This is a genomic window from Nesterenkonia sp. AY15 (assembly GCF_022565855.1).
Classification (GTDB): domain Bacteria; phylum Actinomycetota; class Actinomycetes; order Actinomycetales; family Micrococcaceae; genus Nesterenkonia.
In genome coordinates, this window is record NZ_JAJOYV010000004.1 from 57,672 (window position 1) to 172,384 (window position 114,713).

The 114,713-nt window shown below is 68.2% G+C and carries 100 protein-coding genes, 1 tRNA gene, 1 other RNA gene and 1 pseudogene (2 of these 103 cut by a window edge); 42 read left to right on the forward strand and 61 right to left on the reverse strand.

Annotation, left to right across the window (positions count from 1 at the left end; genetic code table 11):
* The 8 genes from LSI54_RS07480 to LSI54_RS07515 form a co-directional block, all read right to left on the reverse strand.
* A protein-coding gene (locus tag LSI54_RS07480; RefSeq protein ID WP_241465095.1) for a RelA/SpoT family protein crosses the window boundary here: on the reverse strand, positions 1-700 show its start. The gene continues 1,592 nt to the left of window position 1, outside the view; only the first 700 of its 2,292 coding nucleotides appear in the window; it begins with the start codon at positions 698-700; the stop codon falls past the left edge of the window.
* Positions 701-858: 158 nt separating this feature from the next.
* Positions 859-1,986, reverse strand: coding sequence for a protein translocase subunit SecF (secF, locus tag LSI54_RS07485; protein ID WP_241478064.1), 1,128 nt, complete (start codon positions 1,984-1,986; stop codon positions 859-861).
* On the reverse strand, positions 1,986-3,971 hold the full coding sequence (gene secD, locus LSI54_RS07490; RefSeq protein WP_241478065.1) for a protein translocase subunit SecD: 1,986 nt from the start codon (positions 3,969-3,971) through the stop codon (positions 1,986-1,988). The genes secF and secD overlap by 1 nt, the downstream gene beginning before the upstream one ends.
* 10 nt (positions 3,972-3,981) lie before the next feature.
* Positions 3,982-4,323 (reverse strand): preprotein translocase subunit YajC, encoded by a 342-nt coding sequence (gene yajC, locus LSI54_RS07495; protein WP_241464827.1) that lies wholly within the window; start codon positions 4,321-4,323, stop codon positions 3,982-3,984.
* Between the two features lie 77 nt (positions 4,324-4,400).
* The gene (gene ruvB, locus LSI54_RS07500; RefSeq protein ID WP_241478152.1) at positions 4,401-5,393 is read right to left on the reverse strand and encodes a Holliday junction branch migration DNA helicase RuvB; all 993 of its coding nucleotides are present in this window, start codon (positions 5,391-5,393) and stop codon (positions 4,401-4,403) included.
* A gap of 38 nt (positions 5,394-5,431) precedes the next feature.
* Positions 5,432-6,040: a Holliday junction branch migration protein RuvA gene (gene ruvA, locus LSI54_RS07505; protein ID WP_241471045.1), complete on the reverse strand. Its 609-nt coding sequence runs from the start codon at positions 6,038-6,040 to the stop codon at positions 5,432-5,434.
* A gap of 81 nt (positions 6,041-6,121) precedes the next feature.
* Positions 6,122-6,841 carry a crossover junction endodeoxyribonuclease RuvC gene (gene ruvC, locus LSI54_RS07510; protein WP_241471044.1) on the reverse strand — a complete coding sequence of 240 codons (720 nt, stop codon included), beginning with the start codon at positions 6,839-6,841 and terminating at the stop codon, positions 6,122-6,124.
* A gap of 48 nt (positions 6,842-6,889) precedes the next feature.
* Positions 6,890-7,648: a YebC/PmpR family DNA-binding transcriptional regulator gene (locus LSI54_RS07515; RefSeq protein ID WP_241464830.1), complete on the reverse strand. Its 759-nt coding sequence runs from the start codon at positions 7,646-7,648 to the stop codon at positions 6,890-6,892.
* A 103-nt stretch (positions 7,649-7,751) separates the two neighbouring features.
* On the opposite strand from LSI54_RS07515, the gene LSI54_RS07520 reads away from it, so the two are divergent.
* Together LSI54_RS07520 and LSI54_RS07525 are read left to right on the forward strand one after the other, a co-directional pair.
* Positions 7,752-9,935 carry a M3 family metallopeptidase gene (locus LSI54_RS07520; RefSeq protein ID WP_241478066.1) on the forward strand — a complete coding sequence of 728 codons (2,184 nt, stop codon included), beginning with the start codon at positions 7,752-7,754 and terminating at the stop codon, positions 9,933-9,935.
* Between the two features lie 308 nt (positions 9,936-10,243).
* Entirely contained in the window at positions 10,244-10,654 is a 411-nt protein-coding gene (locus tag LSI54_RS07525) for a four-helix bundle copper-binding protein (RefSeq protein WP_241478067.1), read from the forward strand.
* A gap of 142 nt (positions 10,655-10,796) precedes the next feature.
* On the opposite strand, the gene LSI54_RS07530 is transcribed toward LSI54_RS07525, so the two are convergent.
* From LSI54_RS07530 to LSI54_RS07555, 6 genes are read right to left on the reverse strand one after another with little or no spacing between them, the layout of a single operon-like run.
* Positions 10,797-11,594, reverse strand: a complete 798-nt coding sequence (locus LSI54_RS07530; protein ID WP_241478068.1) for a DUF429 domain-containing protein — start codon at positions 11,592-11,594, stop codon at positions 10,797-10,799.
* A gap of 35 nt (positions 11,595-11,629) precedes the next feature.
* Complete coding sequence (gene pgsA / locus LSI54_RS07535) at positions 11,630-12,244, reverse strand: phosphatidylinositol phosphate synthase (protein ID WP_241464834.1); 615 nt, start codon at positions 12,242-12,244, stop codon at positions 11,630-11,632.
* Positions 12,245-12,787: an HIT family protein gene (locus tag LSI54_RS07540; RefSeq protein ID WP_241464835.1), complete on the reverse strand. Its 543-nt coding sequence runs from the start codon at positions 12,785-12,787 to the stop codon at positions 12,245-12,247.
* Between the two features lie 6 nt (positions 12,788-12,793).
* Positions 12,794-14,881, reverse strand: a complete 2,088-nt coding sequence (gene thrS / locus LSI54_RS07545) for a threonine--tRNA ligase (protein ID WP_446740422.1) — start codon at positions 14,879-14,881, stop codon at positions 12,794-12,796.
* 56 nt (positions 14,882-14,937) lie between these two features.
* Positions 14,938-15,861, reverse strand: a complete 924-nt coding sequence (locus tag LSI54_RS07550) for an Fpg/Nei family DNA glycosylase (RefSeq protein ID WP_241478070.1) — start codon at positions 15,859-15,861, stop codon at positions 14,938-14,940.
* 3 nt (positions 15,862-15,864) lie between these two features.
* Entirely contained in the window at positions 15,865-16,338 is a 474-nt protein-coding gene (locus tag LSI54_RS07555; protein WP_241465096.1) for a ribose-5-phosphate isomerase, read from the reverse strand.
* Between the two features lie 423 nt (positions 16,339-16,761).
* On the opposite strand from LSI54_RS07555, the gene LSI54_RS13275 reads away from it, so the two are divergent.
* Positions 16,762-17,082, forward strand: coding sequence for a globin domain-containing protein (locus LSI54_RS13275; protein ID WP_241465097.1), 321 nt, complete (start codon positions 16,762-16,764; stop codon positions 17,080-17,082).
* Positions 17,083-17,101: 19 nt separating this feature from the next.
* Here the strand turns inward: LSI54_RS13275 and LSI54_RS07565 are convergent, their stop codons facing one another.
* Positions 17,102-17,809, reverse strand: a complete 708-nt coding sequence (locus LSI54_RS07565; RefSeq protein ID WP_241478071.1) for a hypothetical protein — start codon at positions 17,807-17,809, stop codon at positions 17,102-17,104.
* 5 nt (positions 17,810-17,814) lie between these two features.
* Entirely contained in the window at positions 17,815-18,513 is a 699-nt protein-coding gene (locus tag LSI54_RS07570; RefSeq protein ID WP_241464839.1) for a FadR/GntR family transcriptional regulator, read from the reverse strand.
* Between the two features lie 124 nt (positions 18,514-18,637).
* Here LSI54_RS07570 and LSI54_RS07575 point away from each other — a divergent pair, with 124 nt between their 5' ends.
* The 3 genes from LSI54_RS07575 (at position 18,638) to LSI54_RS07585 (ending at position 21,729) form a co-directional block, all read left to right on the forward strand.
* Complete coding sequence (locus LSI54_RS07575) at positions 18,638-19,216, forward strand: gluconokinase (protein WP_241464840.1); 579 nt, start codon at positions 18,638-18,640, stop codon at positions 19,214-19,216.
* The gene (locus LSI54_RS07580; protein WP_241464841.1) at positions 19,213-20,613 is read left to right on the forward strand and encodes a GntP family permease; all 1,401 of its coding nucleotides are present in this window, start codon (positions 19,213-19,215) and stop codon (positions 20,611-20,613) included. Before LSI54_RS07575 ends, LSI54_RS07580 begins: the two co-directional genes overlap by 4 nt.
* 78 nt (positions 20,614-20,691) lie before the next feature.
* Positions 20,692-21,729 carry an acyl-CoA thioesterase gene (locus LSI54_RS07585; RefSeq protein ID WP_241464842.1) on the forward strand — a complete coding sequence of 346 codons (1,038 nt, stop codon included), beginning with the start codon at positions 20,692-20,694 and terminating at the stop codon, positions 21,727-21,729.
* A 20-nt stretch (positions 21,730-21,749) separates the two neighbouring features.
* Here the strand turns inward: LSI54_RS07585 and LSI54_RS07590 are convergent, their stop codons facing one another.
* From LSI54_RS07590 to LSI54_RS07600, 3 genes are all read right to left on the reverse strand, one after another.
* Complete coding sequence (locus LSI54_RS07590) at positions 21,750-23,036, reverse strand: glycosyltransferase (protein ID WP_241464843.1); 1,287 nt, start codon at positions 23,034-23,036, stop codon at positions 21,750-21,752.
* Positions 23,037-23,113: 77 nt separating this feature from the next.
* Entirely contained in the window at positions 23,114-24,571 is a 1,458-nt protein-coding gene (locus tag LSI54_RS07595; protein ID WP_241478072.1) for a DUF2079 domain-containing protein, read from the reverse strand.
* A 1-nt stretch (position 24,572) separates the two neighbouring features.
* A tRNA-Arg gene (locus LSI54_RS07600) sits at positions 24,573-24,645 on the reverse strand.
* A gap of 252 nt (positions 24,646-24,897) precedes the next feature.
* Here LSI54_RS07600 and ssb point away from each other — a divergent pair.
* Positions 24,898-25,443 carry a single-stranded DNA-binding protein gene (gene ssb, locus LSI54_RS07605; protein ID WP_241478073.1) on the forward strand — a complete coding sequence of 182 codons (546 nt, stop codon included), beginning with the start codon at positions 24,898-24,900 and terminating at the stop codon, positions 25,441-25,443.
* Between the two features lie 146 nt (positions 25,444-25,589).
* On the opposite strand, the gene ettA is transcribed toward ssb, so the two are convergent.
* The gene (gene ettA / locus LSI54_RS07610; protein ID WP_241464846.1) at positions 25,590-27,272 is read right to left on the reverse strand and encodes an energy-dependent translational throttle protein EttA; all 1,683 of its coding nucleotides are present in this window, start codon (positions 27,270-27,272) and stop codon (positions 25,590-25,592) included.
* Between the two features lie 90 nt (positions 27,273-27,362).
* Positions 27,363-28,172, reverse strand: a complete 810-nt coding sequence (locus tag LSI54_RS07615) for a YaaA family protein (RefSeq protein ID WP_241464847.1) — start codon at positions 28,170-28,172, stop codon at positions 27,363-27,365.
* A gap of 103 nt (positions 28,173-28,275) precedes the next feature.
* Between LSI54_RS07615 and rnpB the strand changes: the two genes are divergently transcribed.
* An RNA gene (rnpB, locus tag LSI54_RS07620) (RNase P RNA component class A) lies at positions 28,276-28,682 on the forward strand.
* Positions 28,683-28,830: 148 nt separating this feature from the next.
* Positions 28,831-30,360, forward strand: coding sequence for a glyceraldehyde-3-phosphate dehydrogenase (locus LSI54_RS07625; RefSeq protein ID WP_241478074.1), 1,530 nt, complete (start codon positions 28,831-28,833; stop codon positions 30,358-30,360).
* A gap of 435 nt (positions 30,361-30,795) precedes the next feature.
* On the opposite strand, the gene LSI54_RS07630 is transcribed toward LSI54_RS07625, so the two are convergent.
* The 3 genes and pseudogenes from LSI54_RS07630 to LSI54_RS07640 all read right to left on the reverse strand — a co-directional run bounded on the left by LSI54_RS07630 (position 30,796) and on the right by LSI54_RS07640 (position 33,423).
* Positions 30,796-31,332: a sigma-70 family RNA polymerase sigma factor gene (locus LSI54_RS07630; protein WP_241478075.1), complete on the reverse strand. Its 537-nt coding sequence runs from the start codon at positions 31,330-31,332 to the stop codon at positions 30,796-30,798.
* A 704-nt stretch (positions 31,333-32,036) separates the two neighbouring features.
* Positions 32,037-32,474: pseudogene (locus LSI54_RS07635) on the reverse strand (reverse transcriptase-like protein); the annotation flags it as partial.
* Positions 32,475-32,535: 61 nt separating this feature from the next.
* The gene (locus LSI54_RS07640; protein WP_241475866.1) at positions 32,536-33,423 is read right to left on the reverse strand and encodes a Nif3-like dinuclear metal center hexameric protein; all 888 of its coding nucleotides are present in this window, start codon (positions 33,421-33,423) and stop codon (positions 32,536-32,538) included.
* Between the two features lie 62 nt (positions 33,424-33,485).
* On the opposite strand from LSI54_RS07640, the gene msrA reads away from it, so the two are divergent.
* From msrA to epsC, 3 genes are read left to right on the forward strand one after another with little or no spacing between them, the layout of a single operon-like run.
* Positions 33,486-34,040 carry a peptide-methionine (S)-S-oxide reductase MsrA gene (gene msrA / locus LSI54_RS07645; protein ID WP_241478076.1) on the forward strand — a complete coding sequence of 185 codons (555 nt, stop codon included), beginning with the start codon at positions 33,486-33,488 and terminating at the stop codon, positions 34,038-34,040.
* On the forward strand, positions 34,040-34,975 hold the full coding sequence (gene cysK / locus LSI54_RS07650) for a cysteine synthase A (RefSeq protein ID WP_241464852.1): 936 nt from the start codon (positions 34,040-34,042) through the stop codon (positions 34,973-34,975). Before msrA ends, cysK begins: the two co-directional genes overlap by 1 nt.
* A gap of 49 nt (positions 34,976-35,024) precedes the next feature.
* Complete coding sequence (gene epsC, locus LSI54_RS07655; RefSeq protein ID WP_241464853.1) at positions 35,025-35,612, forward strand: serine O-acetyltransferase EpsC; 588 nt, start codon at positions 35,025-35,027, stop codon at positions 35,610-35,612.
* Here the strand turns inward: epsC and LSI54_RS07660 are convergent.
* From LSI54_RS07660 to zapE, 4 genes are all read right to left on the reverse strand, one after another.
* Positions 35,609-36,748: an NAD(P)H-dependent flavin oxidoreductase gene (locus tag LSI54_RS07660; RefSeq protein WP_241478077.1), complete on the reverse strand. Its 1,140-nt coding sequence runs from the start codon at positions 36,746-36,748 to the stop codon at positions 35,609-35,611. The two genes, epsC and LSI54_RS07660, sit on opposite strands and share 4 nt — an antisense overlap.
* A 44-nt stretch (positions 36,749-36,792) precedes the next feature.
* A complete protein-coding gene (gene gndA, locus LSI54_RS07665) occupies positions 36,793-38,253 on the reverse strand; it encodes an NADP-dependent phosphogluconate dehydrogenase (protein ID WP_241464855.1) in 1,461 nt (486 codons plus the stop codon).
* A gap of 234 nt (positions 38,254-38,487) precedes the next feature.
* Positions 38,488-39,411 carry a polyphosphate kinase 2 gene (gene ppk2, locus LSI54_RS07670; RefSeq protein ID WP_241464856.1) on the reverse strand — a complete coding sequence of 308 codons (924 nt, stop codon included), beginning with the start codon at positions 39,409-39,411 and terminating at the stop codon, positions 38,488-38,490.
* 108 nt (positions 39,412-39,519) lie between these two features.
* Positions 39,520-40,575, reverse strand: a complete 1,056-nt coding sequence (gene zapE / locus LSI54_RS07675; protein ID WP_241464857.1) for a cell division protein ZapE — start codon at positions 40,573-40,575, stop codon at positions 39,520-39,522.
* Between the two features lie 88 nt (positions 40,576-40,663).
* Between zapE and LSI54_RS07680 the strand changes: the two genes are divergently transcribed.
* Both LSI54_RS07680 and LSI54_RS07685 read left to right on the forward strand, forming a co-directional pair.
* Complete coding sequence (locus tag LSI54_RS07680) at positions 40,664-41,554, forward strand: sulfurtransferase (RefSeq protein WP_241475869.1); 891 nt, start codon at positions 40,664-40,666, stop codon at positions 41,552-41,554.
* Complete coding sequence (locus tag LSI54_RS07685) at positions 41,551-42,045, forward strand: SufE family protein (protein ID WP_241464859.1); 495 nt, start codon at positions 41,551-41,553, stop codon at positions 42,043-42,045. The genes LSI54_RS07680 and LSI54_RS07685 overlap by 4 nt, the downstream gene beginning before the upstream one ends.
* On the opposite strand, the gene LSI54_RS07690 is transcribed toward LSI54_RS07685, so the two are convergent.
* Positions 41,990-43,360, reverse strand: coding sequence for an alpha/beta hydrolase family protein (locus LSI54_RS07690; protein WP_241471033.1), 1,371 nt, complete (start codon positions 43,358-43,360; stop codon positions 41,990-41,992). The two genes, LSI54_RS07685 and LSI54_RS07690, sit on opposite strands and share 56 nt — an antisense overlap.
* Positions 43,361-43,405: 45 nt before the next feature.
* Between LSI54_RS07690 and msrB the strand changes: the two genes are divergently transcribed.
* The 6 genes from msrB (at position 43,406) to LSI54_RS07720 (ending at position 49,736) form a co-directional block, all read left to right on the forward strand.
* Positions 43,406-43,822 (forward strand): peptide-methionine (R)-S-oxide reductase MsrB, encoded by a 417-nt coding sequence (gene msrB, locus LSI54_RS07695; protein ID WP_241478078.1) that lies wholly within the window; start codon positions 43,406-43,408, stop codon positions 43,820-43,822.
* Positions 43,823-43,825: 3 nt separating this feature from the next.
* Positions 43,826-44,884 carry a threonine aldolase family protein gene (locus LSI54_RS07700; protein WP_241478079.1) on the forward strand — a complete coding sequence of 353 codons (1,059 nt, stop codon included), beginning with the start codon at positions 43,826-43,828 and terminating at the stop codon, positions 44,882-44,884.
* Positions 44,885-45,012: 128 nt separating this feature from the next.
* Complete coding sequence (locus LSI54_RS07705; protein ID WP_241465098.1) at positions 45,013-45,621, forward strand: DUF3000 domain-containing protein; 609 nt, start codon at positions 45,013-45,015, stop codon at positions 45,619-45,621.
* Between the two features lie 19 nt (positions 45,622-45,640).
* Complete coding sequence (locus tag LSI54_RS07710) at positions 45,641-46,870, forward strand: ribonuclease D (RefSeq protein ID WP_241478153.1); 1,230 nt, start codon at positions 45,641-45,643, stop codon at positions 46,868-46,870.
* A gap of 107 nt (positions 46,871-46,977) precedes the next feature.
* Positions 46,978-49,137, forward strand: coding sequence for a 3-hydroxyacyl-CoA dehydrogenase NAD-binding domain-containing protein (locus LSI54_RS07715; RefSeq protein ID WP_241478080.1), 2,160 nt, complete (start codon positions 46,978-46,980; stop codon positions 49,135-49,137).
* 167 nt (positions 49,138-49,304) lie between these two features.
* A complete protein-coding gene (locus tag LSI54_RS07720; RefSeq protein WP_241464864.1) occupies positions 49,305-49,736 on the forward strand; it encodes a Rieske (2Fe-2S) protein in 432 nt (143 codons plus the stop codon).
* A gap of 15 nt (positions 49,737-49,751) precedes the next feature.
* Here LSI54_RS07720 and LSI54_RS07725 read toward each other — a convergent pair whose 3' ends face one another.
* The 7 genes from LSI54_RS07725 to dut all read right to left on the reverse strand — a co-directional run bounded on the left by LSI54_RS07725 (position 49,752) and on the right by dut (position 59,019).
* The gene (locus LSI54_RS07725; RefSeq protein ID WP_241464865.1) at positions 49,752-50,243 is read right to left on the reverse strand and encodes a hypothetical protein; all 492 of its coding nucleotides are present in this window, start codon (positions 50,241-50,243) and stop codon (positions 49,752-49,754) included.
* A gap of 2 nt (positions 50,244-50,245) precedes the next feature.
* Positions 50,246-52,249, reverse strand: a complete 2,004-nt coding sequence (gene dxs, locus LSI54_RS07730) for a 1-deoxy-D-xylulose-5-phosphate synthase (protein WP_241464866.1) — start codon at positions 52,247-52,249, stop codon at positions 50,246-50,248.
* Positions 52,250-52,438: 189 nt separating this feature from the next.
* Positions 52,439-55,258, reverse strand: a complete 2,820-nt coding sequence (locus tag LSI54_RS07735; RefSeq protein WP_241464867.1) for an aconitate hydratase — start codon at positions 55,256-55,258, stop codon at positions 52,439-52,441.
* Positions 55,259-55,384: 126 nt separating this feature from the next.
* The gene (locus tag LSI54_RS07740) at positions 55,385-56,914 is read right to left on the reverse strand and encodes a class I SAM-dependent RNA methyltransferase (protein WP_241471029.1); all 1,530 of its coding nucleotides are present in this window, start codon (positions 56,912-56,914) and stop codon (positions 55,385-55,387) included.
* A gap of 7 nt (positions 56,915-56,921) precedes the next feature.
* The gene (locus tag LSI54_RS07745) at positions 56,922-57,692 is read right to left on the reverse strand and encodes a DUF3159 domain-containing protein (protein ID WP_241464869.1); all 771 of its coding nucleotides are present in this window, start codon (positions 57,690-57,692) and stop codon (positions 56,922-56,924) included.
* On the reverse strand, positions 57,682-58,548 hold the full coding sequence (locus tag LSI54_RS07750) for a DUF3710 domain-containing protein (RefSeq protein WP_241478081.1): 867 nt from the start codon (positions 58,546-58,548) through the stop codon (positions 57,682-57,684). Before LSI54_RS07750 ends, LSI54_RS07745 begins: the two co-directional genes overlap by 11 nt.
* 30 nt (positions 58,549-58,578) lie before the next feature.
* On the reverse strand, positions 58,579-59,019 hold the full coding sequence (dut, locus tag LSI54_RS07755; RefSeq protein ID WP_241464871.1) for a dUTP diphosphatase: 441 nt from the start codon (positions 59,017-59,019) through the stop codon (positions 58,579-58,581).
* Between the two features lie 61 nt (positions 59,020-59,080).
* On the opposite strand from dut, the gene LSI54_RS07760 reads away from it, so the two are divergent.
* Positions 59,081-59,608, forward strand: a complete 528-nt coding sequence (locus tag LSI54_RS07760; protein WP_241464872.1) for a DUF3093 domain-containing protein — start codon at positions 59,081-59,083, stop codon at positions 59,606-59,608.
* Between the two features lie 60 nt (positions 59,609-59,668).
* Here the strand turns inward: LSI54_RS07760 and LSI54_RS07765 are convergent, their stop codons facing one another.
* The gene (locus LSI54_RS07765) at positions 59,669-59,968 is read right to left on the reverse strand and encodes a DUF4193 domain-containing protein (protein ID WP_036475539.1); all 300 of its coding nucleotides are present in this window, start codon (positions 59,966-59,968) and stop codon (positions 59,669-59,671) included.
* 387 nt (positions 59,969-60,355) lie between these two features.
* On the opposite strand from LSI54_RS07765, the gene sepH reads away from it, so the two are divergent.
* Positions 60,356-61,864: a septation protein SepH gene (gene sepH, locus LSI54_RS07770; RefSeq protein WP_241478082.1), complete on the forward strand. Its 1,509-nt coding sequence runs from the start codon at positions 60,356-60,358 to the stop codon at positions 61,862-61,864.
* A gap of 17 nt (positions 61,865-61,881) precedes the next feature.
* Here the strand turns inward: sepH and LSI54_RS07775 are convergent, their stop codons facing one another.
* Together LSI54_RS07775 and LSI54_RS07780 are read right to left on the reverse strand one after the other, a co-directional pair.
* Positions 61,882-63,081, reverse strand: a complete 1,200-nt coding sequence (locus LSI54_RS07775; protein WP_241478083.1) for an alkaline phosphatase family protein — start codon at positions 63,079-63,081, stop codon at positions 61,882-61,884.
* 39 nt (positions 63,082-63,120) lie between these two features.
* Positions 63,121-63,780, reverse strand: coding sequence for a DUF5998 family protein (locus tag LSI54_RS07780; RefSeq protein WP_241464875.1), 660 nt, complete (start codon positions 63,778-63,780; stop codon positions 63,121-63,123).
* Between the two features lie 62 nt (positions 63,781-63,842).
* On the opposite strand from LSI54_RS07780, the gene LSI54_RS07785 reads away from it, so the two are divergent.
* The 4 genes from LSI54_RS07785 to LSI54_RS07800 all read left to right on the forward strand — a co-directional run bounded on the left by LSI54_RS07785 (position 63,843) and on the right by LSI54_RS07800 (position 70,137).
* A complete protein-coding gene (locus tag LSI54_RS07785) occupies positions 63,843-64,871 on the forward strand; it encodes a 3-oxoacyl-ACP synthase III (protein ID WP_241471023.1) in 1,029 nt (342 codons plus the stop codon).
* Entirely contained in the window at positions 64,865-67,651 is a 2,787-nt protein-coding gene (locus LSI54_RS07790) for an alpha/beta fold hydrolase (RefSeq protein WP_241478084.1), read from the forward strand. The genes LSI54_RS07785 and LSI54_RS07790 overlap by 7 nt, the downstream gene beginning before the upstream one ends.
* Positions 67,648-68,670: an NAD-dependent epimerase/dehydratase family protein gene (locus LSI54_RS07795; RefSeq protein ID WP_241478085.1), complete on the forward strand. Its 1,023-nt coding sequence runs from the start codon at positions 67,648-67,650 to the stop codon at positions 68,668-68,670. The genes LSI54_RS07790 and LSI54_RS07795 overlap by 4 nt, the downstream gene beginning before the upstream one ends.
* Before the next feature lie 168 nt (positions 68,671-68,838).
* Positions 68,839-70,137 (forward strand): hypothetical protein, encoded by a 1,299-nt coding sequence (locus tag LSI54_RS07800; RefSeq protein ID WP_241478086.1) that lies wholly within the window; start codon positions 68,839-68,841, stop codon positions 70,135-70,137.
* Here LSI54_RS07800 and LSI54_RS07805 read toward each other — a convergent pair.
* On the reverse strand, positions 70,124-72,859 hold the full coding sequence (locus tag LSI54_RS07805) for a bifunctional GNAT family N-acetyltransferase/acetate--CoA ligase family protein (RefSeq protein ID WP_241471019.1): 2,736 nt from the start codon (positions 72,857-72,859) through the stop codon (positions 70,124-70,126). The genes LSI54_RS07800 and LSI54_RS07805 overlap by 14 nt on opposite strands.
* Before the next feature lie 143 nt (positions 72,860-73,002).
* Here LSI54_RS07805 and LSI54_RS07810 point away from each other — a divergent pair, with 143 nt between their 5' ends.
* From LSI54_RS07810 to LSI54_RS07820, 3 genes are all read left to right on the forward strand, one after another.
* On the forward strand, positions 73,003-75,567 hold the full coding sequence (locus LSI54_RS07810) for a DNA gyrase/topoisomerase IV subunit A (protein WP_241475886.1): 2,565 nt from the start codon (positions 73,003-73,005) through the stop codon (positions 75,565-75,567).
* 134 nt (positions 75,568-75,701) lie between these two features.
* Positions 75,702-76,043 carry a BlaI/MecI/CopY family transcriptional regulator gene (locus LSI54_RS07815; RefSeq protein WP_241464882.1) on the forward strand — a complete coding sequence of 114 codons (342 nt, stop codon included), beginning with the start codon at positions 75,702-75,704 and terminating at the stop codon, positions 76,041-76,043.
* Positions 76,044-76,124: 81 nt separating this feature from the next.
* Entirely contained in the window at positions 76,125-77,150 is a 1,026-nt protein-coding gene (locus LSI54_RS07820) for a M56 family metallopeptidase (RefSeq protein ID WP_241464883.1), read from the forward strand.
* A 42-nt stretch (positions 77,151-77,192) separates the two neighbouring features.
* Here the strand turns inward: LSI54_RS07820 and LSI54_RS07825 are convergent, their stop codons facing one another.
* Together LSI54_RS07825 and LSI54_RS07830 are read right to left on the reverse strand one after the other, a co-directional pair.
* Positions 77,193-77,954: an SDR family oxidoreductase gene (locus LSI54_RS07825; protein ID WP_241478087.1), complete on the reverse strand. Its 762-nt coding sequence runs from the start codon at positions 77,952-77,954 to the stop codon at positions 77,193-77,195.
* Between the two features lie 93 nt (positions 77,955-78,047).
* The gene (locus LSI54_RS07830; RefSeq protein WP_241464885.1) at positions 78,048-78,755 is read right to left on the reverse strand and encodes a beta-ketoacyl-ACP reductase; all 708 of its coding nucleotides are present in this window, start codon (positions 78,753-78,755) and stop codon (positions 78,048-78,050) included.
* A gap of 156 nt (positions 78,756-78,911) precedes the next feature.
* Between LSI54_RS07830 and LSI54_RS07835 the strand changes: the two genes are divergently transcribed.
* The 3 genes from LSI54_RS07835 to LSI54_RS07845 are packed head-to-tail and all read left to right on the forward strand — an operon-like array spanning position 78,912 to position 80,673.
* Positions 78,912-79,427 carry a DUF3099 domain-containing protein gene (locus tag LSI54_RS07835; protein WP_241464886.1) on the forward strand — a complete coding sequence of 172 codons (516 nt, stop codon included), beginning with the start codon at positions 78,912-78,914 and terminating at the stop codon, positions 79,425-79,427.
* Positions 79,427-79,747, forward strand: a complete 321-nt coding sequence (locus LSI54_RS07840) for an acetone carboxylase (protein ID WP_241464887.1) — start codon at positions 79,427-79,429, stop codon at positions 79,745-79,747. Before LSI54_RS07835 ends, LSI54_RS07840 begins: the two co-directional genes overlap by 1 nt.
* On the forward strand, positions 79,744-80,673 hold the full coding sequence (locus tag LSI54_RS07845) for an SURF1 family cytochrome oxidase biogenesis protein (protein ID WP_241478088.1): 930 nt from the start codon (positions 79,744-79,746) through the stop codon (positions 80,671-80,673). Before LSI54_RS07840 ends, LSI54_RS07845 begins: the two co-directional genes overlap by 4 nt.
* A gap of 137 nt (positions 80,674-80,810) precedes the next feature.
* On the opposite strand, the gene LSI54_RS07850 is transcribed toward LSI54_RS07845, so the two are convergent.
* Positions 80,811-82,409: an ABC-F family ATP-binding cassette domain-containing protein gene (locus tag LSI54_RS07850; protein WP_241464889.1), complete on the reverse strand. Its 1,599-nt coding sequence runs from the start codon at positions 82,407-82,409 to the stop codon at positions 80,811-80,813.
* Positions 82,410-82,474: 65 nt separating this feature from the next.
* Between LSI54_RS07850 and LSI54_RS07855 the strand changes: the two genes are divergently transcribed.
* Entirely contained in the window at positions 82,475-83,164 is a 690-nt protein-coding gene (locus LSI54_RS07855; protein WP_241478089.1) for an energy-coupling factor ABC transporter ATP-binding protein, read from the forward strand.
* A 1-nt stretch (position 83,165) separates the two neighbouring features.
* On the opposite strand, the gene LSI54_RS07860 is transcribed toward LSI54_RS07855, so the two are convergent.
* The 16 genes from LSI54_RS07860 to LSI54_RS07935 all read right to left on the reverse strand — a co-directional run bounded on the left by LSI54_RS07860 (position 83,166) and on the right by LSI54_RS07935 (position 102,808).
* A complete protein-coding gene (locus LSI54_RS07860; RefSeq protein WP_241478090.1) occupies positions 83,166-84,629 on the reverse strand; it encodes a sugar transferase in 1,464 nt (487 codons plus the stop codon).
* Positions 84,626-85,639 (reverse strand): ATP-grasp fold amidoligase family protein, encoded by a 1,014-nt coding sequence (locus tag LSI54_RS07865; protein WP_241478091.1) that lies wholly within the window; start codon positions 85,637-85,639, stop codon positions 84,626-84,628. The genes LSI54_RS07860 and LSI54_RS07865 overlap by 4 nt, the downstream gene beginning before the upstream one ends.
* 127 nt (positions 85,640-85,766) lie before the next feature.
* Complete coding sequence (locus LSI54_RS07870) at positions 85,767-86,663, reverse strand: ATP-grasp fold amidoligase family protein (protein WP_241478092.1); 897 nt, start codon at positions 86,661-86,663, stop codon at positions 85,767-85,769.
* A 114-nt stretch (positions 86,664-86,777) separates the two neighbouring features.
* On the reverse strand, positions 86,778-87,674 hold the full coding sequence (locus LSI54_RS07875) for an ATP-grasp fold amidoligase family protein (RefSeq protein WP_241475894.1): 897 nt from the start codon (positions 87,672-87,674) through the stop codon (positions 86,778-86,780).
* A gap of 5 nt (positions 87,675-87,679) precedes the next feature.
* Positions 87,680-89,182 (reverse strand): lipopolysaccharide biosynthesis protein, encoded by a 1,503-nt coding sequence (locus tag LSI54_RS07880; protein WP_241478093.1) that lies wholly within the window; start codon positions 89,180-89,182, stop codon positions 87,680-87,682.
* Positions 89,175-90,131, reverse strand: coding sequence for a glycosyltransferase family A protein (locus tag LSI54_RS07885; protein ID WP_241478094.1), 957 nt, complete (start codon positions 90,129-90,131; stop codon positions 89,175-89,177). Before LSI54_RS07885 ends, LSI54_RS07880 begins: the two co-directional genes overlap by 8 nt.
* Complete coding sequence (locus LSI54_RS07890; RefSeq protein ID WP_241464897.1) at positions 90,131-90,874, reverse strand: WecB/TagA/CpsF family glycosyltransferase; 744 nt, start codon at positions 90,872-90,874, stop codon at positions 90,131-90,133. Before LSI54_RS07890 ends, LSI54_RS07885 begins: the two co-directional genes overlap by 1 nt.
* A gap of 144 nt (positions 90,875-91,018) precedes the next feature.
* A complete protein-coding gene (locus LSI54_RS07895) occupies positions 91,019-92,593 on the reverse strand; it encodes a polysaccharide biosynthesis tyrosine autokinase (protein WP_241478095.1) in 1,575 nt (524 codons plus the stop codon).
* Positions 92,594-92,803: 210 nt separating this feature from the next.
* Positions 92,804-95,746 (reverse strand): helix-turn-helix transcriptional regulator, encoded by a 2,943-nt coding sequence (locus tag LSI54_RS07900; RefSeq protein ID WP_241478096.1) that lies wholly within the window; start codon positions 95,744-95,746, stop codon positions 92,804-92,806.
* Between the two features lie 125 nt (positions 95,747-95,871).
* Positions 95,872-96,204: a metal-sulfur cluster assembly factor gene (locus LSI54_RS07905; protein ID WP_036476317.1), complete on the reverse strand. Its 333-nt coding sequence runs from the start codon at positions 96,202-96,204 to the stop codon at positions 95,872-95,874.
* Positions 96,205-96,293: 89 nt separating this feature from the next.
* Positions 96,294-96,752 (reverse strand): Fe-S cluster assembly sulfur transfer protein SufU, encoded by a 459-nt coding sequence (gene sufU / locus LSI54_RS07910; protein ID WP_241464900.1) that lies wholly within the window; start codon positions 96,750-96,752, stop codon positions 96,294-96,296.
* On the reverse strand, positions 96,752-98,089 hold the full coding sequence (locus LSI54_RS07915) for a SufS family cysteine desulfurase (RefSeq protein ID WP_241471005.1): 1,338 nt from the start codon (positions 98,087-98,089) through the stop codon (positions 96,752-96,754). The genes sufU and LSI54_RS07915 overlap by 1 nt, the downstream gene beginning before the upstream one ends.
* Before the next feature lie 7 nt (positions 98,090-98,096).
* Entirely contained in the window at positions 98,097-98,858 is a 762-nt protein-coding gene (gene sufC, locus LSI54_RS07920) for a Fe-S cluster assembly ATPase SufC (RefSeq protein ID WP_241464902.1), read from the reverse strand.
* A 107-nt stretch (positions 98,859-98,965) separates the two neighbouring features.
* The gene (gene sufD, locus LSI54_RS07925; RefSeq protein WP_241478097.1) at positions 98,966-100,255 is read right to left on the reverse strand and encodes a Fe-S cluster assembly protein SufD; all 1,290 of its coding nucleotides are present in this window, start codon (positions 100,253-100,255) and stop codon (positions 98,966-98,968) included.
* A gap of 136 nt (positions 100,256-100,391) precedes the next feature.
* Positions 100,392-101,849, reverse strand: coding sequence for a Fe-S cluster assembly protein SufB (gene sufB / locus LSI54_RS07930; protein ID WP_241471004.1), 1,458 nt, complete (start codon positions 101,847-101,849; stop codon positions 100,392-100,394).
* Entirely contained in the window at positions 101,846-102,808 is a 963-nt protein-coding gene (locus LSI54_RS07935) for a helix-turn-helix transcriptional regulator (RefSeq protein WP_241478098.1), read from the reverse strand. Before LSI54_RS07935 ends, sufB begins: the two co-directional genes overlap by 4 nt.
* Before the next feature lie 162 nt (positions 102,809-102,970).
* Here LSI54_RS07935 and LSI54_RS07940 point away from each other — a divergent pair, with 162 nt between their 5' ends.
* The 3 genes from LSI54_RS07940 to LSI54_RS07950 are packed head-to-tail and all read left to right on the forward strand — an operon-like array spanning position 102,971 to position 105,791.
* Positions 102,971-103,945, forward strand: coding sequence for an ABC transporter ATP-binding protein (locus tag LSI54_RS07940; RefSeq protein ID WP_241464906.1), 975 nt, complete (start codon positions 102,971-102,973; stop codon positions 103,943-103,945).
* Positions 103,942-104,703: an ABC transporter permease gene (locus LSI54_RS07945; protein WP_241464907.1), complete on the forward strand. Its 762-nt coding sequence runs from the start codon at positions 103,942-103,944 to the stop codon at positions 104,701-104,703. Before LSI54_RS07940 ends, LSI54_RS07945 begins: the two co-directional genes overlap by 4 nt.
* 8 nt (positions 104,704-104,711) lie before the next feature.
* The gene (locus LSI54_RS07950; protein WP_241464908.1) at positions 104,712-105,791 is read left to right on the forward strand and encodes a COX15/CtaA family protein; all 1,080 of its coding nucleotides are present in this window, start codon (positions 104,712-104,714) and stop codon (positions 105,789-105,791) included.
* A gap of 9 nt (positions 105,792-105,800) precedes the next feature.
* Here LSI54_RS07950 and LSI54_RS07955 read toward each other — a convergent pair whose 3' ends face one another.
* Together LSI54_RS07955 and LSI54_RS07960 are read right to left on the reverse strand one after the other, a co-directional pair.
* Entirely contained in the window at positions 105,801-106,331 is a 531-nt protein-coding gene (locus LSI54_RS07955) for a redoxin domain-containing protein (protein ID WP_241478099.1), read from the reverse strand.
* The gene (locus LSI54_RS07960; RefSeq protein WP_241464910.1) at positions 106,328-106,804 is read right to left on the reverse strand and encodes a DUF3052 domain-containing protein; all 477 of its coding nucleotides are present in this window, start codon (positions 106,802-106,804) and stop codon (positions 106,328-106,330) included. Before LSI54_RS07960 ends, LSI54_RS07955 begins: the two co-directional genes overlap by 4 nt.
* A 243-nt stretch (positions 106,805-107,047) precedes the next feature.
* Between LSI54_RS07960 and aceE the strand changes: the two genes are divergently transcribed.
* From aceE to fabF, 6 genes are all read left to right on the forward strand, one after another.
* Positions 107,048-109,789, forward strand: coding sequence for a pyruvate dehydrogenase (acetyl-transferring), homodimeric type (gene aceE / locus LSI54_RS07965; protein ID WP_241478100.1), 2,742 nt, complete (start codon positions 107,048-107,050; stop codon positions 109,787-109,789).
* A gap of 251 nt (positions 109,790-110,040) precedes the next feature.
* Complete coding sequence (locus tag LSI54_RS07970) at positions 110,041-111,216, forward strand: PucR family transcriptional regulator (protein WP_241471002.1); 1,176 nt, start codon at positions 110,041-110,043, stop codon at positions 111,214-111,216.
* Between the two features lie 125 nt (positions 111,217-111,341).
* Positions 111,342-112,265, forward strand: coding sequence for an ACP S-malonyltransferase (locus LSI54_RS07975; RefSeq protein ID WP_241464913.1), 924 nt, complete (start codon positions 111,342-111,344; stop codon positions 112,263-112,265).
* 144 nt (positions 112,266-112,409) lie between these two features.
* Positions 112,410-113,414, forward strand: a complete 1,005-nt coding sequence (locus LSI54_RS07980; protein WP_241465100.1) for a beta-ketoacyl-ACP synthase III — start codon at positions 112,410-112,412, stop codon at positions 113,412-113,414.
* 84 nt (positions 113,415-113,498) lie between these two features.
* Entirely contained in the window at positions 113,499-113,744 is a 246-nt protein-coding gene (locus LSI54_RS07985) for an acyl carrier protein (RefSeq protein WP_241464914.1), read from the forward strand.
* Positions 113,745-113,838: 94 nt separating this feature from the next.
* A protein-coding gene (fabF, locus tag LSI54_RS07990; RefSeq protein ID WP_241464915.1) for a beta-ketoacyl-ACP synthase II crosses the window boundary here: on the forward strand, positions 113,839-114,713 show its 5' portion. It continues 385 nt past the right edge of the window; the window shows 875 of its 1,260 coding nt (coding positions 1-875); the start codon lies at positions 113,839-113,841; its stop codon lies beyond the right edge, outside the window.

The window sequence follows — 114,713 nt, forward strand, 5'->3', positions numbered from 1 at the left end:
TCTCGCGGACCTCGGAGAGGAACTTCTCACGCTGCGGGGTGCGATCCCCGACCAGTCGGACGATCTCCTCATAGACCTTGGGGTACAGGGCGGCGAAGGAGAGGTCTTCGAGCTCCCATTTGATGGTGTTCATCCCGAGCCGGTGGGCCAGCGGGGAGAAGATCTCCAGGGTCTCCTTCGCCTTGCGGGCGCTGGACTCCGCGGCCACGTAGCGCCAGGTCCGCGCGTTGTGCAGCCGGTCGGCGAGCTTGATCATCAGCACCCGGATGTCCTTGGCCATGGCCAGGACCATCTTGCGCACCGTCTCGGCCTGCGCGGCGTCGCCGAACTTGAGCTTGTCCAGCTTGGTGACGCCGTCGACGAGCAGCGCGATCTCTTCGCCGAACTCCTTGGTCAGCTGCTCCAGCGAGTACTCGGTGTCTTCGACCGTGTCATGCAGCAGCGCCGCGGCCAGGGTGGAGCCGGTGAGGCCGAGCTCGGCGAGGATGGTGGCCACGGCCACCGGGTGGGTGATGTAGGGGTCACCGCTCTTGCGCTTCTGATCCCGGTGGTGGTGATTGGCCACCTCGAAGGCGCGCTGCACCAGCGGGAAGTCCTGCTGCGAATCGTTGGCCCGCATGGCGCGCAGGAGCGGCTCGAGCAGCGGCGAGGAAGAGGCCTCATCACTGACCACTCCGACGGCGCGCGCTCGTCGGACCACGGGCGGTGAGGCCGCGCTCGCTGCGGCGAGCCGCGTGGTGCCCTCTGCTGCCGGGCGTTCCTCGTTCACCAGTGCGGACCTGCTTTCCCTAGGGCTGAGCCGGGATGCTGAAGACGGCGTGTCGGCAATTGTAGCCCCATTCTGGGCACTGTTGAGACTCAGTGCTCGTGCGGGGCCTGTATGAGGACCTGGTAGCCGTCTTCCTCCTCCAGCTCATCCTCCGGCTCGGGCTCTGGGAGAGGCGGGAACTTCACCGGACGGCCGTCCTCGTCCAGCGCGGTGCCGGAGTAGGTGACCGCGTGCACGCCGCGGAGCGCGCGGAGCCTCAGCACCTCTTCGGTGTGGGCCTTGATGTCGCCGTCGTTGCGGCGCATCCGGGCGTAGAGCGGGGCCTGGATGAAGATCGTGGCCAGGGTGCCCACGATGATGCCGACGAAGAGCGAAAGCGAGATGTCGCGCAGCGTGCCGGCCCCGAGCAGCATCGAGCCGATGAACAGGATCGAGCCGACCGGCAGGATGCCCACCACGGAGGTGTTCAGCGAACGGACCAGGGTCTGGTTCACCGCCAGGTTGACCCGTTCGGTGAACGTCTGGTCCTTCTGGTCCTTCAGCGGCTCCAGGTTCTCGCGGATCTTGTCGAAGACCACCATGGTGTCGTAGAGCGCATAGGAGAGGATCGTGAGGAATCCGATGATCGCACTGGGCGTCACCTCGAATCCGGTGAGCGAGTAGATGCCCACCGTGGTGATCACCACGAAGCCCAGCCCGAGCATCGCGGCCAGGGACATGGTCCAGGTGCGGAAGTAGAACGCCATGTAGAGCGCGACGAGCACCACGAAGATCACCAGGCCCAGCAGCATCTGTTGGGAGATCTGCTCGCCCCAGACCGGGCCGATGAAGGTGGAGCTGACCTGTTCGGCGGAGACGCCGTAGCCCTGCTGGAGCGCCTCGGCGACCTCCAGGGTCTCGGTGTCGCTGAGCTCGGCGGTCTGCACCCGCACGGTGTTCGGCGCGACGTTGGTGACCACGGCCTCCTGGCCGGAGATGTCTGCCACCGCGTCCTCACCGACGGCGATCTCGGTGTTGTCGGTCTGCGAGACCGTGAACTCCGAACCGCCGGTGAACTCGATCCCGAGGTTGAACCCGCCGCGGAAGAACGGCACGGCGATCGAGGCGAGCACCAGGATCCCGGCGACCAGGAACCAGAGGTTTGATCGCTGGATGAACGGGTAGGACCGTTCACCGGTGTAGAGCTGGTTGCCGGTCTTGGCGAATCCTGCAGCCATCAGCGGTCCTCCTCGGTCTCACTAGATGTCACAGTCTCACGCGGGGTCAGGCGCTCATCCGGCGTGTCTGAGTCGTTCGGTGTCGTCTCGGAGCTGCGCTGTCGGGCTGCGGCGGCGCGTGCGCGGCGTCGCTCGGCGATGGTCATCTGGCCCCATTCGTGATCTGAGATCTCTGGCAGCTCCCGGATCCGGGCCTCCCGCACGTCGTCGGGGCTCTCTGCCGATCTGGGCAGCGGACTGCTCCGGAGCCCTCCACCGCCGGGGTCTGCGGTGGAGTCGCGCGGGGTCATCGGTCCCGCCGGTCCTGCCGATACCACGCTGCTGCGGGCGAAGCGGCCACGGCCGCGGTAGAGCACGTCCACCCCGAGCTCCTTCTCCGAGAGCCCGGAGAACCGCTTGCCCGCGGCGAAGAACTTCCGTCGGGCGAGCAGCTGCATCAGCGGGTGGGTGAAGAGGAACACCAGGATGATGTCGATGATCGCGGTCAGACCGAGGGTGAAGGCGAAGCCGCGCACGTTGCCCACGGCCACCAGGTAGAGCACCACGGAGGCGATGATGTTCACGGCCTTGGACGCGAGGATGGTGCGTCGGGCGCGGGCCCAGCCGGCCTCCACGGCGCCGGGCAGAGATCTCCCCTCGCGCAGCTCGTCCTTGACGCGTTCGAAGTACACGATGAAGGAGTCCGCGGTCAGACCGATCGAGACGATCAGGCCTGCGATGCCGGCGAGGGAGAGCCGGTATCCGTCGGTCCAGCCCAGCAGGGCGATGGCCCACCAGGTCATCACGCCGGCGACCACCAGCGAGGCGATCGTGACCAGGCCCAGTGCACGGTATTGGAACAACGCGTAGCCGGCGACCAGGACCAGGCCGATGATGCCGGCCATCAGGCCGAGCCGCAGCTGCTCCTCGCCGAGCGTGGCGGAGATCTGCTGTTCAGACTCGATCTCGAAGCTGATCGGCAGCGAGCCGTAGCGCAGCTGTTCGGAGAGCCCGCGCGCCTCTTCCTCGGTGAAGTCACCGGTGATCTGCGGGCGGCCGTCGACGATCGCTGCCTGCGTGGTGGGGGCAGAGATGACCTGCCCGTCGAGCATGATGGCGAACTGGTTGCGCGGAGCCTCGAGGTTGACCAGGCGGGTGGTGGTGTCGCGGAAGGACTCCGTGCCCTCGGAGTCGAAGTTGATGGTCACGGCCCAGCGCCCGGTGGACCCGCCACCGGGTGACTGCTCCATCCCGAAGCTGGAGTCGGCGATGTTGGTCCCGGGGACCTCCACCGGCCCCAGCAGGTATTTCACGCCAGAATTGGGATCGCAGGCGCTGAGCGGCTCGTCGTCGGCTGCGGCGGCGCGCTCTTCGAGGCTGATCTCGGTGCTGCAGGTGAAGTTCGCGAAATCGGCCGCGACCTCGGGGGTGATCCAGTTCGGGTCCGAGCCGTTCTCCGGCTCCGCCGTGGGCTCCTCGAAGTCCTCGGGCTGAGCGGCCGGTGCATCGTCGCCCTCTTCCTCGGTGGCCGCGAGCTCCTCCTCGAGCGCCTCGGCCTCCTCCTCGGTGAGGTCCTCGTCGTCGAGCAGCGTCTGCTGCAGGAAGTCGAGATCCTGCTCCACCTGGATCACGGGACGGAACTCCATGTTCGCCGAGGCCTGGATCAGATCTCGGGTCTCCTCGTCGGGCACGCCGGGCATGCCCACGACGACGTTCTCCGCGCCCTGCGTGGCGATCTCGGATTCGGTGACGCCGGAGCCGTCGACACGCTGACGGATGATCTCCACCGCTTGGTCCAGCTGCTCGCCGTCGATCTGCGCATCCCCCTCGACCTGTGGTGAGAGGACCATCTGGGTGCCGCCTTCGAGGTCCAGGGCGAGCAGCGGCGCCCACTGGGCGCGGTCATCCTGTACGGCGAAGGCAAGAAGCCCGCCCATGCCGAGCAGGAGCACGAGCAGAGCGATCAGGGCGCCGCGAGCTTTCGCGACGGGGGTGCGTGGAGCCATAGGAGGAGGATCAGTCCTCTGTGGTGGCGGCGGGTTCAACCACCTGCTGGATGGCGCCGATCAGGAAGTCCACGCGGTCACCGGAGCTGAACTCCAGGGTGAGTCGCTGGGCCTCCTCATCGCGGGACACCACGGTGCCGACCATTCCGCCGGCGGTGACCACCTGGGCACCGACCACGGCGCCGCCGCGGGCCTTGGTCTGCTCGTCGCGCATCTTCTTCCCACGACGGAAGGTGAGGAACATGAAGATCGCCAGGATGGCGATCATGATCAGCAGGAACGGGTCCAGCGCGGGACCGCCGCCGCCGCCTTCAGCGGCTGACAGCTGGGCGTAGTAGAGCGAAGCATTCACGGATCGGGCCAATCTCTCGTCGCGGGATGTTCTCGGCCAGCTGGCGGATCTTCAACCCGTGGGAGCTGGCCGGGCATTCAACCCGACAGACTATCAGGGTGACGCTCCGGCGGAGTCAGTCCCAGATGCCGCCAGGCCTGGTCAGTGGCGACGCGCCCGCGCGGCGTGCGGGCGAGCAGGCCCTCGCGCACCAGGTATGGCTCTGCCACCGTCTCCACGGTCTCTGTCTCCTCCCCCACGAGGACCGCGAGCGTGGAGAGTCCCACCGGCCCGCCGTTGAACTTCAGGCACAGCGCCTCGAGCACCGACCGGTCCAGCCGGTCCAGGCCGCGCTCGTCGACCTCGTACATCTCCAGCGCCTCGGCGGCGGTCGCCCGATCCACCTGGGGCACGCGGTGGACCAGCGCCCAGTCCCGCACCCGGCGGAGCAGCCGGTTGGCGATGCGCGGGGTCCCGCGGGAGCGCGCGGCGATCTCGGCGAATCCCTGACCGGCGACGTTCATGTCCAGCATCGAGGAGGAGCGGCGCAGCACCAGTTCGAGCTCGTCGGTGCTGTAGAACTCGAGCTGCCCGGTGAAGCCGAACCGGTCGCGCAGCGGCCCGGGAAGCAGGCCCGCGCGGGTGGTGGCCCCCACCAGGGTGAAGGGCGGCAGCTCCAGCGGGATCGATGTCGCGCCGGCGCCCTTGCCGACGATCACATCGACCCGGAAGTCTTCCATGGCCATGTAGAGCAGCTCCTCTGCCGGCCGGGACATGCGGTGGATCTCGTCGAGGAAGAGCACCTCACCCTCGGTCAGCGAGGACAGGATCGCGGCGAGGTCCCCGGCGTGCTGGATGGCCGGTCCGGAGCTGATCCGCAGCGGGGCGTTCATCTCCGCGGCGATGATCATCGCCAGGGTGGTCTTGCCCAGACCGGGAGGCCCGGAGAGCAGCACATGGTCTGAGGCGGTGCCGCGGATCCGGGAGGACTCCAGCACCAGGGAGAGCTGACGGCGCACCGTCTGCTGCCCGACGAAGTCGCTCAGCGCCTTCGGGCGCAGCGCCGCCTCCATGGCGCGCTCCTCGGTCATCGAGTTGCCGCCCACCAGTTCGCGGGGAGCCTCTGCGCTCACCGGGCACCTCCGAGGCTGCGCAGCGCCTGCCGGAGCACGGTGGAGACATCGGCCTCGACGAGCTCCGGCTGAGCGGCCAGCAGCTTCTCCACGCCGGTGCGGGCGTCCTTCTCGGTCCAGCCCAGCGAGACCAGCGCCTCACGGACCTGTACGGCCACCTCAGGCTCAGCGGGTGCGGCGGCCGCCGGTGAGGCGGGCTCGTCGATCACCAGCTTGCCGGCGAGCTCGAGCAGGATCCGCTGCGCGGTCTTCTTCCCGATGCCGGGGACCCTGGTGAATGCGGCGGTGTCGGACTCGGCGATCGCCTGGTGGACCTCGTGCGGAGTGTGCACGGCCAGCACTGCAAGCGCCATCCTGGGTCCGATCCCGGAGATCGAGACCAGAGTGGTGAAGATGATCCGCTCGGAGAGCTCGGAGAAGCCGAAGAGCAGCGGCGCATCGTCCTGACGCGGCACGAAGCTGGTGTGCAGACGGGCCTCGGTTCCGCGGTGCAGCTCTCCCAGGGTCCTTGGGGTGGCCGAGACGTGCAGGCCGAAGCCGGAGACCTCGACCACTGCGTGGTCGGTGCCGACGTGGAGCACGTCGCCACGGATGGAAGAGATCATTTTTCACCTCACCGTCGCCGCTGGCGACTGGTCACGGACCAGGGGTGCCCCCGGCGCCATTAGAACATGTATTCGAACACTCTAGCGCGCCCGCTTGGCGGCTTCCATCCAGGCGCGCTGGGCGGGAGTCAGCGCGGCGCCGGACCTGGCTCCGCTCTTCGGCCCAGGAGACTTCGAACCGGCAGGCTTCGAACTTGCTGCCTGCTGGGCACGCTGCAGCGCGGTGGTGGCGCCCTGGTGGGTCTGCGTGGAGCCCGACATGTTGAACCGCGCTCCGATCCCGGAGCGCCAGCCGTGGCAGATGGCCACCGCGTAGGCGTCGGTGGCGTCCACCGGGGTGGGCAGGCCGGGGAGCTTCAGGATCCGCTGCACCATCCGGGCCACTGCCTGCTTATCGGCGTTGCCGTCGTCGGTGACGGCGGCCTTGACCTCCGAGGGGGTGTGCCAGGCCACGGGTATCCCCCGCGCGGCGGCGGCGGCGATGATCACGCCGGAGGCCTGGGCGGTGGCCACCACGGTGGGCGCATTGTTCTGCGCGAAGACCCGCTCGATGGCCAGGACGTCCGGGGCGTACCGGTCCAGCAGCGCCTCTGCGGAGCGCTGGATCGCCAGGATCCGCTCGGCGAGGTCCTGCGCGGCCTTGGTGCCGGTGACCTCCACGTGGAGGGACTCGCCGGTGCGGTTGAGGTTCATCTCCACCACGGCGAAGCCGCAGCGGGTCAGTCCAGGGTCCACCCCGAGGATCCGCTGCGCGGTCCGTGAGGTTCCGGCGGTGCCCGAGACGACGCCCGCCGGGCTCATCGCGGCCCCCGCATCATCGTCTGTTCAGGCATGGGGACTGCGCCTGCCTCAGTCCTCGGCCTCGAGGGCGGCCAGCGTCTCGGCGCTGAGGTCTGCGTTGGTGTGCACGTTCTGCACGTCGTCGAGGTCCTCCAGCGCGTCGTGGAGCTTGAAGAACTTCTTGGCGGCGTCGACGTCGAGGTCCACGGTGACATCGGAGACGAACTCGACCTCGTCGTTGTCCCAGCTCATACCGGCCTCCTCGAGGCCCTTGAGCACCGCGTGCAGGTCCTGCGGCTCAGCCCGGATCTCGAAGCTGGCGTCGTGTTCGATGAGGTCTTCGACGCCGGCCTCGAGCACCGCGGCCAGGACATCGTCCTCGCTCAGCTCGGCCTTGGGCAGCTGCACCACGGCCTTGCGCTGGAACATGTAGGCCACGGAGCCGGGGTCCGCGACGGTGCCCCCGGAGCGGGTCACCGCGATGCGCACCTCCGAAGCCGCGCGGTTGCGGTTGTCGGTGAGGCACTCCACGAGCAGGGCGGAGCCCTGCGGGCCGCGCACCTCGTAGGTGATCTCCTCGTACTCCACACTGTCCCCGGAGAGTCCCGCGCCGCGCTTGATGGCCCGGTCGATGTTGTCGTTGGGCACGGAGTTCTTCTTCGCCTTGGAGACGGCGAGCTCAAGCCCGGGGTTGCCGGCGAGGTCGGGGCCGCCGTTGCGCGCCGCCACCTCGATCTGCTTGATATAGCGCCCGTTGAGCTTGGCGCGCTTGGCATCCACAGCAGCCTTGCGGTGCTTGGTGTTGGCCCATTTGGAATGGCCGGCCATGGTTCTCCTCGTGAATGACGTCCGAATGATCAGAGTTAACAGTTGCCCGAAGCAACCGTCGTATAGTCTTTCCACCAGCCTATCGGAGAGGACGTTGAGTCTCATGGAGCACACCGAGCGCCCGGCAGCTGTGGACGGCACGACGACGATCGAGCCGGCTGCGGAGAATCCGCTGCTCGCGGACGGCGCCTTGGACTATGGGCTGGTTGACCTCTCCCTGGTCCGGGACGAGCACTGGCTGCCTGCGCTGGAAGCCGGGATCACCGCCCAGCGCGACGCGGTGGAGGCCATCGCCGCCGACGTCTCCCCCGCTGAGGTGTCCACCGTGCTGCACCCGCTGGGCCGCTCCCATCGGCTGCTCTCCCGTGTGGAGCGGGCGTCCTCCTGCATGTTCTCGGTGCACGCCACGCATGAGCGACAGCAGGTCCAGCGGGAGATGGCCCGGCAGCTGGCCGGGCACCGGGATTGGCTCACGCTGCACCCCGGGCTCTTCCGCCGCCTCGCCGCCCTGGAATCTGCTCTCGCGGAGGGGCGCACCAGGGCCACCGCGGAGCAGCGGAGGATGTTGCAGAAGACCCTTGACCACGCCCGGGCCGCCGGTGCTGGGCTTGAGGAGGTCACTCAGGACCAGCTGCGCGCGCTCAACCTCGAGCTCACCGCCGCTGAGACCGCCTATGAACAGCTGCAACGGCATGAGGCTGCCGCCCACGCGGCCTTCTTCTCCGATCCAGCGGAGCTGGAAGGACTCGGCGACCAGGAGCTGGCCGCCGCGGAGGCTGCGGCGCGGGAGGCAGGCCACAGCAGCGGAGCGCTGCTGCCCCTGAACCTTCCTGTCCAGCAGGGACCTCTGGAACGGATGTCCCGGCGCTCCTCGCGCCGTCGGCTGCACCAGGCCTCCGTCGCCCGCGGCACCCTGACCGACGCCCAGGGCCGGACGACCAGTCAGATCGGTGGGCAGATCGCTGTGCTGCGGGCGCGCCGCGCGCGGATGCTCGGCTTCGAGCATCACCTGGACAGCGTCTTGCCTTCGCGGACGGCCGAGGACCGCGCCAGCATCGAGGCGATGCTGCGCACCATCGCCGACGGCGCCCTGGCTCGCTTCGACACCGAGATCCTGACGCTGCGTGAGACTGGGGTGCTTGAGGGCGGGCAGGCCCACTCGGGGGACCCTGACGGCGCCCAGTCAGACGGCACCGAAGAGCTCCAGCCCTGGGACATCAGCTTCGGCCTCGCTGCCGCGGCGAAGCAGCGGAACTCGAATGAGATGCACAGCACGAGCCGGCACGCAGCAGCGACTCAGGGGCAGGATGTGCCCCTGGAGGAGGCTCTGCGCCGGGTCTTCGACGCGGCGTCCCGGCTCTACGGCATCACGGTGGTCGAACGTGATGACCTGCCCGCTTTCGCCCCCGGGGCGCGCTCCTTCGAGGTGTTCGAGCACTCCGCAGTGCAGCGCCGCGGTGCCGGCATCGGCCTGTTCCTGCTGGACCTCTATGCTCGGCCGAGCAAATCCGGCGGGGCATGGATGAACTCCTTCTCGGTTGCCTCGACCTTGACCGGTTCCGCGCCGGTGGTGATCAACGCGCTGAACATCACCGCCCCGGCCCCCGGGGAGAGGGCCGCACTGACACGCACGGCCATGCGCACGCTCTTCCATGAGTTCGGCCACGCCTTGCACGGCCTGCTCGCCGAGGCGGAGTTCGAGGAGCTCTCCGGCACTGCGGTGCCGCGCGACAACGTCGAGTTCCCGTCCCAGGTCAATGAGATCTTCCAGGAGCTCTTCAGCGGGGGCCTCACCGAGGCCGGGCAGGCGCCGGCAGCGGAGGATCTCTGGGGCAAGGGGTTCAGCACGTTCGAACACGTGGCCGCCGTCGTCCTGGACCTGGCCTGGCACACGCTTACGGTGGAAGGGGCCGAGGCCGCCGCCGACGATCCTGAAGCCTTCTCCGCCGCCGCGCTGGCGGCCTGGGGGCTGGATCACCCGCTAGTGCCCCCGCGGTACGGGACCGGCTTCTTCAAACATATCTTCGCCGGATCCGGCTACGCCGCCGGGTACTACTCCTACCTGTGGGCCCAGGTGCTCGCCGCCGACGCCTCCCAGTGGTACCGCGAGCAGCTGGGCCCACACGACAGCTCCGAGCAGAGTCACCAGGCGCTGGCTGCGGCCGGATCCCATGTGCGCCGCGAGCTGCTGGCACGCGGGAACACTCGGGACCCGCTGGAGTCCTACCGGATCACCTTCGGCAGGAAGCCTGGGATGGAAGCCCTGCTGCGCCAGCTGGGACTCTGAGGCTGGGACCCTGAAGCTGGGTCGGCGGTGTGGAGTACCGGGGTCGGACCTTCATGCGCAAGGGGGAGCGCACCGAGCCGAAATGGACGGCGGAGTGCCTCCTGGTGGCAGGCCGCGGGAGCATGTCCCGTGACGCTCATGCTCACTGCCGGCCGGACCAGCCGCTGCGCCGGACGACGCAGCCCCGTCCAGCGCCGTTCCCTAATCCTCGGGCCCACGCTACTGTGTCTCCGACGGCATGCTTCGAAGCCGCCGAGCACCAGATCCTTATACCGCCTGAGCCGCAGTGTGAGAGAAGGAGCAGCACCATGACTCACCACGTGACATCAATGCTGGACACCCACCCCAGAACCATTGAGTGGGTGGACGAGCAGAAGCTTGCTGAGTGCATCGAAGCGTGTTTCGAGTGCGCTCAAACCTGTACTGCCTGCGCCGACGCGTGCCTCGCCGAAGACATGGTCGCAGAGCTGACCACCTGCATCAGGAGAAACGCCGACTGCGCCGATATCTGCACGGCGACCGGCAACGTCCTCTTGCGGCAGACCGGCAACAACATCGATGCCGTCCGCGCCATCCTGGAAGCGTGCGGCATTGCGTGCAGATCCTGCGCAGACGAGTGCTCCCAGCACGCAGACCACCACGAACACTGCCGCATCTGCGCCGAGGCGTGCCGACGCTGCGAGCAGGCCTGCGCCGACCTGCTGGCCTCCCTGGGGTAGGTGACATACCGGGCATCTCCCACGGGCGGACTGGCGCGGCCTTCCCGGGGCCCAAGTCGCAGAACCCGAAGAATACATACCTGCGATTCGGTCCCAGTGCCCTAGGCCGGAACGGTGGTGTCTTTCGCGTCCTCGACCGCCGTCAGGTCACGGTGTAGGACAACGGTCGTTCTGAGGCGTGTGGAGGTGAGAGCAAGGCGCCGAGCGCACAGGACGGGAGCACGATCCAGCCCTCCCGCTCGGCTCGCTCCTGATGCTTCGACGGCGGAGGCTCATACCGTCCGACTGCGGCAGCGCGTGCGGCGAGGGCGGCTACGACAGCGTCGAAGGCGTCGGTGGACTCCACCATGAGCTCCGCGTGCTCACCGAGATCGAACCAGGGCGCATCCCGCTGCATCCGCCGGACCAGTGAGCGGCGCACCTGCGGATCTGTCCGGTATCCCCGAATCTCCCACTGCCACAGCCGCAGCGTCGCGCCGGGGTACACCTCCACGACGACGCCGTCCCGTCCCGACCTGTCGACGACCAGTCCGCTGGCCGCGAGTCGACCGAGGAGACCGGCGCAGCGCATCGCCGTCAGACCTATCCGGTCGGTCGAGACGCTGAGCGGCCACCGACCGATCTTCTCGCGGACATGCCGGTCGGTCTCACGAAACGCGAGCGTTCGCCTCCATGCCATCCGCCCGTCCGGCACTTGAGGCTGCGCGAGGTTCGCGTGGTCGGCGACGAATGCGACGAACTCATCGGGCCAGCCGAATGCACAGTCAATCCCGATCTTCGCGACCCCCGCTGCGGCGTCCGTGATCTCCGCGTCGTCGACATTGAGAGTCAGCTGCTCCAAGCGGGCACGTTCGGGGGTCCACGCGATGAGGGCGAGGGCCGTCCCCTTGTTCTCGGCGGCCAGATCGACTCCGGCTGTACGCATAGGGAGATCGCTCATGACCACGACGCTACCCAATCACCTCGCCTGAGGGGTCAGTCGGTCGCGGCGGCGGTCTGCGCGATGACGGCGCGGAAGCGCTGGGCGATGGTGACCACCGAGGCGATTCCGAGCAGGGTCAGCACCACCAGCAGCACCGAGGAGTGCAGGCCCAGACCTGTGAAGCCGGTGAACACCAGGGTCAGGACCATGCGCTCGGAGCGTTCGGCGATGCCGACATCGGCGGTGTAGCCCAACGCCTCAGCCTTTGCCCGCACATAGGAGACCAGATTGCCCGCCAGCAGGCAGAATGCCGAGGCGATGCCGAGCCAGATGTGGTCTCCGCCGGTGAAGAACCAGATCAGCAGTCCTAAGAACACCGCGCCGTCCTGGACCCGATCCAGGCAGGAGTCCAGGAAGCCGCCCAGCACAGAGCCCTTGCCGCTGATCCTGGCCATCAGACCATCGATGAGATCGGAGAAGACGAAGACGGTGATGAACACCGTGCCCCAGAACAGCTCCCCCATCGGGTAGAAGACCAGTGCGCCCAGGCAGACCCCGATAGTGCCGATCACCGTGACCATGTTCGGGGTCATGCCAAGTCTCAGCAGAGCCTTGGCGATCGGGGTGAACAGCCCGCCGAAGAAGGCGCGCGCGTATCGGTTCAGCATCTAGCGGTTCGCCTCCCAGGCCTCGGCCACCATGGCGCGGGTCTCCCCCAGCGTCTGCGAGATGTTCTTCGTATGCGCGACGATCGGCATGAAGTTGGTGTCCCCGTTCCAGCGCGGGATCACATGCTGATGCAGGTGAACCGCGATGCCCGCCCCGCCGACCTTGCCCTGATTCACCCCGAGGTTGAACCCCCCAGGGTTCGCCGTCGCGCGCAGCACGCGCATGCACTGCTGGGTCAGGGCGATGAACTCCCCGGCTTCCTCGGCGTCGAGGTCGGTGAGATCCGGGACGTGCCGATAGGGACAGACCATCAGATGGCCGGGGTTGTACGGATAGAGGTTCAGCAGCACGAAGCACCGCTCGCCGCGGTGGACGATCAGTGACTCCTCGTCGCTGCGCTGAGGACCCTGGCAGAAGGGACAGTCCTCGGAACCACTGACCTGGTCCTGGCCGCGCTTCTGGTAGGCGGCACGGTGCGGGGTCCAGAGGCGCTGGAAGGCGTCGGGCACGCCTGCCAGTTCAAACTCGTCTTCGGACCCCACGCCGGTTCAGCCTTCCTTGGATTCGATGGCCGCGAGGATCCGGGCCACGGCCTCATCCACCGGCACCTGGTTGTCCTGGCTGCCGTCACGGAAGCGGAACGAGACCGCGCCGGCGTCGACATCATCGCCTCCGGCGATCAGCACGAACGGAATCTTGTCCTTCGAGGCGGTGCGGATCTTCTTCGGGAAGCGGTCGCTGCTGTCCTCGAGCTCGGCGCGCACGCCGGCGGCCTGCAGCTTGGAGACGACCTCGGTGAGGTAGTCGTTGAACGGCTCCGCGACCGGGATCGCGCGGACCTGGACCGGTGAGAGCCAGACCGGGAACGCTCCGGCGTAGTGCTCGGTGAGCACGCCGAGGAACCGTTCGATCGAGCCGAACTTCGCGGCGTGGATCATCACCGGCTCCTGGCGGGTGCCGTCGGCGGCCTGGTACTCCAGGCCGAAGCGCTCGGGCTGGTTGAAGTCGTACTGCACGGTGGACATCTGCCAGGTCCGGCCGATCGCATCGCGGGCCTGCACGGAGATCTTCGGGCCGTAGTAGGCCGCACCGCCGGGATCGGCCACCAGTTCCAGACCGGTCTCGTTGGCGACGTCCTCGAGCACCTTGGTGGCCTCGGCCCACTGCTCGGCGCTGCCGATGAACTTCTCCGAATCCTCGTCCCGGGTGGAGAGCTCCAGGTAGAAGTCATCGAGGCCGAAGTCGCGCAGCAGCGAGAGCACGAAGCTCAGCAGGTGGCGGACCTCATCGGGGGCCTGTTCCTTGGTGACATAGGAGTGGGAGTCATCCTGGGCGAAGCCGCGCACGCGGGTCAGGCCGTGGATCACGCCGGACTTCTCGTACCGGTAGACCGAGCCGAACTCGAAGAGCCGCATGGGCAGCTCCCGGTAAGAGCGTCCGCGGGAACGGTAGATGAGGTTGTGCATCGGGCAGTTCATCGCCTTGAGCCGGTAGTCCTGGCCCTGTTTGGTGATGTTGCCCTCGGCGTCGCGCTCCTCATCCACATGCAGCGGCGGGAACATGGTGTCGGCGTAGTAGGGCAGGTGTCCCGAGGTGTGGAACAGGCCGTCCTTGGAGATGTGCGGGGTGCCCACGTACTGGAAGCCGGCCTCGATGTGCCGGGTTCTGACGTAGTCCTCCATCTCGCGCTTGATGATGCCGCCCTTGGGGTGGAACAGCGGCAGCCCCGAGCCCAGCTCGTCGGGGAAGCTGAAGAGGTCCAGCTCCGAGCCCAGCCGGCGGTGGTCGCGACGCTCGGCCTCGGCCAGCCGCTCCTTGTACGCCTTCAGGTCATCCTTGGTGGGCCAGGCGGTGCCGTAGAGGCGCTGGAGCTGCGGGTTGGACTCCTTGCCGCGCCAGTAGGCGGCGGCGGAGCGCATCACGGCGTAGGCGTTGGCGATGAGCTTGGTGTTGGGCAGGTGCGGTCCGCGGCACAGGTCGGACCAGACCCGCTCGCCGTGGCGATCGACGTTGTGGTAGATCGTGATCTCCCCGCCGCCGACCTCGATGCTGGCACCTTCGGCGGCCTCAGCGGCACCGTTTGAGCTGTTGGAATCGCTGGCGACGCCGAGCAGCTCGAGCTTGTACGGCTCACTCGCCATCGCGGTCCTGGCCTGCTCCTCGCTGACCACCTCGCGCTCGAAGTGCTGGGTCTGGTTGATCAGCTTCTGCATGGCCTTCTCGATCTTCTTCAGATCGTCCGGCGTGAAGGGCTCGGCGACGTCGAAGTCGAAGTAGAACCCGTCGGTGATGTAGGGGCCGATGCCGAGCTTGGCCTCAGGGTAGAGCTGCTGGACCGTCTGGGCCATCACGTGGGCGGTGGAGTGGCGCAGCACGTTGAGCCCGTCGGGGCTGGAGATGTCCACGGCCTCGACGGCGGAGCCGGCAGGGATCTCGCGGGAGAGGTCCCAGAGCTCACCGTCGACCCGCATGACCACGGTGCTCTTGTCCGCGGCGAAGAGCGTGGTGCCGGTGGTGCCGCGCTCGATGCTCGCCGTCTCGCCGTCGCGGGTGATGCTGATGGATTCAGCCGGCGCTGACGCCTGGGACGGGGCTTCCGATGCTGCGTTTTCGGACACTTGGGATGTACTCCTCATGGATGTTCTGCGGACCCAGGTGATTCTACGGGAACCCCGGCGGAACTGGCGCGGGCTCAGCCGCGCTGGCACCCCGGACACCAGTAGAGCCGGCGGCCCTGCAGCTCAGCCGCCTCGATGACCGCCCCGCAGCGCGGACAGGCGGTGCCCTGATGCTTATAGACCCAGTGGCGCCGCGAGCCGCCGGTGCGCACGGTGCGGATCCGACCCTCAGCCACGCCGTCGCGCAGCTGCTCGGTGAGCCGGTCCCAGAGCGCGGTGGCGCGTTCGGGGTCAATCTGGTTGCTGGGCGTGTGCGGGTCGAGCTGCTCGAGGAACAGCGCTTCGGCCCGGTAGATGTTGCCCACCCCGGCGATGACCGCCTGGTCCATCAGGGCCGCGGCGATGCTGATCCGGCGCCGGCTGAGGTTGCGCAGGAAGGTCTCGCGCGGGTGCTGATCTTTCTGGGCGCGGTCGGTCTGTGCCGATCCCGCATGACCCTGGTCAGTGCTCATCCGGTCAGGAGGGCCCTGGCGCAACGGATCAGGACCCAGCCGGGCGATGACCTTGTGGTAGTCCGCGACCTCGAGCACCGCGCAGGTGGCGGGACCGCGCAGATCCGCCCAGCCGTGCCGGGCGCTGACCCTGGCCCGCACGGCCCCCTGCGCAGGCTCGGGGATGAGCCAGCCGTCGTCGTCGTACTGCGGCTCGAAGGTGACTGCCGCGGCTCGAGGAGCGCCTATGGTGGCCTCGGCCGTGAATTCCTGATCCCCGCGGAAGCTGAACGCGCCGTAGAGCCCCAGATGGACCTGCCAGACCTCGGGCCCGAGGTGCACGAACAGGTGCTTGCCCCAGGCCTCGGCGTGCTGCGGAACCTGCCCGTCCAGCCGCTCCGCGCCGGCGGCGAACCGCCCCTGCGGAGAGCTGACCCGCCACGGGCTCCCCACGAAGACCGTGTTGATCTGCGCGGCGAGCCGGTGGAGGGTATGACCTTCAGGCATTTCTCAGTCGAGGATCTCGCCGGTCAGCTCATAGTGGGAGATCTTCCCGATCCGGCGGGCGTGGCGCTCATCCTTGGTGAAATCGGCGCGCAAGAAGGCCTCCACGATCCCGGTGGCCTCTTCGAGGCTGTGCTGGCGTCCGCCGAGGGCGACCACATTGGCGTCGTTGTGCTCCCTGGCGAGGACCGCGGTGTCGTGGCTCCAGGCCAGGGCTGCGCGGACGCCGGTGACCTTGTTCGCGGCGATCTGCTCGCCGTTGCCGGATCCGCCCAGCACGATGCCCAGCGCGTTCTTGCCGGCGCTGCGGGCGGCCACCACGGCCGCGGCCGCTCGGATGCAGAAGGCTGGGTAGTCGTCCAGCGCGTCATACTCCTGCGGCCCGTGATCGATGAGGGTGTAGCCGAGACCGCGCAGGTGATCTGCCAGGTGGGCGGAGAGCTCCATCCCTGCGTGATCGGTGGCGATGTGGACTTCCATGCTGTCTACCATGATCTCTTCTCAGACCTTTCGGGGCGAGGACGCGGGTGGCCGGGGGCCGGGTCAATCCTACGGGGCTCAGGCAGGTGCCGGCAGTGGCTGCGTGGCCGACGGGGAACATGGGGTGAGCGAGTATCGTTGCACCCTGCACCGCGCAAGAGGAGGAACATGTCTGACGAAGAGTCCAAGCCCGCCCGTGAGCTTCCGAAGTTCTCGAACCGCCTGGGGGCGCCGATCGCCACCGTGCGGCCCGTCGGACGGCCTCCGTCCCAGGTCTCCGGCCTGCCCGGCCGCCCCGCCGCGGCGACGCCTGCACCAGCAGCTGCCGCGCCGTCCAGCCCCGCGCCCGGCAGCTCTGAGCCGTCAGGCGCTGAGCAGCAGAGCTTCTATGATGCGGTCGGTGGACGCAGGACCTTCGAGACCATCGTCGAGGTCTTCTACGACCATGTCGCGCAGGACGAGGACTTTCGGGCGATGTACCCGGAGGCGGACCTGGAACCGGCGAAGGAGCGTCTGCTGATGTTCCTGGAGCAGTACTGGGGCGGGCCGCGCACCTATCAGGAGCAGCGCGGGCACCCTCGGCTGCGGATGCGGCACATGCCCTTCGCCGTGGATGCTGAGGCTCGGGACAAGTGGCTGACGTTCATGCGCGCCGGAGTCGACGCCGCAGAGCTCTCCCCGCTGCACGAACAGATCCTGTGGGACTACCTCGAGCGCGCCGCGCACTCGATGGTCAACAGCTGACCCTCAGCGGGTCAGACCTTCACAGAATCGCCGGCTCCCGGGTGCTGCGGCACAGGATGTAGCCGCCCTGCGAGCTGAGCCGGACCCAGCGGCCCCTCCGGTGCACGGCGGTGGACCCGCTGGCTCCCTCGGCGGCGAGGAAGTTCAGCGCGTGGGCGCCGAAGGCCGCGCCGGCGGGGATGGCGGCCTCGTGGAGCTGCTGAGCGTCCTCGGCCGATGAGGCGTTCTCGGTCTCCAGGTCCCGCCCCCAGACCTGTTCCCGGACCTGCTCGACGACGGCGGCGCCCGCCGTGGTCGGCACCGCCTCGGTGATCTGGGCGATGCCGGACTGGGCCTGGGCGCGCAGGTGGTCATCGGGCAGACTGCCCAGCGGCTCCCAGCCGGAGCGCGGGGGCGTGACCGCCGCCCAGGGCACGCTGAGCCGGCTCGGCGGCAGCGAGAGCTCGGTCTCGGCAGGGTTCATCCGGGCGATGCGCTCGCTGATGGAGCTCAGCTCCGTGGTGACGTCGGCGCGCGACGCCTCGGCGAGGGCGACGGTGCGCAGTCCCAGCACCGCAGGCAGCTGGCTCGTCAGCGAACCCGGGGTCATCACCGGCACCCAGGCGGCGAGCACCTGGCCCACGGCCTGGAGCCGGATGCCCTGCTCCTGGATGCGGCGGGCTCGTTTGATGTAGGTGGAGAGGTCCTGGAGCGAGACGGCTTCAGCGAATCGCAGCGAGTCAGTCATGGGGCTCATTCTTCCAGAGCAGAGCGCACCTCATCGACCAGGACCTCCATGCAGCGCCGGGCCTCGCGCGGGTCCTTGCCCGCGATCGCTCGGGCCACGCCGTCGTGGGCGTCGAGAGCCTCGGGCATAGGACGGGTCGGCATCAGGCCGTGCTTGGTGCGTCCGGTGAGGACCTCCGCGACGACGTCGGCCAGTGCCGCGAACATCGAGTTTCCGCCGGCCTCGAGCATCAGCCGGTGGAAGGCGATGTCTGCCGCGATGAACTCCTCGAGCTGCTCGGACTCGCCGAGCCGCCGCATGGTGGCGGCCAGATCCAGCATCTGGTGGGCCTGAACCTCGGTCCGCCGGGCGGCAGCCAGAGCTGCCGCTTCGGTCTCCACCGCGATGCGCAGCTGCGTGAGTTCGATGAACGCCCCGCGCGCGTCGGCCGAGGCCAGCCGCCAGCCGATCACGGCGGGAGACATCACGTCCCAGTGCTCCGCGGCGGTCACCACCAGGCCGATGCGTCGCTTCGAATAGAGCAGACCATGGGACTCCAGCACCTTGACGCTGTCGCGGGCCACGGTGCGCGAGATGCCGAAGCGCTGCTGCAGCGACTCCAGGGTCAGCACAGCTCCGGGTCGATGCGCCCCGTCGACGATCTCGCGCCCGAGGGTCTCGGAGATCGCGTCCCGGCCCACGCGGGCCACGGAAGAGTTCGCCACACAGCCTCCTTCATCAACACAGAAACAAACATCACACCTTTCATGCTGAAAGGTGCTATCTTAGCTGGCACGTGGTCCCCGTCACAGGGAATCCGAGAACCAGCCCTCAGCACAAAGGAATTCGATGACGAATCCCCCACCTCAGCCTAGCCCGGGTGAACCGGCTCCCCCTTGTCACCTGGTGGTGATGGGAGTCTCCGGCTCAGGGAAGTCCACGCTGGCCGCAGCCCTGGCAGCCGAGCTGAACCTGCCGATGGCCGAAGCCGATGAGTTCCATCCGGTCGAGAACATCGCCAAGATGGCGTCGCAGACGCCGCTGACCGATGAGGATCGCTGGCCCTGGCTCGACGCCCTGCGGGACTGGATGTCCGCCCAGGTGGAGACCGGCAGCGTGATCACCTGCTCCGCGCTGCGCCGCAGCTACCGAGATGTGCTGCGCACCGCTGCCGGACGCGTGGTGTTCCTCCATGTGGATGTGGAGATCCCGCGGCTGAACACCAGACTGGCCCACCGCAGCGGCCATTTCATGCCCCCGGCGCTGCTGGAGTCCCAGCTCAACACGCTGGAGTCCCTCGATCCGGAGGAGGACGGCGTCGTGCTCACCAATGACGCCACGATCGAGGACCTCCTCGAGGCCGCCCGGACCTGGCTCCGCACCAACACCGACACTTCTGACCAGAGCGAAGAACGGAATCACTCATGACCCTCGAAGGCTGGGAACAGACCCTCGGCACCGGCCCGCTGCTCGGCATCGCCGCCGGCTCCATCGCGGTGCTCCTCGTGCTCATCATCCGCTTCAAGGTCCACGCCTTCGTGGCCCTGATCCTGGTCTCGCTGCTCACCGCAGCCGCGGCCGGGATTCCGACCGCAGACATCGTCCCGGTGCTCACCTCAGGCTTCGGCTCCACCCTGGCCTCGGTGGCCCTGCTCGTCGGCCTCGGCGCGATGCTCGGCCGGATCGTCGAGGTCTCAGGCGGCGCCAAGGTCCTGGCCGACAAGCTGGTCAACAGGTTCGGGGAGAAGCGCGCTCCCTTCGCGCTCGGCGTCGCCTCGCTGCTCTTCGGCTTCCCGATCTTCTTCGACGCCGGACTCGTGGTCATGCTTCCGGTGGTCTTCGCCGTGGGTCGGCGCCTCGGCGGATCGGTGCTGCTCTACGGGCTTCCCGTGGCCGGCGCATTCTCCGTCATGCACGTGTTCGTGCCTCCGCACCCGGGCCCCGTGGCAGCCAGTGAGTTCTTCGAGGCCAACGTCGGCATCCTGCTGCTGGTGGCGCTGCCGATCGCGGTGCTCACCTGGTACGTGACCAGCTACCTCTTCGGCAAGTGGGCCGGACGCCGCTGGGAGCTGCCGATCCCGCTGCTGCTGGGCCAGGCCGATGAGGCCGCCGAGAAGAACCCGCCGAGGTTCGGCACCGTGGTGATGATCCTGTTGCTGCCGATGCTGCTGATCTTCCTCAACACCGGACTGAGCACCCTGGCCACCGCCGGCGTGGTCTCCGCGGAGCAGACCGAATCCGCCTGGTACAGCATCCTGGTCACCCTGGGCCAGACCCCGGTCGCGCTGCTCATCACGCTCTTCGTCGCCCTGGCAACCATGGGGACCCGGGGTGGTCGCGGCATGAAGGGCGCCCAGGACATCATGGACCAGGCGCTGGGTCCGGTCTGCGCGGTCATCCTGATCACCGGCGCCGGTGGCATGTTCGGCGGAGTGCTGCGCGAATCAGGCATCGGTGAGGCTCTCTCCGAGTCGCTCTCCGGCGTCGGGATCCCGCTGATCCTCGCCGGGTTCGTCATCGCCGGCGTGCTGCGCATCGCCCAGGGCTCCGCGACCGTCGCGCTGACCACCGCGGCCGGGCTGCTGGCCACCGGTGTCGCCGCCGCGGACTTCAACGAGCTCCAGCTCGCCGCCATGGTCATCTCCGTCGCCGCCGGCTCGGTGATCGCCTCCCACGTCAACGACTCAGGATTCTGGCTGGTCTCGAAGTTCTTCGGCATGGACGTGAAGACCACGCTGAAGACCTGGACCGTGCTGGAGACCCTGATCGGCATCATGGCCTTCCTGCTGGCCTGGGCCGTGTTCGGGGTGGGCACGCTGATCTGACCCGGCTCCCCCTATATGGGGCTGAAGGGCCGTTAGAGTGGAGGCACCTGACCCAGTCCACGCCCGAAAGGACGTCGCATGCCTGATCGCCGTTATGAGGTGCCTGCCGCCGCCGAGTCGGTGCAGCAGCTCGTGGACATGCTGCAGCTGAAGCACCTGAAGCCCGATGACGATGAAGCAGCGGCGGGACGCAGCGGCGAGGACCACTTCCTCGGTCCGGTCTTCAAGCAGGCCTACTGGCGGGTCTTCGGCGGGCAGGTGCTGGCCCAGGCCGCCACGGCCGCCATGGCCACGGTGGAACCTGACCGACTGATCCATTCGGTGCACGGCTACTTCCTGCGCCCCGGTGACGCGAGCAAACCGATCCAGGTCTCGGTGGAGCGGCTGCGCGACGGCGGCTCCTTCTCCGCGCGGCGCAGCCAGGCCTATCAGGACGGGACCCCGATCCTGTCCATGATCGCGTCCTTCCAGCGGCCCTCGGCCGGAGTGTCACATCAGCGCAGGATGCCTGAGGGGGTCCCGGATCCGGAGGATCTGGCACCCCCTCAGGAGCTGGTGGGACACGTGAAGCACCCGATCGTGCATGAATGGGCGCACGGCCGCCCCTTCGACATCCGTCATGTGGACCGCCCGATCTACCTCGAGGCGGATCAGGATCCGCATGCCACCAGCGCGGTGTGGCTCAAGACCAAGGCCGCGCTGCCCGATGACCCCAACATCCACCGGGCCGCGATCCTCTACGCCTCTGACTACACGCTGCTGGAACCGGTGCTGCGCCGCCACGGCCTGTACTGGGCCAAGCCGGAGATGAAGGTCGCCTCGCTGGATCACGCCATGTGGTGGCATCGCGATGCCCGCGCCGACGAGTGGCTGCTCTACGTCCAGCAGAGCCCGAGCGCGCAGAACGCGCGCGGCCTCGCCCAGGGGTCCATCTACAGCCGCGACGGCGCCCTGGTCGCCTCGGTGGCCCAGGAGGGCATGGTGCGACCTCCCGAGGGACTGCGACCGAAGCTCTCCGAGAAGATGCAGCAGACCCTGGTGCACAGCTCTCGTGCCACCCGGGCGCTCAACAAGAAGTACTCCCAGACCTGGTCGTCGCGCTACCTGGAGACCTGAGCCGGGCAGGCGACACCGGCTCAGCGGCTGGTGATCAGAGTCAGGCTGCGGTACGCCTGCCGTGTCGCGGCCGCGGTGGCGTCCCAGGAATAGTTTCTCGCCAGCGTCGCCGCCGTCGTGCTGTAGCGGCCCCAGGCCCGCCGGTGCAGCACCAGCCAGCGCAGCTGCTCGGCCCACAGGACCGGGTCCAGGCTCGGGATCAGCCGCCCGCTGCGGCGGTGGGTGATCAAGGACGAGAGGCCCCCGACATCGTGGGCGATCACCGGGGTGCCGCAGGCCATGGCTTCCAGGGCGACCAGGCCGAAGGACTCGCTGAAGGAGGGCACCAGCACCGCGTCGCTGCGGCGGAAGAGGTCGGCGAGCTCACTGTGTGGCAGCGGGGGCAGCGCCTGCACCGCATCGGCGACGCCGGCCCGCTCTGCCAGCGCCTGGAGGTCCAGCACGTCGTCACCGCTCTGGCTTCCCGCGACGACCAGCTGCACCGGCACCTCGGGCATCCTCCTGCGCAGCTCGCCGAGGGCTTCGACGGCGACCTGCGGTCCTTTGTGCGGCTGCAGCCTGCCGGCGAAGGCCAGCCGCAGGGCGCGCCCGGCCAGCGGCCCGCAGCGGGGGTCCTGTCCCATGGGCGGGTGGAAGACCTCGAGGTCGACGCCTGGCCGGACGAGCGCGATCGAGGCGTCGTCGAGGCCGAAGAGGCGTTTGAGGTCGGCGATCTCGCGTTCGGTGTTGGCGGTGACCAGATCGGCAGCACGGGCGATCATCGCCTCGGCGAGGCTGCGCCGGGGGCTCTCCGGTGTGGTGGGGTCGAGCTCCTGCTTCACCGCGGCGATCGTGTGCATGGTGTGCACCAGCGGCGCCGACAGCGCCCGAGCCAGCTGAATCCCGGCCAGCCCGGAGATCCAGTAGTGCGAGTGGACCGTGGTGACCCGGCTGATGTCGATCGATTCCAGGCTGCGCAGCGCCCGGGCGGCCAGCTCATCGACCCGTTCGGGCAGCAGCGACTTCTCCGACCGCGCCTGCTCGCCGACGGCGAGGGTGTGGATCCGCCGACCATCGTCGAGCACTGTGACGCTGTCTGCGCCTGCGGGAGCCTCGGCGTCGACGTCGGTGGTGACGATGTCCACCGTGATGCCGCCCTGGGCGAGCGCTGCGCTGAGCGCGTTGACGTAGACGTTGAGGCCACCGGCGTCCCGGTTGCCGGCCTGGGCCAGCGGGGAGGTGTGCAGACTGACCATGACCACGCGCGCCGAGTCGGGGTCGGTCTGCGGGGCTCCGCAGACGCCCGCAGGGACGCAGTCGGTGGACATGTGGCTCTCCATGACGCCGCGCGGCATCGCGACGCAGCTGAGGGGTGGGGTGGTTCGATCCTTATGCTACAGCGCGGTCATCGCCGCAGGTATTCCGCGCAGTCGCTCGCAGCGGCGCTGTCGACCGCAGATGCACGGTGCATCAGCCAGAGACCCTCGGCGTCCTCGATGACCGGTTCAAAGCCCAGCCGCTCGGCTCGGACGAAGGCCTCCTCGGGGCTCAGCGGGTTCGACCCGCCGAGCTCCTCCACGGTGTCATCGATGATGATCCAGGTCAGCGCGTCCTCATCGGTGGTGCCGTTGAGACCCACCGAGGTGCGGTCCACCAGGTGCGGCACTGCGGTATCGGCGGCCTCCACACAGACGCCATCGGGGACGGCGTCGGTGACCTGCTGGTGTGCCAGCGCCCGCTCCCCCATGGTCCAGTTGTCAGCGGTCACCGTGCGCTGGAGCGGGAAGACCCCGGGGAACGCCAGGGTGCCGACCAGGCCGACGGCGATGACCGTGCCGGGCAGCCCGACGGCGAGGGGTCTGAGCCGCGGCCACCGTGCGATGATCCGGCGGGCGACGTCGAAGCCGGCGAGCAGGAAGATCGGGGCGAGGATCGCATCGTACTGATAGATCACAGACCAGACGTTCGCCCGGTCGTTGAACAGCCGGGAGAGCAGGATCGGAGCCCCGAGGATCGCATACGGCGAGGCTAAGGGAAGCAGCAGCAGCGGCAGGAAGTGCAGCGCCCACAGGCCCACCTTGGTGGGGTGATCGAAGAGGATCACGACTGCGTTCCAGGGCTGGGTCAGCAGGAAGATGATGGCCGCACCTGCGCTGGGTCCCAGGGCGGTGAACTCCCAGTAGCCGAACTCCCCGGCGGCGGAGAAGTGTGGGATCACCAGCTCCACGGCGAACCAGTAGCCGAAGACCCCCAGCGCGGCGGTCACCAGCGCGGGCAGCCAGGCGCGTTTGAGCGCGAAGACCAGGCTGAGGGCGATGAGGGTGACGCCCATGTCCTCGCGGACCAGCAGCAGCACCGCGCCGAGCCCCACGGCCAGCCACATCCGCCGCCGTTCGATGGCCCAGATCACCCAGGCGACGAGCGGGACGCCGAAGGCGATCTCATGGAAGTCCCAGTTCACCAGCGCCTGGAAGGGCCAGAAGAGCAGCAGTGCGACGGCGGCCAGCAGGGCGGGCAGGTGGCTGAACCACCCGCGGACCACCAGGTAGACCGGCAGCGCCGTGGAGACCAGCAGCGCGATCATGCCGATGTTGAGCACCCGCGGGTCGTCCCAGATCCAATAGAGCGGGGCGAAGGCCGCGATGATCGGGTGGAAGTGATCCCCCAGCAGGTGGAAGTCCTCGCCCTTGATCGGCACGATGGGGGCCTTCAACAGCGAGTATTGACGCACCGCCTGATCGAAGATGCCCAGATCGTAACCCTTGGCCTCGAAGTTGCGGAAGCGCAGCAGGGAGTGGGCGAGATACAGCAGAGCGGCCGCCGTCATGACGGCGGCCAGCTGGAGTCTATGCGATATGGACAAGTGCCCCGGGAGGGATTCGAACCCCCGACCGGCGGATTAGAAGGCCGCTGCTCTATCCCCTGAGCTACCGAGGCGTGGACGCGCAGAGTCTCAGCATCCTGAGCAGGTCCAGGCAGAGAGTCTACCTGCTCAGCCGCGCCGGTTTTCCCCCGCACCGCTCGACTCGCCGCTGGCGCCTTGCTCATCCACAACCGTACGAGATCACCCCGCCGCGGAGGCGCCACGACGAACACTGGCAGGACCCCGTCATCGCCTGCCACGGCCTGCGGCGGGGCAGGGCACGCCGTGCCGATCAAGAGTGGCCGTGACAGAGATGGAGGAGAGCAATGAGCGAAACGATCACCGTTCGCGGGTTCCTGGGCGGCGAGGTGGAGGAGTTCACCACGCTCCAGGGTCTGCCGATCTCGAACTTCCGGCTCGGCTGCACTCCGCGGCGCTATGACCGCAAGTCGGAGCAATGGGTCAACGGGGACACCAACTGGTACACCGTCTCGGCCTTCCGTCAGCTGGCCCAGAACGTCAAGAGCAGCCTGAACAAGGGAGACCCGGTGCTGGTGACCGGACGGCTGCGAGTGAGGCAGTGGGAGAACGACAAGGGTCAGCGCGGCACCTCGGTGGAGATCGACGCGGAGGCGATCGGCTATGACCTGACCTTCGGTTCGGGGTCCTTCACCCGGCTCGGCGGCTCCGGGTCCGGGGAGGAGAACGCGCGCGGAGCGGCGGAGTCGAACACGGATTCCCCCAGCGACTCCCCCAGCTCCGCCGCGGACTCTGTCTGGGGCGGATCGACGGGTCCCTCAAGCTCATCAGGCACACAGAACGGCGCCGCGCGCGCCGAGACCGCCGATTCCGCGGAGAAGGCCCCGTTCTGAGTCCGCACAGGCAATCGCGGGCGGCGGGAGGGGATACGACTCGGCCCGCCCGCGGTCACCGAGGTGGTGTCGCGGGCGGGCCGGGTCGATGCCGCTTGTCGAGCTCAGGACCGGCTCACGGCTCAGTCCGTGACTGAGCGGTGAGATCAGTCGCGGGTGAGCCTGCGGTGGGTCACACGGTGCGGACGAGCCGCATCTGCGCCGAGGCGCTCGACCTTGTTCTGCTCGTAGGACTCGAAGTTGCCTTCGAACCAGTACCAGTCGGCCGGCTTCTCGTCGGTGCCTTCCCAGGCCAGGATGTGGGTGGCCACCCGGTCGAGGAACCAGCGATCGTGCGAGATGACCACGGCGCAGCCGGGGAAGTCCAGCAGCGCGTTCTCCAGGGAGCCCAGGGTCTCGACGTCCAGGTCGTTGGTGGGCTCATCGAGCAGCAACAGGTTGCCGCCCTGCTTCAGCGTCAGCGCGAGGTTCAGCCGGTTGCGCTCACCGCCGGAGAGCACGCCGGCCTTCTTCTGCTGGTCCGGTCCCTTGAACCCGAAGGCCGAGACGTAGGCACGGGATGACATCTCCACGGCACCGACGTGGATGAAGTCCAACCCGTCGGAGACGACCTCCCAGAGGCTCTTCTCCGAATCGATGCCAGCACGCGACTGATCCACGTAGGAGAGCTTCACGGAGTCGCCCACGGCGAGCTTGCCGCCGTCGAGCTCTTCCATGCCCACGATGGTCTTGAACAGCGTGGACTTGCCGACGCCGTTGGGACCGATGACCCCGACGATTCCGTTGCGCGGCAGCGAGAAGGAGAGCCCGTCGATGAGCTGGCGGTCGTCGAAGCCCTTCTGCAGGTTCTCGGCCTCGATGACCTGGGTGCCCAGGCGCGGGCCCGGCGGGATCTGGATCTCGTCCATGTCGAGCTTCTTGGTGCGCTCGGCCTCGGCGGCCATCTCCTCGTAGCGGTTCAGACGGGCCTTGGACTTGGTCTGGCGTCCCTTGGCGTTGGAGCGCACCCAGTCCAGCTCCTCGGAGAGTCGCTTGGCCATCTTGACGTCTTTCTTGCCCTGGACCTTCAGGCGGGCCTGCTTCTTCTCCAGGTAGGTGGAGTAGTTGCCCTCGTAGGGGTAGAGCCGACCACGGTCGACCTCACAGATCCACTGGGCGACGTGGTCGAGGAAGTACCGATCGTGCGTCACGGCCAGCACGGCGCCCTCGTAGGCGGCCAGGTGCTGCTCGAGCCAGAGCACCGACTCGGCGTCGAGGTGGTTCGTGGGCTCATCGAGCAGCAGCAGGTCCGGCTTGGAGAGCAGCAGCTTGCACAGCGCCACACGGCGGCGTTCACCACCGGAGAGGATGCTGACGTCGGCCTCCGGAGGCGGGCAGCGCAGTGCGTCCATGGCCTGCTCGAGCTGGGAGTCGAGATCCCAGGCGTTGGCGGCGTCGATGGCCTCCTGCAGGGTGCCCATCTCGGCCATCAGCGCGTCGAAGTCAGCGTCGGGGTTGGCCATCTCTTCGGAGATCTGGTTGAAGCGTTGAAGCTTCTCGTAGATCTCGCCGACGCCCTCCTGGACGTTGCCGAGCACGGTCTTGTCCTCGTTCAGGGCAGGCTCCTGCATCAGGATTCCGACGGAGTAGCCCGGGGAGAGACGTGCCTCGCCGTTGGAGGGCTCATCGAGCCCCGCCATGATCTTGAGGATGGTGGACTTGCCCGAACCGTTGGGTCCGACCACGCCGATCTTGGCGCCGGGGTAGAAGGACATGGTGACGTCATCGAGGATGACCTTGTCGCCCACTTTTTTGCGGGCGCTGATCATGGTGTAAATAAACTCTGCCATGGTCCCCAGGCTAGTCGGCAGGGCCGAGAATCTGCTAATGGACCGGCTGCGCTGACCGGCTCGGGGCGACGCGCCGCGGCCTGCCGGGGGTCAGTCGATCAGGTCCAGCTGGTGCGGGGTCCGCCCGGTGGCCGGACGCAGCTCCACGCGCCACCGCCGGGAGGCGAGCTCGGCGACGTCGTCCACGGTTTCAGGCGCCGGGCCCTGGGCGCGCAGCAGCATCCCGGTGAGCAGTCCGCGGGCGTGCTTGGCGAAGTGGGTGACGACCTTCCGCTGCCCGTCGCGCTCGGTGAAGCTGTTGACCATCAGAGTCTGTTCCGGTGCGGGCCGATGCGCCTGCCCGTAGGAGCTGGAGCGGCAGTCCACGACCAGCTGATCCCCGATGAGCCGACTCAGCGGCTCGTCCAGGGCGGCCTTCCAGAAGCTGCCCAGACGTCCGGGAGCCTGCTGCGCCGGGGCGGCACCTGGGCCCTGACCGGTGCCCTGCGCGCTGAGGCTGACCCCCATGGAGAGCCGGTAGGCCGGGATCCTGTCGGTCAACGAGGTCACGCCGAAGAGCCCGGAGAAGACCAGCACCTGCCGGGAGGCCCGGTCCAGCTGCTCGGGGCTCAACGATGCCGGGTCGAGGGCTTCGAAGAGCACCCCGGTGTAGATCTCGTGCGCCGGCGCCGTGGGGGCGCTGACTAGCCGAGCGTTGGCGCGCACCTGGGGCATCACGGTCTTGCCCACGTTGAGCATCTGCTGAGCCTGCTCGTGGCCGCTGACCTGGATCAGGGCATCCATCACGGTGGCGCGTACGAGGTCGAGCTCGGGCAGGGTCAGGCTGCGCAGGTCCACCGGGGGCGCACCGGGATCGGTCGGGGGTGTCTTGCCCTCTGAGGGCGGCAGGAAGATCAGCACCGGGCAAGGCTAGCAAGCGGCTGGGGCGGCGATCACCTCGATCAGCCGCTCCGCCGATGCGCCCGGAGCCGGTGTCACGATCCCGTAGCATGGTGAGCCGGGACGGGTCGGCCAGACCATCGCGGCTCGAGACTGAGGCCCGCCGGAGACGGTGGATAACTGCCTCGGGCCGAGGAAAGTCCGGGCTCCACAGGGCAGGATGGTGGGTAACGCCCACTCGGGGAGACCCGCAGGCCAGTGCCACAGAAAACAGACCGCCGGCGGCGCTCGTCGTCGCCGGTAAGGGTGAAACGGTGGTGTAAGAGACCACCAGCGCTCCAGGTGACTGGGGCGGCTAGGCAAACCCCATCCGGTGCAAGGTCGAACAGGATGTGCTCGAGGGCTGCCCGCCCGAGCATCCGGGTTGATCGCTTGAGGTCCGTGGTAACACGAGGCCCAGATGGATGATGGTCAGGCTCGGTGAGCAATCACCGCGGCCTACAGAACCCGGCTTATCGACCGGCCCGTCCCCCCACCCGCTCCCCCGTGCCCCTAGGCGCCGGGTGAGTGGGTTTCGGCTAGACTCAGCCACGGACACATCGCGGTGTTCGCCACGAACCGAGCTCACGATGGGTCCACGTAGACAATGACGTCTAGACGAGTGAGGACACGTCCAACAATGACCACTGAAGCAGACGAACACCTGCACAGCTGGATCGACCGAGAGTCCCAGGCTGAGGCCATGATCCCGCTGCTGGGACAGCTCTACCGAGAGAACAACGTGGTCACCGGGATCTACGGTCGCCGACTGGTCAACCGGTCCGCCATCGAGATCCTCAAGGCGCACCGCTTCGCCCGCCAGGTCGACGAGACCGAGCTGCCAGTCTCACAGACGCTTCCCCTGGTGAAGGCGCTTACCACACTGGATCTCGGCGCCGCCAGCATCGACATCGCCCGGCTGAACTCCCGCTATCGGGCCTCCCCGCATGCCGCCGCCGGGGACATGGACTCCTTCCTGCGTGAGGAGCTCGCGGAAGTTCTCGGCCGCGGCGGTGAGGGACTCTCTGAGCCGCGCGACGTCGTGCTCTACGGCTTCGGCCGGATCGGTCGGCTGCTCGCCCGGATCATCGTCGGCAACGCCTCGTCGGCCTCCGGGCTGCGGCTGCGCGCGATCGTGGTGCGTCAGGGCGCCGAGGATGATCTCGCCAAGCGCGCCTCGCTGCTGCGCCGAGACTCGGTCCACGGGCCCTTCGAGGGCTCCATCCGGGTCGACGTGGAGAACCAGGCGATCATCGCCAACGGCACCTTCATCAAGGTCATCTACGCCTCGGACCCCGCCGCAGTGGACTACACCGCCCATGGCATCTCTGACGCGGTGGTCGTGGACAACACCGGCCGCTGGCGCGATGAGGAAGGCCTCAGCCAGCACCTGCAGGCCAAGGGCGTCTCCCGGGTGCTGCTGACTGCTCCGGGCAAGGGAGACCTGAAGAACATCGTCTTCGGCGTCAACCACGAGCAGATCACCGCGCAGGACAAGATCGTCTCTGCGGCGTCCTGCACCACCAACGCCATCACCCCGGTGGCCAAGCTCATGGACGAGGCCTACGGGATCGACCATGGGCACGTGGAGACGGTGCACTCCTACACCAATGACCAGAACCTGATCGATAACTTCCACCCCGGTGAGCGTCGCGGTCGTTCGGCGGCGCTGAACATGGTGATCAGCGAGACCGGTGCCGCGAAGGCGGTTGCCAAGGCGCTGCCCCAGCTGGCCGGGAAGCTCTCCGGGAACGCCATCCGCGTCCCGACCCCGGATGTCTCGATGGCGATCCTGAATCTGGAGCTGGATCGGGAGACCACCAAGGAGGAGCTCAACAAGTTCCTGCGCCGTGAATCCCTCGAGGGCCCGCTGCACAAGCAGGTGGACTACATCGATTCCGCCGAGGTGGTCTCCACCGATTTCGTGGGCACCCGGGCTGCGGGGATCGTGGACGGTCTGGCGACCATCGTCAACGGCCGCCAGGCGATCCTCTACGTCTGGTACGACAACGAGTTCGGCTACTCCGCCCAGGTGGTCCGGGTGCTGGAGCACATGACCGGCAGCGCCCCGGTGAAGTACCCGAAGGTGCAGCCGCGCAACGCCGCCAGCAACGGCGCCGCCGAAAGCCCCGCCGGATCTGAGACGAAGACCGCGCTGCCCGCCAGCTGAGCGCCCGGTTCAGCCCACCGGCTGAGACCACGCTCCACTCGCGACAGCACGACGACGGCGGCCCTCCCCTGCTGGGGTGGGCCGCCGTCGTCGTGCTGGTCCCAGGTGTGCCCCCGGGTCACATGGAGATATGAGGCAACGAGATGGTCCAGGAATTCAGTTCCTGGCGCGCGGGGGCCCATCCCGCGGTCCCTGCCGGCTGAACGCCCGTTGAGAGCCGATGCACCGGATGCTGCGTCCCTGCGGTGGAGCACCCACGGCGCGCTTCTGCAGGTTCGAGGTCGACCCGATGGTGTTGTCCGGCATTATTCAGTGCTGCTGTCGCAGCCGGGACGTCGTGCCTGCCGTGCCGACTTCCCGTTCCCATCAAGGTGGTTCGGAGCAGCTGCGGAGGTTGCGCTGAGTATCCGTTCCTCCAGTCCCAGGGGTGGAGTCTCATCCCGCCGCGAAGACATTGCGCTCATCGTGCGTATGACCCCCCCCCAGTGCCGTCCGCAATGATTTCAGCCCGTAGTACATCCGAGTCCGCAAGGTCGCGACCGGAACCCCTGTCCTCTCCGAAAGCTCCTGGTACCCCACGCCGTCGAGTTGAACAGCGGCGATCACCTGTCGGTGCTCGGAGGTGAGCGTGGCCAACGACTCGTAGAGGACCAGCCGCTCCACTGCGAGCGGGTCCTCCGTCACCGTATCGCTCGCCCCCTCGATCTTCTCCGGATCCGCCGGGGGACGGGCACGAGCCCGCAGAGAATCCGTGACGAGGTCGCGCACGATGGCGAACAGCCCTGTCCGGATCGAACCACGCGATCTGCTGAACCATTCTCTGCTTCGCCAGGCACGGATGAAGGCCTCCTGAACACAGTCCTCCGCCTCGGCTCGGTCACCTAACGCGTTGACCGCGTACGCGAAGAGAGCCCCACCGTGCTCGGCAAAGGCCTCACGAACGTCGAATACCGGGTCACCTTCCTGGTGCATAGGAAGCCCCGATCACGCGTTCAGCACACCGGGAATCGGCTCTGAGAGCCGAACACCCCACGGCGTCACACCCTGGATGGGCACGCAAGGGATGAACGCACCCTGTCCTCGGTCTCCGGACCACCGGAACAGCGTGAAACCTGGAACCGGCCCACAACGGGGGCAGACGGCCCCCAGAGGCGGGTGCGAGAGCCGCTCCTGCCCCCAAGACTCCCACCGGCGCCCCCGCCGATCGTCTCAGGCCGGTCAGCAGCTCCTGGGCGGGTGACCTGTGCGTTCTGGTCGCGACGGTGAGCAGATTCCCGCACAAGCTTTTCTTCGTGTTCGGGCAGACAAGCATCGGAACGGACCTTCCCGTTGCCAGGGCCGGACTCCGTGCAAGGAGGCTGACTGACAACGATCATCTGGTAAACCCTTGAAGTAGTTTAATTAGACTATCTAATTAACATTTAGTGTCAACTAGATGTGATCTAGATCACAACAAAGGTGCCTGAGATGGAGCGTCCTCGCGAGATTCTGGCGAGACCGACGTGGATCAGCGTGACCGGCGTGCTCATCTCGCCCAAGGGGTCAGCCTGGGAACCGGTCAAGTCGGGAAAGCTGATCGGTCGCGCAGTGCACACCACCACGGTCTGCACGGTTGACCCCGACGTGCCGAACAGACCGGCCCCTGCGCCGGGCCGGCAGATTCAACGCGCGGGGCGGATCCGACTGCGGCTCGGATCCCAGGGGATCCCGGCGGCGCAGGCGTCCATCGCCTCGTTGCTCAGCGCATCGGCGTCGCCGTTGTCCTTGCGCGGGATCCAGGTGTAGCGCACCTGCATCGGCGGCAGGATGGTGGAGGCCTCTGCGGCGAGCCGCTTCATGTCCTCGTGCTTGATCTTCCAGCGCCCGCTCATCTGCTCCACCACGAGCTTGGAGTCCAGCTTGACCTCGACGAAGGCCTGCGGGTCCAGGTCACGGGCCAGTCGCAGACCCTCGATGAGTCCGGTGTACTCGGCGACGTTGTTGCTCGCCTTCCCCAGCGGGGTGGCCTTGGTGGCGAGGATCTGACCCGCCTCATCACGGACCAGGGCGCCGGAGCCGGCGATCCCAGGATTGCCGCGGCTTCCGCCGTCGGCCTCGACGAACAGAGTGGTCATGGCTCACGCACCTTCAAGTCAGTACAGGTCTTGGTCACGGTGTCTCGAGCCCACGGGCGCCTCAGCGGCCCGGGGTGAGCACGAAGTCCCAAGGATCGGTGTTGATGCCGCTCACGGCAACCTCCACATCGTAGCCGCGATCGGTCAGCGCTCGGTGGAGCGCCTGCGCGGCGGTGGGCAGCCAGAGCCATTCCGAGGCGAAGTGTGAGACATCGATCAGATAGGGGCGTCCCTCGGCGGCTGATTCGCGGGCCTCCGAGGCCGGGTGGTGGCGCAGATCGGCGGTGAGGAAGACATCAGCGCCGGCGTCCGCGGCAGCCTGGAGCAGCGAGTCCCCGGCCCCGCCGCACAGCGCCACCCGCTGGATCAGGTCTTCCCGGTCACCCGCCACCCGCACGCCTCCCGCCACGGCGGGCAGCACCGAGAACACCCGGGCGGCGAACTCCCCGAGCGTCAGCGGCTCGGCCAGCATCCCGATGCGCCCCAGTCCCTCCGAGGCCAGGCCCTCCGCCGCGACGGCCAGCGGTGCGGTGTCCTGAAGACCCAGCGCGCCGGCGAGGACATCGTTGACCCCGCCGATCGCGGAATCCCCATTGGTGTGAGCAGTCAGCAGGGCGCAGCCGGATTCGATCAGCCGGTGGACCATCTCTCCCTTGAACTGTCCGGCCTCCACGGAGGTGACTCCGCGAAGCAGCAGCGGGTGGTGGGTGATCAGCAGATCGGTCCCGGAGCTCGCGGCCTCTTCGATGACCGGCCGCACCGGGTCCACGGCGAAGTGGATCCGCCGCACGAGCGCGTCGCGACGGCCGGTGACCAGCCCGACGGCGTCCCAGGACTCTGCCAGTGAGCGAGGCCAGAGCTCTTCGGCGGTCTCCAGCACCTCATCGAGGGTGGGAACCTGGGAATCGGTGGTGGTCTCATCTGGACGCGGAGCGGGGCTGGGAGACATCTCTCATTTCTACAGGCCATGATTCAGGAATAGAGCCCGGGACACGGACGGTTGTGCTGGTCATGGAGAATTCCCTCAAGACCGTGGTGCTCGCCGCCGGCTGCTTCTGGTGCCTGGACTCCCTCGCGCGCAGACTGCGCGGGGTTCATCACGTGCGCAGCGTCTACACCGGAGGATCCGGTCCGGCCATCTACGAAGCCGTCGCCTCCGGCGGCACCGGACACGCAGAAGCCGTGGAGATCGGCTATGACCCGAGCGTGCTCCCGGACCAGGTGCTCTACGCCGTGTTCTTCTCCAGCCACGACCCGACCACGCTGAACCGGCAGGGCTACGACGTCGGGGACCAGTACCGCTCCGCGATGTTCTACACCGATGAGGCCCAGCACGATGAGTTCGCCGCCGCGATCGCGCAGGCGCAGAACTCCTTCGACCGGCCGGTCGTCACCACGCTGGAGCCCCTGGGCCGAGTGTTCGAGGCCGAGGAGGTCCACCAGGACTTCCACTCCCGACGTCCTGATGTCGGATACTGTCGGGTCATCATCGATCCCAAGGTCACAAAGCTCCGCAGAGACTATGCTTCATGGTTGAAACCCGAGGAAGAAAGGTCCACTCACTAATGGCCAAAATTCTGGACAACATCACCCAGGCAGTCGGCAACACCCCACTGGTGCGGCTCAACCGGCTGGGCGCAGACCTTCCGGGCAACATCGCGATGAAGCTGGAGTTCTACTCCCCCGCCAGCTCGATCAAGGACCGCATCGGTGCCGCCATCGTCGACGCCGCCGAAGAGTCCGGGATGCTCAAGCCCGGCGGGACCATCGTGGAGGGCACCTCGGGCAACACCGGGATCGCGCTGGCTATGGTGGGCGCCGCCCGCGGCTACCGCGTGGTGCTCACCATGCCGGAGACCATGTCCACCGAGCGTCGTGTGATGCTGCGCGCCTACGGCGCCGAGATCGTGCTCACTCCCGGAGCCGAGGGAATGCGCGGCGCGGTGGAGCGGGCCAAGGCCATTGTGGCGGAGACCGAGAACTCCATCTGGGCCCGGCAGTTCGCCAACGAGGCCAACCCGGCCACCCACTACCGGACCACCGGCGAGGAGATCTGGCAGGACACCGACGGCGAGGTGGACGTCTTCATCGCCGGCATCGGCACCGGCGGCACCATCACCGGCGCCGGGCGCCGGCTCAAGGAGTACAAGCCCAGCATCCACCTGGTCGCCGTGGAGCCCGAGGACTCCCCGATCCTCTCCGGCGGCACCGCCGGTCCGCACAAGATCCAGGGCATCGGCCCGAACTTCATCCCCGACATCCTGGACCAGGGCATCTACGACGAGGTCTACCAGGCCAACCTCGAGAAGGCCGTGAGCTGCGCCCGCGACCTCGGCACCCAGGAAGGCATCCTCGGTGGGATCTCCACCGGCGCCAATGTCGCGGCCGCCCTGGAGCTGGCCTCCCGCGAAGAGAACCGGGACAAGCTCATCGTGACCATCGCGTGTGACTTCGGAGAGCGCTACATCTCCACGTTGCTCTACGAAGACATCCGCGGCTGATCCGCCCACGAGCCGTGAAGTTCGATCCCTGTGAAAGGTTGGTTCCCCCTTGGGACCTCTGAAACGTCTGCGTGAGGACATCAAAGCCGCGCGTGAACATGATCCCGCCGCGCGCAGCACAGCCGAGGTGGTGCTGGTCTACTCCGGCCTGCACGCCGTCTGGTCCTACCGGGTTGCCCACCGGATGTGGCAGACCCGGCCGCTGAAGACCCCGGCTCGCGCACTGTCTCAGGTGACCCGAGGCCTGACCGGCGTCGAGATCCACCCGGGCGCCCAGATCGGGCGTCGCTTCTTCATCGACCACGGCATGGGCGTGGTCATCGGCGAGACCGCCGAGATCGGTGACGACTGCATGCTCTACCAGGGCGTCACCCTCGGCGGACGATCCCTGGAACAGACCAAGCGCCACCCGACGCTGCGCGACGGGGTCGTCGTGGGCGCCGGCGCGAAGGTCATCGGACCCGTCGAGATCGGTGCCGGCTCCGCCGTGGGCGCCAACGCCGTGGTCGTGAAGTCCTCCCCGCCCAACTCGATCCTCACCGGTATCCCGGCAAAGGCGCGTCAGCGCGGAGTCGCTGAGCGGAAACCCCACGTGGACCCGGCCGAGTACGCGCTGGATCCGGCGATCTTCATCTAGAGGCTGTGGCTGCCCGCCAGGCGGCGCATGACCTCGGCGGCCGGCTCCTGCGTCGCAGCCGCGAAGCCGGTGCCCGCCCAGAGGTTGAGTCCCTGCGGGTCTGAGGCCGCGCCGGCGGCCCGGCGCAGCCCGCTGCTCAGCTGATGCAGGGCGGGGAAACCCGACGGCGCGGACATGGTCAGTGCGTCGGTGAAGCTGTTTCGCAGCGCCCGCGCCGGTCGCCCCGAGAACGCCGTGGTGATGATGGTCTCCGGCTCCCCCGGTGGAGTCACCAGGGCCTGCTGGTGAGCCAGATTCGTCCCGCTCTCGGGACACCTCAGCAGCGCGGTGCCCAGCACCGCGGCCTCCGCCCCTGCGCTCAGTGCGGCACTGACCCCCTCGGCGTCGGCGATGCCGCCGGCGGCCCACAGCGGCAGCTCGGTGAGCCCGGCGACTGCCTGCAGCAGCTCGAGAAGATCGATGTCCGCAGGCACCTGCTGCGGAGTCCAGGTTCCGGAGTGACCTCCGGCCGATGATGCTTGGACGATCAATCCGTCGACCCCGGCGCTGGCAGCCGTCACGGCCTCCTCCACGGAGGTGACCGTCTGCAGCACCCGCGCCCCGGTGGCCTTCATCCGCTCGATGTCCTGGATCTGCGGCAGACCGAAGGTCAGGCTGATCAGCGGCACCGGATTCGCCTCGAGCTCCGCAAGCTTCTGCTCCCAGGAGTCGTCCCAGAGCCGAGCCGGTGACCCGACGCCCGTGGTGCCACTGATGCCGGCTTCCCAGGTGACGCCGGCGAGGCTGCTGATCCCCGGAAGCTCCACCTCAGCCGCCCAGTGCGTCGCGTCCCGCGCGTGCTCATCCAGCCAGGCCTGGACCGCGTCACGGTGCCGGGTGAGATCCTCGGCGCTGATCGGGACCGGGTTCGGCACGAAGAGATTGACCCCGAAGCGCGGGGTGGACTGCCGCACCCGGTGGATCTGTGCGGCCAGGTCCTCGGCGCTCTTGTATCCGGCCGCGAGGAAGCCGATGCCCCCTGCCTCGGAGGCGGCGATCACAAGCTCAGGACGGCTCGGTCCGCCGGCCATCGGGGCAGCGACCATGGGAATGGTGGCGCCTGACGAGGCCAGCAGTCCGGCCGTCCTGGTGCTCATGCGCTCAGCTCTGCAAGGTCGGAGTCGACATCTGGTTCAGCGGATCAGGCGTCGATCTCGCTGCGGTCACCGGACCACATCGTGTGGAAGGTGCCTTCCTTGTCCACGCGCTTGTAGGTGTGTGCCCCGAAGTAGTCGCGCAGCCCCTGGGTCAGCGCGGCCGGCAGCCGTTCGCGGCGCAGGCTGTCGTAATAAGACAGCGAGGAGGAGAACACCGGGGCGGGGACGCCGTAGGTCGCGGCGGCCGCGACCACGCGGCGCCAGGCCGGGAGGCATTCGTTGATGGCCTCGTTGAACTCCGAAGCCAGCAGCAGGTTCTTGGGCTGCTGGTCGCGGGGCGCGTCGTAGGCCTTCATGATGGTGTCCAGCAGGTCGGCGCGGATGATGCAGCCGGCGCGCCAGAGCGAGGCGATGGCCTTCAGGTCCAGGTCCCAGCCGAACTCTTCGCCGGCGGCGACGAGCATGTCCAGGCCCTGGGCGTAGGCGACGAGCTTGGAGGCGTAGAGGGCCTTGCGCACGTCTTCGACGAGGTCCTGGCGATCTTCGGGGCTGCCATACTTCTCCGTGGCAGAGAGGGTCTCATCGACTCCGGCGCTGAAGGTGGCGTTGGTGACGGCGCGCAGCTCGCGCTGGGAGGAGATCGAGCGGGCGAAGACCGACTCGGCGATGGCGGTGACCGGTGAGCCCACCTCCAGGCCGGAGATCGCGGTCCAGCGGCCGGTGCCCTTCTGGCCGGCGGAGTCCACGACCACGTCCACCAGCGGACGGCCGGTGGTCTCATCCTCCTGCTCGAGCACCTCGGCGGTGATCTCGATCAGGTAGGAGGCCAGGTCGGTGGTGTTCCATTCGCGGAACACACCTGCCTGCTCGCGGGGTTCGATGCCGGCGAGGGACCGCATCAGGTCGAAGGCTTCACCGATGACCTGCATGTCGGCGTATTCGATGCCGTTGTGGACCATCTTCACGTAGTGGCCGGCGCCGTCGGTGCCGACCCAGGCGCAGCAGGGCTCGCCGTTGTACTTCGCCGAGATCTTCTCCAGCATCGGGCCCAGGGAGTCATAGGACTCCTTGGAGCCGCCGGGCATGATCGAGGGGCCGTTGAGCGCTCCCTCTTCGCCCCCGGAGACGCCGACACCGACGAAGTGCAGGTTCTTCGCGCGCAGGCTCTCCTCACGGCGTCGGGTCTCTTCATAGAAGGAGTTGCCGCCGTCGATGATGATGTCGCCCTCATCGAGCAGGGGCACCAGATCCGCGATCACCGAGTCCACCGGCGCGCCGGCCTGGACCATGATCAGCACGCGGCGGGGGCGCTCGAGCGACTCCACGAGCTCGGCCAGGGTCTCGGTGCGCACGAAGTCCCCGTCGCCCCCGTGGGCCTGGAGAAGGGCGTCCGTGCGGGCGACCGAGCGGTTGTGCAGCGCGACGGTGTAGCCGTTGCGGGCCAGATTGCGAGCCAGATTGGCTCCCATGACGGCCAGGCCGGTCACTCCGATATGTGCACTCATGCGTTCTCCTTCGTCGAGGTCAGTCAGACATTCTCACAGCGCAGCATGATCCCTGACGGCACGCGCGAACCGCAGTGACGCGGCCTCGCTGCAGCGTGCACGCAGCAGGCGCGCTGGAGGTCGGACATGGGATCCCGCCGTCGTGAACCTCGGTGTTCCCGAGGCGAGCACTGCAACTCTACCGCTTCGGCTCCACCGTCGGTCCGGGTCAGCCCTGAAGATGCGAGGTCGGGCTCAGTCACCCACCGCGTCGCGGCCGCGGCGCACGATCAGCGGATCAGGCTCTCCGACGACCTCGTGGTCCTTGCCCTCATATTCGAACTGGGCGAGGAAGCACTTCATCGCGTTGAGCCGGGCCCGCTTCTTGTCGTTGGACTTGATCGTCATCCACGGCGCGTGGTCGGTGTCGGTGCGCAGGAACATCTCTTCCTTGGCCTCGGTGTAGGCCTCCCAGCGGTCCAGGGACTCCAGGTCCATGGGAGAGAGCTTCCACTGCCGGACCGGATCGATCTGACGGATCGCGAAGCGGGTGCGCTGCTCCTGCTGGGTCACCGAGAACCAGAACTTGGTCACGTGGATCCCGGCGTCGACCAGCATCTGCTCGAACTGCGGAGCCTGGCGCATGAAGAGCTCATACTCCTGTTCGGAGGAGAACCCCATCACGCGCTCGACCCCGGCCCGGTTGTACCAGGAGCGGTCGAAGAGCACCATCTCCCCGGCGGTGGGCAGATGATCCACATAGCGCTGGAAGTACCACTGGCCGAGCTCCCGGTCCGAGGGCCGGTTCAGCGCCACGACCCGCGCGGTCCGCGGGTTCAGGTGCTCGGTGAACCGCTTGATCGTGCCGCCCTTGCCGGCGGCGTCGCGGCCCTCGAAGACGACCACGTGCTTGAGCCCATAGTCCTCGGCCCAGTACTGGAACTTCAGCAGCTCCACCTGCAGGTGATACTTCTCGATCTCGTAGACATCACGGGAGAGTCGGTTCTCGTACGGGTAGTTCTCGTGCCAGGTCTCGACGGCGCGGCCCTGCGGATCGATCAGGTCCGGGTCAGGCGTATGACCGTCCAAGACCGTGTATCCGCCTTCGCGGAGCTCATCGATGAACTCACGGAGGTTCTTGCGCGCGGTGCCGTCGACCTGGAAGATCGGGTCATTCATCAGATCAGCCTTTCTCGAGAGGCGGCTGCTGCCAGCTCATCAGTAATTCATGAACACATTGTTAACCGTCTCGGCCCGATCTGGAAGTCTGCGTCCAGCCGCAGCTGCTCAGAGCGCCTTCTCCCCCATCTGGCCGGCGCGGGCGAGCGCGGTCAGGCGCGAGACCGTGCGGTGATATTTCTTCATATAGCCACCGGACATCATCTCTTCGGTGAAGAGCTGGTCGAAGGGCTTCCCGGAGGCCACGATCTTGATGTCCTGGTCGTAGAGCCGGTCGGCGAGCACCACGAAGCGCAGCGCCAGCGCCTGGGCTTCGATGGTCTCGACATCCTTGAGCACCAGCACATCCATGTCGGTGACCAGCTGCCGGTACCGGCTGGGATGCACCCCGGTGATGTGCTTGCAGAGTGCGTCGAAGTCATCCACCGCGATGCGGGCGTCGGGGTACTGACGTGCAGCGAAGTCTTCGATCTCGTCGGAGCCCAGCGGAGCGGGCGCCTCAGGCAGCCCACGGTGGCGGTAGTCCTCACCGTCGACCTTGATCACGGAGAACTGGTCCGAGAGCACCTGGATCTCGCGCTGGAAGTCTGCCGCGGCGAAGCGACCCTCTCCCAAGGAGCCGGGCAGCGTGTTCGACGTCGCGGCGAGCTTGACCCCGGCGTCGGCCAGTTCGCGCATCAGCCGGGACATCAGCACCGTGTCGCCCGGGTCGTCGAGCTCGAACTCATCGATGCAGACCAGCGAGTAGTCGCTGAGCACGTCCACGGTGCGGCGGAAGGACAGCGCCCCGACGAGGTTGGTGTACTCCACGAAGGTGCCGAAGGCGCGCTGGCCCTCGACCGAGTGGTACAGCGAGGCCAGCAGGTGGGTCTTGCCCACGCCGAAGCCGCCGTCGAGGTAGATCCCGCTGGACACCTTGGAACGGGCCGGGGCCCGGCCGAAGAGCTTGCCGAAGAACCCGCCGCCGCTCTGGCTGGCGCCCACGGTCGCGGAGAACTCACGCAGCGCGGTGACCGCCTTCTCCTGCGAGGGGTGCGCCGGGTCTGGAATGTAGGAGTCGAAGGAGACTTCGGCGAAGCGGAAGGACGGCCGCAGGCCCTCCAGCAGCTGACCGACTCCGAGCTGAGGGGTCCGCTGGCTCAGCGGAGTGGCGTTGGACGGCATGTGACCACTCTACCCACGACTGCGCGTTTCACCGGCTGATTCCCTATCCTGGAAGGTGACCCAGTGACGACGGAAGGTTCTGTTCACCATGACCGAAGAAAAAGACTTCTCCCAGTACGCCCACCCCGACGCCCTGGTCTCCACCGACTGGGTGGCGCAGCACAAGGACGACCCGTCCGTGGTGCTGCTGGAATCGAATGAAGATGTGCTGCTCTACGAGACCGGTCACATCCCCGGTGCGCAGAAGATCGACTGGCACACCGATCTCAACGATCCGGTCACCCGAGACTTCCTGGGCCCGCAGCAGTTCGCCGCGTTCGCCTCCGCCAAGGGGATCACCCCGGACACCACCGTGGTCTTCTACGGTGACAAGTCGAACTGGTGGGCCGCCTACGCCCTCTGGGTGTTCACCCTCTTCGGCCACCGGGACCTGCGCCTGATGGACGGCGGCCGGCAGAAATGGGCCGCCGAGGGCCGCGAGCTGGTCACCGAGGTGCAGACCCCGGCCTCGGTGAGCTACCCGACGCCGGCGCAGCGCGATGACTCCACCTTCCGCGCCTTCCGCGAGGATGTGCTCGCCCACTTCGGCAAGCCGATGATCGATGTCCGCTCGCCTCTGGAGTACTCCGGTGAGCGCACCCACATGGAGGGCTACGAGCAGGAGGGTGCGCTGCGCGGCGGCCACATCCCCTCCGCCGCCTCGGTGCCGTGGGCCAAGGCCGCCAATGAGGACGGGACCTTCCGCTCGCGTGCCGAGCTGGAGGCGATCTACACCGAGCAGGCGGGTCTTGGTCAGGCCGAAGAGGTCATCGCCTACTGCCGGATCGGTGAGCGCTCCTCGCACACCTGGTTCGTGCTGCAGCACCTGCTCGGCTACGACAACGTCCGCAACTACGACGGCTCCTGGACCGAGTGGGGCAACGCGGTGCGGCTGCCCATCGCCACCGGCGAAGAGCCCGGCGCGGTGCCCGGCGCATGAGCCAGGCCCCCACCCCGCAGGGCGACGCCGCGGCCCGGCGGCTCCCGGAGCAGCTCGCCGAGGTCGTCGAGGAGTTCGCCGAGTTGGAGGACCGGCAGAAGCTGGAGCTGCTGCTTGAGTTCTCCCGCGAGCTGCCGGAGCTGCCCGCGCGCTACCTCAACAGCTATGACCAGATGGAAGAGGTGGTGGAGTGCCAGTCCCCGCTCTTCCTCACCCTGGAGTACGACGACGCCGCTGGGACCGCCGCGATCTTCTTCGCGGCTCCCCCGGAGGCCCCGACCACGCGAGGCTTCGCGGCGATCCTGCACGAGGGGCTGAGCGGGCTGCGCTTCGAGGAGATCCTCGCCGTGCCGGAGGACCTCTCGGAGCGGCTCGGACTGTCCAAGGCGATCACCCCGCTGCGGCTGCGCGGGATGACGGCGATGCTGGGCCGGATCAAGCGTAATATCCGAGTTCACCTGGCCGCGTCTGCCCCGGTGCAGGGCGGCTGAACAGGTCGGTGACCCAGTCGATCACGGTGGCGTCCCAGCGCTTCGGATCGTGGTTCCACTCCTTGACGTGGCGGGCCTGGGCGAAGGAGACATAGGTGACCTTCGGGTTCTTCCGGGCGAGATCCCGGGAGGGCCCGTAGGGCACGATGTTGTCATCGACGCTGTGCATGATCAGCGCATGGGCCCTCAGCTGGTCCGCCCGGTCGATCCAGTTCATCGCCTGAAGATCCACCGGGGCGGCGAGCCCGGTGACCCGGCGGCCGCCCGGGTTGGAGATGAACCACTGGCCCAGGCGGCCTACCACGTCGGGGATCCGGTTGGCCTTCGCCTGGTGGGCGAGCACGTCCATCCAGTCGATCACCGGCCCGGTCAGCACCAGGCCGCGGATATATTCGGCGTAGCGGGACCGGTCTGCCGTCTGCAGGCAGATCGCTCCCCCCATGGACCAGCCGAAGAGGATGATGTCCTGAGCGCCGCGCGCCAGCGCGAACTCGATGGCGGCCTCGACGTCCTCCCATTCGGTGACCCCCAGGCCGTAGCGGCCGTCCTCGGCTGCCGGGGCCTCGCCGTCGTTGCGGTATGAGATCAGCAGCGTCTCGGCGCCCAGCGCGGAGGTGGCGGCCAGGGCGCGGATCCCCTCCGTGCGGTTGCTGCCCCGTCCGTGGACCCCGATGGCCCACACGTTGCGTCCGCTCAGCGGGCCCTGGTGATCTGCGGACAGGCCGGCGGCCAGGGGCTGCGGCGCCACGTACCAGGCCGGTGACGGGCCACCCGGCAGCGTGATGACCACCTCGTCGCTGTCGAAGCCGGCGTCGGCCGGGTTCAGAAAGACCACCGAGGTCCACCAGCCGCGCACTGCGGTGCGCAGGTCCCCGCCATAGACCTTCTCCACCGGGCGGGTGACGGTGCCGCCCTTGGGCTCCAGCGTGGTGATCGGCCCGATCCGCGCCAGCGACCGCCCGCCGTGGAAGAACAACCCGTAGGTGCCGTCCACCACGGTCTCCGCGGTGATCGGCAGGATCACCTCGTCGCCGTCTGGTCCTCTGGTCACCGCGAGGATCTCGAGATCTTCGGCACGTTCGCGCACCGGAGTGACCACGGCGCGGGCGAAGTACCCGGCGAGCCCGGAACCGGCAGCGGCCAGCGTCATCCCGGCCGCGAGCCCGGTGCCCACCCCCAAGGTCGTGGCGCGGATCCATGGCGTGTGCACCGCCGACTCACGCCGAAACCTGCTGGTCCAGGTGGGGGCCGCGCGGCGGAGCAGGGCCTTCGCCCGGGCGGCTGCGGCACCGGGTTCATTCAACCGTGACGTCATGCGTCTCAGCTTACGCGGGCGCACGGAACGTGATGAGATAGGAACATGAGTGCGAACCAGAACACCGGAACCGGCGCCGACCCGTGGCGCGAGAAGCTCAGCCCGCAGGAGTTTCAGGTGCTGCGCCAGGGCGGCACCGAACGCGCGTACACCGGCGAGCACTGGAACAACAAGACGGAGGGCACCTACTCCTGTCGGGCCTGCAGCGCGGCGCTGTTCACCTCCACCGAGAAGTTCGATTCACGCTGCGGCTGGCCCAGCTTCTTCGAACCCGCCGCCGACGCGAACATCCGCTACCTCACCGATACCTCCATGGGGATGGAGCGCACCGAGGTGCGCTGCGGCTCCTGCGACTCCCACCTGGGACATCTCTTCACCGGCGAGGGCTTCGACACCCCCACCGACCAGCGCTACTGCATCAACTCCATCTCGATGGACTTCACCGAATCCGCAGAGAGCTGAGCCGTGCCGGCCACCGAGACGCAGCCGCGGCTGCTCGATGCCTCCTTCGCCTCTGACAACGTCGCCGGGGTCGCCCCAGAGATCCTGCAGGCGCTGACCCGGGTCAACGCCGACGCGGCCCTGCCCTACGGGGCCGATCCGGTGACCGCACAGCTGCGCGAGGTGATCAAGAAGACCTTCGGTGAGCGCGCGGAGATACTGCCGGTCTTCAACGGCACCGGCGCCAATGTGGTGGCGCTGCAGGCGCTGCTGCCGCGCTGGGGCGCCGCGATCTGCTCCGCCCAGGCCCACGTGAACAATGACGAGGGCGCCGCTCCGGAGCGCCTCGGGGCGCTCAAGCTGCTGCCGCGCCCGACCGCCGCAGGGAAGCTGACTCCCTCCGACGTGCACGCCGAGCTGAAGGCGCTGGGCTTCGTCCACGCCGCGCAGCCGCTGGCGGTCACGCTCACCCAGTCCACCGAGCTCGGCACGGTCTACACCGCCGAGGAGATCGCCGAGGTCGCCGAGGCAGCCCACGCCCACGGGCTCGGGGTCCACCTCGACGGAGCCCGGATCTCGAATGCGGCCGCCGCCCTGGGCTGTTCGCTGGGTGAGTTCACCACCGCCGCCGGCGTCGACGTCCTGAGCCTCGGCGGCACCAAGAACGGAGCCATGGCCGCGGAGGCCGTGGTGGTGATCAACCCCGACCGCGTCGCGGGCACCGACTTCATCCAGAAGTTCTCGATGCAGCTCGCGAGCAAGCAGCGCTTCGTCTCGGCCCAGCTGCTGGAACTCTTCGGCACCGACCTCTGGCGACGCAACGCCACCCATGCCAACGCTGCGGCCGCGAAGCTCGGACGCACACTCGCAGAGATCCCTGGGGTCACGCTGTCCCGGCCCACCGAGGTCAACGCCACCTTCCCCGAGGTCCCGACGAAGATCGCCGAAGCCATCCGGGACCGGTACCTGGTCCATGTCTGGGACACCGCCGCCGGCGGCAACCCGGTGCTGCGGATCATGTGCTCCTTCCAGACCACCGATGCGCAGATCGAGGCGCTGGTGGAGTGCGCCCGGCGCGCCTAGCACGTCAGACTCACCGAAGTTCCTAATCTTGGGGCGTGACAGCTTTCGGTCCCCTTGGCGGACCCGACCAGCAGGGCGCAGCGCGAGACGCATCCCAGCCGCCCCACGGTGCCAGCGGCATCGAGGGGCTGCCTGACTCTTTCCTGCAGGCGCTGAGCAGTCTGCGCAGGGCCTCCCCGCGCGCCGAGGCGCTGGTCCAGGAGGTCCCGGCGCCGTCGAAGCTGGCGCCCTTCGCGGTCGCGCTGCGCGCCGAGGTCCACTCGCACGGCGGCGTCGCACTGGGAGCCCATCCGGTCACCCGACTCCGGCCGCAGCCCGAAGACACCGAGGTCCTGGCCACCGGTCGTTTCATCCTGCTCCACGACCCCGCAGGTCAGCAGGCCTGGGGCGGGACCTTCAGGGTAGTGATCTATATCCGCGCGGAGCTCGACGCCGAGATGGGCAATGATCCGCTGCTCGCCTCCGTGGCCTGGACCTGGCTCTGTGATTCCCTCGCCCAGCACGGGGTGGAGTACAGTCATGCGGGCGGCACGGCCACCCGGATCCTCTCCGAGAGCTTCGGCAGCATGGAGAACCGGATGCCGAGCAACGATGTGGAGCTGCGCGCCTCGTGGAGCCCCACCGGAATCGGATTCGGATCCCACCTGCAGGCGTGGGCCGATATGGTCTGTTCCTTCGCGGGACTGCCGCCGCTGCCCGATGGAGTGATCGCCCTGCCACATATCAGGAGGAGCTGACGAAGTGCCGGAGACCTCGATGGACTCTCCCGAGGAGGGGCCGCCGCCCCTGCTGACCGAACCCGAGGACGGGGTTCCCTTCGTCATCGACACCGATCGCGGCCTGCAGCGCTGCGCTGAGGCGCTTGCCGCCGGCACCGGCCCCGTCGCGGTGGACGCCGAGCGAGCATCGGGCTTCCGCTACGGACAGCGCGCGTTCCTGGTCCAGCTCAAACGCGAAGGCTCCGGGCTCTGGCTCATCGACCCTGAACCGTTCACCACCCTGGCCCCGGCCCAGGAGGCCCTCGACGGCGTCGAGTGGATCCTGCACGCGGCCACCCAGGACCTCCCCTGCCTCGCGGAGCTGGGCATGCACCCGCACAGCCTCTTCGACACCGAGCTCGCCGCACGGCTGGGCGGAGTGCCCCGAGTCAGCCTCGGGGCGGTGGTGGAGTCCCTGCTGGGCGTGCGCCTCGCCAAGGAACACTCAGCAGCAGACTGGTCGCGGCGTCCGCTGCCGCAGGACTGGCTGCGCTACGCGGCCCTCGACGTCGAACTGCTGATCCCGCTGCGCGAGAGCCTCACCGAGCTGCTGCGCGAGCAGGAGAAGCTGGGCTGGGCCGAGCAGGAGTTCGAACATCTGCGCACCCACCGGCCGATCACGGTCCCGCGCAGCGAACGCTGGCGCAAGGCCACCGGGGTCAACCGGCTCAAGACACCGCGGAAGCTCGCGGTGCTGCGTGAACTCTGGGCAGCCAGGGAGAACATGGCCGAGACCAAGGACATCGCCCCCGGACACATCCTGCCCGACTCGGCGCTGGTCGCCGCGGCCGACGCGGTGCCGCGCACTGTTCCCCAGCTGCTCTCGGTCAAGGGCTTCTACGGCCGGGCAGCCAAGTGCGAGGCGCCCAAGTGGCTGCGCGCGATCGAATCCGGGGCCCAGAACACCGATGCTCCGGAGTCCAAGCGGCGCGCCGCCGGTCCCCCGCCGCCACGGACCTGGAAGGACCGCAACCCGCTGGCATTCCGCCGCTACCGCACCGCCCGGGACTGGCTGACCCACCGCGCCGACGAGCTCGACCTCATGCCCGAGACCCTGCTGACCCCGGCCGTGCTCAAGCAGCTCTGCTGGACCCCGCCGAAGGTCATGGACCTGGACGGCGTCAGCGCCGCACTGCGCGAGCTCGGCGCCAGGCCATGGCAGATCGAGCAGTGCGCCGCCATCGTCACCGTGGCCCTGCTCGACCCGGAGCCGCTCGAGTCCTTCTGACACCCACGGCGGCGGTTTCCTCCTTGGTTACTCATGGGTAGGATGTGAGCTGAGACTCACCCGAGGCGCGGTTGCCCCGCGCCGACCCCACGTCACGGAGGCAGCACATGACATCAGCGCACTCACCCGAGATCCCGACAGAGGCTCTGGACTTCTCCCACTTCGCGGACCTCGCGGAAGCCTTCAGCGACGAGGTCATCACGCACTCTCGCGCCGAGGACATCGCACTGCCCGACGGCGCCGGCACGCTGGTGCTCGTGCGCCTGGACAATGACCAGCCCAAGCGCCCCTCCACCCTGGGCCCGAGCAGCCTCATCGGGTTCGGCGAGGTCCTCGCCGCCCAGCTGCCCCGGGCCCGCGCCGGAGAGATCGCCGGCATCGCGGTGATCGGCAAACCCGGGGTGCTCGCCGCCGGCGCAGACTTGGGCGCCGCCGAACGGGTGGAATCCCGCGACCACTCCACCGCCATGGCCGATCTGGGTCACCACGCCTACCGGCTGCTCGAGGACTTCCCGGTGCCCAGCTTCGCCTTCATCAACGGCACCGCACTGGGCGGCGGGCTTGAGATCGCCCTGGCCGCCCAGCACCGCACCGTCTCCACGGCGGCCAAGGGCATCGGACTGCCCGAGGCCTTCCTGGGCCTGGTCCCGGGCTGGGGCGGCATCTACCGGCTCCCGCGCCTGATCGGCCCCGAGGCCGCCGCCGAGGTCATCTTCACCAACGCGCTGAACAACAACCGCACCCTGACCGGGAAGAAGGTCCACGCCTTGGGGCTCGCCGATCAGCTCCTCGAGGCCGAGCAGTTCGAGGCCGAGAGCATCGCCTACGCGGGGAGGGTCATCACCGGTGATGCCGCCACCGCGGAGCAGCTCGCCGCGCACCGCAGCCATGACGACTCCCCCGAGGCCTGGACCCGCGCGATCGAAGCCGCCGAGCGCACCGTGGCGACCAAGCTTGGCCCCTCCGCCCCCGCCCCGCGCCGCGCGCTGGACCTGTTCACCCAGGTGCCTGAGCGCACCCGGGAGCAGAGCCGCGCCGCCGAGTGCGAGGCGCTGGGCGATCTGATGCTCACCGATGAGTTCCGCAACACCGTCTACGCGTTCCTGAACCTGCTGCAGAAGCGCGCCAAGCGTCCCGCCGGGGTGCCCGCGGTCCAGCCGCGCAGCATCGGCAAGGTCGGCGTGGTCGGGGCAGGACTCATGGCCTCCCAGCTCGCGATGGTCTTCGCCGCGCAGCTGCAGGTTCCGGTGGTGCTCACCGACATCGACCAGGCCCGAGTGGACAAGGGGCTGGACCACATCGCGGCCCAGCTCGAGAAGCAGGCCAGCAGGGGCCGGATCACGCAAGAGCAGGCCGCCGGGCTGCGCGGACTGATCACCGGCTCCACCGACAAGTCGGTCTACGCCGACGCGGACTTCGTCATCGAGGCGGTCTTCGAGGAGATCGGCGTGAAGAAGCAGGTCTTCGCCGAGCTGGAGCAGATCGTGCCGGCCGAGACGATCCTCGCGACGAACACCTCCTCGCTCTCGGTCACCGAGATGGCAGCTGACCTCTCCCACCCCGAGCGGGTCATCGGCTTCCACTTCTTCAACCCGGTCGCCGCCATGCCGCTGGTCGAGATCGCCCGGGCCCCGCAGACCGCTGATGAGCCCATCGCCACGGCCTTCGCCCTCGCCGCGGGACTGCGCAAGACCCCGGTGCTGACCAGCGACGCGACGGCGTTCGTGGTCAACCGGGTGCTGCTGCGGCTGATGGCCGAGGTGCAGAAGGCCTTCGACGAGGGCACCGACGCGGCCACGGCTGACGCCGCGCTGAAGCCCATCGGCCTGCCGATGAGCCCCTTCACGCTGCTGGCGATGGTGGGCATCCCGGTGGCCCAGCACGTCACCGAGTCGCTGCACACCAGCTTCGGGGACCGATTCCACGTCTCGGCCAACCTGCAGCGCCTCATCGACGCGGGCGTCACCGAGATCTGGAGCACCGACGACGCCGGGCAGCCGTTCATCAAGGACAGCACCATCGGCCTGATGAGCTTCGGCAGCGCACCCCGCACCGCGGAGCAGCTGCTCACCACGGTCCAGGACGCCCTCGCCGAGGAGATCGGGATGATGCTCGATGAGGGCGTCGTCGCCTCCCGCCAGGATGTGGACCTGTGCATGATCCTGGGGGCCGGCTGGCCGCTGCACCGCGGTGGGATCACCCCCTACCTGGATCAGGTCGGCGCCAGCGAGCGGGTCAATGGTCGTACGTTCAGCGCGCGCGACTGAGCCGCTGCCGGGTCCGCGCTGAGCTCCGGGGCTGATGAGCTCCGGGGCCAGCGGGATCCGGGCCAGCTGGTCCAGGTCAGCGGTCCGGGCCAGCTGTTGGATCAGCCCCGGTACAGGGTGCTGACACAGAGGCTGGTCCCGGACCGATCACTCGTAGACTGGGCCCCATGACTTCGCCATGCTGTGACCGCCGTCGATTCCTGCACGCCTCAGCCCTGACTGCGGGCTCGGCGGCGCTGCTCACCGCCTGCGGGACTGATGAGTCGCCCGAGCCTGCCACGCCGACCCGGGCCGAGGGCGGCTCCTGGACCGAGGTCATGCCGCTTGCCGACCTGGAGGTGGGGGCCAGCAGCACAGCCGAGATCGGTGAGACGCAGCTGCTGCTGCACCGCAGCGATGAGGACACGGTCCACGCCTTCTCCGCGGTCTGCACGCATGAGGGATGCGCGGTGGGCACCGAGCCGGAGCGCTTCGCCTGCCCGTGCCACGGCTCGATCTTCAATCTGGAGACCGGGGCCGCCGAGGGCGGCCCGGCGCGTGATCCGCTGACCCGCTACCCCGCCGAGATCGACGGGGAAGCCATCCGGGTCCAGGCGTAGCGTCCGCCTCCGGGCTCAGCCGACGCGCAGCTCGATCTTCGAGGCAGGGACGTCGCCGGCGCGCATGGCGGCCTTCACGGCCTCCTTCGCCTTGCCCTGGTGCAGCGTCTTGATGCGCATCACCGAGGCGTGACCGCCGGCGTGGGGCTCGGTCACCGGGTCGCTGAGCAGACCCAGGCCGCGCCAGGCCAGCGTGGCGAGCACCTCACGGTGCACGGCGCCGATGTTGCGCTCCTCAGACGCGCTGGGCTGTGCGCCCTTCAGCGGGTAGAGCAGGCGCATCTCGATCTGGGCCTCGGCGGGAGGTTCGGTGAAGCCGTCGGCCCGGCACTGGGCGGTGAAGCTCTCGAGCAGCTGCTCGGCCTCCTCCGCGCTGGCACCCTCCGAGGAGAGCTTGCCGTTGGCGCCCAGCACCCCGTGGTGGATGACGAACTCTCCGGTCGCTTCGTCGTACCAGGCTTCACGATAGTTCCAGGCCTGCTCGTCGCGGCGGTAGAGAGTGATCAATGTCAGACCTTTCGGGTGCGGAGACTGGGGATCTGGCCGGTGGGAAACGGTTCACCGGGCAGCGGACGGGCGTAGGGGACCTTCGTGCCGAGGACCTGTCCGACGGCGTCCTGGGTGATCTTCTGTGCCGTGAGGCCCACGCGTTCGAGGACCTCGCCGCGGGTGCCGTGGCGGAGGAACTCCACCGGCAGTCCCACCTCGTTCAGGCCGGTGTCAACGCCGGCCTCGCGCATGCTCTGTCGAATGCGCGAACCCACGCCGCCGGCCTTGACGCCGTCCTCGATGCAGATCACGGTCCGGTGCCGAGCGGCCAGCGAGACCACCGAGTCCGGCACCGGCAGCACCCAGCGCGGGTCTACCACGGTGGCGCTGATGCCTTGATCGGCGAGCCGCTGAGCGACGTCGAGGGAAAGTTCGGCCATGGTGCCGACGGAGACGATGAGCACGTCGTGCGCGTAGGGCTTCTGCGCCTCGGAGCTGGCCGCGGAGCGCCAGAGCACGTCCACGCCATCCTCAAGACGTTCGAGCGCATCGATCTCACCGTTGACCGAGCCCTTGGAGAAGCGCAGCACCGTCGGAGCGTCGTCCACAGCCACCGCCTCGCGCAGCTCCTCGCGCAGCCGGGTGGAGTCGCGTGGGGCGGCGATCCGCAGGCCCGGGACGATCTGGAGCAGCGAGAGGTCCCACATGCCGTGGTGGCTGGGCCCGTCGGGTCCGGTGACTCCGGCCCGGTCGAGGACCACCGTGACACCTGCTCGGTGCAGGGCGACATCCATCAGCAGCTGATCGAAGGCGCGGTTGAGGAAGGTCGCGTAGATCGCGACCACCGGGTGAAGTCCCCCGAAGGCGAGTCCGGCGGCGGAGGTCAGCGCGTGCTGCTCGGCGATGCCGACGTCGAAGACGCGTTCCGGATGCTTCTGCGCGAAGCTGCGCAGACCGACCGGGATCATCATCGCACCGGTGAGCGCGACGATGTCCTCACGCTCATCAGCGATGGCGGTGATCTCTTCTTCGAACACCGAGGTCCAGGAGCGTGCGCCACCGCGGTGCACCGGCTCCCCGGTCTCCGGGTCGATGACGCCGACGGCGTGGAACTGGTCGTTCTCATCGGCCCGGGCGGGAGCGTATCCCTTGCCCTTCTCGGTCAGCGCGTGCACGATCACCGGTCCGCCGTAGTTCTTCGCGTCGGTGAGCGCCTCTTCCAGGGCGCCCTGATCGTGGCCGTCCACCGGCCCGATGTACTTCATGCCGAGGTCCTCGAAGAGTCCCTGGGGGGCCCAGAAGTCCTTGGCGCCCTTCTTGGCGGCGTGCAGGCTGCGGTAGACCATCTTGCCGACCGGTCCGCCGTTCTGCAGCCTGGTCTTGGTGCCGTCCATGACGTTCTCATAGGTGCGGTGGGTCCGCACCTTGTCCAGGAAGTTCCGGCGCAGCCGGCCCAGCTGATCGGCCAGACCCCCGACGGTGGGCGCATAGGAGCGCCCGTTGTCGTTGACCACGATGATCACGCGGCGGTCTTTGTCGGCTGCGATGTTGTTCAGCGCCTCCCAGGCCATGCCGCCGGTGAGCGCGCCGTCGCCGATCACCGGGATGACGCAGCGGTCAGCTTCCCCTGCGAGCACGCGGGCCTTGGAGATCCCGTCGGCCCAGGAGAGCGAGGAGGAGGCGTGGGAAGACTCGACGATGTCATGCACCGATTCGGCCCGCTCCGGGTACCCGGCGATGCCGCCGGTCTGGCGCAGCGTGGAGAAGTCCTGCCGCCCGGTGACCAGCTTGTGCACATAGGACTGGTGGCCGGTGTCGAAGATGATGGAGTCCCGCGGGGAGTCGAAGACCCGGTGGATCGCCAGGGACAGCTCGACCACGCCGAGGTTGGGTCCGAGATGCCCGCCGGTCTTGGAGACGTTGGCGATGAGGAACTGCCGAATCTCTGCCGAGAGCCTCTCCATCTGCTCGTCGCTGAGCTTGGACAGCTCCTGCGGAGACGTGATTGTCTGCAGAATACTCATTGGTGCATTCTACCTCTCGCGTCCTGCGCGGACGGACCTTGACGGTTCTCCGACACTTTCTCTGACACATTCCCAAGACACATTCCCAGACACATTCCCAGACACGGAGGGGCGCTCCGATCCGTGGATCGAAGCGCCCCTTCGCGGATGAGACGACCGGAGCCGCTCAACAGCCCAGGATCAGGCTGACTACTTCTTCACCAGCTGGCGCAGCACGTACTGCAGGATGCCGCCGTTGCGGTAGTAATCGGCCTCGCCCGGTGTGTCGATGCGGAGCACGGCGTCGAAGCTGACCTCTGCGCCGTCCTCCTTGACCGCGGTGACCTTGACCGTCTTCGGGGTGGTGCCGCTGTTCAGCTCGGTCACCCCGGAGATGGAGTAGGTCTCGTAGCCGTCGAGGCCGAGGGTGTCGGCCGACTCGCCTTCGGGGAACTGCAGCGGCAGCACGCCCATGCCGATCAGGTTCGAGCGGTGGATGCGCTCGAAGGACTGGGTGATGACCGCGCGGACGCCGAGCAGGCTCGTGCCCTTGGCGGCCCAGTCACGCGAGGAGCCGGAGCCGTATTCCTTGCCGCCGAGGACCACCAGCGGAATGCCGGCCTCCTGGTAGTTGACCGCCGCGTCGTAGACCGCGGACTGCGGAGCGCCTTCCTGGGTGAAGTCGCGGGTGTAGCCGCCCTCCACGCCGTCGAGCAGCTCGTTCTTGATGCGGATGTTCGCGAAGGTGCCGCGGATCATGACCTCGTGGTTGCCACGGCGGGAGCCGTAGGAGTTGAAGTCCTTGCGCGCCACGCCGTTCTCCAGCAGGTACCGACCGGCCGGGGTGTCCGACTTGAAGGATCCGGCCGGGGAGATGTGGTCGGTGGTGACCGAGTCGCCCAGCTTCAGCAGCACCCGGGCGCCTTCGATGTCGGTGACATCGGAGGGCTCGAGCTTCATGCCGTCGAAGTAGGGGGGCTTCCGGACGTAGGTGGAGTCCTCGTCCCAGGCGAAGGTGGAGCCCTCGGGGGTCTCCAGCTCCTGCCAGCGGTGATCCCCGTCGAAGACGGTGGAGTACTTGGAGGTGAACATCTCGGTGTCGATGGACGCGTCGATGATCTTCTGCACCTCGACCGGGTCCGGCCAGATGTCGGCGAGGAAGATGGCCTTGCCGGACTCGTCGTGGCCCAGCGGCTCGTTCTCGAAGTCGAAGTCCATGGTTCCGGCCAGGGCGTAGGCGACCACCAGCGGCGGGGAGGCCAGGTAGTTCATCTTCACGTCCGGGTTGATCCGGCCTTCAAAGTTGCGGTTGCCCGAGAGCACCGAGGTCACGGCGAGATCCTGTTCCTGGATCTTCTGCGAGATCTCCTCCTCCAGCGGACCGGAGTTGCCGATGCAGGTGGTGCAGCCGTAGCCGACCACGTAGAAGCCGACCTTCTCGAGGTACTCGATCAGTCCTGACTTCTCGTAGTAGTCGGTGACGACCTTGGAGCCCGGAGCCAGGGAGGTCTTGACCCAGGGCTTGTTGGTCAGGCCCTTCTGGACCGCGTTGCGGGCCAGCACGCCGGCGGCCATCATCACGTTCGGGTTCGAGGTGTTGGTGCAGGAGGTGATGGACGCGATGGAGACCGCGCCGTGATCGAGGTGGAACTCGCGACCGTCTGGCATGGAGACCGGGGTCGGGTTCGACGGCCGGCCGTCAACGGGGGCCCCTGAGGTGTCGCGCGGCTTGTCCTTTGCGGACTGCTCGTCGGTCGCGTCGTGCGACGGCGCGTCGGAGGCCGGGAAGGACTCTTCGGAGGCCTCGTCGACGGCGCCGTTGGTGGTGGACCCGTTCTTGGCGTAGTTGTGGATGTCCTTGCGGAACTGCTCCTTGGCATCGGTGAGCTCGATGCGGTCCTGCGGACGCTTCGGGCCGGCGATGGAGGGCACCACGGTGGAGAGGTCCAGCTCGAGGAACTCCGAGAAGCGCAGCTCGCGGGAGGGATCGTGCCACATGCCCTGTTCTTTGGCGTAGGCCTCGACCAGTGCGAGCTGATCCTCCGTGCGCCCGGTCAGGCGCAGGTAGCCCATGGTGACGTCGTCGATCGGGAACATCGCCGCGGTGGAGCCGAACTCCGGGGACATGTTGCCGATGGTGGCGCGGTTGGCCAGCGGCACAGCCGCCACACCCTCGCCGTAGAACTCCACGAACTTGCCGACCACACCGTGCTGGCGCAGCATCTGGGTGATGGTGAGCACGACGTCGGTGGCGGTGGCGCCAGCGGGGATGGATCCGCTGAGCTTGAAGCCGACGACGCGCGGGATCAGCATGGAGATCGGCTGGCCGAGCATCGCTGCCTCGGCCTCGATGCCGCCCACACCCCAGCCGAGCACGCCGAGGCCGTTCTCCATGGTGGTGTGTGAGTCGGTGCCGACACAGGTGTCGGGGTAGGCGCGCAGGGCGCCGTCGACCTCGCGGGTCATCACGGTGCGGGCCAGGTTCTCGATGTTCACCTGGTGGACGATGCCCATGCCCGGGGGGACGACCTTGAAGTCGTCGAACGCGGTCTGGCCCCAGCGCAGGAACTGGTACCGCTCACCGTTGCGCTGGTACTCCATGTCCATGTTGCGCTCGATGGCGTCGGAGTTGCCGAAGGAGTCGATCTGGACGGAGTGATCGATCACCATCTCGGCGGGTGCCAGCGGGTTGATCTGCTCGGGCTTGCCGCCGAGCTCCTTGACGGCCTCACGCATGGTCGCCAGGTCCACCACGCAGGGGACGCCGGTGAAGTCCTGCATCAGGACGCGGCCGGGGGTGAACTGGATCTCGGTGTCCGGCTGAGCGTTCTCATCCCACTGGGCCAGAGCCTTGATGTGCTCGGCGGTGACGTTTGCACCATCTTCGGTGCGCAGGAGGTTCTCGAGCAGGACCTTCAGGCTGTAGGGAAGGGAGTCATATCCCTCCACAGCCTTGAGTCGGAAGATTTCATAGTCGGTGCCGTCGACGTTGAGGACGCCTTTGGCCCCATAGCTGTCCGCTTTATTCACTCGGGACTCCTTGTTAGTTGCCAGTCGTGCCAGCCCGCGCCGATGAACAGCCGGGCCGATGGATCGATGTTCAGTCTACTCTTTCAGCTTTCTGAGACGCACGTCATAGGGAGCGTGGCGCGCCGTTCACCTGCGATGAGGTGCTCGGAACAGAGCGACCGATTCCATGTGGTGGGTGTTGGGGTACAGATCGAAGACCTTGAGGTCTGCCAGCTCCCAGCCCCGGGTCATCAGAGACTTGGCGTCCCGGGCGAAGGAGGAGGGTTCGCAGGAGACGTAGAGGACCTCCCGCGGGCCCGCGGCGTCGATCCCCGCGATGACGCGTTCACCGGCTCCGGTGCGCGGAGGGTCCAGCAGGATCAGGTCACGTTGGGCGAGACGATCCAGGACCGCCTCCACCGGCGCCTGCAGCACTTCGACCTGCGGGGACCCGGCGAAGAGCTGTGCTGCACTGGCGCTGGAGCCGGGCGCCCCTTCAACGCTGAGCACCGACCCGGCTGCGCCTGCGAGCTCGGCCGCCCACGCGCTGAAGAGGCCGGCCCCGGCGTAGAGGTCTGCCACCGAGGCGCCGGAGGGCACCTGTGTCATCGTGTTCACGGCTTCGACCAGGCAGCGCGGGGCATTGCGGTGGATCTGCCAGAAATCCTCGGGCTGGATCTCCACCGTGGAGAACGTCCCCGCAGGTGACGCTGAATCCGCGGTCGGGGGCTGCGGCAGGGGCAGCGGTTCGGTGACCGTGCGGGACCCGGCGACCACGGTGTAGCTGATCCGCTCCGGGCGCGGCGCGGACGCCTGATCCTGGGCGCGCGCCCCGGGGCCGGATCGCTCGCCGCGACCTCGACGTCCGGCGCCGCGGGCACCGGCGCGACCCCGGCTGGGGTTGGGTTCCGGCGCGGACGTGGCCAGCACGATGTTGGCGATGGCCGGCTCCCGCTGGTGCAGGTGCAGCAGCCGCTCGTTGAGCTCCTCACGCTCGACTGCGGGAAGCCCGCGCCGGACGTGCACCACCAGAGTGACCTGTGGGCCGGCGCCGGCGGCCACGGCGTCGACCCGGTCGACGCCCTTGAAGTTGAAGCCGAAGATGCCGCTCTCATGGATCGATGACACTGCCAGCGGCATCCCGCGCAGCTCGATGAGCTCGTTGCTGCGGTGCGGCTTCATACTCAGCGCACCCAGGGCGCTGACCGCGAAGCTGGCCCGGGTCCGCCAGTGCAGCCCGTGGTAGGGCCCGTCGGAGAGCACGTCGTGGACGTGGACCTCTCCGTCGCCGGAGGCCAGCGGCAGGCGCTGGTCGTGGATCGAGAATCCCCCGATCCGCTGCATGGTGTCGCGGAAGACCTGGCCCTTGAGCCGGCGCTGGTGCTGGTCGGTGATGTGGCCGAACTCGGCACCGCCCACCGGGAGCCGATCGTTCTCGTGGGCGCGCAGCGAGTCCGCGAGCTTCCAGATGTGCCGGCGGCGGTAGTCGGAGGGACTCAACACCTCGACGACGTCGGCTCGCCAGTATTTGGCGCCCGGTCCTCCCTCGGTCACGCGGGCTCGCACGGTCTCCCCCGGGATGGCGTGGCGCACGAAGACGACGCGACCCTCGTGGCGGGCGACACAGTGGCCGCCATGGGCCATCGGTCCGATGTCCAGCGTCAGGGTCTGCGTCATCGCGGAATCACCATCTCTTTTCTTGTTCGGCCTCTTCTGCGGGCTCTTGTTCGGCCTCTGCTGCGGAGGGCTCGAGCGGACTCTGCGCCGGTCGTGAGATGAGCCACCCTACCCACAGCGCCAGCGCATAGAGCGGGATGCCCATGACCAGGCGCGCGGTGCCCAGTCCGGCCACATCGTCGGCCAGGTAGAGCGGGACCTGGACGATCAGGCGCAGCGCGGGGACGGCGAGGAGCAGCCAGGTGGCCAGCGAGTATCGCCGACGGCGCGCCGGGTCCTTGCGCCAGTCCAGCCCCTCACCCCGAACCACGCCGAAGAGCAGGCCCAGGAACGGCCACTTGACCAGGATCGAGATGAGGAATGCCAACAGGTAGCCGGCGTTGATCAGGAAGCCCCAGGCGTAGAAGTCGCGGGCGTCCCCGGTCCGGTAGGCGACCAGGGCGCAGATCAGGATGCCGGCGAGTCCGGCCAGGGACTGAACCAGCGAGCCCTTCTGCACCAGCCGGACGATGGCGAATCCGACGCCGATCGCCACCGAGATGATCAGCGCGGTGATCAGCTCTTCGGTGACCAGGAAGGCGATCAGGAAGGCCGCGGCGGGCAGCGAGGACTCGACGAGTCCGCGCACCCCGCCCACCGAGGCCAGCACGTCGATGGAGCCGTCATCACCGGTGCGCACCCGGGAGGCGGCGGCAGTCGAGAACTGCGCCGCGGGATCACGGGTGGAGTCCGGGTGGGAGTCCGGCTCGGAGCGTGGCTGGCCTGGGTCAGCGGTCATCGCTCACCGGTGCCGCAGCAGGATTGGGACTGGGGGAATCATCGCGACGCTGGGCCCGGTTGCGCGGGACCACCACCCGCTTCGCCCCTTCCGGAGGCTGCAGGCGCAGCAGCTCGCGCGGGGGCAGCGGGTCGTCGCCCCGGACGACCACGATCTTGGCGAACAGGTCTTCGACCGCACGGGCTGCGGAGGCGTCGATGGCGCCGCGGCCGCCGACCACCCCGCGCAGGAACCAGCGCGGGCCCTCGAAGCCGATGAAGCGGGCCACCCGCCAGCCTTTGCGTCCGTCTTTCAGGACGGTCGGCACGCGTGCCGCCAGCTCCATGCCGAAACGACCGTCGACTCGCTTGACCTTGCCGTCCTGCTTGAGCACCGACTCTTCGATCTGGTCGAGCACCTCACCCCAGGTGCCGCCGGACTTCGGGGCCGAGAAGGGCTGGACCTGGATGCTCGCCTGGTCGACCATGACGGTCAGCGCGACCACGCGCTTGGTCTTCTGATCGATGTCCAGACGCACCTGCTGGTTCTTCGCCGCGGGGACCAGCAGCGCCCCGAAGTCCAGATAGCCCTTCTTGGACTCCAGCTCACGGGAGTCGCGCGGCACCGCCAGCGGAGTGGACTCGGTGACCGGCTGCGCCACGGAGGTGACCGGTGACGACGGGGCGTCGGCGGCCGTCGCCGTGGCTGAAGCGTCAGCGGCCGCCGCGTCGGTGGCCGAGACGTCTGGGGGCGCGACGTCAGTCGGCGGGCTCTGTGGCGACTCTGCCTGTGGTGATTCTGTCTGTGCTGACTCTGCCGGGGCCGCGTCTGTCTCCGGTGCCTGCGTCGCTGGGGTCTTCTTCTTGCCGAAGAGCATGCCTGTCCTCCTGGTCGGTTCTGCGCTGTTCTATCGCCCGGTGGACCCGAAGCCGCCTGCGCCGCGATCACTGGTCTCGAGATCGTCCACCAGGGTGAAATCAGCCTGCTCCACCTTCTGCAGAAGCAGCTGAGCTATCCGGTCCCCACGGGCGAAGTGGACCGCCTCGTGGCGATCCGTGTTGAGCAGGCACACCTTGATCTCCCCACGATACCCAGCGTCCACGGTCCCTGGGGCATTGACCACGGTGATCCCGTGGCGCACGGCGAGTCCGCTGCGCGGATGGACCAGGCCGACCCAGCCCTGCGGCAGCGCCAGCGCGACTCCGGTGGGGACCAGCCGGCGCTCCCCCGGTTCGAGCGTGAACTCCTCGGCGGTCAGCAGATCAGCCCCGGCATCACCGGGATGGGAATAGCGCGGGACGTCTAAGCCCGGGTCCAGCTGCTTGAGAGGTACTGAGATGCGATTCACAGCCCCGAGTGTACCGTCGCGGTCGAGTCGAGTCCTCAGCCGGACATGCGACGATAGTGCCATGAGTGACGAGAGTGCCAAGAATGGCGAAGCTTCCTCCCCGAGCGTGGACAGCGAGACCGCCCCGATCTACACCGAGAAGCTCTGGCCGGCCTGGTGGCTGTGGGTCGCCGGGGTCATGCTGGGGGCGTCGATCTCACTGATCTTCTTCCCGATCAGCATCACCTTCGGGTTGCTGACCGTGTTCATCGGCATCGGCCTGGTCATCTTCGGCCTGGTCATCACCACCCCGACGCTGGAGGTCACTCCGGGGTGGCTGCGTGTGGGCCGGGCCCGCATCCAGACGGTGCATCTGGGCCGGGTCGTGGCGCACCGCGGGGATGCCGCCCGCGAACAGCTGGGACCGGGTTTCGACGCAAGCTCCTACCAGTGCATCCGTGGCTGGATCGATCCGGTCATCACCGCGCAGATCATCGATCCCAAGGACGCCACCCCGTATTGGATCTTCTCCACCAGAAAGCCAAACGCCGTGCTCTCCGCATTGGGCTCCGCGGAGCCCGTGCAGGAGCACGGCGTCAGTTTCGAATGACGTGGATCCCCTCGGGCCGCCAGTGGCTGAGGGTCTCCAGGTCTGTTCACTGCGGAGCGATCAGCCCTCGCAGTCCTTGCAGAAGAACATGCCGTTCTCCTCGCGAGCCACCTGGGAGCGATGACGCACCAGGAAGCAGGATGAGCACGTGAACTCATCCGACTGGGCGGGCAGCACGCGGACCTGCAGCTCCTCGTCGGAGAGATCCGCTCCGGGGAGCTCGAATCCTTCAGCGGCCTCGGTCTCGTCCTCGTCCACCACAGAGGACTGTCGCGAGGTGTTCCGGTTCTTCAGCTCCTCGATGGAATCTTCGCTGGTTTCGTCGTCGTTCTTCCGCGGGGCGTCGTAATCGGTTGCCATAAGAGGTGCTCCACACTCCGAATTCTTGAGATCGAAGCGCTCGTTGACCGGCTTCGGGATGAAGCTGATTGAGCGCGATTTCCCTGTGGCGTGGCCCCCTGCCGGTCCGGGCTGCTGCCCGGTCCGCAGAACACGTGGGAAATTCTGGTCGGACAGATTGTGTCCCATCCGGATCGCAGGACCAAATCCTGATCAATCGTTGAGCCCTGGGCTGACACGGAGGGGCTCGGGACACAGCTGGTAGGTGGGGATGAGGACCAAAGAATGTCACGGGCGGCCCGATTGAGCAATCCTTCCAGGAGTGGTTGAGCACCTCGGTAGTTTTTACACCTCTCCGCGATACAGTGTCCGGAATAACCACCAGCTCGTTCTTCGGAGGAAGCACCAATGCAGCACCTGCGCATCGTCGGGGTCAATGACGAGGAGAACGTGCCGCAGCTCATCCTCTCCGACGAATCAGGGCAGGAGTTCGCGCTGCCGATGGATGGAGCGCTGCGCCACGCCGCGACCCGACCCCCAGTCCGTCCGGCCAAGGCCAGCCCCGGCAGAAGTCCGCTGACTCCGCGCGAGATCCAGGCACGGCTGCGCGCCGGCGCCACGGTGGACCAGGTGGTCGCGGCCTCGGGGCTGACCACCGCCCACGTGGACCGCTACGCCGGCCCGGTGCACGCGGAGCGGGAGTACATGGCCCAGCAGGCTCGGGGCACCCAGGTCGCACCCGCGTCGGCCGCAGAGGCGCACCGGAGGGCCTTCGGCGATGAACCCGCCAACCTCGAGGCCATGGTGAAGGTCCGGCTGCGCGCGATGGAGGTGGACCTCAGCTCACTGAGCTGGGACTCCTGGCGCCGGGAGGACGGCCTCTGGCAGGTCACCTGCGTGTTCGACGTCGACTCCTCGGCCACCCACGGTGCGGGCATCGGGCTCAGGCCTCCTGCCGAGTGGACCTTTCAACCGGAGACTCGCCACCTGCGGGCGGTGAACCGCTGGGCCGAGGCGCTCAGCGCGCTCTCCACGTCGGTGCCGACGCCGGGGAGTTCCGAGACTGACCCGCAGACCTCCGCCGCGGGCCCCGGGAGGCGACTGAGCGCCGTCGACTCCGTCTTCAATGTGGAAGACTCCAACGACCCGCGCGGGCTCGGAGCGACCTCTGCAGCCGACAGCGGAGCCGCGGGGCGCCGGCAGCCGGAATCCAGCACCCGCGGCTCGCGGGACTCCGCGCCCCGGCCGCAGACCCCGACTCGCGGCGACGCGGCATCCCGTGGTGAAGGACACGAGCACGAGGACCTGCTCGACGTCCTGCGGGCCCGTCGCGGCCAGCGCCTGGGCGCGGACGCCGAGGCCGACGACCGCCTCGCACTGATGCTCAATCGGCAGGATCCGCAGGATCGCGACAGCTCCGCCGCCTCCTCGGACCGGTCCCCCGCTCCGGCGGGCCAGGATGACGAGGAACATTCCACCGTTCCGATCCCACGGCTGCGACCGGTCCAGAACGCACCAGCCTCCGACGACGCCGCGCAGGACGAAGGCGTCGATGCTCCTGCGCCCGAGGTGCGCGGCGCCACGGCGGCCGAGAGCTCTGCGGGCACAGCGGATGCGACCGAGCGGGCGACCGGTGACCGGTCCGCCGACGCGGCCGGATCCGACGGAGAGGGAACCGGCGCGACAGGCTCCGGCGCGGCACCGAACGATGGCCGGCTCGACGCCTGGGGCTTCGCCTACGAGGGCGAGTCTGAGGAGCGCGGCGGCGCGGCAGGTCAGGCGCCGGCACCCCCGGCGGAGGACGCTGAGCCGACCGAGCCTGATGCCGTGGCAGAGAAGCCGCGGAAGCGAGCGCCCGCGCGTCGGGCGAGCATGCCGAAATGGGATGACATCCTCTTCGGATCCAAGAACGACTGAACGAGGGGCGGGAGCTGCTAGGCGCCCAGGCGCAGCAGCGGCACCCGACGTTCAGCCTCGGTGAGGGAGCCGTGCTGGCCCACCATGTCCATCGAGGCCTGGCCCACCCGGTCACAGTGGTAGAGCGCGATGTCGCTGTGCGTGGCCACCAGCACGTCACCGATGCGCCCGGCGACCCGATCCTCCACCGGCCCGAACCACCCCGCCTCGCGGGCCTGCTCGCGGGTCAGGATCCAGGCCCGGTCACCGTACTCCTGCTCCCAGGCTGCGGCGATGGTCTCGGGGTCGGCGCGCGGTTCGGCATAGAGCTGCACCAGCCGCGGCTCGCCTCCGGTATGCCGCACCCCGTCGAGCAGGTGCGCCTGCGCCGAGAAGTCCAGCCGGTTCTGCGGCGCGACGTCGATCATCCCGTGGTCCGCGGTGAGCAGCACAGACACCTGCTGGCCGTAGCGGCGGCGCAGATCGGTGGTGAAGCGTTCGGCCTCGGCGTCGAGCATCTCCAGCATCTGCAGCCACTGCGGGGAGTCCACGCCGTAGCGATGACCCGTCTTGTCCAGCTCATCGACGTAGAGGTAGACCAGCTGGCGTGGGGCGGGCCCCTGCCGCACGGCGCCGCTGGCGGGGCGCTGCTGCTGGATCCAGTCCGCGGTGAGGCGGAACCGGGCGTCCATCCGGGCGGCGCCCCGGAACTCGCCGCCGCGCAGCACCGCCCGGGTGAGCCCGGAGTCGATGAACTTCGGCCGCGAGGCGGTGAGCACACCGGCGCCGGCCTCCGCGGCGCGGTACAGCACCGAGGGGTGCACCTGCCACTGCGCCGGATCGACCTCGTCGTCCCAGCCGCCGAGCATGTTGACCATCCGGTCCAGCTCGGGCGCCAGGATGTCGTAGCCGACGAGTCCGTGCTCCCCCGGTGTGGTGCCGGTGCCCAGCGAGGCCAGGGAGGCCGCCGTCGTCGTCGGCACCCCGACGTCGAGGATCTCCGCGCTGGAGCTGCGCCAGGCGGAGGCGAGGAAGCGGGCGTGGCCTGAGTAGCGGGCGAGCAGCGCATCGCCGAGCCCGTCGACCATCAGCACCACCGTGGTGGCCGCCTCGGGCAGGCCCAGCCGATTCTCGAAGCCCTCCAGGCCGAGCGACGCCGCGGCGGAGGTCAGCACATGGCGCAGGTGTGCGCCGTCGTAGTCGGGGGCGACCGGCAGCGGGCGGGTGTTCGGGGTCATCTCAGCGAGTCATCTCAGCGGGTCATCTCGGGGAACGGCTCAGCGGGCGTGCTTGATGCTGGCTCGGCGCAGCGCGCGGACGAATCCGCGGGCCTCGTCCACGGCGGTGTCACCCTCGGCGGTGGCCGCGATCCGCAGCGCGATGTCCTCGGGCACCCAGTTTCCGGTGTCGCCGTGGTCGGCCACGCACTCCGGGTTCCCGCACTCCGCCGGGTAGGTGTCGAAACGTGCACCCCCGGTCCAGGTCAGGTTCAGGGAGACCTCGGCCAGTGACCGGTCTGGGGTGAAGTTCTCGGGGCTGCGGTGGACCTCGGAGAGGATCAGCGAGCGGATCCTGCTGACCGGGACGACCTCGGTGGAGATCCGCGCCACGGTGTCGGCTCGGCGCGGATGCGGGGAATCACCGTGGCCGAAGGCGGGGCCGTCGTCGTCCTCCAGATCGTGGTCATCGAGGTGAGCGACGACGATCACGTCCTCGGCCAGGGCCAGCACCGTGATGTGCCGGTGGACCTCCTCCATGTCGAAATGGGTGTCCACGTGCACGATCTGATGGCTGGCCTCGCGCTCATCGAGCGCCTCGCTGAGCGTGTGCAGCACCAGGGAGGGGTAGAAGCCTCCGCGCTCGACCGCTTCCTTGAGGCTGTAGGTGGAGGCGGCGCCGCGGCGGTGCTCACCGGACCCGTGCTGGCTTAACGTCATGGAACTCATGCTATCCGGTACTGGGATTCGCCGGTGCGCCCCACATACGGGATACTGGTCCGGTGCCAGGAAACGCGACTTTTCACCACCGCAACGCCGCCCTCCTCTCCGTGACGGAGGTGCAGGCCCCGGAGGTCCTTACGTCAAAGGACCTTGACCGGCGTCTGGCGGATGCGCTCAAACGTCTCAGGCTGCCCACCGGGCTGCTCCAACGAGTCGCGGGGGTGAAGGCGCGGCGACACTGGTCTGGACCAGGTGACGTCCGTGCCGGAACCGCGGAGGCCGGGCGCAGGGCGCTCGCCGCCGCTGGCATCGCGCCGGAGGAGGTCTCGATGTTGATCAACACCTCGGTCTCCCGCGAACACCTGGAACCCTCGGTGGCGGTGGGGATCCACCATGACCTCGGGCTGCCCACCTCGGCGATGAACTTCGACATCACCAATGCCTGCCTGGGCTTCGTCAACGCCATCACGCTCGCAAGCTCCATGATCGACGCCGGTCAGGCCAGATACGTTCTGATCGTCAACGGTGAGGACACCAGGAAGGTCCAGGACGCCACGATCAAGCGGATCAACTCGCTCGAGAAGATGGCCTCCAGGGATGACTTCATGGCGGAGTTCGCCTCGCTCACCCTGGGCTGCGGGGCCGCCGCGGCAGTGATCGGGCCGGCGGATCAGCACCCGGAGGGTCACCGGATCATCGGCGGGGTCACCCGGGCCGCGTCCCAGCACCACGGGCTCTGTGTGGGCGACCACAACGGCATGTTCACCGACGCCCGCGGTCTGCTCGAAGGCGGCCTGGAGCTGGTGATGGACGCCTTCAACGATGCCCGCGAGCACTTCGACTGGGACTCGATGGACTCCTACATCACCCACCAGGTGTCCCAGCTGCACACCTCCTCGATCGTGAAGGCCGCGAAGCTGGACAAGAAGCGCGTCCCGGTCACCTATCCAGAGCTGGGCAATGTCGGGCCGGCCTCGCTGCCGATCACCCTGGCGAGGGAATCCGACCGGCTGCAGCCCGGAGACCGGGTGCTGTGCATGGGCGTCGGCTCCGGAATAAACACCGCGATGTTGGAGATCCAATGGTGAGCATCAATGACCTGACCGGCCGCTTCGCGCCGATCCCCGCCGCCCCCGCGCGGCTGCCTCTCGACCACGCCCCCGGCACGGTCTTCCCCGGGCTGGATCCCGCCTGGTCCCGGCTGGTCACCGCCAAGACCGACGACGGCGCCCGGACCTTCCACGTGCTGGACACCGGCCCGGAGCTCGCCGCCCGCGGGATCACCCCGACCGGCACGATCCTCGCCGTGCACGGAAACCCCACCTGGTCCTACCTGTGGCGGCACGTGCTCTCCGGGTCTCTGGAGCGCGCCCGCAGCGGCGCCGCCTGGCGGGTGATCGCCCCGGACCAGCTGGACATGGGCTTCTCCGACAGGCTCTCGCACCCGGTGCCGCCCGCCGCCGACGCTCCCAGCTACCGCCGGCTCCCGGCGCGCCTGGGTGATCTGGACGCCCTCATGGACGCCCTGGACGTGGACACCAGCTCCCGGCTGGTCACCCTGGGGCACGACTGGGGCGGGATCATCTCGCTGGGCTGGGCCGTGCGCCAGGCCGGGCAGGTGGACGCCGCGATCACGCTCAACACCGCGGTCCACCATCCGGAAACAGATCAGGTCCCTGCCGCGCTGCGCGCCGCGATGGCCCCGGCGGTGCTTCCCGCCGCCACGATCGCCAGTGAGGGCTTCCTGAAGGTGACCCTCGGACTCACCGAGGACCCGCTCCCCGAGGAGGTCCGCGAGGCCTACCGGGCCCCGTACACCTTCCGGCGCGGACGCGGAGGCATCGGCGGCTTCGTCGCCGACATCCCTGCGGAGACCTCGCATGTCTCCCGCGCGGCGCTGACCTCGATCTCCTCCGGGCTGCGCGACTGGGACAAGCCCACGCTGCTGCTCTGGGGACCCAAGGACCCGGTCTTCCAGGACCGGTATCTGGCAGACCTGCAGTCCAGGGTGCCCCACGCCGACCTGCACCGCTTCGAAGGCGCCGGCCACATGCTCGCCGAGGACCGGGACATCAGCACCCCGATCTTCACCTGGCTCGATGACCACTTCGGCGCCGGCACAGCCCGCGCCGCGCTGGAATCCCCGGCTCCTGCGGGCCGGGTGCTCGGACTCCACGAGCAGCTGGCCGAATTGGCCGGCTCCGAACGGCGGACCAGCCCCGCCGTCGTCGACATGACCGCCGAGCCCGAGGCCTGGAGCAGCGCCGAGGATGCCGCCACCGGTGACCGCGCACTGAGCTGGGCGGAGCTCTCCGCCCAGGTGGACGCACTGGCCGTGGGCCTGTCGTATACCGGGGTGCGCCGCGGGGACCGGGTCTCGCTGCTGGTCCAGCCGGGTGCCTCGCTGACCGTGATCCTCTACGCCTGCATGCGCCTCGGCGCCGTGGCCGTGGTCGCCGACGCCGGCCTGGGGGTGCGCGGGATGACCCGCGCCGTCCGCGCCGCCCGGCCCGACTGGGTCATCGGGGCGCTGCCCGGACTCACCCTGGCGCGAAGCCTCGGCTGGCCCGGAAAGCTGATCAGCGCCCAGGCGCTCTCCCCCCGCCGCGCCCGCCTGCTGGGCACCGTGGCCTCGGTGGAGTCGCTGCTGAGCCGCCACGAGGGCGCCACCCCCGATCAGCTGGCGGCCCCCGCCGCAGATGACCCGGTGGCGATCCTGTTCACCTCCGGCTCCACCGGACCGGCAAAGGGCGTCATGTATACCCACGGCCGGCTCGGCGCGCTGGTCGCGCTGCTGGTGGAGCAGTTCGACATCCGCCCTGGAGCCTCGCTGATCGCCGGCTTCGCACCGTTCGCCCTGCTGGGCCCCGCCATCGGCGCCACCTCGGTGACCCCGGACATGTCGGTGACCCGACCCGCCACGCTCACCGCCCAGGCCGTCGCGGATGCGGCCCTTGCCGGGAGCGCGACCATGTTCTTCGGCTCCCCCGCAGCGCTGCGCAACGTGGTCGCCACCGCGGGCCAGCTCACCGCGCTGCAGCGCCGGGGGCTCTCCGAGATCACGCTGGTGCTCTCCGCCGGAGCCCCGGTGCACCCGGACCTGCTGAACGCCGTCCAGGAGATCTTCCCCGCGGCCGAGATCCACACCCCCTACGGGATGACCGAGGGCCTGCTCCAGGCCGACATCGAACGCCGCCAGGTGCTCGAGGCGGCCGCCACCGGCCAGTCCGGGGTCTGCGTGGGCACACCGGTCGCGGGCGTGCGCTTCGCGCTGGCCCCGCTGGACGGCGTGGGACGACCCGCCGAGGAGCTGCTGGACCCCGCCGAGGCCGTCGGCGTGCTCGGCGAGATCGTGGTCTCCGCAGCGCATCTGAAGGCCGGCTACGACAGGCTCTGGCAGACCGAGCGGGCCTCCCGCCGGGACACCTTGGACGGGCTGATCTGGCACCGCACCAATGACATCGGACACTTCGACGCCGAGAACCGGCTCTGGATCGAGGGCCGGCTGCAGCACGTGCTGACCACGCCCGCCGGGCCGCTTGGTCCGGGCACCGTGGAGACCCCGGTGGACGCGCTCGAAGAGGTGGCCCGCAGCGCCGCGGTGCCGGTGGGACCGCGAGGCACCCAGGCCGTCGTCGTGATCGTGGAACCGGCGCCGGACCGCAGCCTGCGCACCGGCCGGTCCCCGGTGGCCGAGATCAGCTTCGCCGCCCGGGTCCGCGAGGCCGCCGGCGAGGTTCCGGTCGCCGCCGTGCTGGTGCTCGACGAGCTGCCCACCGATGTTCGACACAACTCCAAGATCGATCGCACCCGACTGGCCGGCTGGGCCGAGAAGGTCCTCGCCGGCGAGAAGGTCGGGGCCCCATGAGCCGACTCATCGAACCCGGCGCCCGGGTGCTGGTCACCGGCGCCTCCGGGCTGCTGGGCCGCAGCGTGGCGCAGCGGCTGGTGGGCCAGGGCTATCAGGTCACGGTGCTCCAGCGCGGCGCCTCCGGTCTGGACGGCGTGCACGAGGTGCGCGGCTCGCTCAGTGATCCGGCCGCCGTCGCGCGCGCCGTTCAGGGCCAGGACGCGGTGATCCACATGGCCGCGAAGGTCTCGGTCTCTGGTCGGCATGAGGACTTCGTGGAGGTCAACGTGCGCGGCACCCAGCGGCTGCTCGACGCCGCGGTGGCCGCCGGGGTGACCGATTTCCTGCATGTGTCCTCCCCCTCGGTGGCCCACGCCGGGGCTTCGCTCATCGGCGCCGGCGCCGGGCCGGCGGATCCGCAGCACGCCGTGGGCAGCTATGCCAAGACCAAGGCAGAGGCCGAGCTGATCGCGCAGGCTCGCGGCGCCGCGGACATCAACGTGCTGATCCTGCGCCCGCATCTGGTCTGGGGCCCCGGCGACGGACAGCTGACCAGCCGGATCATCGACCGGGCCCGCTCCGGGCGGATGCCGATCCTCGGCTCCGGAGCCGCCCTGGTGGACACCCTCTACATCGACAACGCCGTGGACGCCTTCGTCGCCGGGCTGCGCCGGCTGCCGCAGATCGCCGGGCAGCGGCTGGTGCTCACCAACGGTGAGCCGCGCCCGATCGGCGAGCTGATCACCGGCATCGCCGCCGCCGGCGGGGCCCCCGCTCCGCGGCTGCGCCTGGCGCCCGGGCTCGCCAAAGGGCTGGGCGCCGTCGTGGAACGCCTCTGGGCGCTCAGCGAGAAGCTCGCCGGCCCGCGCGCCGACGAGCCGCCGATGACGAAGTTCCTCGCCGAGCAGCTCTCCACGGCCCACTGGTTCGACCAGCGCGCCACCCAGCACGCCCTCGACTGGACCCCCAAGGTCAGCCTGGACCAGGGCCTGGCGCTGCTGCGCGAGCACATCCAGACCACCGGCAAGGTCCTCTGACCCTCCCCCCTCCTGGGTGGTTGAGTTCCCCGGTCGATACGTATCCACCGGAGAACTCAACTGCCTTGGATAGGCGTGCCCGTGATGGGCGTCCCCAGGATAGGTGACGCTCTCCACAGTTGCGCATCGGACGTGGTGGGCGGGTGAGTGCTCCGGCACGGTGTAGCCATGACTTTCGAGACTCCCGCCGCTCCCGGTCCCATCCGGCTGATCCGCTCGGCCTGGCAGACCGATGACCTGCACAGCGCCACCCGACTCTCGGCGCTGGTCGCCTCGGCGGCGCTGCTGCGGGTGCGCCGCGGGGTCTATGTCGACGCAGCCGCGTGGATCACGTCCCCGCCGTGGATCCGCGCGCAGATCGCGGTCGCCGCCATGGCGCACCGCCGGCCGAACTCGCTGTTCTGCCGCGAATCGGCCCTGCTGCTCCACGGGCTCCCGCTGACGACGACGCCTCCGCACGTCACCCTGCGCACGAACGACGCCAGCCTGGTCGGTATCGGCCGCCGCGAACCGATGACCGGGACCACGATTGCCGAGAACTGGCTCGCCGCCTACCGGACCAGATTCCACGATGACCACACGACGACGGCGGCTCTGCTGAACGTCCCGACCCGCCGCTTCGAGACGGTGCTGCCGCGCGGGATGACCCGCGGCGCCGCCCGGGAGGCCCAGCGGCGCGGCACAGGCCCACAAGCGCAGGTGCGGCTCCCCGCGTCGGCTCTGCCCGCGGTGGCCGGGCCCGAGCCGGGGTACCTGGTGGAGCCGCTGGAACTGGTCCTGCCCGACGCCGTCTCACGCATGCCCTTCCCCGATGCGGTGGCGGTCCTGGACGCGTTCCTGGCTCATCAGGCTCGGGGGAACCTCGCGGCGCCGCCTGACCCCGCTCCTGATCCCGTGACCTGGGGCGAGGCGTTCCTCTCGCACCGGCTCACCGGGCGCTGGAAGGCTGCGCTGGGCTTCGCCGATGCCCATGCCGAGTCCCCCGGCGAATCGGTCTCCCGAGCGCTGATCCACCAGCTGGGCTTCGCCGCCCCGACGCTGCAGGTGTGGATCGCCACGGATGTCGGGGATCAGCGCGTGGACTTCGAATGGACCGTGCAGGGCTCCTCCCGGACGTCACCCGAGGTGCAACGGATCGTCGGCGAGTTCGACGGGCGCGGGAAGTACTTAGACGAGGCGCTGCTGCGGGGCCGCCCCGCCAAGGAGGTGCACTACGCCGAGAAGCTCCGTGAGGACGCGATCCGCCGCACCGGACGCGGCATGGTGCGCTGGGACTGGACCGACCTCTCCCACCCGGAGGTGCTCGCGGCGAAGCTCGGCCAGGCCGGGGTGCCCCGGGCCCGGCCCGAATCCCGACCTACCACGGTGGTGATGCCCGGCACCTCTCCCCCGTGGTTGAGTCTTCCGGCCGAAACGTCAGGACCGGATAACTCAACCACCCAGGAGGGGTGGGTCAGTAGCGGCTGATCGCGCGGCGGGCTGAGTCGGTGCGCTGCTCCGGGTTCGCGATCTCGATCGCGGCGTGCAGCACCTGCACGCCCTCCGGCGAGGCCAGCACCGGGGTCAGCTCCAGCGATGCCACCTGGGGGTGGTTGTCCTTGAGCGTGGCGACCCGCTGCAGCGTGTCCTCCAGTGCGACGATGTCCACCGCCGGGACGCCCTTATAGCCGAAGAGCCGCTTCGCCGCGCGCGGGCGGCGGACCAGCCCGCGCACGTCCTGGTCGGTCAGCGGCGGCACCGCATGCGCCCAGTCGTCGAGCAGCTCCACCGCGTCGCCGGAGAGTCCGAAGGAGACCACCGGGCCCATCAGCGGGTCCTCGATCGCGCGGATCACGCAGCCCTGTCCGGCCGGCGCCATGGACTGCAGCTCCAGGCCTCCGGCCCCGTAGTCGGCCAGGACCCGGCGCATCTCAGCGATCGTGCGGCGCAGCGCCTCGGGGTCCTCGATGTTCAGCTGGACCCCGCCGAGGTCCAGGCGGTGGCGCAGGTAGGTGTTGGTGGACTTCACCGCCACCGGATAGCCCAGCGTCTCCGCCGCGGCCAGGGCCTCCTCCTCAGTGGAGAACACCACCGAGCGCAGCATGGACAACCCGTAGGCCTCCAGCAGCTCGGCGCAGCGCTCGGGCTCGAGCTGGCGCAGCGTCGCGCCCTCGACCCCGTCGAGCCAGCCGTCGAGCAGCTCGTCGCCGCGCCGGGACACCGTGGTGCCCTCCAGCCCGACCGGCACATAGGGCTCCCCGATCCCTTCGGAGCGCCAACGCTGATAGCGCACGATCTTCGCCAGCGCGGTCAGCGAGCGTTCCGGGGAGGAGAACACCGGGAAGCCCTGCTGCAGCGACCCCTTCTCGATCACCGGCGCCGCGTTGCCGATGTGGTTCAGCGGCACGCTGGTGTCCAGCACCCCGATCCAGGAGGCCACCATCGGTTTGGTGTGCTGGCGCGCTGTCTGCGAGATCAGTCGGCTGTGGTCATAGTGCTCCCCGGTGACCGCCGGCTCCAGGCACAGCGCCACCGCGTCCACGTCCTCGGCGGTGAACAGCTTCTGCAGCGCTCCGGCCAGCGCGGCGTCGGCCTCGGCGCGGGGAAGATCAAGGTCCAGGTCCCCGACGACGTGGGTCGCGGTCAGGTCCAGGGTGCCGGCGGTGTCGGCCAGGATCCGGCTCATCGAGGGTGAGTTCGAGAGGATCCCGACGCGCCCGCCGCCGGGCAGCGGCTGGGTGGCGAGCACCTGGAGCACATCCATGAGCGAATCATGGTTGCCCACTTGGATCACCCCTGAATGCTCCAGCATCGAGTCCACCGCGCCCATCGGCGCCCTGGTGGTGCGGACCTCGTGGCCCGGGGGCAGGCTGCGCCCCATGACGTCGGACTTCGCCACGACGACCGGCTTGGTGCGCGAGAGCCTGCGCGCGATGCGGGAGAACTTGCGCGGATTGCCGAAGCTCTCCAGATAGACCCCGACGGCGCGGGTGGAGTCGTCGTCCTCGAAGTACTGCATCGCGTCATTGCCGGAGAGATCCGCGCGGTTGCCCGCGGAGATCACCGAGGACAGTCCCAGCTCGCGCCGGTTGGCCTGGGCGAAGAGCGAGACCCCGATCGAGGCGGACTGGCTGAACAGGCCCACGCCCCCGCGCAGCGGCATGGTCGGCGAGAGCGAGGCGTTCAGCGAGACGTCCGGGTCGGTGTTCAGCAGCCCGACCGAGGCCGGACCGATCACGCGCATCCCCCAGCGCCGGGCCAGGCGGACCAGCTCGCGCTGATCCAGCCGCTGATGGTCCTCCTCCTCGGCGTCGCGGCCAAGGTCGGGGGCGGTGATGATCAGGATCCCCTTGACCCCGTTGCGTCCGCAGTCGGCCACCACCTCGGTCAGGTGCTCGGCCGGAACTGCGACGACGGCGAGGTCCACCTCCTGCTTGATGTGCGCCAGGGAGGCATAGGCCTCCACCCCGCCGACCTCGAAGGCCTCCGGGTTCACCGAATGAACGCCCCCGGTGAAATGGCCTTCGATGAGGTTCTGCACCAGGTGATAGCCCACCGAGCCATACTCGCGGGACGCTCCGATGACCGCGACCTGTTCCGGGGCGAGCAGCTCGGCGATGCTGCGTGACTCGGCGCGATGCTCGCGGGCCTCCATCACCGCCCGGGAGCGCTCGGTGGGGTCGATGGGGAACTCCACCATGACCACACCGTCCTCGAAGCTGCGCTGGGTCTCATAGCCGGCCTCGGAGAAGACCCCCAGCATCTTGCGGTTCTCCGGCAGCACCTCGGCGGAGAACCGCTCAAGTCCTCGCTCGCGACCAGCCGCTGCCAGGTGCTCCAGAAGAATCGATCCAAGTCCGCGGCCCTGGTGCTGGTCAGAGATGTTGAACGAGACCTCTGCCTCCCGGGTGCCTTCGATGCGGTCATAACCGCCCACGCCGATGATCTCCTCGTCGAGCAGGATCACCATCGCGACCCGGTCGACGTGGTCCACCCGGGTGAACCGGGCGAGCTCCTTCTCGGTCAGCGCCGACTTGAAGGTGAAGTAGCGCAGGTAGATCGAGGACTCGGACTGGGAGGAATGCAGGCGCTGCAGCCGCTCCGCGTCCTCCGGGTTGATCGGGCGCAGTTGGGCCGCAGCCCCATCGCGCAGCACGACATCTGCTTCCCAGTGCGCCGGATATCCGCCGGTTCGGGGTGTCTCACCCATAGGATCAGACTAACCAACCCCGCCCCGAGATAGATACCCACCCTCCGAGCTGCACCAGATCACCGCACCTCCAGCTATTGTGAGACCCCCGCGGCTGACACCTGCACCTGCCCTCCGAGAGATACAGGACCAGCACACTCGCTATGGCCCGCCGTTCCAAGAGCGCCGACAGTCCCCCGGTCACCCCGGAGGAGAACATCATCGACATCGACGTCTCTGCGGAGATGGAGACCTCCTTCCTGGAGTACGCGTATTCGGTGATCTACTCGCGCGCCCTGCCCGACGCCCGCGACGGTCTCAAGCCGGTGCAGCGCCGGATCCTGTACATGATGGCGGACATGGGCCTGCGCCCGGAGAAGGGCCATGTGAAGTCGGCCCGAGTGGTCGGCGAGGTGATGGGCAAGCTGCACCCGCACGGCGACGCCGCGATCTATGACGCACTGGTCCGAATGGCTCAGTCCTTCGCCCTGCGGCTGCCGCTGGTGGACGGGCATGGCAACTTCGGCTCGCTCGACGACGGGCCCGCCGCCCCGCGCTACACCGAGGCGCGGATGACCGCCGCGGCACTGTCGATGACGGCCGACCTCGACGAGGACGTCGTGGACTTCGAGCCCAACTACGACAACCAGCTCACCCAGCCCGGCGTGCTGCCCAGCGCCTTCCCCAACCTGTTGGTCAACGGGGCCTCCGGGATCGCGGTGGGCATGGCCACGAACATGCCCCCGCACAACATGCGCGAGGTCATCAACGGCGCCAAGCATCTGATCCTGCACCCGGAGTCCACCCTCGAGGACCTCATCCGCCACATCCCCGGCCCCGACCTCCCCTCCGGCGGTCGGATCGTGGGACTCGACGGGATCCGCGACGCCTACCGCACCGGCCGCGGTTCGTTCAAGACCCGGGCCAAGGTCTCGATCGAGCAGGTCTCGGCCCGCAAGACCGGCATCGTGGTGACCCAGCTGCCCTACATGGTCGGGCCGGAGAAGGTCATCGAGAAGATCAAGGACGCGGTGCAGGCGAAGAAGCTCACCGGCATCTCCGACGTCTTGGACCTGACCGACCGCAAGCACGGGCTGCGGATGATCATCGAGCTCAAGGCGGGCTTCAACCCACAGGCAGTGCTCGCCCAGCTCTACCGGCACACCCCGCTGGAGGACTCCTTCGGGATCAACAACGTCGCGCTGGTCAACGGCCAGCCGCGCACGCTGGGGCTGCTGGAGATGCTGCAGGTCTACGTGGACCACCGGCTGAACGTGGTCCGCCGGCGCAGCGCCTATCGGCTGCGCAAGCGCCAGGCCAGGCTGCACCTGGTCGAGGGGCTTCTCGTCGCGATCCTCGACATCGACGAGGTCATCCAGATCATCCGCGCCGCAGAGGACACCGCGGCGGCCCGGACCCGGCTGATGAGCATCTTCGATCTGAGCCAGGCGCAGGCCGATCACATCCTGGAGCTGCGCCTGCGCCAGCTGACCCGGTACTCCGCGCTGGAGCTGGAGCAGGAGAAGGAGCGCCTCGAGGCAGAGATCGCCGAGCTCGAAGCGATCCTCGGCTCTGAGGAGCGGCTGCGCGGCCTGGTCGCCGATGAGCTCGACGAGGTGGCCGCCAAATACGGCGATGACCGGCGCACCGAGCTGCTCGACGCCGAGGTCGCCCCGGCCCTCTCCGCGCAGCCGGACCCCGCGGCCCCCGCCGGCGGCGGATCCAGTCTGCAGATCCCCGACGCCGACTGTTGGGCGGTGCTCTCGAGCTCTGGCCAGCTGGCCCGCACCACCAACCGGTCCACGCTGGTGCACCCCACCCGGCGCGCCCGCCACGATGCGCTGACCTCGGCGGTGCCGACCACCGCCCGCGGCGAGATCGGGGCGGTCACCACCGCCGGTCGGATGATCCGCGTGCCGGTGGTGGACATGCCCGCCGTGGAGATGTCCTCCGGCGGCGTCAACCTCAACCAGGGGGTGAAGGCCAAGGAGTTCCTGCACCTGGAGAAGAACGAGGAGCTGCTCGCCTTCGTCCCGCTCGATGCTGTCATCGCCCTGGGCACCGCGCAGGGTCGGGTCAAACGGGTGAATCCGGACTACCCGCTGAACCGCGACGACTGGGAGGTCATCTCGCTCAAGGGCGAGGGACGTGCCCAGGACCGGGTCGTCGGAGCCGCTGTGGCGGCCGACGACGCCGACCAGCTCTGCTTCATCACCGCCGGCGCGCAGCTGCTGCGCTTCGAGGCCGCGCTGGTCCGCGCCCAGGGACGCACCGCGGCCGGGATGCTGGGGATCAAGCTCAGCCCCGAGGACACCGTCATCGCCTTCTCCGTGGTGCCCGCCGCGTCAGGCAAGGACCAGACGCAGGACCCCGCACAGGGCCACGAGGCAAGCTCCGCGGCCCTGGTGGTGACCCTCGCCGCCGGCGACACCCCGCTGGAAGGCTTCGAAGCGGGCAGCATCAAGCTCACCGACTTCTCGGAGTTCCCGGCCAAGGGTCGCGGCACCGCCGGGGTGCGGGCTCATCGCTTCATGCGCGGGGAGGACCACCTGAAGCTGGGCTGGGCCGGCATAGGACCCGCGCTCGGCGCTGCGAAGAACGGCGTCGCGCGGATCCTGCCCTCGGAGATGGTGCGCCGAGACGGTTCCGGAATACCGCTGGAACGGGGCGTCGACGCCGTCGCTCCGAGTCCGGAGGCGCTGGCAGCCGCAGCGGTCGCGGCAACATGACACGTGATTACTACATCGTGTAGAAATCACGGGCCAGCAGGGGTATCCTTTGACATTATCTGGCTGCGCAGCCGCTCTCAGCGGCCACCCCACCAGCACTGTTGATGTCTCGCCGCAAGAAGGAGCACCCCAAGATGGCCACTCTCGGAGGACTCGAGCGCTCGGTCATGAGCCTGCTCTGGGACGGCGCCGAATCGCTCAGCGCCAACGAGGTGCGCGACCGCCTCGGTGAGGATCTCGCCGTGACCACCGTGCTGACCGTGCTGTCCAGGCTGGAGCGCAAAGACATGGTTCGACGCGAACGCTCCACCCGCCCGCACCGCTACACCGCTGTCGCCTCCCGCGAGGAGCACACCGTAGAGATGCTCAACGAGGTGCTCGGCACCGCCGGAGACCGTGAAGCGGTGCTCGCCCGGTTCATCGGGGGCATTCCGGACTCCGAGGCCGCGGCCCTGCGCCGGCTGCTGCAGAAATAGCCGCCCAGTACACGGACGCTCGCGCGGGCGTGACCAGACCCACGTGCGGAGACCGAGCTCCTCGGAGACTAAACTGATCCGGTGACCATCCTCGCCGTCTGCCTCGCCGCACTGGCCCTTGCCCTGGCCATCCCTGTGCCGCGGGTGCTGAGCCGGGCGAAGTTCCGCGCACGCTCCCCCTGGGCGGCGATGCTGCTCTGGCAGGCGATCGCGCTGGCCGGGGGACTCTCCATGGTCGGCGCCCCGATCGTGTACGGGCTCGGCCCCTTCGGAGACACGGTGCCGGGCGCCGCGGTGCACGTGCTTCGACTCTCAGCGGCGGCCGACTTCGCTGCGCTGGCCGAGCTTCCGGTCCATCCCGGCCACATCTTCGCACTGTGTCTGGGCGTGCTTCTGGGCTGTCACCTGCTGGCGACGCTGCTGCTCACCTACGTGCGAGTGCTGGGCCAGCGCCGACGCCACCGCGATGTGGTGCGTCTGCTCTCGACGCCGGTCCAGGGCGATCAGGCCGCGACCCTGGGGCGGCATCTGAACCTCTCCCCCGACCTGCTTCACGCCCACGTGCTCGAGCATGAGGCGCCGCTGGCCTATTGTCTGCCCGGTCGCACGAACTCTGGTTCGGTCACTGTGCTCTCCCGGGGACTGCTGGATCAGCTCTCCGAGGGGGAGCTCGCCGCCGTCGTCGCGCATGAGAAGACGCACCTCCAGCAGCGACACCATTTCCTGACCATGGCCTTCGAGGCCTGGTACCGGGCGCTGCCCTGGCTGCCCACCACCCGGCACGGTCGCGCCGCGGTCACCGAGCTCACCGAGATGCTGGCCGACGACGGCGCCCTGCGCGCCCACGCGCGCGAGGATCTGGTGCGCGCCCTGGCGCTGAGCTCCGCCGGGCTGGAGCACCGCGATGTTCGGCGGGACGGGTCCGCGACGGAGGCGTTCACCGGTGGGGCCGAGGTCCAGGAGCAGTCGGCCCTGATCACCACTGCCCGGCTGAGCAGGCTGCTGATCCCGCCCGAGCCGCTGGGCGGGCCAGCCCTGGCCGGGATCGTGGCGATCGTGGCGGCCTTGATCCTGGTCCCCACCGCCGCCCTGCTGCTGGGCCCCTGACCCCTCTCCGCGCGGAGCGGCTCAGCCCGAGCGCGGAGCGGCTCAGCCGTTGGCGGCCAGGAAGTCCTCGGCGCCCCCGACGAGCTCGGTGTGCCCCTGCGGAAGATCCTTGCGCCCGATGAGCGCTGCGATCTCGGCGGCGAACTCCTCGACGCTGTAGAGCTTCCCGGCGGCCTCGCGGCGGGTCTCGAGGGCGCCCGGCTCCGCGCGCTCGAGCAGCGTCGCGGTGATGGTTCCCTCGATCATGTCCCCGGAGACGATGGTCAGCGTGATGCCCTTGGCGTCGAGCTCTGGGACGAGTTCGAGCAGCGCGTCCTCGCCGGCCCGCTTGGAGCGTGCCACCGGCTCGTAGGCGTCCATGGTGGCCGTCTGCTTGATGAAGTGCGCCTGGTGGCTGGTCACGAACACGATCTGTGACCCTGCGGGCATCACCTCGAGCGCGGTGCGCGCCATCTGGACCTGGGCGTCCCGGTTGAGCTTCAGCGCGTAGTCCTCGCCGCGGCCGGACTCCATCCCTCCGGAGGCGTTGAGCACCAGCAGGTTCAGCTCACCGAAGTTCTCCACGGCGGCGTCGACCAGCGCCTGGGCGCCGGCGGCCTCGGTGAGGTCCGCACCCACGGCCACCGCGCGTCCACCGGAGGCCTCGATGCCGGCCACCACTTTCTTGGCCCGGGGCGCCTTCTGCCGGTAGTTCACGACGACGCCGGCGCCGCGGGCCCCGATCAGGGCTGCGGTGGCGGCGCCGATGCCGCGCGACGATCCGGTGATGATGGCGCCGGTTCCGGCGAGATCCTGCTCTGTCATGACGGTGTCCTCAGTTCTGCTTGTGCCTGATGCGTACGGGAGTGCGCGTGCTGGGGGTGCGGGTGCTGGGGAGTGCGGGCCGGCGGGGAGGGCTCAGTGGCCCATGCCCAGGCCGCCGTCGACCGGGATGACGGCGCCGGAGATGTAGCCGGCCTCCGCGGAGGCGAGCCAGCGGACCGCCGAGGCCACCTCGGTGGGCTCGGCGAAGCGTCCTGCGGGGATGTTCTGCAGGTACTTGGCCTGCGTCGCGTCGTCCAGCTCGTCGGTCATGTCGGATCGCACGAAGCCCGGGGAGACGACGTTTGCGGTGATGCCGCGGCTGCCGAGCTCTCGGGTCAGCGAGCGGGCCATGCCGATCAGCCCAGCTTTGGACGAGGCATAGTTGATCTGGCCCGGAGAGCCGTAGAGCCCGACCACCGAGGAGATCAGCACGACCCGGCCCTTCTTCATCCGGATCATGCCCTTGGAGGCGCGCTTGAGCACCCGGAAGGCACCGGTGAGGTTGGTGTCGAGCACGTCGGTGAAGTCCTCCTCGCTCATCCGCATCAGCAGTGTGTCGCGGGTGATGCCGGCGTTGGCCACCAGGACCTCCACCGGACCGTGAGCCTGTTCGACCTCGGTGAAGGCTGCATCGACGGACGCGGCGTCGGTGACGTCCGCGGCCACGCCGAGCGCTCCCTCGGGGGCGTCTCCGTTGCGGGTGGTGACGGCAACCTTGTCCCCGTTGGCGATGAACGCCTCGGCGATGGCGCGGCCGATGCCACGGTTGCCGCCGGTGATCAGTACGCTGCGTGCGGTCATGAGTCTCCTTGTTACGGGTATGGGCACGATGCGACGCACGCGCTGAGCGGCGCCATCGGCTCTGAATCTCTTCTCGGCCCAACCCTATGCCAGCCCGTATGTGACCGTCGCGTCACATCGCCGTCGGACACCAGGTTGGGCCACTAGAATAGACCGGTGAGCGACCAGGTCCACTCGATCACTGATGCTCCCCAGAAGCACAGTGACGAGCAGCACTCAAGGATGGTGCGCTATGCGGTGTCTATGGGCATCCGCATGGTGTGTTTCATCCTTGCGGTGATCCTGCAGAACTGGATGACCTGGGTCTTGCTGGCTGCCGCAGTGGTGCTGCCCTATGTCGCGGTCACCACGGCCAATGTCGGCGCCGACCGGTATATGGGGCGTCGGCAGTCCGAGGACCTGGACTCCCCCGCGATGCTGGCCACCACCCATGAAGACGGTGAGCCCGAGGCTGACCGGCAGTGGTGGGAGGAGGACGAGCCCGCGCTTCACAACGGCGCCTCCAACGGTTTCTCCGAGTCCGAGGTGATCGCCGGCGAGCTGGTGGAGCCCGACGACCAGGAGGAACAGGGCGAGAGTTCCGAGGATCACACCAGGTCTCCGGATCCTGAGGAGCCCGCGCACCAGGACCGATCGACCCAGCCCCTCGATGATCAGGACTTGCACCGCTGATGGACCTCTTGAACACCCTGGGCGGCGACGGCGCACAGCCCGGACCGCAGAGTCCTCAATGCTCGCGCAAGGACTGCCGGTTCGACGCGACCTGGCAGGTGCTCTGGAACAACCCGAAGGTCCATACGCCCGAGCGGCGCAAGATCTGGCTGGCGTGTGACGAGCACCGTCCCTGGCTGGAGAACTATCTCGCCCAGCGGCTCTTCTGGCGCAGCACCCAACCGCTCGACGCCGGCACCGCCCCCGAGTCCTTCAGCGACACCGCCGCCACCCGCGCTCCCAGCACCCCAGACGATGATCCGCATCGGAGGCAGCTGTGAGGCGCTACCGCTTTCTGCTGACCCCCACCTGGCTGGGCTGGCTGGGCATCTGTGTGCTCTTCGCCGTGGCCTGCGTGTTCCTCGGCCAGTGGCAGATCGACCGGCGCGAGGTCGCGCTGGAAGAGATCAACCGGATCGTGGAGAACTACGACCAGGACCCGATCCCTTACACCGAGGGCCGCGAGCTCTTCGAGTCCGCCGATGAGCAGGACGAATGGACGGTGGTGGAGCTCACCGGCGAGTATCTCACGCAGGATTCCAGGCTGGTCCGCAACCGCGGCCACAGCGGCTCCGTGGGCTACGAATCGTTGGTCCCCTTCGCGGTGGCGGGCACCGAGGATGTGGTCGCCATCGACCGCGGCTGGCTGCCCACCGACAGCACCGACGGCTCCCGGCCGGCGCTGAATCCCGATCCGCCGGAGGGCGAAGTGGACCTGGTGGCTCGCATCCGTCCCGCGGAGCCGGAGATCAACCGGGACGCACCGGAGGGCCAGCTGGCCTCCATCGACCTGGATGAGTACCAGGACCAGCTGGGGTATGACCTGCTGACCGGCGGTTATGGACTCATGGCGGAGGAATCACCGGCACCCGAGGTCGCCCCGCGGCAGCTGATCCGACCCTCCCAGGATGAGGGCCCGCACCTGTCCTACTCGATGCAGTGGATCACCTTCGGGCTGCTCGGCTTCATCGGATGGGGCTACGCCGCCCGGATCCACGCCCGCAACCGTGACTACGAGCAGGCCGAGGCGCTGATCTCCGGAGAGCCGCACCACGCTGAGGGGCCTGGCGCTCCGGTGCACGCGGCCTCCTCAGCGCCGGCGCAGGACCGGATCCGTGAGGCCAAGCGCCGGCAGCGGATCAAGACCGGCCGGCTCTCGGATGAGGACCTCGAAGACGCCTGGGTGGACCAGCGGCTGCACCGCTGAGGGGATGATCCCCGCGGGCGGGTGCCCATCCTCGCCGGACTCCGCCTGCCGCCGCTGCTCGGATTCCTCGTCGAGCTGCCAGCGGGTGAGTTCTGTGCCCGGTCCGAGGCGACAGGTCGGACCAGGCCAGCCGAAGCTCAGGCGAGCGTGATGAGGTCTTCGTATTCCTTGGTGTAGAGGTCTTCCTCGCCATCGGGCAGCAGCAGAACTCGGTCGGGGCTCAGCGCCTCGACAGCACCCGGGTCGTGGCTGACCAGGACGACGGCGCCCTCGTAGGTGCGCAGCGCGGCGAGGATCTCCTCGCGGCTGGCCGGGTCCAGGTTGTTCGTCGGCTCGTCCAGCAGCAGCACGTTCGCGCTGGAGGCCACCAGCGAGGCCAGCGCCAGGCGGGTCTTCTCGCCGCCGGAGAGCACCGAGGCGGGCTTGCTGACGTCGTCGCCGGAGAACAGGAAGGACCCGAGGATCTTCCGCTGATCGGTGTCGTTGAGGAACGGGGCGGCGGTCTTCATGTTCTCCAGCACCGAGCTCTCGGTGTCGAGGGTGTCGTGCTCCTGGGCGAAGTAGCCGAGCTTGAGTCCGTGGCCGGAGATGACCCGTCCGGAGTCTGCCTCGGCGGCCCCGGCAAGCAGGCGCAGCAGCGTGGTCTTGCCCGCGCCGTTGTAGCCCAGGATCACCACGCGGGACCCGCGGTCGATCGCGAGGTCGAGCCCGGTGAAGATCTCCAGCGAGCCATAGGACTTCGAGAGTCCCTCGGCCATGAGCGGGGTCTTGCCGCAGGAGGACGGGGCGGGGAAGCGGATGTTCGCCACCCGCTCGGCGGCCCGCTCCCCTTCAAGTCCGGCCATCATCCGGTCGGCGCGCTTGAGCATGGACTGGGCGGCGACGGCCTTGGTGGCCTTGGCGCGCATCTTCTCGGCCTGGAAGCGCAGCGTGCTGGCCTTCTTCTCCGCGTTGGCGTATTCCCGCTTACGCCGAGCGGCATCCTGCTCGCGCTGGACCAGGTACTTCTTCCAGCCCATGTTGTAGACATCGAGCGTGGTGCGGTTGCCGTCGAGGTAGAAGACCTTGTTCACGGTGGACTCGATGAGGTCCACGTCGTGGGAGATCATCAGGACTCCCCCTGCGTAGTTCTGCAGGTGATCGCGCAGCCAGACGATGGAGTCGGCGTCGAGGTGGTTGGTGGGCTCATCCAGCAGCAGCGTGTCGGCGTCGGAGAAGAGGATCCGGGCGAGCTCCACGCGGCGGCGCTGACCGCCGGAGAGGGTCTTCAGCGGCTGGGTGAGGATCCGTTCAGGCAGGTCCAGGTTGTTGCAGATCATGGCGGCCTCGGCCTCGGCGGAGTAGCCGCCGGCGGCGTCGAACCGGGTCTGGACCTTCCCGTACTGGGTCATGGCCTTGTCCCGCACGGCGTCGTCGGTGCTCATCATGTCCTGCTCGGCCTGGCGCAGCTTCGTGGTGATCACGTCGAGCTCGCGGGCTGAGAGGATTCGGTCGCGTGAGAGCTGCTCCATATCGTCGATCTTGGGGTCCTGCGGCAGGTAGCCGATGCTGCCGCGGCGCTCCACATGGCCGGCGGCGGGCTGGGTCAGCCCGGCCAGCACCTTGGTCATCGTCGTCTTGCCCGCGCCATTGCGACCGACGAGCCCGACCTTGTCACCGGAGTCGATCCGGAAGTTGACCTCGTCCATCAGCAGGCGCGCGCCGGCGCGGAGTTCAAGATTGGATACGCTGATCAACGGTGCAGCTTCCCTTCGGGCCGAACAGAGTGCGTCGGCCTGACAATTTCAGATGGGTGGGTTTGGTGGACAACCTCTCTAGTGTAACGACGACGCTCGATGCCGTCGCATTCGACGTCGATACGGCCGAGGGCGGGAGACGCCGGATCCTGCATCCACTGACCCTGACTCTGCACCAGCACCGGATCGCCGTGATCGGCGCCAACGGCTCGGGCAAGTCCACGCTGCTGCGTCTGATCGCCGGTCTGGTGGCGCCCTCGCAGGGATCCCTCCAGCTCAGGCCTGCTGGCGTGCGCTCCGGGTTCATCTTCGCCAACCCGCAGGCTCAACTGATCATGCCGGTGGTCGGTGAGGACATCGCGTTCTCGCTGCGCCGCAGCGTCAGATCGGCCGCAGGGCGGCGTGAGCGCAGTCGTGAGATCTTGGACACCATGGGGCTCGGGGACCGTGAGGATTCGAGCATCTATGACCTCTCCTCCGGAGAGCGGCAGAAGGTCGCCCTCGCCGGAGTCCTGGCTGCCGAGCCGGAGCTGGTCCTGGCCGATGAGCCCACCACCCTGCTGGATCTGCGCAGCACCGTGGAGTTCACCGAGCTGCTGATGGGTCTCGACGCGCCGATGATCGTGGCCACCCATGACCTCGAGCTCGCGGCGCGAGCCGAACGGGTGCTGGTCTTCGAAGCGGGCCGGCTCATCGCCGACGACGCGCCCGCCCCGGCGATCGCCCGCTACCGCGAGAGCGCGGGCGCACTCTGAGTCAGTAGGCCCCGGCCCCGCCGAAGACCGCCCGCGCGGTGCGCAGCACGATCTGAATGTCTCCCAGCAGCGTCCAGTTCTCAACGTAGTAGAGGTCCAGCCTCACGCTCTCCTCCCAGGAGAGGTCCGAGCGACCGGCCACCTGCCACAGCCCGGTGATCCCGGGCTTGACCAGCAGCCGCCGGTGCGTGTGGTCGTCGTAGGCCTCCACCTCACGGGGCAGCGGCGGGCGCGGCCCCACCACTGACATCTCCCCGCGCAGCACGTTGTAGAACTGCGGCAGCTCATCCAGGCTCAGCCGGCGCAGCACTGCACCGATCCGGGTGACCCGAGGATCCCTGCGCATCTTGAAGAGCACCCCGTTGCCTTCCGAACGCTCCTCCAGCAGCGAGAGATGTTCTTCGGCGTCGACCACCATGGAGCGGAACTTGAGCATCGAGAACCGTGAGTGATTGATCCCGACGCGCTCCTGCCGGAAGAGCACCGGTCCTGGGCTGTCCAGCCGGACCCAGAGCGCGATGGTGATCAGCAGCGGGGCAAGCATCAGCAGCGCCAGCGCGGAGAAGACGACGTCGAAGGTGCGCTTGGTCAGCCGCGCCGTCCCGGTCAGTCGTGGGTAGGCCACGTGCAGCAGGGGGACTCCTGCGACCATGTTGGAAGTGATCCGCGAGCCGGCAGTCTCTGTGATGGAGGGCACCACGACGAGGTTCACATCCAGCGCGTCCAGCGCCCACCCCAGCTCCCGTACCCCCTGGGCGGAGAACAGGTCCGTCTCCGTCAGCAGCACCAGATCAGCGGCGCTGCGGGTGACGACGTCCACGATCTGCGCGACGACGCGCTCCCGGGTCTCGACGTCAGCAACGGTGTGATCGCCCTGGACCTCGTGGATCGCCGTGACGGTGGTGCCGGTGACCGTCTTGGATCCCCGCACTGCCGAGACGACATGACGGACCTTTCGAGGATTTCCCACCACCACGGCACGATGGGTCCACTTTCCTCGACGCCACTGGGCGTGGAGCATCCGGCGCCACAGCCAACGAGCCAGCAGCACGGCGATCGTCCCGATCGGCAGCGACCAGATGAGGTGTTCGCGGGCGACGGCCAGGTCGAGAGCGACCAGCGCGGTGAACAACAGACCGAAGCTCGTGAGCGTGGCGACCAGCACTCTCCGGTATTCCGTGACATCAGCCCCGATATGCCGCCAATCCCGGGACCGGCTCACGCTGAGCGCGGCGATCCAGAGCACACCGAGCACAGCGGTGGTGACCACCGGCGCTTCGGGCAGCGCCAACAGGTGGACCACGGTCAGGACACCGGCGATGACCGTGAGATCCGTGACCACCAGCCGCCTGGCGTAGCCTCGCTGCCAGCGGCGCGCCGAGGCGGGGCCCGCCGGTGAGCCCATCCAACCGAGTCTCGGCTCCGCGCTGGCGATGTTCACCGCAGAAGAGGGCTGGCTGGTCATGGAACAGCCCCCTCTTTCTCTGCCCGGACGGGAAGGCGGCCGGGAACAACAAGGTCGGCAGGATCGGTGGCACTGTGGAAGATGACGGTGTGGTGCAGATCGACCGTGCCAGCTGACGAGACCGCATTGGCCGCGTTGATGATGCGCGGCAGCTCTGCCGGGTACTCCTTGACGGTGTCGAATCCAGCCCACCAGGCGCCGAGCTGGAGATCCACCGCGCCCGGGCTGAAGGGATCCATTCCGCCGGAGGGGTAGGGAGTGAGCTCGCCGAACCACACTTCGCCATCAAGGTTGTAGAGGTCCACACGCATGAAGTCATATCCAGCACCGAGAGTCTCCGCAGCGCGGACCATCTCGCCGAAGTTCTTCGGTGGCGGAACAGCCGCACCGATTGGAGCCTCGTTGGTCATGTCGAGCGGTTCCCACTCGCGGTTGTAGAACACCTCCGTGAAGTCGTCGGTGAAACGTCCGACGTCGGTGTGCAGTATCTTCAGCTGCCCGTGAAAGACGTAGAACTTGTAGTCGATCAGTGGCGCACCGTCACCGATGCGCGGTTCGATGATCAGCTCCCGCCGCGCCTGTCCGTAGGCCCACTCCCCCACCGCGATCCGGTCATACGGGCGCAGCCATCCCTTGGTCACCCGGCGCAGGTCCGCCAGGGTCGTGCTGCGATCCCCGAAGTACACGGCCTTGCATTGATGGTTCGGCTTGATCACCCAGTGGTCAGGCAGCGTCGAGAGATCGAGCTCGTTCAGATCGGTGCCGTGCCACAGCGTCTCTGGCACGTTGATCCAGGGTGCTCGCTCGGCGGCGCAGTCCTTCATCGCACGCTTGTCGCAGGTCCAGGCGATCTCCGGACTGCGGTCCTGAAGCATCCGCTGGGTCAGGAACTCGGTGAACCGCGAAGGTTTCTTGAAGTTTCCCCAGCGTCCGAATCGGCGGCGATACATGATCTGCCGCAGTAACGGATCTGGGACGGGGGTCAGCAGTCGCCGGACTGAGGGGTGCATGGTGATTACCTTTCAAGGGGAGCGGACTGTCAGGCAGGCATCGAGGAGCGTGTGAGGACCATGGGCGCAGCTGTCGTCGGTTCCGGTTGTTCTCGGCTGCGGCTGCCGGCCGGGGTGGTCTGCGTGATCATGAGAGAGATGGCGCCTCCTCGGTCAGGCCTCGCAGCTCTTCCGGGTACTCCTTGAGGGTGTCGAATCCAGCCCACCAGGCGCCCAGCTGCAGATCCACCGACTCCGGAGTGAAGAGATCCATCCCGCCGGAGGGGTAGGGGGTCAGCTCCCCGAACCACAGCTCCCCTTCAAGGTTGTAGAGGTCCACGCGCATGAAGTCGTAGCCAGCACCGAGCGTCTCCGCCGCGCGCATCATGTCCTCGAAGTTCTTCGGGCGGGAAGCGACCGCCCCTCGTGGGAGTTCACAGGTGATGTCCAGGGGCTCCCAGTCGCGGTCGTAGAACACCTCCTCGAAGGGACCCGAGAAGCTGTCCAGGTCGGTGTGCAGGATCCGCGCTCGCCCATGAAAGACGAAGATCTTGAAGTCTGTGAGCGGGAGGCCGTCGCCGATCCTGGGCTCGATGATGAGCTCACGCCGCGCCTGTCCGTAGGCCCACTCCCCCACCGCGATCCGGTCATACGGGCGCAGCCATCCCTTGGTCACCCGGCGCAGGTCCGCCAGGGTCGTGCTGCGATCCCCCATATAGACGGCTTTGCTTCGATGGTTCGGCTTGATCACCCAGTGATCGGGCAGCGTCGAGAGATCGAGCTCGTTCAGATCAGTGCCGTGCCACAGCGTCTCTGGCACGTTGATCCAGGGTGCTCGCTCGGCGGCGTACTCCTTCATCGCACGCTTGTCGCAGGTCCAGGCGATCTCCGGACTGCGGTCCTTAAGCATCCGCTGGGTCAGGAACTCGGTGAACCGCGAAGGTTTCTTGAAGTTCCCCCACCGTCCGAACCTGCGGCGATACATGATCTGCCGCAGTAACGGATCAGGGATGGGGGTCAGCAGTCGCCGGACTGAGGGGTGCATGGTGATTGCCTTTCTGGGGAGCGGCCTGCACGGCAGGCATCGGTGCTGGTGCAGGGTCGGTGAGTGGTGGACAGATTCATCTGACGCAGATGCCTGCCGGGGTGGTCTGGGTGATCATGGGAGAGATGGCGCCTCCTCGGTCAGGCCTCGCAGCTCTTCCGGGTACTCCTTGACGGTGTCGAATCCAGCCCACCAGGCGCCCAGCTGCAGATCCACCGACTCCGGAGTGAAGAGATCCATCCCGCCGGAGGGGTAGGGGGTCAGCTCCCCGAACCACACTTCGCCGTCGATGGTGGACAGATCCACGCGCATGAAGTCGTAGCCAGCACCGAGCGTCTCCGCCGCACGCACCATCTCGTCGAACTTCTCCGGCCGTGGCTCTACAGCTCCCCGAGGTCCGCCATTGGTGATGTCCAGGGGCTCCCAGTCGCGGTTGTAGAACACCTCCGCGAAATTGTTCCTGAAGCGTCCCAAGTCGGTGTGCAGGATCTGGAAGCGGCCGTGGAAGACGAAGATGTTGAGTTCCCTCAGCGGAGCTCCGTCCCCGATCCTCGGCTCGATGATGAGCTCACGCCGCGCCTGTCCGTAGGCCCACTCCCCCACCGCGATCCGGTCATACGGGCGCAGCCATCCCTTGGTCACCCGGCGCAGGTCCGCCAGGGTCGTGCTGCGATCCCCCATATAGACGGCTTTGCTTCGATGGTTCGGCTTGATCACCCAGTGATCGGGCAGCGTCGAGAGATCGAGCTCGTTCAGATCAGTGCCGTGCCACAGCGTCTCTGGCACGTTGATCCAGGGTGCTCGCTCGGCGGCGTACTCCTTCATCGCACGCTTGTCGCAGGTCCAGGCGATCTCCGGACTGCGGTCCTTAAGCATCCGCTGGGTCAGGAACTCGGTGAACCGCGAAGGTTTCTTGAAGTTCCCCCACCGTCCGAACCTGCGGCGGTACATGATCTGCCGCAGAACGGGATCAGGGATGGGGGTCAGCAGCCTGCGCAAGGAGGAGTGCATGGTCATTACCTCTCTAGGGGAGCTGCCTGCACGGCAGGCATCGGTGCTGGTGCAGGGTCGGTGGCTGGTGGGGCAGCGGGTGCTTCCGTGCGCGGGTGGCGGACAAGCCTGGAGGCCATGAGAAGTCCCGGGATGACCTGGGCGAGAGTCACTCCCAGGGCCATCGAGACTCCCGGAGCTGCGGGGCCCAGCCCCAGCTGTATCCCGAACAAGGTGCCCGGCACGACCAGGATGAGCAGCACCAGTGACATCGCCGCCTGGCGCCAGAATCCACGGCGGTCGGTGAAGAGATTGGTCTGGGTCAGATGTGCGGCCTGCGCGACGAGGGCCGCTCCGAGACCGAGGACGACGCCCCAGGAAGGTACGAGAGCGCCGCCGGTGACGAGACCTGCCACGGGCCGGGCGAAGATGATGAAGCCCAGAGCAGCGCAGGCGCCGAGCCCGGTGAGCAACAGATTCGCTCGTCGCCAGAGCTGTGGACTCGGGTCCACGGCGAAGCGCGGCCAGAGCACCGTCGCGGCCATATAGAGGACCGAGTAGATCGGCATGTAGAGCTGCAGGGCGATGGCGTATTCGCTCAGGTCCAGGGCTGTGGCTGCACTGGCCAGGACCAGCCTGCCGTGCTGCTCGGAGAGGACCATCCCGGCGGTGGCCAGCAGCACTGGGAGCCCGCCAAGCAGGATGAGTCTGATCGACGTCCCCTCGGCGATCTCCTCACGGCGCTCGTCGTGTTCAGCAGGCACGGGGCAGCCGTCCACGGGGTTCTCGTTCGCGGATCGCTCCGGTATGAGGATCGTACGGATGCCGATGCGCGGGTGCAGGAAGGCGAGGTAGCCGCAGACGCCGAGGAAGCCGAGCGTGCTCAGCGGCAGCCCGAGCGCCAGCCAGGCGACGGGCACTCCCAGCTGTCCGAGGGCGTAGACGACCAGCACGTTTCCGACCGAGGGGAGCAGACCGAGCAGGACGAGAACATCCGAACGGTCTCGACCCACCAGCACTCGCTCCGCGATCCCCAGCGGAAGGCTCAGGAAGAAGACCCCCAATACCAGACTCATGACCAGGTCGACCTGTGGGGCGAGTGTTTCAGGAACTTCAAAGACTCTGGACCAGAATCCATACACCCCGCTCAGCGCCGCGGCCGTGGCACCGAGAAGTCCCACCGCGAGCAGCAGCAGGGCGGTGCGTCTGATGAGGGTGCGGACCTCCTCTGCGGCCCGTGCCGAACCATCAACCCGGGCCACCGCTCGAGCCACGGCCGCTCCCATGCCGAGATCGGCGAACGGGAGAGCAAGCTGCAGCTGGGCGACCAGGGTGATGAATCCGAACGCAAGCACCCCGGCATAGTGCACGGTGAGTCCCGCCGTGGTCAGTGCACAGAGCGCGCTGATCGGCAGCACGGCGATGCGCAGACCAGCGGTCCGCGCAAACATCGCGGTCCAGCTTCGGTGCGGCCCCGGTCTCGGCGGCCCCGGGTTCACCGATGCGGCGTGTACTGTCTCTTCAGTCATGCCCACCGACTTGCAGCATCCCGGACATGGCGACCACGACGGCCGCCGCATGTGGGCGAGCCCGCAGGCACTTCGCCAGCTGTCGGACACCCTGGTTCCAGGCTCCGGACGCGAAGGCGTCCCGCGCCACCACCGAGGCCTGGAAGTCGGCGCGGGAGCGTTCCGAGATCTCGGTGCCTATCGAGTCGAGCCAGCGTGAGCTGGCCTGCCAGTCCGCGCTGCGCGAGATGGAGCCGACGCTGGCCTGGTGCACTCGCACCAGCACCTCGGGCAGCATCGTCAGCGTCTTGCCGGCCGCTTCGAGCCTTGCGAGCCAGTCCCAGTCCTGGTGCCGGGTCAGCTCGTCGTTCCAGGGGACCTCCAGCGCGGTGGACCTGCTGCACAGCAGCGAGGAGGTCTGCATGAAGGTTCGCCGCAGCCGCAGCGTGGAGCGGTCGAGGATGTAGTCCACCACCGCCTCCGCGTCCTCGCCCTCTGCCTGGTAGAGCCGCTCGGGGACCACTCGACTCGACGATCCCACGAGCAGCGAGCGCGAGCTCAGCACGGTGTTGTCGTCCACCACCGCCATCTGCAGGGCGGCCTTCTCAGAGACCCACTCGTCGTCGTCGTCGAGGAAGGCCACATGCGTCGTGCTGGCGCTGCGCACCCCGAGGTTGCGGGCACCGGCTCCCCCGAGCCCTCCTGGGGTGAGGACCATGATGTGCGGCAGCCCGGTGAGCAGCTTCTCGACGCTGGCGGCGTTCTCGGGCCGGTCGAGGACCACCAGGACTGTGGTGTCCCAGGTCTGGCGCAGCACCGACCGGACGGCCCGCTTGAGCGAGCGGCGCCCTACTGTAGGGATGATCGCGGTCAAGGACCGGGCGTGCTGAGGTTCGGTGTACTCGTAGAGCTCAGCGGTGAACGGCCCGCGCCTCGCGGCGTCGATCCGGGAGGGGGTGTCGATGCTCATCACGCCCTCCACATCAGCAGGGCGGCGAGCTTCATGGGTTCCAGGAGATAGCGTCCGGCGAGTCGACGCGGGTCTGTGGCCAGTCGCCACGCCCACTCCAGGCCCATCGCTCCGAGCCGGCGTGGGGCGAGCGACTGGGTGCCTCCCAGCTGGTCCAGTGCGCCTCCCACCGTGGCGATCACCGGGACGTCCACGCGCGAGGCCAGCTCATCGGCGATGCGCTCCTGCAGCGGCATGCCCATGCCGATCAGCAGAACCTGCGGATCGTGATCCCGAATGCTGGCGGCTACCTCTTCGATGTTCTCCGCTCGCCACGGGTCACCGGGAATGGCCTGCCAGTCCACCTCGCCGTCCAGTGAGCTCAGATGCTTCAGCACTGCGTCGCTGGCGGCCGGCGTGCCGCCGAGCAGAGACACGCGATGGATGCCTTCCAGGTCCGCCAGGCCCTCCACCCAGTCGGTGGATCCGATGCGGTGCTCGGTGCGAAGCGGCACCCGGAGCCCGAGCCGCATCAGGGCCAGCAGCGGCATGCCGTCGACGACGACGGCCCCAGCCCGGTCATAGAAGTCGCGGAACTCCGGCAGGCTGTACCAGAGATAGACGGAGTGAAGATTGTGGCCGGCGACGAGCATCCGACGGTGTTCGCGGGCGGCGTCGCGGATATGGTCCAGAAGTTCTTCTCTGCGCAGCGGAGTGACATCGACGTTGAGCAGCGGAACATTCAGGGACGGGATGACAGTCATCAGAGATCTCCTCGTGGATGAATCGATGGTGCATGTGACGGTGCGCTGATGCGGTGCTGTATCACCTGTCTGGAGCGCAGGAGCAGGGCTCACCGCCGGGAAGGCGGTGGCGGGATCTGGGGTCGGAGAAGCCATGAACGCAGATCACGTCCTGTCCTGCGGGAGGGTGAAGATGTGCGCACTGCCCGGGGCAGCCTCGGAGAGCGCCAGCGTGCCGTCGGGGAGCCGACGACGCCGCGCCGAGGAGAGCCCGGAGGCCCGGGCGCTCAGGCCCTGTCCGGAGTCGCCGGGATCTCCGTCACGTCCACGTCCGCCACCGCGACGTCGCCGGCGTGACCCAGGGGGTCGACGGTCCTGGAGGCTGTCAGGTCCACGCGGGGGAACACCGGTGAACACCACTCCGACGAGTCGGGCGCGGGCTCGGGTCAGCAGTTCGAGCCCGGCGCTCAGCTGCGCCCGCGAGACCTCTCCGTAGCGGGCCACCACGATGACGCCGGTCGTGATCTGGGCAAGCAGAGCGGCAGCGGACTGGCTCAGCAGCGCAGGAGTATCGATGATGGTGACGTCATAGGTCTCGGCGCAGCCTTCAAGCAGGGTGGCCATGGCATCGAGGGCGCAGGCCTCCAGGCCGTGGTCCGCTCCCCGGCCGGCGGGCAGGATGTCGAGACCCGGTTCCGCATCGGTGATGATCACATCTTCGAAATAGGCGCTCCCGGACAGCACCTCGTTCAGTCCAGCAGGGGTGAGGTCGGTCAGCTGGCCCCCGCCCGAGGTGCTGGTGCGAAACCAGTGCACGATGTCGGGGTTCGCGAAATCCGCTCCGATCAGCAGGGTGCGGCGGCCACCTTCCACCAGGGATCGGGCCAGGTTCACCGCAACGGTGGTGCGACCCTCCCCCTCCACCGAACTGGTGATCACATAGGAGCTCGGTGAGTCGAGGTACTTGCCGAACATCAGCCGCATGCGCATCTCCCGGAAGGACGCCACCGCCTCCACCGACCTCGGGTCGGTTCGATCCCCCTGAGTCGTCACCGTCGGCGCGCCCTTGGTGACGCCCAGCAGCGGCGCGGCTGTGAGGTCCTTGAGGTCGCGGGGAGTGCGCACCGACGTGTCGCGGGCTTCGCGCAGGAAGGCCAGTCCGAGACCGAGGAGGATCCCGACCGCTAGGCCTGTTCCCAGGACGAGCTCCAGCCGCGGTCCCTGTGGATGGGCAGACGCCACGGCGTCCTGCACCACTGAAAGTTCGACGAGGACTTCACCGTCTGAGCCAGGATCCTCGCCTGGACCTTCGATCTCGTTCACCAGGGTCTGCAGGCTGGTCACCGTGGAGTTGGCGATGTCTGCCGCTGCCTGAGCCTCGTCTGCGGTCGCGGTGATCTCCAGCAGCGAGGTGCCGCGGGGCACCTCTGCGTCGATGCTCTCGGCGAGCTGTGAGCTCGACATCGGCAGTCGCAGATCCTCGACCACGGGATCCAGCACCGCCGGGGTCGTGACCAGGTCTGCGTAGCTCTTGACCCGTTGTCCCACAACGGTGCTGCCCCGCTGGAGCTCCTCGAGACTCTCACCGGTCGCGGCAGAGACATAGATCTTGGTCGTGGACTCGTAGGTGACCGGCTGCAAGACGTAGATGGCGGCCGCGAAGAGCACGGCGATCACCGGAGTGAGCAGAATCGACGCCCAACGACGGCGGCAGATGCGCACAAAATTGTGCAAGGCCATAAGTGACAACTTCCCGGTGCAAGGTCAGTGGTCACCGTGCAGACGCCCCTGGAACGGAGGGGCGCCTGTACGGTGCGTTGACCACGCTAGGCCGGGAGGTGGGTCCTGCGTCACAGTGATGGGCGAACCCCCGCAGGGACTACGGGGGAACCCCCGTGATTCCCCGTGGTGAGATCTTCAACCAGGTCAGGGGGGGGGCGTCGAACCGGCTCAGGCGCTGCGCAGGCCGCTTTCGGCCTCATCCTGGAGCATCCGACGCAGGGCGTGGCGAGATTCCAGCGCGAGCTTCCCCAGGGCGTTCGCCACGTGGTACTCCACGGTGCGCACCGAGAGGACGAGCTCCTCGGCCACGTCCTTGTTTGACAGGCCTTGACCCACCATCAGGGCGATCTCCCGTTCACGGTTTGTCAGCCCGGTCAGCGCAAACCGGGCCTTGGAACTGAGCCCCTCGGGCAGATCGATCATCCGGGCGCGCTCAGTGGTCCCCGCGACTCCCGCCGGCTTGCGCAGCGTCTGGAAGACCTCATCGGCCTGATGGAAGAGTCCATCCGCGCCGCATCCCTGGAACATCGAACCGGCCCAGAGCACCCATTCCGACGTCTGCTCGACCTTTTCCTGCAGAGAATCCCTGCCGAGCGCCACACAGTGCCCGAGGTCCAGTGCGAGGAGGCCGCGGTAGATGCTGAGCGCACCGCCATCACCGGGCACATGGGTCGATTTCAGCGCAGGAATCGCCGAGATCGTGGACATCGCGGCACTGAGGTGTTCATAGGCTGTCGCGTGCTTGCCGGCCCCCAAGGCTGCCAGTCCGCGCAGATGCCGCAGTACATACTCGCGCTGAGCGGTGGAGGAGTGCTCGTCTGCACGGATCGTGCTGATCAGCGCCGGCAGCGCCTGTGCCCTGCCGCTGTGGAACAGTGACCTTCCCAGCAGCACCGCCGGCGTGAGTGCGCGGGACCAGATGTTGAGCTCCGCCTGCAGCCCGAGAACGCTGCTGACCACTCGCTCGTGGTCCTGGGCCGACGTGGCCCCCCAGGCCTCGACGAACCCTCGTCCCGCGCGGCCGAGACTGGTGTCGGTCATTCGGCGGACATGCGCGCGCAGGTCGAAGGGCCAGTTCTGCGCCGCGCGCTGCCCGCGCGCTGCCGGCACGAGGTGAGCGGCGTTGAAGGCCACCGGTGCGACATTTTCTTCACTGATGTCCAGCACCTCGGCTGCGGCCGATTCCGCAAAGTCCTGCGCCTCGGACCACAGCCCGGCCTCGAAGAGCAGGTAGGTGATGTGTATCTCGGCCTGAGCCAGCGCGCGACGATTGCGGCCGGGCCAGTTCTCGATCGCGGCGATCAGGTCGGCATACGCCTCAGTGAGACGACCTGCGGTGCGCAGCAGCGCGCCTCGCGCCACCAGCAGCACCATCTGCGCGGATTCCGTGCCAGGAACACGTCTGACCTCATCGAGAAGCGTCTCGACCTCCCGGGAGAACGACTCGGGCTGGGCGGCGTCCATGTCTTCGAGCAGCCGCCAGAGCTGCAGACTGACCCTCAGCCCGCGGGTCTCGGCCAGGAGCTGTTCGGGCGTCGCCATCCGGGTGCGCACGGCTGGATCGTCGGCTTCTAGCTTCGCTTCGAGCAGCTGCAGCACCTCGACGGTGCGCTCAGCCACCTGGAAGAGGTGCCAGTAGGATCCGCGAAGGCCAGCGGTGCGCGACGCGGTCAGGACCGTGTCGGCATAGCACAGGAGCGCCTGGGGAGATGCCTCGGCCAGCCCTTCGCCGCCGGCCAGGAAGCCCAGTGTGCTCTCCAGATCGCCACGGATCAGGCTCTCGCGCGCGAGGATCCCGCGTCGCAGCACCGGGTGGACGTTGTCATGACTGTGCGCCCAGCTGATCGTCGAGTCGATGTCGACCCTGGTGCCTGCGCGCATCGCGGCGAAGGAGAGCACCTCCAGCGTGGCGCCGGATCGGTCCACCTCGAAGGCGAGCCGGCTCAGCTCAAGAGTCTCGGCATTGTCGCCGGCGCGGCTGGCGGCGCGCGCGGCATCGGTGAGGGCCGCGACGATCGCGGGGCGATCTCCCACCGAGGGATCCAGCAGCGCGGCTTCGGCCTGGTGCCGGGCCGCAGAGGTGCCCGCGTGGACGCGGGCAAGGCGCATGTGCAGGTCCACGCGCTGTTCGCGCGGAAGATCGACGACCAGGCACTGCTGGAAGATTCTGTGCTGCAGGCAGAATCGGCCGGACTTCGCCGACTCCTGGACGAGGCTGGAATTGCGGAGCGCCTCGACGTCGACGGATGCGACACCGAGCAGTTCCCGAATCTCGTGGTCCGCGAGCGGATAGCGGGACAGGGCCAGCAGCGCCAGCACCTGCTGCACATCGGCAGGAGCCTCCTCGAAGATCTGCCGGATGCGGAGCCGCTGAGACTCCGCAGGACCCGCGCCCCGGCCAAGTCCCTCCAGCGCACGGTCCAGCGCCGCGGCGGTGATCGCCTCCTCCGGGGCGGTGAGCGTGTCGATGACATAGCTCACAAACGACGGAAAACCGCCGGTGGCGTCATGGACCCGCGCCGCAACATTGGCGCTGATCGGGAGACCCGTCTCCCGCTGGAGCAGCTCACGGACCTCTGCTCGACTGAAGGGCTCCAGCTCGATGCGCAGCGCCTCACCGGCTGTCGCGGTGTAGCGCTCCAGAGGCAGCAGGTCGGGACGCGTGGTGGGGCGGCTGGTCACCAGCGAGAGCATCGGGACGTCCTCGACCTCACGGATCGTCTGGTAGATCACGGCCGCAGAGAGCGAGTCCATCCACTGCAGGTCCTCGATGACCAGCGCGACGGGTTCGCGGATCCCATCTGTCTGCTCCTGGACCAGCGCCGCGAGTCCCTCGCCGTCGGTGGGCGCGCGGGAGCGCTGCGGCTTGTGGAGCAGGCGCACAGCGGCATACCCCGGCGTCGCCCGATCGGCGACGTCGAGGTATACATTCGCTCGCGACCAACCCGAGAGTCGAGCCACGGCCTCATTGAGCAAGGACGTCTTGCCTATACCTGGAGGGCCTTCGATCAGAATGAATCGCGGGTCGGAGGAGGAATGAACGGCCTCCGCCGCCGCCGCGATGAGTTCCAGCTCTGATTCCCGGCCCAGAAACCTGTTCAATCGTGACATATAAGCTCCCTTGCACAGGCGGCATCCTGCCTGCTTCAGGGTACAGACATGGATGCCACCTGCTTCGGTCCAGCCTATGTCACGCTTCTTCCCAGGAAAAGACCTGGCAAGGCTTTAGTTCAAATCTATATGTTAAAACCGAGGGCGCGCATCTGCTCGCGACCATCGTCGGTGATCTTCTCGGGGCCCCACGGCGGCATCCAGACCCAGTTGAGCCGCCATTCGTCGACCAGGGAGCCGACGTGCTGTCCGACCTGCTCCTCCAGAACATCGGTGAGCGGGCAGGCGGCGGTGGTCAACGTCATGTCGATGAGCAGTGCACCGTCCTCGGCGTAGTGCAGGCCGTAGAGCAGACCGAGGTCCACGATGTTGATTCCGAGCTCGGGGTCGATGACGTCCTTGAGGGCTTCCTCGACATCTTCAAGCGGCGTCTGGGCCGCGGTGACAGCGTCACTCATGGCGCTCTCCTTTCCTTCGACGTTCTTGCGCGTACGTGCGGTGGTCTATGTTCGATCATCTGCTGGTTCCAACGTTGTAGGTCAAGGGTCTATGCCCTGCCGCGGGCCTGGACCAGTGCGTCGCGCAGCGCCATCCATCCCAGCAGAGCACACTTGATCCGTGCAGGATAGCGTGCCACACCGGTGAAGGCCGAGGCGTCCTCCAGCGCCTCCAGGCGCGTGGGATCCAGCTCCCTGCCGCGCGCTGCCATCAGCTCACGGAAGTATCCACCGAGCTCCTCGGCGCGGGTGACCGGCTGCGAGATCACAAGCTCGTGCATGACCGAGAGCGAGGCCTGGGAGATCGAGCAGCCCTGGCCGGTCCAGCCGAGGGCCTGGATCGTCTCCCCCGCCGGGTCAAGCTGCACCCGGAGGGTGACCTGATCTCCGCAGGTGGGATTGATCTGGAAGGATTCCCCGCCGTATTCGGTGAGCTCACCCTCACCCTGCCGCACCCGGGCGTGGTCGAGGATGACCTGTTGATAGAGCTGCTCCATCGCATCGGCCATCAGTGACCTCCCGCTGCGGAGTCGAGGCTTCCCGTGGCCGAGGGCGTCGCGAAGAACCTGCGGACCTCGTGCAGCCCGTCGATGAATGCCTCGATGTCCGCGGAGGTGGTGTAGACCCCGGCCGAGGCCCGAGCGGAGGCGTGGACGCCGAGGCGTCGGTGGATCGGCTGCGCGCAGTGGTGACCCACACGCACGGCCACCCCGGCGTTGTCGAGCACCTGGCCGACGTCGTGCGGGTGCACCGAGTCCACCTCGAAGGCCACGACGGCGAGCCGGTCGGTCGCGTCCTGCGGTCCCAGCACCCGGACCCCGGGCACCGAGGCGATGCCGTCAAGCAGCTGCCGGGTCATCTGTTTCTCATGTTCTGCGACCTGATCCATGCCCAGCTCGCGCAGGTAATCGACCGCGGCACGGAACCCGACGACCTGAGCCACCATCTGTGTGCCGGCCTCGAAGCGCTGCGGCGGGGGCATGAAGCTGGTGGAGTCCATGGTCACGACTTCGACCATCGAGCCTCCGGTGAGGAAGGGCGGCAGGTCGTTGAGCAGCTCGCGCTTGCCGTAGAGGGCGCCGACGCCGGTGGGACCCACCATCTTGTGCGCGGAGAAGGCGGCGAAGTCGACGTCGAGCGCGTGCAGGTCCACCGGCATGTGCGCCGCGGTCTGACAGGCGTCGAGCACCACATAGGCGCCGACGGCTCGCGCGCGCGCCACCAGGGCGTCCACATCGGTGATCGCCCCGGTCACATTCGAGGCGTGGGTGATGGCCAGCACCCGGGTCCGCTCCCCGATCACCGAGAAGGTCTCCGGGTCCAGGCGTCCTTCGGCCGTGACGCCGATCCAGCGCAGGGTGGCCCCGGTCTTGTGCGCCAGCTGCTGCCAGGGCACCAGGTTCGCATGGTGCTCCGCCTCGGTCACCACGATCTCGTCGCCGGGGGTGAGCGCATAGCGCTGGCGCGCCTCGGATGCCACCACCTCGGCGGCAGGGCTGCCGGGAGCGGCTGCGCCGGCGAGACTGGCGTTGAGGAACCCGTAGGCCACCAGGTTCAGCGCCTCGGTGGCGTTTTTGGTCCAGACGATCTCATCCTCATCGGCGCCGACGAACTCCGCCACCACGGCGCGGGAGGCCTCGTAGGCCTCGGTGGCCTCCTCGGCGATCTGGTGTGCTCCGCGGTGCACCGCGGCGTTGGTCTGCGCGTAGAACGCAGACTCGGCGTCGATGACCTGCTGCGGCTTCTGCGCGGTGGCCCCGGAGTCCAGGTACACCAGCGGCTTCCCGCCGCGGACCGTGCGGGTCAGCAGCGGGAAGTCAGCCCTGATGGTGTCTGGATTCAACATGATTCGCTCAGGCCTGGGCGGGGGCGAGGAAGCGATCGTAGCCGTTGGCCTCGAGCTCGTCGGCCAGCTCGGGTCCACCCTGCTCTGCGACTCGGCCGTCGACGAAGACGTGGACGAACTGCGGGGTGATGTAGTTCAGGATCCGGGTGTAGTGGGTGATCAGCAGCGTGCCCATGTCGTTCTCGGAGTGCGCACGGTTCACGCCGTCGGAGACCACGCGCAGGGCGTCGATGTCCAGACCCGAGTCGGTCTCGTCGAGGACCGCGAACTTCGGCCTGAACAGCTCCATCTGCAGGATCTCCACGCGCTTCTTCTCACCGCCGGAGAAGCCTTCGTTGACGTTGCGGTTGGCGAAGTCGGCGTCGATCTTGAGCTTCTCCATGGCGCCGCGGACGTCCTTGGCCCAGGTGCGCAGCTTCGGAGCCTCGCCGTCGATGGCGGTCTTCGCGGTGCGCAGGAAGTTCGTCATGGTCACACCGGGGACCTCGACGGGGTACTGCATGGCCAGGAACAGGCCGGCCCGGGCGCGCTCGTCCACGGACATCTCCAGCACGTCGACGTCGTCGAGCATGATGGTGCCCGAGGTCACCTTGTAGCGGGGGTGGCCGGCGATGGTGGCGGCCAGCGTGGACTTGCCGGAGCCGTTGGGGCCCATGATGGCGTGGATCTCACCGGACTTGATGGTCAGGGTGACGCCCTTGAGGATCTCTTTGGAGCCCTGCTCGGTCTCGATGGAGACGTGCAGGTCCTTGATCGCGAGAGTAGACATTCTTTGCGTGTCCTTTGCTTGGTTCGTGAAAGTGCTGGTGGTGGAGCGAGCGAGCCGCGGCAGCCGGCGGATTCCCTGCGGCCGGTGCGTCTAGAAGCCGGGTGACTCTAGAAGCCGGCGATCTTCAGTTCGTTCTCCAGGTCCTGCTGGACGGTTTCCTCGATCGACTCCACGCCGATGGCCTGGACGATCTCATTGAGGAAGCCGCGGACCACGAGCTGGCGGGCCTCCTTCTCCGGGATGCCGCGAGCCATCAGGTAGAAGAGGTGGTTCTCATCGAAGCGCCCTGTCGAGGAGGCGTGGCCGGCTCCCTCGATCAGGCCGGTCTCGATCTCCAGGTTCGGGATCGAGTCGGCGCGGGCGCCGTCGGAGAGGATCAGGTTCTGGTTCTTCTCATAGGAGTCGGTGCCTTCGGCGGCCTTGCGGATCAGCACATCGCCGACCCAGACGGTGCGCGCGTCCTGGCCCTGCAGCGCACCCTTGTAGAGCACGTTGGAGGTGTTCCGCGGGGAGTTGTGGTCCACGAAGCTGCGGTGCTCCAGGTGCTGCCCGGCGTCGGCGAAGTAGAGGCCGTACATCGAGGCTTCCGCACCTTCGGCCGCGTAGCGGACGTTGGAGTTCATCCGGACGACCTCGCCGCCGAGGGTGACCGAGACGTGCTTGTACTTGGCGTCGCGGCCGACTTCAGCATCCTGCTGGCCCACGTGGACGGCGTCGTCGTCCCAGCGCTGCAGCGAGACCACGGTGACGTCGGCGCCGTCGCGCACGATGACCTCCACGTTGAGGTTCGCGTCGGCGGAGCCGCGGTGCTCCATCACGAAGACCGCCTTGGAGTGGGCTCCAGCCTCGAGCACGAGGTGGCCGTTGGCGCGGTGCCCGGCGGCCTCACCGGTGATGTCGAGGAACACCGGCTCGCTGAGCTCGGTGTCGGCGGCGACCGAGATGTAGTCGGCCTGCGCAGTCTGGCTGTAGCCGACGACCGCGGCGCGGTCGGCCGCCGAGAACACGGTGCCGCGCGGGGACTGGGCCTTCGCGAGCTCACCGCGGGTGACGCCGTCAGCCAGGTTGCGCACCTTCAGCGTCACGGGGGTCTGGGTGGCGGCGTCGGAGAGGACGCGGCCGAGCTTCTTCAGCGGCGAGAAGCGCCACTCCTCTTCGCGCCCGGTGGGCACGGCGAAGTCAGCCACGTTCAGGCTGGTGGTGCGGTCGGCTCGTGAGCCGCCGGTCTTGGCCTTGACGGTGGACTCGCCGAGGCCGCCATGGGTGTGTTCGGTCTCTTCATGGGCGGTGGCGAGGTTCTCGCCCTCCTCGCTCATGCCTGGGATCGTGATGCGGGCTTCCCCGACCTCGACTCCTGCGACCTGTTCCGCCTGATCGGCGGACGCGGAATTCTTCATGTGTTTCTCTTCCCTTGTTTCTGATGCGCGTGTTTCTGATGCGCGGTTCGACTGAGGCTGCTCAGTGGGCGGCAGGCCCCAGCCGCCCGGTGTACGTGACCCCGAGCGGCTGGGTGGACTGCGTCGACGGGGGTGGTCAGCCCACCGAGCCTTCCATCTGCAGCTCGATCAGACGGTTGAGCTCCAGGGCGTATTCCATGGGCAGCTCACGGGCGATCGGCTCGATGAAGCCGCGCACGATCATGGCCATGGCCTCGTCCTCGGCGAGCCCGCGGGCCATGAGGTAGAACAGCTGGTCCTCGGAGACCTTGGAGACCGTGGCCTCGTGACCCAGGGTGACATCGTCCTCGCGGATATCGATGTAGGGGTAGGTGTCCGACCGGGAGATCGTGTCCACCAGCAGGGCGTCACAGACCACCGAGTTCGCGGAGTTCTTCGCTCCCGCGTTGATCTGGACCAGACCGCGGTAGGCGGCGCGGCCGCCGTTGCGGGCCACCGACTTCGACACGATGGTCGAGGAGGTGTTCGGCGCCATGTGGACCATCTTGGAACCGGTGTCCTGGTGCTGACCCTCGCCGGCGAAGGCCACCGAGAGCGTCTCACCCTTGGCGTGCTCACCGGTGAGGTAGACGGCCGGGTACTTCATGGTGACCTTGGAGCCGATGTTGCCATCGATCCACTCCATGGTGCCGCCGGCGTCGACCACGGCGCGCTTGGTCACCAGGTTGTAGACGTTGGTGGACCAGTTCTGGATGGTGGTGTAACGCACCCGGGCGTTCTTCTTCACCACGATCTCCACCACTGCTGAGTGCAGGGAGTCGGAGTCATAGATCGGCGCGGTGCAGCCTTCGATGTAGTGGACGTAGGAGTCCTCGTCGGCGATGATCAGCGTGCGCTCGAACTGACCCATGTTCTCGGTGTTGATCCGGAAGTAGGCCTGGAGCGGGATCTCCACGTGCACGCCCTTGGGGACGTAGACGAATGATCCGCCGGACCAGACCGAGGTGTTCAGTGCGGCGAACTTGTTGTCGCCGACCGGGATGACCGAGCCGAAGTACTCCTCGAAGAACTCGGGGTGCTCCTTCAGCGCGGTGTCGGTGTCCATGAAGATGACGCCCTGCTCCTCCAGATCCTCACGGATCTGGTGGTAGACGACCTCCGACTCGTACTGGGCTGCGACGCCGGAGACCAGACGCTCACGCTCGGCCTCGGGGATTCCGAGCCGCTCATAGGTGTTGCGGATGTCCTCGGGGAGGTCTTCCCAGGTCTTCGCCTGCTTCTCGGTGGAGCGCACGAAGTACTTGATGTTGTCGAAGTGGATGCCCGAGAGGTCTGCGCCCCACATCGGCATGGGCTTGCGCTCGAAGTACTTCAGGCCCTTCTTGCGCAGCTTGAGCATCCACTCGGGTTCGCTCTTCTTGGAGGAGATGTCCTCCACGACCGACTCATCGATGCCACGCTTGGCGTTGGCTCCGGCGGTGTCGGAGTCCGACCAGCCGTATTCGTAGGAACCGATGCCGTGGAGCTCGGGGTTGCGCTCCAGGATGTCGGAGGTGACCCCCTGGTCCTTTTCGCGCTGGATCTGCTCGGTCATGACAACCTCTCTTGTTGACGGGGGGAGATGACGATTCGTCTTCGTCCGCCGCTGACCTTGCGCGACTGATGTGTCGCACCGGCTGCGGCGCTGATCTGTAGTTCTGCCTCTGCGCTTGCTGCGGCGCGTTCCCGCTGCTCAGCGGCGAGCTTCTCGCGACCTACCGGCACATGAGTGGTGCAGACGTGGGCTCCGGCCGCCTGGGTGGAGAGCCGCCTGACATCGACGTCGAGCAGGCGGGAGATCATATCGGTCTCCTCCTCACAGAACACCGGATGGGCCGCGGCTATTTCCCGGATCGGGCAGTGACCCTGGCACAGCTGCGTGGACTGCATGGCCAGAAGGGGGTTGTCCCGACCCACCAGGCGAGTGAACCCGGCGAACCCTTCGTCGTTGAAGAGCTGGGAGAGCCGGTCGGTGCGCTGGTCGAGGTCCACGATCTCAGCGAGCTCCTGCTCCCAGCGCTGCTCGAAGCCGGCGAAGTACTCCCGCGCCAGGCCCGCGGCGGCCCCCTGGGTCGACGCGTCCTCGGCGGCGGCGCCTGCCTCGAGGGATCCGGCGCTGGTGTCCTGCAGCAGCGACAGCGCGGTCTTGACCAGGCCCAGGTAGTCGTCACCCATGGTGCGCTGGCCGCGCTGAGAGACGACATAGCGTCGAGAGGGGCGGCCCGCGCCGCGGCGACGGGTGGTGATGTTCTTGACCTCGAGGATTCCCTGTTCGGTCATCGCATCGAGATGGCGACGCACCGCGGCAGCGGTCAGCTGCAGCTCGCTGCCCAGCGCGGCGGCGCTGATCGGGCCTTCTTCGACCACCAGCTGCAAGACCCGCTGGCGGGTCGTGCTCTCCGCGTCGCGGATCGTCTCACCCGGAGCGTCGGGCACCGGAGCGTCGGAGACAGGCGCATCCACATCGCGTGACTGAGCATCTGCGGCTGCAGACTCGGAAGCGGTGGAATACATGACCCTATTCTGACCTATTCAGAACAAAGCCGCCAGCAAGGTGGACCTAAGTCGGCGGAGACCTTCCCCACTGCACGGCTGCAGCTGCCCGCTTCAGCTGCCCGATCGCGCCTCTGCTGACCCTGGGCTCTTCTACGGGGTGTAGAAATGTAGACTGGTGCAGTGCCCCAGCATCCACCCTGTCTGACCCTGCGCCATGTGCGCTATGCCGTCGGCTCCGCTCGCAGCCCCCAGGGACTCAAGGAGATCCTGCGGGGCGTGGACCTCACCGCGCGATCCGGAGAGGTCACGGTCCTGTTGGGACCCAACGGCGCCGGAAAGACGACCACGCTCAGCTGCGCCCAGGGGCTGCTGCATCCGTCGCAGGGAACCGTCGCTCTGCTGGGCCAGGATCCCTTCCGCGCGGGCGCCGAGCTCCGCGCCCGGGTCGGGGTGATGCTCCAGGACGGCGGCATGCCGCAATCGGTTCAGCCCCGCGCGCTGCTGAAGCATGTCGCCTCGCTGCACCAGAACCCCTGGCCGGTGGAAGACCTGGTCTCCCGCCTGGACATGGGCGACTTTCTGCGCACCTCGATCCGACGCCTCTCCGGCGGACAGAAGCAGCGGGTGGCGCTGGCGGCGAGCCTGCTCGGCCGTCCCGAGGTGGTGTTCCTCGACGAGCCCACCGCCGGGCTGGATCCGCAGTCCCGGCAGACCGTCTTCGAGCTCATCGGGGAGCTCCGCGAGATGGGGATGGGCATCATCCTGACCACCCATCTCCTCGAAGAGGCACAGAAGCTCGCGGACTCGGTCTTCATCCTCAAGGACGGTGAAGTGGTCCGCCATGGATCCGTCGCCGAGCTGACCGGTTCCGGTGCGACCGGTTCGGAGACCGCCACCGGTGCCGCACGGCGGATGGTGTTCACCGCCTCTCGAACCCTGACCCGTGCTGAGATCGGCAGCGCCCCGGTGAGCATCGAGCTCGACGGCGGCATCGACAACGCACCGGGTGCCGCGTGGATGACCCCGAGCCTCACCGGCCCGACCCAGCTCCGCGAGCTGGCCGCCTGGTGGGAACTGATCGGCATGATGCCCGTGGAGGTCCGCATGGAAGCCCGCACGCTGGAAGACGTCTTCTGGGAGGTCTCCGTCTCATGACCACGAGCCACGCCCCTCTGGCCCCGGCACCGCGCCCGGCGATGCGCCGGATCATCTCGCACGGGCTCTATGAGACCCGCAACGTGCTGCGCAACGGCGAGCAGCTGCTCGTCTCGCTGATCCTTCCGCTGCTGGTCCTCGTCGGCGCGCACCGGCTGGAGCTCATCACCTCCGCCGCCACACCGAGCATCGACGTCATCACCCCGGGCGTGCTGGCGCTGGCCGTGATGGCCTCGGCCTTCACCGGTCAAGGCATCGCGACCGGGTTCGAACGGCAGTATGGGGTGCTGGCATACCTGGCGACGACACCACTGGGGGCCACGGGCCTGATCCTGGGCAAGGCCATCGCCGTGCTGGCGGTGGTCGCCGTCCAGGTGGTGGTGATCGGCACCGCCGGTCTGGTCCTGGGCTGGAACCCCGACCCGGTGGGTCTGCTGTGGCTGGGCGTCGTCGTCGTCCTGGGGGCCACCGCGTTCACGGCGCTGGGACTGCTGCTCGCGGGCACCGTGCGCGCCGAGGCGACGCTGGCGCTGACCAATGTCATCTGGGTGCTGCTCGGGGCCGCCGGCGGCTCGGTCTTCCCGCTCAACCACGACGGGGCCGGGGCGCTGCTGCTGCTGCTTCCCTCCGCGGCACTGGGTGAAGGACTGCGCACCGCCTCACTCGATGGATCGTTCCCTGTCCTGGAAGCTCTGATTCTCGCCGGGTGGGCCGCGCTGGCCGTCCTGGCCGCACGAAGGTGGTTCAACTGGCGATGAAGTTCCCGATGAATGCGATCGAAGTCTTTCGCACCAACCTCCCCACTCGGATCACCCGGGTCACCAAGGTGCTGGCCTGGGCGACGCTGATCAGCAATATCGGCATCATCCTGACCGGTGGCGCCGTCCGGCTGACCGCCTCGGGGCTCGGCTGCCCGGAGTGGCCGCGCTGCACGCCCGAGTCCTGGGTCGCGACCCAGGAGATGGGCCTGCACGGGGCGATCGAATTCGGCAACCGCCTGCTCACCTACGTGCTGGTGCTGATCTGTGCGCTGATGTTCTTCGCGCTGCTGCGGATGCGACGCAGCCACCGTCCGCTGTTCCGGATGAGCCTGGTGATCCTCGCCGGGATCCCGCTGCAGGCGGTCATCGGCGGTATCACCGTGTGGACGAACCTCAACCCGTGGATCGTGGCGCTGCACTTCCTGCTCTCCGCAGGCCTCGTGATGGTCGCGACCATGCTGCTGAACCGGATCCGTCTGGAGCTGCGCAGCGCGCAGGACGCCGCTGCGCAGGATTCAGCCGCGGACCCAGCAGCGGATCCGGCCAAGGAGTCGGGGCCGCGCGACGGTGTGGCCGGAATCCGGATGAGCCACGGCGCCTCCGACGCGGTCACCTCCGCGATGGCCCCGGTGATCCTTGCCGCGACCTGGGTCTCGGTGTTCCTGGGCACCGTGGTCACGGGAACGGGCCCACATGCCGGTGACCCCGGATCGCCTCGGCACCTCTTCGACCCCGATCTGGTGACCAGGATGCACGTGGCGCCGGTCTATGTCCTGTGCTTCGCGGCGATCGCGCTGCTGGTGCGCCAGTACCGGATCAGCACCGCTCCGAACCAGCGGCGCTCGGCCTGGTGGCTCATGGCCGTGATCATCGCCCAGGGGATCATCGGCTACGTCCAGCACTTCACCGGCCTGCCGATCATCCTGGTCGGGCTGCACATGCTCGGCTCGGCGCTGCTGGTGGTCACCGCGACCGCCGTGTTCGACAGCTACCGCGCCCGGTATGTGACCCGCGGACTCACCCGCTCCCTGACCCCGGTAGCTGCTGCAGCTGGGCCACAGACGGAGCCGGCGCAGAAGTCCTGAGCGAGCTGCTCAGCGCAGACGCCCCAGCAGGCTGAGCGCCTCATCGAGGTCACGCGCCTGTGAGGCTTCAACGGATTGGACATGCGCCACCCGAAGGGTCGAGTCCAGCAGGAAGCTGCTGCGCCGAGCTGCGCCCTTCTCGAGATCGAACGCCCCGTAACGCTGCGCAATCTCCCCGTGCGGCCAGAAGTCGCTGACCAGATCGAAGGGCAGCTCCCCGGGCGCGGCACTTGCAGACTCGGCGTCAGAGGACTCGGCGTCGGCGACCTCGGAGGTGAGCATCTGCGCGTAGGCGCGCAGGCTGTGCATCGGGTCGCAGCTGATCGCCAAGACTCTGGCTCGCAGCTCGCGGACCCGGCACCTCCGCGCCACCAGGGCCTGCAGCTCCGAGTCGCAGACCCGGCTGAATGCAAAGGGGTAGAACATCAGCAGCACCGGTGAACCGGCAAGCCGCTGAAGCTCGATCACTTCGCCATGGTGGCTGCGACCTGAGAAGCCGGGTGCCTGCTCCCCGATCTCGGGGAGCGGCGAGGAGGTCACTGCTTCTTGCGCCCCATCAGTCGGGTGGCGGCCCAGTGGGTGCTCACCCCGGCGGATGAGGTCACATGAAGACCCGCGTTGGGCGCCGCGTCCTGGATCTCCACCGGCGCGACGTAGCCGTCACGGCCGGAGCGCGGGGTCAGCAGCCACAGCACGCCGCCCTCATCGAGAGTGCCAAGGGCATCCACGAGCGCATCCGTGAGATCGTCATCGCCGTCTCTGAACCAGACCAGCACGGCGTCGACGACCTCCTGGACGTCCTCGTCGAGCAGCTCCTCGTCGAGAAGGGCCTCCAGACGGTCACGGAAGTCGTCGTCGACGTCCTCATCCACACCGATCTCCTGGACCAGGGAATCGGGCTTGAGCCCGAGCTCCTGGAGCAGGTCGCCGAGCGAGACAACATTGGTTCCGGCGTCGTTCTTGTGGTCCGTCGAGATGCTCGACGGACCCTCGGCTGCAGAAGCCTGACTCACCTGAGGTTCCCTTCCCGTTCATTAACGTCTGAAACGCAGCTCCCACCCGAGGACGGGGCTGCCACCAGCAACGTTACGCGGACCCCTGTCGGTTCGGGAAGTGCGACACCACCCGAGCGGGTAGAGTTGAGCTGAAATTCGGCCGCCGAACAACCGGTGGCAGATGACCTCGTGGGTCCCGCCCGTGGAACATCCCCGTCCATGGACCGCGTACCCAGACCCTTACCCCTTGAGAGGTGACCCGTGAGCGCTGGTGAAGAGAACTCCCATATCCGCAGCGGACTGACGAACCAACTCCCGGACCTCGATCCGGAAGAGACCCAGGAATGGCTGGAGTCTTTCGACCAGCTCGTGGAGTTCCACGGCACCGAGCGCGCGGAATACATCATCCGCTCCCTGCTGCAGCGAGCCGGCGCGAAGTCCATCGAAGTCCCGATGGTCACCACCACCGACTACGTGAACACGATCCCGGTGGACCAGGAACCTGACTTTCCCGGCGACGAGGAGATGGAGCGCCGCGTGCGCCGCATCCTGCGCTGGAACGCCGCGGTCATGGTGCACCGCGCCCAGCGCGGCGACATCTCCGTGGGCGGACACATCTCTTCCTACGCCGGCGTGGCCACCCTCTACGAGGTGGGCCTGAACCACTTCTTCCGCGGCGCCGACCACCCGGGCGGCGGCGACCAGATCTTCTTCCAGGGCCACTCCTCCCCCGGCAACTACGCCCGCGCCTACCTCGAGGGTCGCCTCACCGAGGCGCAGCTCGACGGTTTCCGCCAGGAGCACTCCAAGGCCCCAGACGGCCTGAGCTCCTACCCGCACCCGCGGCTGATGCCCGAGTTCTGGCAGTTCCCGACCGTGTCCATGGGCATCGGTCCGATGAACGCCATCTACCAGGCGCAGTTCAACCGTTACCTGCACAACCGCGGCATCAAGGACACCTCGGAGCAGCAGGTCTGGGCGTTCCTCGGCGACGGCGAGATGGATGAGCCCGAGTCCCGCGGTCTGCTCCAGCTCGCGGCGAACGAGAAGCTCGACAACCTGAACTTCGTGGTCAACTGCAACCTGCAGCGCCTCGACGGCCCGGTGCGCGGCAACGGCAAGATCGTCCAGGAGCTGGAGGCCTTCTTCCGCGGCGCCGGCTGGAACGTCATCAAGGTCCTCTGGGGCCGCGAATGGGACGAGCTGCTGGACAAGGACGACGACGGCGAGCTCGTCCGGGTCATGAACGAGACCCTCGACGGTGACTACCAGACCTACAAGGCCGAGTCCGGGTCCTTCGTCCGCGAGCACTTCTTCGGCCGCTCCGCCAAGACCAAGGAGCTCGTCGCGGACATGTCCGACGACGACATCTGGAACCTCAAGCGCGGCGGACACGACTACAAGAAGGTCTACTCCGCGTACAAGGCCGCCGCTGAATCCACCGGCAAGCCCACGGTGGTCCTGGCCCAGACGGTCAAGGGCTACGGCCTGGGGCCGAGCTTCGAGGGGCGCAACGCGACCCACCAGATGAAGAAGCTCACCGTCGATGACCTCAAACGCTTCCGCGACACCCTGCGGATCCCGGTCAGCGATGAGCAGATCGAAGAAGACCCGTACAACGTGCCGTACTACCACCCCGGCAAGGACTCCGAGGAGGTCAAGTACACGCTTGAGCGCCGTTCCCGTCTCGGCGGGTCCGTGCCCGAGCGTCGGGTCGCCGGTGAGGGGCTGATCCTGCCCGAGGCCAAGACCTACGCGCAGGCCAAGAAGGGCTCGGGCAAGCAGAAGGCCGCCACGACCATGGCGCTGGTCCGGCTGCTCAAGGACCTGATGCGGGACAAGAACATCGGTCACCGGATCGTGCCGATCATCCCGGATGAGGCGCGCACCTTCGGGATGGACTCGTTCTTCCCCACCGCGAAGATCTACAACCCCAAGGGGCAGAACTACATCTCCGTGGACCGCGAGCTGATGCTCGCGTACAAGGAGTCCCCGCAGGGCCAGATGATCCACCCCGGCATCAACGAGGCAGGTGCGACCGCGGCCTTCACTGCCGCCGGCACCTCCTACGCCACCCACGGCGAGACGATGATCCCGTTCTACATCTTCTATTCGATGTTCGGTTTCCAGCGCACCGGCGACTCCTTCTGGGCCGCCGCCGACCAGCTGGCCCGTGGCTTCATCATCGGCGCCACGGCCGGGCGCACCACGCTGGCCGGTGAGGGCCTGCAGCACCTCGACGGTCACTCCCCGCTGCTCGCGGCTACGAACCCCGCGGTGAAGCACTTCGATCCGGCCTTCGGCTACGAGATCGCCCACATCATGGAGAACGGCCTCTTCGAGATGTACGGCGATCACGACGGCGACCACAACGTGATGTATTACCTCACGGTGTACAACGAGCCCGTCCAGCACCTTCCCGAGCCCGAGGGCCTGGACATCGAAGGCGTCAAGCGTGGCATCTACAAGCTCTCCAGCTCCGAGCAGGACGGCCCCAAGGCCCAGCTCCTGGCCTCCGGCGTCGGTGTGCCGTGGGCCAAGGAGGCCGCGGAGATACTCGCCGACGAGTGGGGCGTCTCCGCCGATGTCTGGTCGGTGACCTCTTGGAACGAGCTGCGCCGCCAGGCTCTGCACGTGGAGCAGTCGGCGATGCTGGACCCCGAGCGCGAGCCCGAGGTTCCCTTCGTGACCCAGCAGATGGAAGGAGCCGAGGGTCCGATCATCGCGACCACCGACTTCGCCACGCAGGTTCCGGATCAGATCCGCCAGTTCCTGCCGAACCGCTTCGCTACCCTGGGCGCTGACAACTTCGGCTTCTCGGACACACGCGCGGCGGCTCGCCGGCACTTCAAGATCGACGCCCACTCGATGGTGGTGCGCGCTCTGCAGATGCTCGCCGACGACGGCGCGGTCGACGCCTCGGCTCCGGTCGAGGCGATGAAGAAATACGATCTCGGCAACGTCAAGGCCGGCACGTCCGGCGAGGCGGGCGGCGACGCCTGATTCCTCGGCTGGCCCCTCCTGAGGGGCCAGCACGAAGAGCGCCCAGCGGGGCCCGGAGCATCAGCTCCGGGCCCCGCTGCGTCCCCCCTGCGCATCTGTCGCATCGCTGTGTGACAGAACAGCTGGGGTGTCCGCGGAACGATCGGATTGCCCGCGGAGCAGCTGGCACGCGGCGGGGCTGGCCGCGGCAGAGGGGTTTGTAGGGATCACACAACTGGCGGGGGAACCTCACACGGCCTAGGCTCCTGAGCATGACTGCATCTGCTCCGACGACGCCTGGGCCCGTACCGGTCTCCTGGGAGGCCCTGGAGGTGCTCCGCTCCGACGCGGGCAACCTCACCAACGAGGTCAACTGCTACCTGGAGGAGACCCTCACCTGGTACCGACACCTGAGCACCGATGAGCGGGCCTCGCTGCGCCTGATCGCTCAGCGCGGCATCGGGGGCCTGATCACCTGGCTGGAGAACCCCACCTCGCGTTCGCTCCCGCTGGTCAACGAGCTGCTCGGCAACGCCCCCACCGACCTGATGCGAACCATCTCGCTGCAGCGCGCGCTGCAGCTGATCCGCAGCATCGTCGAAGCGGTGGAACAGCGCCTGCCCGGTCTGGTGCCGCAGCAGGACCAGCAGCTGATGCTTGAAGCAGTGCTGCGCTACTCCCGCGAGGTCGCCTTCGCGATCGCTGACGTCTACGCCCGCGCGGCGGAGTCCCGCGGCGCGTGGGACTCGCGCCTGGAGGCCCTGCTCGTGGATGCGGTGCTGCGCGGAGAGCCCGCCGAACAGATCGCCTCCCGCGCCGCGGCCGTCGGGTGGCGCAGCCACGAGGGAGTGGTGGTCGTCGTCGGTGAGGCCCCGGAGCAGGCCGATGCGGTCTTCATGTCCCAGCTGCGACGGCAATGCATCCGCTTCTCCTCCGATGCGGTGGTGGGGGTCCACGGCGACCGGCTGATCCTGCTGCTGGGCCGGGTCACCGGCCTCGCCGAAGGACTCGAGCGGATCCTCCCCCGCTTCGGTCCGGGCCAGGTGGTCTTCTCCAGCTTCGATGGTTCGATCAGCCAGGCGCACCGCAGCGCGCAGTCGGCCTTCACCGGATTCACCGCGGTCGGGGCCTGGACCTCCGCGCCGCGCCCGGTGGCCGCCGAGGACCTGCTCCCGGAACGTGCCCTCTGTGGAGACGAGACCGCGAAGACCGTGCTCAGGAGCAGCATCTTCGAGGTGCTCAGGGCCGCCGGCAACGGGCTGCTCGAGACCGTCACCGCCTACCTCGAGGCCGGTCACTCGCTCGAGGCCACGGCGCGCGAGCTCTTCGTGCACACCAACACCGTGCGCTATCGGCTGCGCCGCGTCACGGACATCACCGGCTGGGACCCCGTCTCCCCGCGCGACGCGTACGTTCTGCAGACCGCGCTGGCAGTCGGCCGTCTCTGACCGGGCCCCGTGGCTGACCTCGCACCGTCATCGAATCTGCGTTGTAGGGTACCTACAAAGGCCACGGTGGAGCTTGGTGAGCGCATGACCCCTGAAAACCATCCGCGATATGGGAAGTTGGACTTGTGCTTGCCATAGTTTGCCCCGGACAGGGCTCCCAGACCCAAGGCTTCCTCTCGGAGTGGATCAGCGACGACGCCTCCCGCGCCACGCTCGACGCCTACTCCCAGCACTCAGGCACCGACCTGCTCACCCACGGGACGGTCTCCGATGCCGAGACGATCCGGGACACCGCGGTCGCCCAGCCTCTCATCGTGGCCGCGTCCCTGCTCAGCGCCTCAGCGCTGGATCTCACCGGGGCGAATCCCGAGCGGGTCCTCTACGCCGGGCACTCCGTGGGCGAGATCCCGGCCGCCGTCCTGGCCGGGGTGCTCACGCCGCAGCAGGCGTTGGCGTTCATCCGCGTGCGGGCCACCTCGATGGCCGCCGCAGCCGCAGCGGTGCCCACCTCGATGGCCGCCGTCGTCGGCGGTGTCGAGGACGAGGTCCGCCAGGTGATCGCCGACGCCGGACTGACCCCCGCAAACGCCAACGGGCCGGGCCAGATCGTGGCGGCCGGGGAGCTGGACAAGCTCGCCGCGCTGGAGGCCAGCCCTCCCACCCGGGCCCGGGTCATCCCGCTGACGGTCGCCGGAGCATTCCACACGGAGTTCATGGACTCGGCCAAGCAGGCCCTGGCCGCCGCCGCCGCCAGCTTCGAGGTGGCCGACCCGCGACACCGGCTGATCTCCAATCGCGACGGCGCCTACGTCTCCACCGGCGCTGACGTCCTGGCGCGCCTCGTGGACCAGGTGACCCGTCCGGTCCGCTGGGACCTCTGCATGGAGACCATGGCGCAGGCCGAGGTCACCGGCGTGCTGGAGCTGCTGCCCGGCGGCACGCTGACCGGGTTGGCCAAGCGCGGACTCAAGGGCGTGAAGTCGCTGGCCATCAAGACCCCCGCGGACATCGACGCCGCCCAGGAATTCATCGCCGAGCATGCGGGTTGAGCCGAGAGGCCCGATGTTGGTGGCCTCAGACATCTTCTGTGCCGGCAGCACTGCCGCACAGCTACCCCACAATGATCCACGAAGGACGTTCCTGACGTGACTGTCGCATTGAACCAGCCCACCGCCCTGGCGGGCACCCGTGTCATGGGCCTGGGCGCCTACCGTCCTGAGCTCGTGATCGACAACGAGCAGATCTGCCAGTGGATCGACTCCTCCGATGAGTGGATCCAGCAGCGCACCGGCATCAAGACCCGCCACCGCGCCCCGCGCGACGTCTCTGTGGTCGACATGGCCGAAGGCGCCGCCCGCGAGGCGCTGGAGCATGCCGGGATCTCAGGCGACCAGCTCGGCGGGGTCATCGTCGCCACCGTCACGCATCCCTTCGCCACACCCTCCGCCGCGGCGGACCTGGCGCACCGCCTCGGCGCGACTCCGGCGGCGGCCTTCGACATCTCGGCGGCCTGTGCCGGCTACTGCTATGGGATCGGTCAGGCCGACGCCATGGTCCGCTCCGGGCTCTCGCCCTACGTCCTGGTGGTCGGGGTCGAGAAGCTCTCCGACTTCATCGACAACCACGAGCGCACCATCTCCTTCCTCCTCGGCGACGGTGCCGGAGCCGCGATCATCGGCCCCTCCGAGGTGCCCGGCATCTCGCCTTCGATCCTCGGCTCCAACGGCGAGAAGTGGGAGGCAGTGGCCATGGACAGCACGATGCTGAACTTCCGCGACGCCCTCGCCCGAGCTCGCGAGACCCAGGACGCCGCCGAGCTCCTCGATGCGGAGAACCGGTACTGGCCCACGCTGCGCCAGGACGGTCCCACCGTGTTCCGCTGGGCCGTCTGGGAGATGGCGAAGGTGGCCCAGCAGGCGCTGGACGCCGCCGGGATCACCGCCGATGACCTCGTGGCCTTCGTCCCGCATCAGGCGAACATGCGCATCATCGACGAGATGGTCAAACAGTTGAAGCTTCCTGAGCACGTGATGGTCGGACGGGACATCGTGGACGCGGGAAACACCTCCGCAGCCTCGATCCCGCTGGCCATGCATCGCCTGCTCAAGGAGAACCCAGAACTCTCCGGCGGTCTCGCTCTGCAGATCGGATTCGGAGCCGGACTGGTCTACGGCACGCAGGTCATCCGACTGCCGTAGCCCCGGGCCCGGGGCTGCCACGCAGGCCCGGGACAGATTCACCACGAACCCGAAAGAACCACCCAAAGAAAAGGAGTCGCCGATATGGCTGACAAGAACGAGATCCTCGCAGGCCTGGCAGAGATCGTGAACGAGGAGACCGGCCTGGAGGTCGAAGAGGTCAAGTCGGACAAGTCCTTCACCGAGGACCTGGACATCGACTCGATCTCGATGATGACCATCGTGGTCAACGCCGAAGAGAAGTTCGACGTGAAGATCCCCGATGAAGAGGTGAAGAACCTGGCCACCGTCGGTGACGCCGTGGACTTCATCGCCAACGCCCAGGGCTGATCCAGCCTCGCATCGGACGGGAGGGCTGCGGCGCAGCGCCGGGCCCTCCCCTCCTCTCCCCCACCTGCAGTCCCACTCTCATTGAGGTAGATCCATGACACGTCGTCTTGTCATCACCGGTCTCGGCGCCACGACCCCCATCGGCGGCGACGTGGACACGCTCTGGACCAACGCGCTGGCCGGCACGCCGGGAGCCAAGACCCTGGAGCACGACTGGGTCGAGAAGTACGAGCTTCCGGTGACCTTCGCCGCCGAGGTCTCGGTCGAGCCTGCAGAGGTGCTGGCCCGCCCGGAGACCCGCCGAATGGACCGCTCCACCCAGCTGGGCATGGTCGCCGCCCGGCAGGCCTGGGACGACGCCGGACTCAGCCGCCCCGGTGATGAGGGCTATGACCTGGATCCCGAGCGGGTCGCGGTGTCCTTCGCCACCGGCATCGGTGGAGTCTGGACGCTGCTCGACAGCTGGGACACGCTGCGTGAACGTGGACCGCGCCGGGTCATGCCGATGACCGTGCCGATGCTGATGCCCAATGGCGCTGCCGGGGCGATCAGCCTCGATCTCGGCGCCCAGGGCGGCGCCCGCACCGCCGTCTCGGCCTGCGCCTCCGGTGTCGAGGCACTGGATGTGGCCCTGGAGATGCTGCGCAAGGGTGACGCCGACGTCGTCCTCGCCGGAGGCACCGAGGCTGCCATCCACCCGCTGCCCATGGCGGCGTTCAGCTCGCTGCAGGCGCTGTCCAAGCGCAACGAGGATCCCGCCGCGGCGTCCCGACCCTATGACCGCGACCGCGACGGCTTCGTCATGGGCGAGGGCGCTGGAGCCCTCGTGGTCGAGACCGAGGAGCACGCCAAGGCCCGCGGCGCCACGATCTACGCGGAGCTCGCTGGTTCTGGGATCACCTCAGACGCCCACCACATCACGGCCCCGGATCCTGAAGCGCTGGGAGCCTCCCGCGCGCTGCGCCGAGC

Coding starts and splice junctions, on each gene's coding strand:
- secF (WP_241478064.1), bottom strand. CDS start 1,986: ATGGCTGCAGGATTCGCCAAGACCGGCAACCAGCTCTACACCGGTGAA.
- secD (WP_241478065.1), bottom strand. CDS start 3,971: ATGGCTCCACGCACCCCCGTCGCGAAAGCTCGCGGCGCCCTGATCGCT.
- ruvB (WP_241478152.1), bottom strand. CDS start 5,393: ATGACCGAGGAGCGCGCCATGGAGGCGGCGCTGCGCCCGAAGGCGCTG.
- ruvA (WP_241471045.1), bottom strand. CDS start 6,040: ATGATCTCTTCCATCCGTGGCGACGTGCTCCACGTCGGCACCGACCAC.
- ruvC (WP_241471044.1), bottom strand. CDS start 6,841: ATGAGCCCGGCGGGCGTCGTCTCGGGCACCGCCGGAACCTCACGGACC.
- LSI54_RS07515 (WP_241464830.1), bottom strand. CDS start 7,648: ATGGCCGGCCATTCCAAATGGGCCAACACCAAGCACCGCAAGGCTGCT.
- LSI54_RS07520 (WP_241478066.1), top strand. CDS start 7,752: ATGGAGCACACCGAGCGCCCGGCAGCTGTGGACGGCACGACGACGATC.
- LSI54_RS07525 (WP_241478067.1), top strand. CDS start 10,244: ATGACTCACCACGTGACATCAATGCTGGACACCCACCCCAGAACCATT.
- LSI54_RS07530 (WP_241478068.1), bottom strand. CDS start 11,594: ATGAGCGATCTCCCTATGCGTACAGCCGGAGTCGATCTGGCCGCCGAG.
- pgsA (WP_241464834.1), bottom strand. CDS start 12,244: ATGCTGAACCGATACGCGCGCGCCTTCTTCGGCGGGCTGTTCACCCCG.
- thrS (WP_446740422.1), bottom strand. CDS start 14,881: ATGAGGAGTACATCCCAAGTGTCCGAAAACGCAGCATCGGAAGCCCCG.
- LSI54_RS07550 (WP_241478070.1), bottom strand. CDS start 15,861: ATGCCTGAAGGTCATACCCTCCACCGGCTCGCCGCGCAGATCAACACG.
- LSI54_RS07555 (WP_241465096.1), bottom strand. CDS start 16,338: ATGGAAGTCCACATCGCCACCGATCACGCAGGGATGGAGCTCTCCGCC.
- LSI54_RS07565 (WP_241478071.1), bottom strand. CDS start 17,809: ATGACTGACTCGCTGCGATTCGCTGAAGCCGTCTCGCTCCAGGACCTC.
- LSI54_RS07575 (WP_241464840.1), top strand. CDS start 18,638: ATGACGAATCCCCCACCTCAGCCTAGCCCGGGTGAACCGGCTCCCCCT.
- LSI54_RS07580 (WP_241464841.1), top strand. CDS start 19,213: ATGACCCTCGAAGGCTGGGAACAGACCCTCGGCACCGGCCCGCTGCTC.
- LSI54_RS07585 (WP_241464842.1), top strand. CDS start 20,692: ATGCCTGATCGCCGTTATGAGGTGCCTGCCGCCGCCGAGTCGGTGCAG.
- LSI54_RS07590 (WP_241464843.1), bottom strand. CDS start 23,036: ATGTCCACCGACTGCGTCCCTGCGGGCGTCTGCGGAGCCCCGCAGACC.
- ssb (WP_241478073.1), top strand. CDS start 24,898: ATGAGCGAAACGATCACCGTTCGCGGGTTCCTGGGCGGCGAGGTGGAG.
- ettA (WP_241464846.1), bottom strand. CDS start 27,272: ATGGCAGAGTTTATTTACACCATGATCAGCGCCCGCAAAAAAGTGGGC.
- LSI54_RS07625 (WP_241478074.1), top strand. CDS start 28,831: ATGACCACTGAAGCAGACGAACACCTGCACAGCTGGATCGACCGAGAG.
- LSI54_RS07630 (WP_241478075.1), bottom strand. CDS start 31,332: ATGCACCAGGAAGGTGACCCGGTATTCGACGTTCGTGAGGCCTTTGCC.
- LSI54_RS07640 (WP_241475866.1), bottom strand. CDS start 33,423: ATGTCTCCCAGCCCCGCTCCGCGTCCAGATGAGACCACCACCGATTCC.
- msrA (WP_241478076.1), top strand. CDS start 33,486: ATGGAGAATTCCCTCAAGACCGTGGTGCTCGCCGCCGGCTGCTTCTGG.
- cysK (WP_241464852.1), top strand. CDS start 34,040: ATGGCCAAAATTCTGGACAACATCACCCAGGCAGTCGGCAACACCCCA.
- LSI54_RS07660 (WP_241478077.1), bottom strand. CDS start 36,748: ATGAGCACCAGGACGGCCGGACTGCTGGCCTCGTCAGGCGCCACCATT.
- gndA (WP_241464855.1), bottom strand. CDS start 38,253: ATGAGTGCACATATCGGAGTGACCGGCCTGGCCGTCATGGGAGCCAAT.
- ppk2 (WP_241464856.1), bottom strand. CDS start 39,411: ATGAATGACCCGATCTTCCAGGTCGACGGCACCGCGCGCAAGAACCTC.
- zapE (WP_241464857.1), bottom strand. CDS start 40,575: ATGCCGTCCAACGCCACTCCGCTGAGCCAGCGGACCCCTCAGCTCGGA.
- LSI54_RS07680 (WP_241475869.1), top strand. CDS start 40,664: ATGACCGAAGAAAAAGACTTCTCCCAGTACGCCCACCCCGACGCCCTG.
- LSI54_RS07685 (WP_241464859.1), top strand. CDS start 41,551: ATGAGCCAGGCCCCCACCCCGCAGGGCGACGCCGCGGCCCGGCGGCTC.
- LSI54_RS07690 (WP_241471033.1), bottom strand. CDS start 43,360: ATGACGTCACGGTTGAATGAACCCGGTGCCGCAGCCGCCCGGGCGAAG.
- msrB (WP_241478078.1), top strand. CDS start 43,406: ATGAGTGCGAACCAGAACACCGGAACCGGCGCCGACCCGTGGCGCGAG.
- LSI54_RS07710 (WP_241478153.1), top strand. CDS start 45,641: ATGGACTCTCCCGAGGAGGGGCCGCCGCCCCTGCTGACCGAACCCGAG.
- LSI54_RS07715 (WP_241478080.1), top strand. CDS start 46,978: ATGACATCAGCGCACTCACCCGAGATCCCGACAGAGGCTCTGGACTTC.
- LSI54_RS07720 (WP_241464864.1), top strand. CDS start 49,305: ATGACTTCGCCATGCTGTGACCGCCGTCGATTCCTGCACGCCTCAGCC.
- dxs (WP_241464866.1), bottom strand. CDS start 52,249: ATGAGTATTCTGCAGACAATCACGTCTCCGCAGGAGCTGTCCAAGCTC.
- LSI54_RS07740 (WP_241471029.1), bottom strand. CDS start 56,914: ATGACGCAGACCCTGACGCTGGACATCGGACCGATGGCCCATGGCGGC.
- LSI54_RS07745 (WP_241464869.1), bottom strand. CDS start 57,692: ATGACCGCTGACCCAGGCCAGCCACGCTCCGAGCCGGACTCCCACCCG.
- LSI54_RS07750 (WP_241478081.1), bottom strand. CDS start 58,548: ATGCTCTTCGGCAAGAAGAAGACCCCAGCGACGCAGGCACCGGAGACA.
- LSI54_RS07760 (WP_241464872.1), top strand. CDS start 59,081: ATGAGTGACGAGAGTGCCAAGAATGGCGAAGCTTCCTCCCCGAGCGTG.
- LSI54_RS07765 (WP_036475539.1), bottom strand. CDS start 59,968: ATGGCAACCGATTACGACGCCCCGCGGAAGAACGACGACGAAACCAGC.
- sepH (WP_241478082.1), top strand. CDS start 60,356: ATGCAGCACCTGCGCATCGTCGGGGTCAATGACGAGGAGAACGTGCCG.
- LSI54_RS07775 (WP_241478083.1), bottom strand. CDS start 63,081: ATGACCCCGAACACCCGCCCGCTGCCGGTCGCCCCCGACTACGACGGC.
- LSI54_RS07780 (WP_241464875.1), bottom strand. CDS start 63,780: ATGACGTTAAGCCAGCACGGGTCCGGTGAGCACCGCCGCGGCGCCGCC.
- LSI54_RS07790 (WP_241478084.1), top strand. CDS start 64,865: ATGGTGAGCATCAATGACCTGACCGGCCGCTTCGCGCCGATCCCCGCC.
- LSI54_RS07795 (WP_241478085.1), top strand. CDS start 67,648: ATGAGCCGACTCATCGAACCCGGCGCCCGGGTGCTGGTCACCGGCGCC.
- LSI54_RS07800 (WP_241478086.1), top strand. CDS start 68,839: ATGACTTTCGAGACTCCCGCCGCTCCCGGTCCCATCCGGCTGATCCGC.
- LSI54_RS07805 (WP_241471019.1), bottom strand. CDS start 72,859: ATGGGTGAGACACCCCGAACCGGCGGATATCCGGCGCACTGGGAAGCA.
- LSI54_RS07810 (WP_241475886.1), top strand. CDS start 73,003: ATGGCCCGCCGTTCCAAGAGCGCCGACAGTCCCCCGGTCACCCCGGAG.
- LSI54_RS07815 (WP_241464882.1), top strand. CDS start 75,702: ATGGCCACTCTCGGAGGACTCGAGCGCTCGGTCATGAGCCTGCTCTGG.
- LSI54_RS07825 (WP_241478087.1), bottom strand. CDS start 77,954: ATGACAGAGCAGGATCTCGCCGGAACCGGCGCCATCATCACCGGATCG.
- LSI54_RS07830 (WP_241464885.1), bottom strand. CDS start 78,755: ATGACCGCACGCAGCGTACTGATCACCGGCGGCAACCGTGGCATCGGC.
- LSI54_RS07840 (WP_241464887.1), top strand. CDS start 79,427: ATGGACCTCTTGAACACCCTGGGCGGCGACGGCGCACAGCCCGGACCG.
- LSI54_RS07860 (WP_241478090.1), bottom strand. CDS start 84,629: ATGACCAGCCAGCCCTCTTCTGCGGTGAACATCGCCAGCGCGGAGCCG.
- LSI54_RS07865 (WP_241478091.1), bottom strand. CDS start 85,639: ATGCACCCCTCAGTCCGGCGACTGCTGACCCCCGTCCCAGATCCGTTA.
- LSI54_RS07870 (WP_241478092.1), bottom strand. CDS start 86,663: ATGCACCCCTCAGTCCGGCGACTGCTGACCCCCATCCCTGATCCGTTA.
- LSI54_RS07875 (WP_241475894.1), bottom strand. CDS start 87,674: ATGCACTCCTCCTTGCGCAGGCTGCTGACCCCCATCCCTGATCCCGTT.
- LSI54_RS07880 (WP_241478093.1), bottom strand. CDS start 89,182: ATGACTGAAGAGACAGTACACGCCGCATCGGTGAACCCGGGGCCGCCG.
- LSI54_RS07885 (WP_241478094.1), bottom strand. CDS start 90,131: ATGAGCATCGACACCCCCTCCCGGATCGACGCCGCGAGGCGCGGGCCG.
- LSI54_RS07890 (WP_241464897.1), bottom strand. CDS start 90,874: ATGACTGTCATCCCGTCCCTGAATGTTCCGCTGCTCAACGTCGATGTC.
- LSI54_RS07895 (WP_241478095.1), bottom strand. CDS start 92,593: ATGGCCTTGCACAATTTTGTGCGCATCTGCCGCCGTCGTTGGGCGTCG.
- LSI54_RS07900 (WP_241478096.1), bottom strand. CDS start 95,746: ATGTCACGATTGAACAGGTTTCTGGGCCGGGAATCAGAGCTGGAACTC.
- LSI54_RS07905 (WP_036476317.1), bottom strand. CDS start 96,204: ATGAGTGACGCTGTCACCGCGGCCCAGACGCCGCTTGAAGATGTCGAG.
- sufU (WP_241464900.1), bottom strand. CDS start 96,752: ATGGCCGATGCGATGGAGCAGCTCTATCAACAGGTCATCCTCGACCAC.
- LSI54_RS07915 (WP_241471005.1), bottom strand. CDS start 98,089: ATGTTGAATCCAGACACCATCAGGGCTGACTTCCCGCTGCTGACCCGC.
- sufC (WP_241464902.1), bottom strand. CDS start 98,858: ATGTCTACTCTCGCGATCAAGGACCTGCACGTCTCCATCGAGACCGAG.
- sufD (WP_241478097.1), bottom strand. CDS start 100,255: ATGAAGAATTCCGCGTCCGCCGATCAGGCGGAACAGGTCGCAGGAGTC.
- sufB (WP_241471004.1), bottom strand. CDS start 101,849: ATGACCGAGCAGATCCAGCGCGAAAAGGACCAGGGGGTCACCTCCGAC.
- LSI54_RS07935 (WP_241478098.1), bottom strand. CDS start 102,808: ATGTATTCCACCGCTTCCGAGTCTGCAGCCGCAGATGCTCAGTCACGC.
- LSI54_RS07945 (WP_241464907.1), top strand. CDS start 103,942: ATGACCACGAGCCACGCCCCTCTGGCCCCGGCACCGCGCCCGGCGATG.
- LSI54_RS07950 (WP_241464908.1), top strand. CDS start 104,712: ATGAATGCGATCGAAGTCTTTCGCACCAACCTCCCCACTCGGATCACC.
- LSI54_RS07970 (WP_241471002.1), top strand. CDS start 110,041: ATGACTGCATCTGCTCCGACGACGCCTGGGCCCGTACCGGTCTCCTGG.
- LSI54_RS07980 (WP_241465100.1), top strand. CDS start 112,410: ATGGGCCTGGGCGCCTACCGTCCTGAGCTCGTGATCGACAACGAGCAG.
- LSI54_RS07985 (WP_241464914.1), top strand. CDS start 113,499: ATGGCTGACAAGAACGAGATCCTCGCAGGCCTGGCAGAGATCGTGAAC.